General features: G+C 52.7%; 86 protein-coding genes, 14 tRNA genes, 3 rRNA genes and 5 pseudogenes (2 of these 108 running past the window's edge). 27 read left to right on the top strand and 81 right to left on the bottom strand.

Annotated elements, in window-relative coordinates; translation table 11 throughout:
* Nucleotides 1–786 carry the 5' portion of an acetyl-CoA C-acetyltransferase gene (locus tag JI735_RS13665; RefSeq protein ID WP_039834068.1) on the bottom strand. It extends 399 nt beyond the left edge of the window, so the window shows 786 of its 1,185 coding nt (coding positions 1–786); it begins with the start codon at nt 784–786; its stop codon lies off the left edge, out of view.
* Nucleotides 787–1,164: 378 nt separating this feature from the next.
* On the opposite strand from JI735_RS13665, the gene JI735_RS13660 reads away from it, so the two are divergent.
* The gene (locus tag JI735_RS13660; RefSeq protein WP_039834069.1) at nt 1,165–2,070 is read left to right on the top strand and encodes a LysR family transcriptional regulator; all 906 of its coding nucleotides are present in this window, start codon (nt 1,165–1,167) and stop codon (nt 2,068–2,070) included.
* A 54-nt stretch (nt 2,071–2,124) separates the two neighbouring features.
* On the opposite strand, the gene JI735_RS13655 is transcribed toward JI735_RS13660, so the two are convergent.
* From JI735_RS13655 to JI735_RS13620, 9 genes are all read right to left on the bottom strand, one after another.
* A complete protein-coding gene (locus tag JI735_RS13655; RefSeq protein ID WP_233476383.1) occupies nt 2,125–2,418 on the bottom strand; it encodes a hypothetical protein in 294 nt (97 codons plus the stop codon).
* A gap of 143 nt (nt 2,419–2,561) precedes the next feature.
* On the bottom strand, nt 2,562–3,488 hold the full coding sequence (locus tag JI735_RS13650) for an ADP-ribosylglycohydrolase family protein (RefSeq protein WP_039834070.1): 927 nt from the start codon (nt 3,486–3,488) through the stop codon (nt 2,562–2,564).
* A gap of 83 nt (nt 3,489–3,571) precedes the next feature.
* Nucleotides 3,572–4,570 carry a Gfo/Idh/MocA family protein gene (locus JI735_RS13645; RefSeq protein WP_039834071.1) on the bottom strand — a complete coding sequence of 333 codons (999 nt, stop codon included), beginning with the start codon at nt 4,568–4,570 and terminating at the stop codon, nt 3,572–3,574.
* Nucleotides 4,571–4,720: 150 nt separating this feature from the next.
* The gene (locus JI735_RS13640; protein WP_411830105.1) at nt 4,721–6,403 is read right to left on the bottom strand and encodes a fructose-specific PTS transporter subunit EIIC; all 1,683 of its coding nucleotides are present in this window, start codon (nt 6,401–6,403) and stop codon (nt 4,721–4,723) included.
* A gap of 8 nt (nt 6,404–6,411) precedes the next feature.
* Nucleotides 6,412–6,693 (bottom strand): PTS fructose transporter subunit IIB, encoded by a 282-nt coding sequence (locus JI735_RS37805; RefSeq protein ID WP_411830104.1) that lies wholly within the window; start codon nt 6,691–6,693, stop codon nt 6,412–6,414.
* A 231-nt stretch (nt 6,694–6,924) separates the two neighbouring features.
* Entirely contained in the window at nt 6,925–8,871 is a 1,947-nt protein-coding gene (locus tag JI735_RS13635) for a BglG family transcription antiterminator (protein WP_039834074.1), read from the bottom strand.
* A 119-nt stretch (nt 8,872–8,990) separates the two neighbouring features.
* Nucleotides 8,991–9,341, bottom strand: coding sequence for a DUF1648 domain-containing protein (locus JI735_RS13630; protein WP_039834075.1), 351 nt, complete (start codon nt 9,339–9,341; stop codon nt 8,991–8,993).
* Between the two features lie 148 nt (nt 9,342–9,489).
* Nucleotides 9,490–9,879 (bottom strand): (deoxy)nucleoside triphosphate pyrophosphohydrolase, encoded by a 390-nt coding sequence (locus tag JI735_RS13625; protein WP_039834076.1) that lies wholly within the window; start codon nt 9,877–9,879, stop codon nt 9,490–9,492.
* 146 nt (nt 9,880–10,025) lie between these two features.
* The gene (locus tag JI735_RS13620) at nt 10,026–10,742 is read right to left on the bottom strand and encodes a YceI family protein (RefSeq protein WP_202677469.1); all 717 of its coding nucleotides are present in this window, start codon (nt 10,740–10,742) and stop codon (nt 10,026–10,028) included.
* Between the two features lie 167 nt (nt 10,743–10,909).
* Between JI735_RS13620 and JI735_RS13615 the strand changes: the two genes are divergently transcribed.
* The 4 genes and pseudogenes from JI735_RS13615 (at nt 10,910) to JI735_RS13605 (ending at nt 13,583) form a co-directional block, all read left to right on the top strand.
* The gene (locus tag JI735_RS13615; RefSeq protein ID WP_039788156.1) at nt 10,910–11,590 is read left to right on the top strand and encodes a response regulator transcription factor; all 681 of its coding nucleotides are present in this window, start codon (nt 10,910–10,912) and stop codon (nt 11,588–11,590) included.
* Nucleotides 11,578–12,879, top strand: a pseudogene (locus JI735_RS13610) (HAMP domain-containing sensor histidine kinase); the annotation flags it as partial. The gene JI735_RS13615 and the pseudogene JI735_RS13610, both read left to right, overlap by 13 nt.
* A 38-nt stretch (nt 12,880–12,917) precedes the next feature.
* Nucleotides 12,918–12,995 (top strand): hypothetical protein, encoded by a 78-nt coding sequence (locus JI735_RS37800; RefSeq protein WP_411830121.1) that lies wholly within the window; start codon nt 12,918–12,920, stop codon nt 12,993–12,995.
* 93 nt (nt 12,996–13,088) lie between these two features.
* On the top strand, nt 13,089–13,583 hold the full coding sequence (locus JI735_RS13605) for a hypothetical protein (protein ID WP_039834084.1): 495 nt from the start codon (nt 13,089–13,091) through the stop codon (nt 13,581–13,583).
* A gap of 306 nt (nt 13,584–13,889) precedes the next feature.
* On the opposite strand, the gene JI735_RS13600 is transcribed toward JI735_RS13605, so the two are convergent.
* Nucleotides 13,890–14,819: a DUF6612 family protein gene (locus JI735_RS13600; RefSeq protein ID WP_051051624.1), complete on the bottom strand. Its 930-nt coding sequence runs from the start codon at nt 14,817–14,819 to the stop codon at nt 13,890–13,892.
* Between the two features lie 201 nt (nt 14,820–15,020).
* On the opposite strand from JI735_RS13600, the gene JI735_RS13595 reads away from it, so the two are divergent.
* On the top strand, nt 15,021–16,478 hold the full coding sequence (locus JI735_RS13595) for an amidase family protein (RefSeq protein WP_039834080.1): 1,458 nt from the start codon (nt 15,021–15,023) through the stop codon (nt 16,476–16,478).
* Between the two features lie 473 nt (nt 16,479–16,951).
* Here JI735_RS13595 and JI735_RS13590 read toward each other — a convergent pair whose 3' ends face one another.
* The 3 genes from JI735_RS13590 to JI735_RS13580 form a co-directional block, all read right to left on the bottom strand.
* Nucleotides 16,952–17,272: a YciI family protein gene (locus JI735_RS13590; RefSeq protein ID WP_051051625.1), complete on the bottom strand. Its 321-nt coding sequence runs from the start codon at nt 17,270–17,272 to the stop codon at nt 16,952–16,954.
* 12 nt (nt 17,273–17,284) lie between these two features.
* Nucleotides 17,285–17,842, bottom strand: coding sequence for an SLOG family protein (locus JI735_RS13585; protein ID WP_039834081.1), 558 nt, complete (start codon nt 17,840–17,842; stop codon nt 17,285–17,287).
* Nucleotides 17,843–18,653: 811 nt separating this feature from the next.
* The gene (locus JI735_RS13580; RefSeq protein WP_039834082.1) at nt 18,654–20,684 is read right to left on the bottom strand and encodes a beta-galactosidase; all 2,031 of its coding nucleotides are present in this window, start codon (nt 20,682–20,684) and stop codon (nt 18,654–18,656) included.
* Between the two features lie 124 nt (nt 20,685–20,808).
* Between JI735_RS13580 and JI735_RS13575 the strand changes: the two genes are divergently transcribed.
* Nucleotides 20,809–21,639 carry an AraC family transcriptional regulator gene (locus JI735_RS13575; protein ID WP_233476470.1) on the top strand — a complete coding sequence of 277 codons (831 nt, stop codon included), beginning with the start codon at nt 20,809–20,811 and terminating at the stop codon, nt 21,637–21,639.
* A gap of 331 nt (nt 21,640–21,970) precedes the next feature.
* On the opposite strand, the gene JI735_RS13570 is transcribed toward JI735_RS13575, so the two are convergent.
* The 7 genes from JI735_RS13570 to JI735_RS13545 form a co-directional block, all read right to left on the bottom strand.
* A complete protein-coding gene (locus JI735_RS13570) occupies nt 21,971–22,162 on the bottom strand; it encodes a hypothetical protein (RefSeq protein WP_039834083.1) in 192 nt (63 codons plus the stop codon).
* Nucleotides 22,163–22,263: 101 nt separating this feature from the next.
* Nucleotides 22,264–23,181, bottom strand: a complete 918-nt coding sequence (locus JI735_RS13565; protein ID WP_202677467.1) for a LysR family transcriptional regulator — start codon at nt 23,179–23,181, stop codon at nt 22,264–22,266.
* A 178-nt stretch (nt 23,182–23,359) separates the two neighbouring features.
* Nucleotides 23,360–23,746, bottom strand: coding sequence for a beta-galactosidase trimerization domain-containing protein (locus tag JI735_RS37795; protein WP_411830120.1), 387 nt, complete (start codon nt 23,744–23,746; stop codon nt 23,360–23,362).
* Nucleotides 23,695–23,853 carry a hypothetical protein gene (locus JI735_RS37790; RefSeq protein WP_411830153.1) on the bottom strand — a complete coding sequence of 53 codons (159 nt, stop codon included), beginning with the start codon at nt 23,851–23,853 and terminating at the stop codon, nt 23,695–23,697. The genes JI735_RS37795 and JI735_RS37790 overlap by 52 nt, the downstream gene beginning before the upstream one ends.
* A 143-nt stretch (nt 23,854–23,996) precedes the next feature.
* Nucleotides 23,997–25,304 carry an ABC transporter substrate-binding protein gene (locus JI735_RS13555; protein WP_083886529.1) on the bottom strand — a complete coding sequence of 436 codons (1,308 nt, stop codon included), beginning with the start codon at nt 25,302–25,304 and terminating at the stop codon, nt 23,997–23,999.
* 59 nt (nt 25,305–25,363) lie between these two features.
* Nucleotides 25,364–26,197, bottom strand: a complete 834-nt coding sequence (locus JI735_RS13550) for a carbohydrate ABC transporter permease (RefSeq protein ID WP_039834091.1) — start codon at nt 26,195–26,197, stop codon at nt 25,364–25,366.
* Nucleotides 26,197–27,078 (bottom strand): carbohydrate ABC transporter permease, encoded by an 882-nt coding sequence (locus tag JI735_RS13545; RefSeq protein ID WP_039834092.1) that lies wholly within the window; start codon nt 27,076–27,078, stop codon nt 26,197–26,199. Before JI735_RS13545 ends, JI735_RS13550 begins: the two co-directional genes overlap by 1 nt.
* A 133-nt stretch (nt 27,079–27,211) precedes the next feature.
* Between JI735_RS13545 and JI735_RS13540 the strand changes: the two genes are divergently transcribed.
* The 3 genes from JI735_RS13540 (at nt 27,212) to JI735_RS35665 (ending at nt 30,860) form a co-directional block, all read left to right on the top strand.
* The gene (locus JI735_RS13540; RefSeq protein WP_039834093.1) at nt 27,212–29,044 is read left to right on the top strand and encodes a cache domain-containing sensor histidine kinase; all 1,833 of its coding nucleotides are present in this window, start codon (nt 27,212–27,214) and stop codon (nt 29,042–29,044) included.
* Nucleotides 29,041–30,684, top strand: coding sequence for a helix-turn-helix domain-containing protein (locus JI735_RS13535; protein WP_202677466.1), 1,644 nt, complete (start codon nt 29,041–29,043; stop codon nt 30,682–30,684). Before JI735_RS13540 ends, JI735_RS13535 begins: the two co-directional genes overlap by 4 nt.
* A gap of 80 nt (nt 30,685–30,764) precedes the next feature.
* Entirely contained in the window at nt 30,765–30,860 is a 96-nt protein-coding gene (locus tag JI735_RS35665) for a hypothetical protein (RefSeq protein ID WP_020425876.1), read from the top strand.
* Between the two features lie 454 nt (nt 30,861–31,314).
* Here JI735_RS35665 and JI735_RS13530 read toward each other — a convergent pair whose 3' ends face one another.
* Nucleotides 31,315–32,496, bottom strand: a complete 1,182-nt coding sequence (locus tag JI735_RS13530; protein WP_202677465.1) for an SGNH/GDSL hydrolase family protein — start codon at nt 32,494–32,496, stop codon at nt 31,315–31,317.
* 266 nt (nt 32,497–32,762) lie between these two features.
* A complete protein-coding gene (gene yicI, locus JI735_RS13525; RefSeq protein ID WP_202677464.1) occupies nt 32,763–35,084 on the bottom strand; it encodes an alpha-xylosidase in 2,322 nt (773 codons plus the stop codon).
* 126 nt (nt 35,085–35,210) lie between these two features.
* On the opposite strand from yicI, the gene JI735_RS13520 reads away from it, so the two are divergent.
* Entirely contained in the window at nt 35,211–36,128 is a 918-nt protein-coding gene (locus JI735_RS13520) for an AraC family transcriptional regulator (RefSeq protein WP_039834102.1), read from the top strand.
* A gap of 613 nt (nt 36,129–36,741) precedes the next feature.
* Here JI735_RS13520 and JI735_RS13515 read toward each other — a convergent pair.
* The 7 genes and pseudogenes from JI735_RS13515 to JI735_RS13485 all read right to left on the bottom strand — a co-directional run bounded on the left by JI735_RS13515 (nt 36,742) and on the right by JI735_RS13485 (nt 45,550).
* Nucleotides 36,742–38,867 (bottom strand): annotated as a pseudogene (locus tag JI735_RS13515) (class I SAM-dependent methyltransferase).
* A 101-nt stretch (nt 38,868–38,968) separates the two neighbouring features.
* The gene (locus JI735_RS13510) at nt 38,969–39,769 is read right to left on the bottom strand and encodes a hypothetical protein (protein ID WP_051051628.1); all 801 of its coding nucleotides are present in this window, start codon (nt 39,767–39,769) and stop codon (nt 38,969–38,971) included.
* A gap of 114 nt (nt 39,770–39,883) precedes the next feature.
* Complete coding sequence (locus tag JI735_RS13505) at nt 39,884–40,759, bottom strand: radical SAM/SPASM domain-containing protein (protein WP_039834107.1); 876 nt, start codon at nt 40,757–40,759, stop codon at nt 39,884–39,886.
* Nucleotides 40,760–40,798: 39 nt separating this feature from the next.
* Nucleotides 40,799–41,785 carry a Gfo/Idh/MocA family protein gene (locus tag JI735_RS13500; protein WP_039834108.1) on the bottom strand — a complete coding sequence of 329 codons (987 nt, stop codon included), beginning with the start codon at nt 41,783–41,785 and terminating at the stop codon, nt 40,799–40,801.
* 166 nt (nt 41,786–41,951) lie between these two features.
* Nucleotides 41,952–42,725: an SDR family NAD(P)-dependent oxidoreductase gene (locus tag JI735_RS13495; RefSeq protein WP_039834109.1), complete on the bottom strand. Its 774-nt coding sequence runs from the start codon at nt 42,723–42,725 to the stop codon at nt 41,952–41,954.
* Between the two features lie 51 nt (nt 42,726–42,776).
* Nucleotides 42,777–43,586, bottom strand: a complete 810-nt coding sequence (locus JI735_RS13490) for an acetoacetate decarboxylase family protein (protein ID WP_051051629.1) — start codon at nt 43,584–43,586, stop codon at nt 42,777–42,779.
* Nucleotides 43,587–43,609: 23 nt separating this feature from the next.
* A complete protein-coding gene (locus JI735_RS13485) occupies nt 43,610–45,550 on the bottom strand; it encodes an NAD(P)/FAD-dependent oxidoreductase (RefSeq protein WP_039834110.1) in 1,941 nt (646 codons plus the stop codon).
* 132 nt (nt 45,551–45,682) lie between these two features.
* Here JI735_RS13485 and JI735_RS13480 point away from each other — a divergent pair, with 132 nt between their 5' ends.
* Nucleotides 45,683–46,966 (top strand): PucR family transcriptional regulator, encoded by a 1,284-nt coding sequence (locus JI735_RS13480; RefSeq protein WP_039834111.1) that lies wholly within the window; start codon nt 45,683–45,685, stop codon nt 46,964–46,966.
* Between the two features lie 97 nt (nt 46,967–47,063).
* Here the strand turns inward: JI735_RS13480 and thrC are convergent, their stop codons facing one another.
* The 13 genes from thrC to JI735_RS13415 form a co-directional block, all read right to left on the bottom strand.
* On the bottom strand, nt 47,064–48,452 hold the full coding sequence (gene thrC / locus JI735_RS13475; RefSeq protein ID WP_039834112.1) for a threonine synthase: 1,389 nt from the start codon (nt 48,450–48,452) through the stop codon (nt 47,064–47,066).
* Nucleotides 48,453–48,631: 179 nt separating this feature from the next.
* Nucleotides 48,632–49,126, bottom strand: coding sequence for a CYTH domain-containing protein (locus tag JI735_RS13470; RefSeq protein WP_039834113.1), 495 nt, complete (start codon nt 49,124–49,126; stop codon nt 48,632–48,634).
* Nucleotides 49,127–49,212: 86 nt separating this feature from the next.
* Nucleotides 49,213–49,740, bottom strand: coding sequence for a hypothetical protein (locus JI735_RS13465; protein WP_039834114.1), 528 nt, complete (start codon nt 49,738–49,740; stop codon nt 49,213–49,215).
* A 672-nt stretch (nt 49,741–50,412) separates the two neighbouring features.
* Nucleotides 50,413–52,134, bottom strand: a complete 1,722-nt coding sequence (locus JI735_RS13460; RefSeq protein ID WP_039834121.1) for an adenine deaminase — start codon at nt 52,132–52,134, stop codon at nt 50,413–50,415.
* 24 nt (nt 52,135–52,158) lie between these two features.
* On the bottom strand, nt 52,159–53,223 hold the full coding sequence (locus JI735_RS13455; RefSeq protein ID WP_039834115.1) for an ABC transporter ATP-binding protein: 1,065 nt from the start codon (nt 53,221–53,223) through the stop codon (nt 52,159–52,161).
* A 34-nt stretch (nt 53,224–53,257) separates the two neighbouring features.
* Nucleotides 53,258–54,046, bottom strand: coding sequence for an ABC transporter permease (locus JI735_RS13450; RefSeq protein WP_039834116.1), 789 nt, complete (start codon nt 54,044–54,046; stop codon nt 53,258–53,260).
* A 4-nt stretch (nt 54,047–54,050) separates the two neighbouring features.
* Nucleotides 54,051–54,869 (bottom strand): ABC transporter permease, encoded by an 819-nt coding sequence (locus tag JI735_RS13445; protein ID WP_039834117.1) that lies wholly within the window; start codon nt 54,867–54,869, stop codon nt 54,051–54,053.
* Nucleotide 54,870: 1 nt separating this feature from the next.
* Nucleotides 54,871–55,833, bottom strand: a complete 963-nt coding sequence (locus JI735_RS13440; RefSeq protein WP_202677463.1) for a nucleoside hydrolase — start codon at nt 55,831–55,833, stop codon at nt 54,871–54,873.
* A gap of 2 nt (nt 55,834–55,835) precedes the next feature.
* Nucleotides 55,836–56,921 carry an ABC transporter substrate-binding protein gene (locus JI735_RS13435; protein ID WP_039834123.1) on the bottom strand — a complete coding sequence of 362 codons (1,086 nt, stop codon included), beginning with the start codon at nt 56,919–56,921 and terminating at the stop codon, nt 55,836–55,838.
* A 301-nt stretch (nt 56,922–57,222) separates the two neighbouring features.
* Nucleotides 57,223–57,567 carry a hypothetical protein gene (locus JI735_RS13430; protein WP_039834124.1) on the bottom strand — a complete coding sequence of 115 codons (345 nt, stop codon included), beginning with the start codon at nt 57,565–57,567 and terminating at the stop codon, nt 57,223–57,225.
* A 235-nt stretch (nt 57,568–57,802) separates the two neighbouring features.
* Nucleotides 57,803–58,612, bottom strand: a complete 810-nt coding sequence (locus JI735_RS13425) for an ABC transporter ATP-binding protein (RefSeq protein ID WP_039834125.1) — start codon at nt 58,610–58,612, stop codon at nt 57,803–57,805.
* 34 nt (nt 58,613–58,646) lie between these two features.
* The gene (locus JI735_RS13420) at nt 58,647–59,693 is read right to left on the bottom strand and encodes a FecCD family ABC transporter permease (protein WP_039834126.1); all 1,047 of its coding nucleotides are present in this window, start codon (nt 59,691–59,693) and stop codon (nt 58,647–58,649) included.
* A gap of 1 nt (nt 59,694) precedes the next feature.
* The gene (locus tag JI735_RS13415) at nt 59,695–60,702 is read right to left on the bottom strand and encodes a FecCD family ABC transporter permease (protein ID WP_039834127.1); all 1,008 of its coding nucleotides are present in this window, start codon (nt 60,700–60,702) and stop codon (nt 59,695–59,697) included.
* 180 nt (nt 60,703–60,882) lie between these two features.
* Here JI735_RS13415 and JI735_RS13410 point away from each other — a divergent pair, with 180 nt between their 5' ends.
* Entirely contained in the window at nt 60,883–61,884 is a 1,002-nt protein-coding gene (locus tag JI735_RS13410; protein ID WP_039834128.1) for an ABC transporter substrate-binding protein, read from the top strand.
* 140 nt (nt 61,885–62,024) lie between these two features.
* Here JI735_RS13410 and JI735_RS13405 read toward each other — a convergent pair whose 3' ends face one another.
* The gene (locus JI735_RS13405; protein WP_202677462.1) at nt 62,025–64,568 is read right to left on the bottom strand and encodes a beta-mannosidase; all 2,544 of its coding nucleotides are present in this window, start codon (nt 64,566–64,568) and stop codon (nt 62,025–62,027) included.
* A gap of 244 nt (nt 64,569–64,812) precedes the next feature.
* Here JI735_RS13405 and JI735_RS13400 point away from each other — a divergent pair, with 244 nt between their 5' ends.
* From JI735_RS13400 to JI735_RS13365, 8 genes and pseudogenes are all read left to right on the top strand, one after another.
* Entirely contained in the window at nt 64,813–66,162 is a 1,350-nt protein-coding gene (locus tag JI735_RS13400) for an ABC transporter substrate-binding protein (protein ID WP_039834129.1), read from the top strand.
* 123 nt (nt 66,163–66,285) lie between these two features.
* Nucleotides 66,286–67,179 (top strand): carbohydrate ABC transporter permease, encoded by an 894-nt coding sequence (locus tag JI735_RS13395; RefSeq protein WP_039834130.1) that lies wholly within the window; start codon nt 66,286–66,288, stop codon nt 67,177–67,179.
* 2 nt (nt 67,180–67,181) lie between these two features.
* Nucleotides 67,182–68,015: a carbohydrate ABC transporter permease gene (locus JI735_RS13390; RefSeq protein WP_020426034.1), complete on the top strand. Its 834-nt coding sequence runs from the start codon at nt 67,182–67,184 to the stop codon at nt 68,013–68,015.
* A gap of 27 nt (nt 68,016–68,042) precedes the next feature.
* On the top strand, nt 68,043–69,857 hold the full coding sequence (locus tag JI735_RS13385; RefSeq protein ID WP_039834131.1) for a sensor histidine kinase: 1,815 nt from the start codon (nt 68,043–68,045) through the stop codon (nt 69,855–69,857).
* 29 nt (nt 69,858–69,886) lie between these two features.
* Nucleotides 69,887–71,383 carry a response regulator gene (locus tag JI735_RS13380; RefSeq protein WP_039834132.1) on the top strand — a complete coding sequence of 499 codons (1,497 nt, stop codon included), beginning with the start codon at nt 69,887–69,889 and terminating at the stop codon, nt 71,381–71,383.
* A 13-nt stretch (nt 71,384–71,396) separates the two neighbouring features.
* A pseudogene (locus JI735_RS13375) lies at nt 71,397–72,133 on the top strand (spermidine synthase).
* A 260-nt stretch (nt 72,134–72,393) separates the two neighbouring features.
* Complete coding sequence (locus JI735_RS13370; RefSeq protein ID WP_039834134.1) at nt 72,394–73,146, top strand: 3'-5' exonuclease; 753 nt, start codon at nt 72,394–72,396, stop codon at nt 73,144–73,146.
* 246 nt (nt 73,147–73,392) lie between these two features.
* Nucleotides 73,393–74,160, top strand: coding sequence for a MerR family transcriptional regulator (locus JI735_RS13365; RefSeq protein WP_039834135.1), 768 nt, complete (start codon nt 73,393–73,395; stop codon nt 74,158–74,160).
* A gap of 149 nt (nt 74,161–74,309) precedes the next feature.
* Here JI735_RS13365 and JI735_RS13360 read toward each other — a convergent pair whose 3' ends face one another.
* Nucleotides 74,310–74,699: a MerR family transcriptional regulator gene (locus JI735_RS13360; protein ID WP_039834136.1), complete on the bottom strand. Its 390-nt coding sequence runs from the start codon at nt 74,697–74,699 to the stop codon at nt 74,310–74,312.
* Between the two features lie 101 nt (nt 74,700–74,800).
* Here JI735_RS13360 and JI735_RS13355 point away from each other — a divergent pair, with 101 nt between their 5' ends.
* Nucleotides 74,801–75,211 (top strand): carboxymuconolactone decarboxylase family protein, encoded by a 411-nt coding sequence (locus JI735_RS13355; RefSeq protein ID WP_039834137.1) that lies wholly within the window; start codon nt 74,801–74,803, stop codon nt 75,209–75,211.
* A 119-nt stretch (nt 75,212–75,330) separates the two neighbouring features.
* Here JI735_RS13355 and JI735_RS13350 read toward each other — a convergent pair whose 3' ends face one another.
* From JI735_RS13350 to JI735_RS13320, 7 genes are all read right to left on the bottom strand, one after another.
* The gene (locus JI735_RS13350) at nt 75,331–75,885 is read right to left on the bottom strand and encodes a PepSY domain-containing protein (RefSeq protein WP_051051631.1); all 555 of its coding nucleotides are present in this window, start codon (nt 75,883–75,885) and stop codon (nt 75,331–75,333) included.
* A gap of 104 nt (nt 75,886–75,989) precedes the next feature.
* Nucleotides 75,990–76,589, bottom strand: coding sequence for a PepSY domain-containing protein (locus JI735_RS13345; protein WP_202677461.1), 600 nt, complete (start codon nt 76,587–76,589; stop codon nt 75,990–75,992).
* Nucleotides 76,586–77,950 (bottom strand): sensor histidine kinase, encoded by a 1,365-nt coding sequence (locus JI735_RS13340; protein ID WP_039834142.1) that lies wholly within the window; start codon nt 77,948–77,950, stop codon nt 76,586–76,588. The genes JI735_RS13345 and JI735_RS13340 overlap by 4 nt, the downstream gene beginning before the upstream one ends.
* The gene (locus tag JI735_RS13335; protein ID WP_039834143.1) at nt 77,947–78,636 is read right to left on the bottom strand and encodes a response regulator transcription factor; all 690 of its coding nucleotides are present in this window, start codon (nt 78,634–78,636) and stop codon (nt 77,947–77,949) included. Before JI735_RS13335 ends, JI735_RS13340 begins: the two co-directional genes overlap by 4 nt.
* 82 nt (nt 78,637–78,718) lie before the next feature.
* On the bottom strand, nt 78,719–79,483 hold the full coding sequence (gene aroD / locus JI735_RS13330; protein WP_039834144.1) for a type I 3-dehydroquinate dehydratase: 765 nt from the start codon (nt 79,481–79,483) through the stop codon (nt 78,719–78,721).
* 42 nt (nt 79,484–79,525) lie between these two features.
* Nucleotides 79,526–80,440 (bottom strand): ribokinase, encoded by a 915-nt coding sequence (gene rbsK, locus JI735_RS13325; RefSeq protein ID WP_233476469.1) that lies wholly within the window; start codon nt 80,438–80,440, stop codon nt 79,526–79,528.
* A 230-nt stretch (nt 80,441–80,670) separates the two neighbouring features.
* Nucleotides 80,671–81,600, bottom strand: a complete 930-nt coding sequence (locus tag JI735_RS13320) for a stalk domain-containing protein (protein ID WP_039834146.1) — start codon at nt 81,598–81,600, stop codon at nt 80,671–80,673.
* A 356-nt stretch (nt 81,601–81,956) separates the two neighbouring features.
* Between JI735_RS13320 and glgP (JI735_RS35660) the strand changes: the two genes are divergently transcribed.
* Together glgP (JI735_RS35660) and glgP (JI735_RS35655) are read left to right on the top strand one after the other, a co-directional pair.
* Entirely contained in the window at nt 81,957–82,643 is a 687-nt protein-coding gene (gene glgP / locus JI735_RS35660) for an alpha-glucan family phosphorylase (RefSeq protein WP_233476382.1), read from the top strand.
* Nucleotides 82,556–83,572, top strand: coding sequence for an alpha-glucan family phosphorylase (gene glgP / locus JI735_RS35655; RefSeq protein WP_233476381.1), 1,017 nt, complete (start codon nt 82,556–82,558; stop codon nt 83,570–83,572). Before glgP (JI735_RS35660) ends, glgP (JI735_RS35655) begins: the two co-directional genes overlap by 88 nt.
* Nucleotides 83,573–83,926: 354 nt before the next feature.
* Here the strand turns inward: glgP (JI735_RS35655) and JI735_RS36905 are convergent.
* Nucleotides 83,927–84,289: pseudogene (locus JI735_RS36905) on the bottom strand (GGDEF domain-containing protein); the annotation flags it as partial.
* A gap of 782 nt (nt 84,290–85,071) precedes the next feature.
* On the opposite strand from JI735_RS36905, the gene katA reads away from it, so the two are divergent.
* Nucleotides 85,072–86,532: a catalase KatA gene (gene katA, locus JI735_RS13305; protein WP_039834148.1), complete on the top strand. Its 1,461-nt coding sequence runs from the start codon at nt 85,072–85,074 to the stop codon at nt 86,530–86,532.
* 141 nt (nt 86,533–86,673) lie between these two features.
* Here the strand turns inward: katA and JI735_RS13300 are convergent, their stop codons facing one another.
* From JI735_RS13300 to JI735_RS13210, 18 genes are all read right to left on the bottom strand, one after another.
* Nucleotides 86,674–87,627: a helix-turn-helix transcriptional regulator gene (locus JI735_RS13300; RefSeq protein ID WP_039834149.1), complete on the bottom strand. Its 954-nt coding sequence runs from the start codon at nt 87,625–87,627 to the stop codon at nt 86,674–86,676.
* A gap of 543 nt (nt 87,628–88,170) precedes the next feature.
* Nucleotides 88,171–88,241, bottom strand: a tRNA-Gly gene (locus JI735_RS13290).
* A gap of 12 nt (nt 88,242–88,253) precedes the next feature.
* Nucleotides 88,254–88,326 (bottom strand) — tRNA-Pro (locus JI735_RS13285).
* A 5-nt stretch (nt 88,327–88,331) separates the two neighbouring features.
* Nucleotides 88,332–88,408 (bottom strand) — tRNA-Arg (locus JI735_RS13280).
* 10 nt (nt 88,409–88,418) lie between these two features.
* Nucleotides 88,419–88,493, bottom strand: a tRNA-Gly gene (locus JI735_RS13275).
* Between the two features lie 7 nt (nt 88,494–88,500).
* Nucleotides 88,501–88,584, bottom strand: a tRNA-Leu gene (locus tag JI735_RS13270).
* A 16-nt stretch (nt 88,585–88,600) separates the two neighbouring features.
* Nucleotides 88,601–88,676 (bottom strand) — tRNA-Lys (locus tag JI735_RS13265).
* Nucleotides 88,677–88,683: 7 nt separating this feature from the next.
* Nucleotides 88,684–88,758, bottom strand: a tRNA-Gln gene (locus JI735_RS13260).
* A 203-nt stretch (nt 88,759–88,961) separates the two neighbouring features.
* Nucleotides 88,962–89,039, bottom strand: a tRNA-Asp gene (locus JI735_RS13255).
* A 76-nt stretch (nt 89,040–89,115) separates the two neighbouring features.
* A tRNA-Met gene (locus tag JI735_RS13250) sits at nt 89,116–89,189 on the bottom strand.
* A gap of 35 nt (nt 89,190–89,224) precedes the next feature.
* Nucleotides 89,225–89,300 (bottom strand) — tRNA-Val (locus JI735_RS13245).
* A gap of 118 nt (nt 89,301–89,418) precedes the next feature.
* Nucleotides 89,419–89,493 (bottom strand) — tRNA-Glu (locus JI735_RS13240).
* A gap of 61 nt (nt 89,494–89,554) precedes the next feature.
* Nucleotides 89,555–89,644: transfer RNA gene (locus JI735_RS13235), tRNA-Ser, on the bottom strand.
* A gap of 3 nt (nt 89,645–89,647) precedes the next feature.
* Nucleotides 89,648–89,723, bottom strand: a tRNA-Asn gene (locus JI735_RS13230).
* A 3-nt stretch (nt 89,724–89,726) separates the two neighbouring features.
* Nucleotides 89,727–89,803: transfer RNA gene (locus JI735_RS13225), tRNA-Ile, on the bottom strand.
* A gap of 55 nt (nt 89,804–89,858) precedes the next feature.
* Nucleotides 89,859–89,975: ribosomal RNA gene (rrf, locus tag JI735_RS13220) — 5S ribosomal RNA — on the bottom strand.
* A 79-nt stretch (nt 89,976–90,054) separates the two neighbouring features.
* Nucleotides 90,055–92,982, bottom strand: a 23S ribosomal RNA gene (locus JI735_RS13215).
* Nucleotides 92,983–93,353: 371 nt separating this feature from the next.
* A 16S ribosomal RNA gene (locus JI735_RS13210) occupies nt 93,354–94,904 on the bottom strand.
* The 16S, 23S and 5S rRNA genes sit together here with 14 tRNA genes alongside, the layout of an rRNA operon.
* Nucleotides 94,905–95,474: 570 nt before the next feature.
* Here JI735_RS13210 and JI735_RS13205 point away from each other — a divergent pair.
* Nucleotides 95,475–95,753 carry a hypothetical protein gene (locus JI735_RS13205; protein WP_039838305.1) on the top strand — a complete coding sequence of 93 codons (279 nt, stop codon included), beginning with the start codon at nt 95,475–95,477 and terminating at the stop codon, nt 95,751–95,753.
* A gap of 119 nt (nt 95,754–95,872) precedes the next feature.
* Here the strand turns inward: JI735_RS13205 and JI735_RS13200 are convergent, their stop codons facing one another.
* From JI735_RS13200 to JI735_RS13190, 3 genes are read right to left on the bottom strand one after another with little or no spacing between them, the layout of a single operon-like run.
* Entirely contained in the window at nt 95,873–98,626 is a 2,754-nt protein-coding gene (locus tag JI735_RS13200; RefSeq protein WP_202677459.1) for an alpha-mannosidase, read from the bottom strand.
* A 28-nt stretch (nt 98,627–98,654) separates the two neighbouring features.
* Nucleotides 98,655–101,828, bottom strand: a complete 3,174-nt coding sequence (locus tag JI735_RS13195; protein WP_233476380.1) for an alpha-amylase family protein — start codon at nt 101,826–101,828, stop codon at nt 98,655–98,657.
* On the bottom strand, nt 101,825–103,144 hold the full coding sequence (locus JI735_RS13190; RefSeq protein WP_039838299.1) for a glycoside hydrolase family 125 protein: 1,320 nt from the start codon (nt 103,142–103,144) through the stop codon (nt 101,825–101,827). The genes JI735_RS13195 and JI735_RS13190 overlap by 4 nt, the downstream gene beginning before the upstream one ends.
* A 208-nt stretch (nt 103,145–103,352) precedes the next feature.
* Here JI735_RS13190 and JI735_RS13185 point away from each other — a divergent pair, with 208 nt between their 5' ends.
* Nucleotides 103,353–103,604 carry a hypothetical protein gene (locus tag JI735_RS13185; RefSeq protein WP_202677458.1) on the top strand — a complete coding sequence of 84 codons (252 nt, stop codon included), beginning with the start codon at nt 103,353–103,355 and terminating at the stop codon, nt 103,602–103,604.
* Between the two features lie 383 nt (nt 103,605–103,987).
* On the opposite strand, the gene JI735_RS13180 is transcribed toward JI735_RS13185, so the two are convergent.
* From JI735_RS13180 to JI735_RS13150, 7 genes and pseudogenes are all read right to left on the bottom strand, one after another.
* On the bottom strand, nt 103,988–107,206 hold the full coding sequence (locus tag JI735_RS13180) for an alpha-mannosidase (RefSeq protein ID WP_202677457.1): 3,219 nt from the start codon (nt 107,204–107,206) through the stop codon (nt 103,988–103,990).
* A complete protein-coding gene (locus JI735_RS13175) occupies nt 107,193–109,586 on the bottom strand; it encodes a glycoside hydrolase family 3 N-terminal domain-containing protein (RefSeq protein WP_202677456.1) in 2,394 nt (797 codons plus the stop codon). The genes JI735_RS13180 and JI735_RS13175 overlap by 14 nt, the downstream gene beginning before the upstream one ends.
* 31 nt (nt 109,587–109,617) lie before the next feature.
* Nucleotides 109,618–110,535 (bottom strand): carbohydrate ABC transporter permease, encoded by a 918-nt coding sequence (locus tag JI735_RS13170; RefSeq protein WP_039838289.1) that lies wholly within the window; start codon nt 110,533–110,535, stop codon nt 109,618–109,620.
* Nucleotides 110,536–110,558: 23 nt separating this feature from the next.
* Entirely contained in the window at nt 110,559–111,491 is a 933-nt protein-coding gene (locus JI735_RS13165; protein WP_039838294.1) for an ABC transporter permease, read from the bottom strand.
* An 85-nt stretch (nt 111,492–111,576) separates the two neighbouring features.
* Nucleotides 111,577–113,072: pseudogene (locus JI735_RS13160) on the bottom strand (ABC transporter substrate-binding protein).
* 178 nt (nt 113,073–113,250) lie between these two features.
* A complete protein-coding gene (locus JI735_RS13155) occupies nt 113,251–114,777 on the bottom strand; it encodes a response regulator transcription factor (RefSeq protein WP_039838287.1) in 1,527 nt (508 codons plus the stop codon).
* Nucleotides 114,770–115,343 carry the 3' portion of a sensor histidine kinase gene (locus JI735_RS13150; RefSeq protein WP_039838286.1) on the bottom strand. Its footprint extends 1,253 nt past the window's final position, so the window shows 574 of its 1,827 coding nt (coding positions 1,254–1,827); its start codon lies off the right edge, out of view — the gene reads right to left on this strand; the stop codon is at nt 114,770–114,772. The genes JI735_RS13155 and JI735_RS13150 overlap by 8 nt, the downstream gene beginning before the upstream one ends.

Genomic DNA, 115,343 nt, shown 5'->3' with positions numbered 1-115,343 from the left:
TTTGCTCATCACAATCAATATTGCCGCACCGTCATTCAGGCCTGAAGCATTGGCTGCTGTTACTGTGCCGTCCTTTTTAAAAGCCGGTTTTAATTCAGCCAGGCTTTCTGCGGTCACTCCCATACGAGGGTACTCATCGGTGTCCGCTACTACTGGCGCGCCTTTCCGCTGCGGAATCTCAACAGGAATAATCTCCCCTTTGAATTTTCCTTCTTTGATGGCTTTCTCCGCTTTATTTTGGCTTGCTGCCGCTAACTCATCTTGCATTTCTCTCGTAATATTGTATTTTTCAGCGATATTTTCAGCAGTAATTCCCATATGATATTGATTAAAAGCATCCGTTAACCCATCATGAACCATCGAATCTATAATGATTCCGTCACCCATTCTTTGTCCCCACCGGGTTGTCGGCAGCAGATAAGGCGCCTGGCTCATATTCTCTGCTCCACCTGCAACTACAACCTCTGCCTGGCCGGACAGGATTGTCTGAGCCGCAAGCTGAACGGACTTTAAGCCTGAACCGCAAACTTTATTGATGGTATATGACGGCACTTCCATTGGAATCCCGGCTTGTATAGATATCTGCCTTGCGACATTTTGCCCTAACCCGGCCTGTAAAACATTACCTAAAATAACTTCATCAACTTCTGCAGGGTCTAAATTAATTTTTGCCAATGCACCCTTTACAGCAACTGTTCCTAAGGTAATAGCCGATACATTTTTAAAAACTCCCCCAAAAGAGCCCACTGCGGTTCTCACCGCTGACACAATAACAACTTCCTTCATACTCTTCCCCGCTTTCTTTCCCAGGTTACTGGTGAACACACCGTGTAATAAGATTCACAATCATAACTGAACTGCTTACGCGAATAACAATAAACCGCTTTCAAAGTTCTGTCTAAAACCAAATTTTTATATAAGCTGTAAAATAAATTAATATCATGGGGAAATCCTTGCCAGGAAAGCTATTTCTAAAAAAATTCAGCTATAAAAAAAATAAAAACCAAAATCAGGATAAACCTCGTGGACAAACCAAGTGTAATTTGCTATTTTCAAGAAGAATACAGCCCAAGATCAGCCTTTTTCCCGGTAACCCGTGATAACTTGCACGACTATTCATATCACATGCTATAGATAAAATTTATAGAAGTGAGGAATCTAGTAGTGGATATAAAACATTTAGAGTACTTTATTGAAATTGTAAATTCCAGCTGTAATCTATCTGTTGCCGCCAAAAAATTATGTGTTACACAGCCGTCTCTTAGCTTATTAATTAAAAATTTTGAAGACGAAGAAAACGTCAATCTATTCGAACGCTACAAAGGAAGATTACAGAACTTAACGCCTGCCGGGGAAAGGTTTTTTGAAAACGCAAAAACTCTTGTGAAGAATTATCAAAACATGCTGGCCGAGCTGCGCGAGGACTCCTTTCAATTCAAAGGCAAAATAGTAATCGGCATCCCGCCGCTTATATTAGGAATTGTTTTCGCCGATATCCTATCCAGCATGCTGTCGACCAATCCTGATATTAAATTTGAAATCATCGAAGCCGGGGCATATGAATTGCGGAGAATGCTGACCTTAAAAGAGTTGGATTTTGCTATTTTACTGCAGCCCACAAATATCGATCCTACTACTATTAACGAATATCTGCTGCAAGAGGATGAATTAACCGCCTTTATGAGTTCAAGCAATCCTCTGGCAAACCATGAGAAAATCTATTGGGAGCAGCTCAATAACGAACCCTTAGCCATCTTTAATCATACTTTTATGATTCACCATAAACTGCTGGAGCAATTTAAAAAAGAGAATATTCAGCCGCAGATCTCTATTCTGTCAGCGTCTTGGGACTTCCTTTTACAAGTAACCAAACGCTCTAAATTTATAACAATTTTGCCTTCACCCGTTCATGATTTTTTCAATATTTCTGACATCATCGAAGTTCCCTTTCATCAACCGATCACTTGGAAGGTCATTCTTTGCCAGCCTGCAAAAGACCGGTACAGTCATGTAGAAAGACATGTAAAGAAAATTATCATTGATCATTTCGCTCAAAACAGCAGCTCTTGAATTCTGGACCGAATCGCTGCACAGCCATTGATTATGTCGCGTTAGGTTAATGCCTCAGGCTGTGAACCACGGTGTGTGGGCAACGGCATTTCTGCCGTTGTTTCGTCCCGTTCCCGCCGGCGGTGCTTCAACAACGGCATTTCTGCCGTTGTTTCGTCCCGTTCCCGCCTGCGGCGCTTCAACAACGGCATTTCTGCCGTTGTTTCGTCCCGTTCCCGCCTGCGGCGCTTCAACAACGGCATTTCTGCCGTTGTTTCGTCCCGTTCCCGCCTGCGGTGCTCCAACAACGGCATTTCTGCCGTTGTTTCTGAGCAAATCCGCCCCAGGCGGGTCAAAGTGAACCCGCAACTATCCTTCCTTATCCAAAACGGAAGAAAATCATAACTTCCCGAACATCAAAAAAGCTCCGCAGCCGCGGAGCTTCTTTGATGTTCTATTTATTTTGCTTCCTGCCGTCTTCTATCGCTTACCTTCCTACCGTCTCTATCCGCTTACCTTCCTGCCCGCTCGTTGTATAGCCGTCCGGCGTAATCGCTGATCAGACCACGCATGGCAAGTCTGCCCGACCACTGCGCGGGTATGCCGCCGAGGCCGTAATAGGCTCCGGCAATCTGGCCGTAGACCGCGCCGGTAGTATCGGCATCATCGCCCAGATTCACGGCCAGCAGCGCGCCTTCGGCGAAGCTGGACGATCCGTGGAATGCCCACAGCGCCGCTTCCAGCGATTGCACCACATAGCCGGAGCCCTTAATCTCCGGCGGAGCCTTGAGCTTGTAAGAACCCCGCTTAATGTCCAGGATGCTGCGGGACAGTGCCTCCTCCTCCAGCCAGCCGCCGAAGGCGTCCGGGGCCAGCAGCTCCTGCTTGCTCCAGCCGTGCAGTCCGGCGAGGATATAAGCTGCCATCAGGCGGCAGGCATCCACGCACTCTGCAGCGGCATGGGTGGTCCGCGAGCTTCGCGCAGCGTACTCTATGGCTGCCACCGGGTCCTCCGCATAGTACATCACCACCGGGGCCAGGCGCATAATCGGGCCGTTCCCGGCACTGCGCGGATCTTCCGAGCCGCTGTACGCTTCGCCGCCGGCCTCGAACTGCAGCAGCGCAGAGCGCGTAGCGTTCCCGATGTCGAAGCACTCCCCCGTGCTGCTGAGGTATCCTTCGCGGAACCACCGCACATACCGCCGCATCTGATCGGCAGGATCAAAGCCCGGCGCCGCCAGCAGACTGTCCGCCAGGCACAGCGCCATCGAGGTATCGTCGGTCCATTGCCCCGGCTGCAGCCCGAACACTCCGCCGCCGACGATGTCCTCCAGCGGCGCAAAAGTCCCCGGTGCCTTGAACTCGGCGGTAGTCCCCAGCGCATCACCTGCTGCCAGCCCTTGCAGGCAGCCTTGATACCGGTCGCTGTCCAGTGCCATTTTCGCACCTCCTGTAATTCATCTTCTGTCTATCGCCCGTCATTGAACCGGGCAATCATTGTGTCCATACGCCCATTCGCCGTTTATTCCCCGGGATACACAAGTCCCCACTCCGCACGCACCCGATCCAGCAGCTTCAGAATCGCTAACGATTCATCCAGCGTCAGCGTCGGGCTCTCCGTAAGTCCCGCCTGCAGACAGCGCCCCACTTCTTCCGCTTCAAAGGCATACCCGATAGAAGTCCGGTCGTCTTCAAAGGTCTCCACAAGCTCACCGCCGACATACAACTCAGCTGACTTTGGATTGACAAAAGAGCCCTTTACAACAATATGCCCTTCCGTCCCGAACACATAGGCCTCCTGCAGCATATTCAGGCGCACCCCGCCGTTGAGGGAAGCCGTTTTGCCGCCGCCATAGGACAGCAGCAGCGAGAAATGCTCATCTACCCCCGTTTCACCCATATGTACAGTGCTGGCTACACTCTCCGGGTGGGGTCCAAAGATCATGGAGGCAAAAGAAACCGGATAAATGCCGACGTCCAGCAGCGCACCGCCGCCCAGCGCCGGGTTCAGCAGACGGCTCTCTGGATTCCATTCTGCCCGGAAGCCGAGATCCGCCTTGACCAGCCGGACGTCTCCAATCCGCTGTGCGGCAACCCACTCTCTGACCTTGACGTTGGCCGGAATGTAGCGGCTCCACATCGCTTCCATCAGGAACAGCTTATGTTCACGGGCATACGCCACAATCTCCTCCAGCTCACCGCTGTTCACCGTAAACGGCTTCTCGCAGAGCACCGCCTTGCCTGCACGCAGCGCGAGCAGCGCATTGTCTTTGTGAAAAGGATGCGGGGTCCCGATATAAACGACGTCCACCTCCGGATCATGGACCAAATCCTCGTACGTGGCATGGGCTACCGGAATGCCGTGGTTTTTGGCAAACTCATCCGCGCTCTCCTGATTGCGCGAACCTACAGCATAGGCAACCCCGTTCGATGCATGGGCCAGATCGGTTGCGAACTGGTGCGCGATCCAGCCGGTGCTGAGAATTCCCCACTTTACCTTGTAAGCGTTATCGACTGTCATTGATGAATCCTCCTTATGATTGGCCTGAGGTACTTTTGATTCTATCAAACTATACCTTGCGAGTACAGGCTCGGCGAGAACAAGCACACAAACAGGCTGGCGGTCCCGGGGTTAGGGATCGTCAGCCTAATTTTACTCTTCTACCCTGAATTAGCGCACCTGTTCAAGCAGCAGATAGGCCTCCTCCTTCGTCGCAACCGCAAGAAGCGCTTCTCTGAAATCATCATCCATCAGCTTGCGGGACAACATTTGCAGCACCTTCAGATGTGTGTTTTCCCTGCTGTTGCGCGGTACGGCAATCATAAATATCAGCTTCGCGCGGCTGCCGTCTACACTTTTCCAATCCACTCCGTCCTGCTTGATGCCAAAAACCACACTCGGCTTCAGGACCGCGTCCGATTTACAATGAGGGATGGCAATATTCATGCCGATGCCTGTGGTGCTTTCGTCTTCACGCGCCAGTATCCCTTCTTTAAAGTCACGGGCAGAACTGATGGCCCCGATGTTCACCAGAACGGCAACCATTTCATCAATAACAGTGTCCTGTGTGGTTCCTGCTAAATTCAGCTTAATCAGATCGGGCGTTACAATATCGGTCAGTTTCTCAATACGTGCTGTGGGCGGCTCCACGCCAGCGGCTGTTGAAGTTTCAGCTGGCTTGGCCTGCTGGACATTTCCCATGCTTATCGGAGCATCAGCCGATACTTCAAGAGGGTGATCCTCAACTGCAACGTCCCGTTTCAGCAGACTCACCATGGCCACCGTTACGGCAGATCCGACGATAACCGCAATGAAAAACATAACAACATGATCAACTGCACCCAGTACAGCCACAACAGGCCCGCCATGAGCTACTCTGTCTCCCACATTGCCCAGCATCGCAATAACCGAACCAACCATTGAGCCGGCCATGATGCTCGGAATTACGCGCAGCGGGTCCTGGGCAGCAAAAGGAATCGCACCTTCAGTAATCCCAAACAGCCCCATGGTGAATGTCGCTTTGCCGGCCTCACGTTCAGCAGCTGCAAATTTACGTTTGCTGATCATTGCAGCCAGTCCCATCCCGATCGGCGGAATACATATGGCTACGGCGATAGGTCCCATAATTTCATAATTCCCTTCACCGATCATGGCCGATCCAAACAGGAAGGCGACCTTATTAACCGGACCGCCCATATCGAAGGAGATCATAGCGCCCAGAATCAAAGCCAGCAGAATCGAGCTTGTTCCCTGCATGCCGGCAAGCCAGCCGGTTAACGCTTCAAACAAGTGGGCAATAGGAGCTCCGATGAAAAAGATAAAGATCAAACCCACAATCAGTGAGGAGAGCACGGGAATAATGATAATGGGCATAATCGGCTGCAGCGCCCGGCCAACCTTAATTTTACGGATGCCGAGGGCTACATAACCCGCCAGAAAACCGGCGATAATCCCGCCAATAAACCCTGCACCTGCTTCACTGCCGTAAAAGCTACCGTTCGCGGCGATAAATCCGCCGACTATACCCGGAGCAAGTCCTGGCCGGTCTGCAATGCTCATTGCGATAAATCCTGCCAGAATGGGCACCATGAAAGTAAATGCAGCAGACCCGATATCCTGAATGTTCTTCCAGATGGAGCCTTCCGGTATCACTAGACCGCCCGGTGTTTTCACGCCGCCAATCGTCAGTGCAATTGCAATCAGCAGCCCTCCAATGACGATAAAGGGCACCATATAGGAGACTCCGTTCATCAAATGGCGGTAAACCGGATTTTGTTTCGGCACTTTATCACCCGGCCGGCTGTCGTTAGAACGTGACTGTGCCTGGTATACAGGCACTTCGCCTTTAATCACCCGCTGGATCAATTCTTCCGGATGGCGGATCCCTCTTGCACTCCGACAACCAGCAGCTTCTTTCCGACAAAACGGTCTTTCACTACGGTCTTGTCCGCTGCAATAATGATGCCGTCTGCTTCACGTATTTCGTCCTCCGTCAGCGCATTCTCCACGCCGATGGAGCCCTGTGTTTCCACCTTGATTTCAATGCCTAATTTCTTCCCCGCTTTCTGCAGATTCTCAGCTGCCATATAGGTATGTGCAATGCCGTTAGGACACGAGGTTATCGCTAATATTTTCATATTCATCGTCCCTTTCCACTATTATCAGCGCTTACATTTTAAATTATATCCACCTTATTCGCGGATATCGGATAAACTTTTTACCGGAACTTCCGGAAAAACGGATCAATACTAACAAAGCATCGCCATCCTCCATAAGTACCCAGGTCCATTCTGCCCCCCAAAAAAGGGGTATCCCAAGCAGCCGCTTCACGGCTATTTGAGACACCCCTCTCCAGCGCATATTCCATTTGCTATTTATCCGCCCAGCTTTCGGAGCAGGACCATCGCATCCGTTTCTTTGGCTAACGCGCTGACCAGTGCAGGCTGCTCGCTAATCCGGGACAATTCTCTGAACAGCCTCCGCATTTCTTCCCGTTCGTCATGTTTGACCGCGAGCAGGAACACCAACTGCACGGTTTCGTTCCCCCAGGGCAGCGGCTGCTTCAGCGCAGCAATAACAATAGAAGATTGTCTAATATACTCCGAATTCCCATGCGGGATAGCCACCCCTCCGCCAATGGTAGTATTGGATAGTTTCTCCCTCGCCAACACGCTTTCCGCGTAGCCCTGCTCCGCGTAGCCCTTCTGTTCAAGCATTCCTGCCAGCTTGGCAATTAACGGTTCGGGACGCTGCGCCTCCTGCCGGGGAAAGACCAGGAACGGGGTTGTATACTTTAGAAAAACGGATTCTTCCACCCTGCGGTCAGGCTCATCCAGCCGCCGGATGGCCTGTTCCAGCAAGCGCTCATCCCTGGGTTCCAGCAGCGGAGAGACGACGATATGCTGAACGTCCTCGGGAAGAGCCACGGTTGATATCACCAAATCCACGTCATGTGCGGCCAGATATCTCCTGACCTCAGCTTTGGATATCGTTGTTCCGACATGCACCGACGGGAATTTGCGTTCCACTTTTGTACGAAGCAATTGGGACATGCCAATTCCCATGTGACACACTATGACAGCCTTTTGCGGTTGCCGCTCGCTCTGCTGCAGCCGTTCAACGGAAGCTTGAAAATGCAGAGTGATATAGGCGGCCTCCTCTTCTGGAAACGTTTGCTGAACGGCTTGGCCCGCCGCTTCCAGAGCTTCAATAACACGGTCAAACATATAGGGATACATCTTTTTGATATCGGCCAGCATCGGATTGGATACCTTCAATCCATAACGGAGACGGTTTAGCGTGGTGTACAAATGAACCTTGAGTCCGTTCAGGAGCACCTGGTCGCTGGAGAACTCTATCATATTTAGTTCCGACATCCGCTGGACCAGCTGCCTGACCAGTTCCGGCAGAAGCGGGTGGCTGTCCGCCAACAGGGTCCGTCTCCCCTCTGTCTCCTCCTGCCCATATCTGAACTTTCCGCCAAGCAAATGCAAGGTCAGGTAGGCCGCTTCCTCACGTGAGAATGAGACTGAAAACAGCTTATGCAGTTGCTGCAAAAATGCTGCGGCCCAACTATACTCCTCTTTTTCCTGCAGGAAGGCAACATCCTGTTCCAAGAGTGAAACGGGCTGGTTCAGCTTGGTCCGTTTGACCATCAGCAGAATATGCAGCATCAGCCCTTCGAAGGTTTCATCCGTGAAAAAGAGCCTGTGCTGTTCCTGAAATATTTTCAATTCATGATTTACAGCTGCAATCTCATGCGGTTCAAACTGTTTGCGCATCAATTGTCCTGTGAGCTCAGGGCTGTCAATCAGCTGGTTCAGCCTGGCAAGGGCCAGACGTTTATTTTTTTCGGTGCCATTAATCATAAGGCCTATGCGGGGCCGGATAATTAACGCCAGATCAAGGTTATGCAGCCAGTGCTCAATCTTCTCCAGATCCCTGCGGATTAACATTTTGTTCACATAATACTGTTCAGCAAGCTCTTGCGTAGTCACCGGGCTGGCGTTCATCAGAAGCCGATAGGCGATATGCAGCACTCTTTCTTCATCTGATTCATGTTCTGCCACATGCTCCTCTGAATACAGCAGCTGAAGCAAGACTGACTGGTCTTCTTCACCCAGCTCCAGATAAATCCCAAGCCCCGGCTTTCTCACAAGTTGTGCTTTGGAATGCTTGTTAATATATTTTTGAATGACCTTCAGATCACTTCGAATGGTTTTGTCCGAGCAGTCGGTCTGATCCGCCAAATCCTGCACTAGCCATAAGCGGTCTGGTTCAGTTAACAAATTCCGCATAATCTCTGTTTGCCTCTTGTTCATTCTGCTCTCCCATATTCGATTTAGTTTAGCCGAAAGGGTTAAGAATAGGTTTCATTCTATATTCCTTATTATAGCTACAATATCGGATTGCTAACATAACTTGTGGAAAGAGCATCCCGCTACATCATAGCGAGCAGGGCACAGACGCTAATCGCGGCAAAGGCGGCCGTCACAAGCAAGGTTGCCGCATTCCAGATCCGGTGAATGGACGCCATATTGTGGATATAGCTGCTCAGGAATATTTTACGCAATAAGAATTGCAGCAGCCGCATAAAGCCGAAGCCCAACCAGCCGAGCAGGCAGAGCATGGCGACATCCACACTCCATTTATTTACAAACCGGTCAGCCGTGGTTCCGGTATAATGAACCGGCACGAAATCCGGCAGCCGCGAGTAGAGATAGAAATACAGCACGATAGGAACCATGGCCGCAGCACTGCTTAAGATCATCGTCAGTCTGCTTTTGAACATACATTGTCAACCTCCTGTTGCTACAAACATCGGGTGCGCAGCAGGCTGCCTTCGTCTGCCCGCAGCAAATACACCCGCTTTTTGAAATCCTCAGCTTAAGTATGTACTCTTCCTCTTCCATTATATTGTATATCGTCTGCTGGCCCGCTTACTTTAACGGCTCCAGCAGCCTGTTCACAAAAGGGATATCCGCCGGGGCAAAAGCAAACCCTTCCAGCTCCTTCACAGTCACCCAGCGGAAAGCGTCATGGTCGTTAAGCGTGATGCTGCCTTCCGCATATTCGGCCTCCCAGGCAATCAGCCTGATCGTGAAACCGTCATAGTCATGCTCATTCACTCCAAAAGCCGCGTAAGGGAGGATCGCGATGCCCATCTCCTCCATCAGCTCTCTGCGCAGGCAAGCCGGCGCGTCTTCGCCGTCCTCCAGCTTGCCGCCGGGAAATTCCCACAAGCCCGCCTGTGATTTGCCCTGCCGCCGCCGGGCGATCAGGATACGGCCTTCATCGTTATGTATAATCGCCGCTGCTACTTCAATCACAGAGCTTCCCCCTTCACACAGTATAAGTAAAAATATACCTCTCAGCAGGTTGGATATCCAGCGAAAATCAAAAAAACCCTTCCCGAAAGCTGCTAATAGGGTGCAGCCGGGAAGAGTTTTTTATTGATATCACTGAGCTAGTCCTGTTATTTCGACAGTACAAGCTCCAGGCGGACCTCCAGATTATTTTCGGTGTCCAGTACAATTGAGTGCGGGTTGGCCATGCCGAAATCCTCAAAGGTTACAGTGGTTGTACCTGACAGCATAAGCTGCCCGCCACTGTATACGGCCTGGGCATCAAAGGTGACCTCTTTTTCAATGCCTTTTACTGTCATCATGCCTTGCAGCTGAACCGGTACCGCTGTGCCTTCCGTCCATCCCGCCGGCAGCTCCGAGAAGGATTTGACGGTAAAGGTCGACTGCGGGAATTCTGTGACGGACAGGAAGTCCGCTCCTTTTACATGCTCGTCCCTTTGCGCGTTGCCGGAGTCCAGGGCGCTCATCTCTACCGTTCCTTCGCCGGTCATCGCGCTTGCGTCGTCCAGGTTCACATTCCAGGTTCCTGTAACTGCCGGGTCTACGAAATTGACGGTTTCCTTGGAGGTCGTTACCGACCAGTATACTTTTGAGGTGTCAGCGATGTTCCAGGCACCATTTAACTGCTCTGCTGTAACGGCGGCTCCTGCCGGTGCGGCGGCTGCATCCGCCGTGTTCGTGCCGTTCGAAGCTCCTGTCTCCTGTGTCGGAATAACGGACTCGATTTCAACATTATTGCCCAGGGTGTTATTGAGCAACGTAAATGCTGTAATAGCTCCTGCGATAACGACTCCGGCGGCAGTTATGGCGATTGTTTTTTTCTTCATCCTATTCCCTCCATCCAAATTTTTGCAAATGCCGTCTATGGCTTGGTTCCCATTCTAACAAAGCAATATGTCGGGAATAAGTCAAAGCAGCGTGAACGGCATTGTGGTAAAATTGTCGTAATTTTAACTAACCGTTGAATGCTGTTAAGGAGACTGGAGTATCTATGATGAAATCCATTCTGATTGTCGAAGATGAGGAAGCGATTGCCCGCGTGCTTGCGGCCTATCTCAAAAAGGCGGGCTTTCAGGTCACCCTCGCTGCAGACGGGCGCACCGCGCTGGAAGCCTTCGAGACTGCACCGCCTTCCCTGATTCTGCTCGATATTAATCTGCCGAATATGGACGGCTTCGAGCTGCTGGGCCTGATCCGTGAGAAAAGCAGTTGTCCCGTGATTATGCTGACGGCCAGAGACTCTATCGGCGACCGTCTGGCCGGACTGGACGGAGGGGCCGACGATTACATGTCCAAGCCCTTCATTCCCGAAGAGGTGGTGGCCCGCGTAAATGCGGTGCTGCGCCGCCCTTCACAGTGGTCCGACGGCAGCCGCAAGCGCCATTACGGCAGCCTGTTTATAGATTTTGGTGCCCGCAGTGTATTCCTGAACGGGGCCGAGGTTTCCTTAAGCCCCCGCGATCTGTCGGTGCTGCTCTTCCTCGCAGAGCGCCCGAATCAGATCTGCACCAGGGATCAGCTGCTGGAGCATGTATGGGAAATGGACTATGACGGAAGCGACCGGGCGGTGGATCTGTCGATCAAAAGGCTGCGCCAGGCCCTTTCGCACTGGCCTGCCGAAGAAGGCGAAATCCGCACGCTTAGAGGAACGGGGTATCAATTATGGACCACCTGAAGCGGAAGCAGCAGCGGAAAAAGCACACCTCCATCCTCTCCTACTGGACGGTCCGTTATCTGCTGATTATTGGCACCGGCCTCCTGCTCACCGCGCTTGTGACCTTTTGGTGGATTCAGCAGGAGGCGATGAGCAACCGGATGCAGACCACGGCCCTGCTCGCCCAGGAGATTGCCGACCGCAGCGTCAGTGCAGACGGCAGCCTGAATGTCACCCCGGCTCTGCATCAGCTGATTGAGGACCGCAAGCGGTTCTTCAAATTGACGCAGGAAATGTGCGTCATTATCACGGGTCCCCAGGGCGAGCTGCTGTTCTCACAGCCGGAGATGACCGAGAAGGAAATGCGCTACGAGCTTAATGACAGCCTGGACGCGGCGCGAAGCCCAGAGTTCAAGGCGGCTGGCGCCCGGATTCAGGGAAACGGCAAAACGCGGGGACAGGTGATGGTGCTGCAATCCAAACGCTCGCTCCGCTACATTCCCCGGGAAGAGATCACCTTCTTCTCTATTCTGATCGTCTTCCTGATTATCTTAAGCTGGCTGACCATCTATCTCTTGTCCATCAAGCTGGCGAAGCCGATTCAGCGTGTAGCCTCCGCGGCCTCACAGATCAGCGGAGGGAAATACAACATCATCCTGGAGACGGAGGCCAAGGAGCGCGAGATTCACGAGCTGCTGCTCTCCTTCCAGGAGATGGCGGGCAAGCTGCAGCAATTCGAGCAGTCCAGGGCGGTGATGCTGGCCGGGGTCTCTCATGAGCTGAAAACCCCGGTCACCTCCATCAAAGGACTGGTGCATGCGGTGCGTGAGGGCATTGTCGAAGGCGAGGAGGCCGGTGAATTCCTCGACATTGCTCTGCTGGAGGCTGGGCGGCTGCAGCGCATGGTCGCAGATCTGCTGGATTACAACGCCCTGGCCGCTGGCATTGTTGCCATCCGCCATGACAGGCTGGAGGCCGTTCCGCTGCTGGAGGAGATCGTCTATCAGTGGAAGCTGACCCAGGACGGGGAGGTCTGTACGCCGGAGCTTCAGCTGCCCGGGGAGCCCCTGTTCCTGCGGGGAGATCCGCTGCGCATTCAGCAGATTCTTGTCAATCTGCTCAACAACAGCGTTCAGGCCAAGCAGCCGGGACAGATGCTTCAGTTGGACCTCCGCCTGGAAGAGAACCCGCAGGGCTATGCAGTGATTACCGTTACGGATAATGGAACGGGCATCCCCGAGGAGAACCGCGGGCGGATCTTCGAGGCCTTCTTCCGCAGCAGCGGCAAGCAAAGCACGCTCCGGGGCTGGGGCTTGGCCTTACCTTCAGCCGTCTGCTTGCCGAAGCGATGGGCGGAAGCCTCCGGCTTGGCGACGGGCCGGAGCAAGGCTGCACGTTTGTAATAACCCTGCCGCTATGGCGGTAGGCCCGGCTGGTTGATGTCCGGTTCTGGTCCTTGAAGCGGGCGGCATGGTATAATCAGACGACTGTATTTGAAACCGTAAACCGGAGGCTGTATATGCTTACTTTTGAACAGAAACTGGCTATTCTTGATTCCTACCCCGAGCTAGAGCGGAGAAACGTATCGCTCGGCCGGGTGAATTATCACTTGGAGCAAAGCCGCCACGAGAAAAAAACCGTAGCCTTCCATCTCCATCCGAATGGCAACGGTTTTGTGTATGGGGGACTGCTGCGCGGTTATGAGACGGATGACAAGGGCATGGTAAATATCCGCGACTACGGAGAACCTGAACTGCGGAGCCTGCTGGAGGCATCTATTGCCTCCCTGTCCATGTTTATTCCAGAGGCGCCCGCACCCGGCAAAAGAAAGAAAAAACCCGCAGCCGCCGCCGGGTCGCTGTGGACCAATCATGAAGGGCACACGCTGAGCCTGAAGCCGGAGGATGACCTGTGGTATCTCTACGCCGGGCTTCAGCTGGAGATGGCCTTTGAGACACTTGAAGAAGCCGAGGAATATCTGGCGGAAGAAGGATTTGCCCGGACGCAGGGCTAGATTCGCTGCATTCTGATTCAAATTTGCTCATGCGGACTCAGGAGACGTTAGTTGAGCTCAAATGATACGTATGAAGGAGAATGGGCACAAATAACGTATTCTCAGTCCGCAAGAATGGCTGAACAGAAGAATTCTGCGAAATAAGAGCTCCTGTGTCCGGAACGATCAAGTGTGCTTCCCGGATTTAGAGACCGCCGATTCTCATCGGACAACAAAGGACAGTCCCGGCAGCCGTTTCGGCCCAGGAACTGTCCTTTGTTAAATACACAAAACTTCAAAGTTAATAGCAGTCTGCCGCTATCCGCATTATTTTGTTGCAGGCATCTCTACTTCCTTGGCACTTAGTGCTTCTTCCGGCACTGTAATCTTACTGATCTCATTATGCTGATTAATCGTTGTCTTCATCTTGGTGTCCATGCTGATGCTCTGGCCATCATTGGTCATATCCATCATGATTTCAACATCCGTACGGGTGGGCAGATAAGTCTTCTTGTCCACCGCATATACTAGCTTCATACTCTTGATGTCCATCTGCTCTACCAGCGCTGCCTGGCTCTTGTCACCGCCGTTCTGTTCAAGATAGCTTTTGGCCAGCTCTTTGACGCTATCCCCCGATACATCCGCCGTCAGCAGATAATTATTGCCGTCCTCGGTGACCTTCGTATCCTTGGCAATGGTTTTGAATTGCTCCAGTTGCGCCTCCGGATTGGCGGATTGCTCCAGCGAAGCTGTCATCTGTTTCGACATCTCTGCCGGGATTTTCAACCAGCGCCCGCCTGTCTGGGAGTAGATGCCGGAACCGGTGATATACTGCTCCACATTCTGTACACCTTGCCCGCTATCCACCTTGACAGCCTGATGCATTTGCAGCGGTTCCTTGATTAACTCAGATTTAGTAGTCATTTCTACTTTTTGCTGCTTGGCCGTTTCGCCCTTGATGGTCATATTCTGCGAAACCTGCGAATCCATCCCGAAGCTTTTGAGATCCTTGGCGGCTTCTGCCGACTTCCGGATAAGCTCATCTAACGCCGGAACCCCTTGCTCTGAGGCTTGCTCTACAGGTGCGGCCGACGCAGACGCCGATGGAGCCGTAGAGTCTGAAGGAGCCGCACTGCTTGCATTGTTAGGCGCAGTTGACGCCTCTGCAGAGTTCTCTGTGTTCTTGTCATTTCCGCAAGCGCTCAGGCTTAAGGCCAGCGCTGCCCCCATTACTACCGCAATCCATTTCTTCAACATGTCTTCCTCCTACGAAAAGTGTGCCGATGCCCCTTAGATTTTTAGATGGTAACATCTGCCATGGTGTGTATGTCAACTATTAACCAATCGGGCGGGATTTCTAACATCACTTTTTTTGGAAAGAATCCCCTATCAACATACGGCAGATTATGGTTAGATGAACAAGAAGGCCATAACCTACAGGAAAGAAGCGTGAACCGCATGAGTTTTGAAATCGTGGAGGCTACCATTCCGGAGATTCAGGCTGCGCTTGAAACCGGCCAAATGACGTCCAGACAATTAGTCCTCATGTATCTTGAGCGCATCGCCGAGCATGACAAAAGCGGGCTGACGGTGAACTCCGTCCTGGAGATTAATCCCGATGCCCTTTTCATCGCCGAAGCTCTGGATGTGGAACGCTCCCTGCAAGGACCGCGCGGGCCGCTGCACGGTATACCGGTCTTGCTCAAAGACAATATCAACACAGGCGACAAAATGCACACCAGCGCAGGCTCGCTGGCTTTGGCGGATTCTTTTGCCGGGAAAGATGCCTTTATTGTCACCAGGCTGCGAGAAGCCGGGGCGGTCATTATGGGCAAAGCCAACATGACGGAATTCGCCAATTTCATGACGAATGGCATGCCTTCCGGGTACAGCTCGCGCGGCGGACAGGTGCTTAATCCCTACAACATATCCACTCCGACGGGCGGCTCCAGCGCCGGTTCCGCAGTAGCTGTGGCCTGCAATTTCTGCACAGTGTCCGTAGGCACGGAAACCTCCGGGTCGATTCTTAATCCCGGGAATCTCGGCTCGGTCATCGGCATCAAGCCGACTGTAGGTATGCTGAGCCGTTCCGGCATACTGCCGCTCTCGAACACACAGGACACCGCCGGTCCCATGGCGCGCACAGTCCGCGATGCTGTTCTGCTGCTGAACGCGATGCTGGGCAAGGATGACAGCGACGCCGCCATGGGCACAGGCGTTGGCCGTCTGCATGAGGATTATACGGTTTTCCTCGACAAGAACGGACTGCAGGGCGCGCGGATCGGCATTCCGCGGGATTATTATTTTGAGGAGCTGACAGACGAGCAGCTGGCGCTGTTCAATGCCTCGATGGAGCGGATGCGCGGGCTTGGCGCCACCATCATTGATCCCGCAGACATCCGGACAGCGAGGGAGATCAAGTATTCTTCCGTTGTACTGAATGAATTCAAAACCTCACTGAATGCCTATCTGGCCCGTCTCGGCCCGGGAGCCCCGATGCGCACGCTGAAGGATATCATCGATTTCAATCATGCCCATCCTATAGAGACGCTGAGATATGGACAATTCACGCTGCTGGATGCCGAATATACCTCCACCGGAACGTTCACCGAGCCGCAGTATCTGCGCGACCGGGCAACGGATCTCCGGCTCTGCAAGGAGCTCGGAATCGATGCCGCCATGAAGGAGCATCAGCTTGACGCACTGCTGTTCCCGGCTGATTTCGGCGCGCGGATTACCTCAAGGGCAGGTTATCCGTCCATCGTCGTGCCTTCCGGCTACACCTCTGCCGGCGTTCCCTTTGGCGTGACCTTTTCTGCCCGGGCCTATCAGGAGCCGGTGCTGATCCGGCTGGCCTATGCCTACGAGCAGAACTGCAAGATCCGCAAAGCACCTTCGCTGCGAAGCTTTCTATAACAAAAACGGCTGTGCCATCCTCCACGGGACAGCGCAGCCGTCTTGGTTCTAGCGTTACCTGGAGAACGATTCCCCATGAATCCTACGGCAACTCTTTAAGTGGAAAAAGGGACACTAATTTGCCGGAGTACCCTATCCTCGGGTAGATGAGGTGGAAAAAGGGTCACTAATTCAGCTCATTTCGCCATTGGACAAGAAAAGTAGCCCAATTAAGTTTACTTTTTCCACTTAAATCTCTGGATTTCTTGATTTTCGAAAAAATAAGCTCCCTTTTTCCAACTAGCACCTGCGAAGAAACCGATAATTGCTAGTTGGAATTAGGATATTTAGACCAGCTCCCCCCTCAGAACTCGGCCTTCGCCGTGCCAGCAACGGCATTTCTGCCGTTGCTACAACTTTAAGCATAATTTTTATCCACATGTGGAAGTAATCATAGTTTCCTATACAATTAAATTAGGGAAAAGCTGCCTCTTCTATTCCTCTGCAATGCCCATGTGCCGATTACCTGCATGCGACAGTCCCCAGGTGCGCAGCTCATAGCTGCGGATTCCCGTAAGAATGTATGGATCACGCTGAGCGATCTGTTCAGCTTCTTCGCGGGATTCCGCACGGATAATAACCATGCCGCCCGGACTGTCGCTGAAGGGGCCGCACATGACCAGCTGTCCGCTGCGTTCAAGCTCCTGCAAATGTTTGACATGCGCCCGGATGATATCCATATCCCTCCGGTCCTGCGGGGTTGGACTTAACAAAATGACATAACAAATATCCTCTTCGCTATTCACAGCACTCATTTGTTGTCCTCCTTATTCATAGCCTTGCTGGCTCTCTTCATCGGCAATATTCTGAATCTCCTCGGCATGCATCAGATAGAGGCCATAGTCTCCTTCTTCATTCAGCTTCAAAGCACGCTCCTTGAAAAATTTCGGACTCCCCTCGGCGGCATCTTCGTCATAGAACAGCAGAATGGCATCGCTTTTGCGGAACAACAGGTCATCTCTGGCCCGGAACTGCCAGCTGCCGTCATACGGAGCATTGCTGACCGCCCCATAGTAATCGGCCCCGGCCACAATCCGCCGGTATTCATTCTGCTTCTCTTCCTTCCACCTTTCCTCCGGTGCGGCATGTGCTGTAATAATGCCCAGCTTCAGCCCGGGATACTGCCGCTTCAGCTCAAGCACCACCTCGCAGGCCCACAGATCCACACCGTATTGGCCGGGTGTAATGATCCAGTCTACCCCTTCCTCGACGAGCGGGATCAATCTGTTCATCAGCGCTTTTTTGATATAAGGAATCCCCTGATGTTTGCTGTCAAAAATCCCGAGCTCATGCGCACGGTAGCCTGTTACCAGTAATGTTGTCATGTGCTGCCTCTCTCCTGAACCGTTACTCTTCGCCAACTAATTAACGAAGTTCGCAAAAGCAAAGATCGAACATTCTTTGTCTTTCAAACAATTTTCTTGTTCTGGGGTTGAATGAATAGTAGTGTGAGCGGATGGGCCATGCTATCATTTGCTCCATGGACTTTTAATGTGGTGGATGTTTCGGACCACGGCGCAGCTTACCGAAAGGGGGAGGCGCCGATGGTCAACCTTGTGTCGTGCTGCGATGTACTGCGCTGGATCGTTTCGTTACTGAGCCTTGTGTTCAGTGTACGGAAGCTCTATCGTATACTGCGTCGGAAACTTCGGAACAAGCGAAAACCCACCGCGAAATAGGTTGGCACCCTAACGGTGGGTTTCGCCTGAACTAGCATTTTTGTTCGTGCGCGCCGTGGTGATCCACAGCCTTACTGGTCCTAAGGAGACTTTGCCGTTGGCGCGGCGGGGTCTCCTTTTTTAGTATACGGAACCGTTGATCTTCTTTATACCCACTATTTTAGCACGCATAATATATACGTGTCCATTGGGTAACCAACGTCAAGAATAGAATTAGGCGATTGAAACACTCCAGTTGTACCGGATAGTCTCACCCGCCATCTGTTGCACTTTGTACAGCTGATGACCCATAAATCGGCCGAAAAACTCAATCTAATGTACTTTGTACATTTGAATCTGCTGGAAAAGCTGTTTTTGACTCCAAATCCGCAAATCTGTTGCACAAAATACAGCAGAAAGTGCACTCATGTAAAAGATTCGCCGCAATAGTTATCCTAAAAGAGGACTACGGCGATTCCTAGCCCTTGTCTGACAAAATCAGAACGCCCCGCCCCGGAACCACGGCCGTGCCGCTGAAGGTTTTACCCGTCAGCAGATCGGTGCGCTGCACGGAACCGATGTCAGCGCTAAGCTCGCCTTCCTTATGGTTCAGCAGGAACAGATAGGATACACCGTCTTTGACGCGCTGTACGGATTCGATGCCATCCGGCGCGCTGACCAGCGGCTGAATCTCTTTTTCTGCACACAGGTTTGACAGGAACCCTTGCAGGAACGCCGCATCCGGACTGGTTGCCACGTAGTAAGCCTTGCCTTCGCCAAAGCGGTTCACGGTTAGAGCCGGCATACCTTTGTAAAAATCAGCGCCATATTCAGCCAGCACTTCAGCGCCTTCCGCGTGAATCAGATCGCACAGCAGATCGCACGGATAAGTGCGGTTCAGTGCGCCCCATTCTTTGCTCATCACGATTTCATTGCTCATTCCCGGCAGCAGGGCGTCGATTTCCTCAGCCCAAATGCCGAGCACCTTGCGCAGCTCGCCCGGGTAGCCCCCGACGGTAACCAGATCATTTTCGTTCACGATGCCGCTGAAATAAGTCGTAACGAAGGTGCCGCCCGCCTTCACGAAGGCTTCAACCTTTTCGGCAAATCCCGGCTTGATCATATACAGCACCGGAGCGATAACAATCTTATACTTGGAGAGGTCTTCTTCGACACCGATCATATCGGCTTCGATATTCTGCTGATACAGCGCATCGTAATATTTATGCACTTCGTTCACATAATCCAGCGCTACAGAAGGTCCGCTTGACAGGTCAAGCGCCCAGCGGTTTTCCCAGTCGTAGATAATGCCGATCTGCGCTGCACTGCGGGCATCCAGCAGCTGGTCGCCCAGCAGCCCCAGCTCTCTGCCAAGCTCGGCACATTCACGGAAGACCCGGGTATGCTCATGTCCTACATGCTCAATGACAGCGCCATGATACTTCTCGCAGGCGCCGATGGAACGGCGGAGCTGGAAAAACAGCACCGTGTCCGCACCCCGCGCTACCGCCTGATAGCTCCACAGGCGCATTACACCTGGACGCTTCAGCGAGTTGTACGGCTGCCAGTTCTGCTGGCTCGGCGTCTGCTCCATCAGCATAAACGGCTGGCCGTTCTTCAGACCGCGCATCAGGTCATGCGTCATGGCCGTATGGCTGACCGGCGTATCCAGCGACGGGTAGTTATCCCAGGAGACAACATCCATATGCTTAGCCCACTCGAAATAATCCAGCTCCGGGTAGAAGCCCATCAGGTTGGTGGTCACCGGAACGTTCGTGCTGTGCTGCTTGATGGCATCATATTCCAGCTTGTAGCATTCCAGCAGACTATGCGACATAAATCTGCGGTAATCAAGGGAAATTCCCTGGAAGTTGGTCCGGTTGCCGTTCCATTCCTCACTCAATTCGCTTGGTACAACAATTTCTTCCCAATCATAGAAGGTGTGCCCCCAAAAGCGGGTGTTCCAGGCTTTATTGAGCGCATCCAGCGAGCCGTAACGGTTCTTCAGCCAGACCCGGAAAGCTGCTTCAGACTGCTCGGAATAATCGTAGCCGCCATATTCATTGGAGATATGCCAGGCCACCAGCCCCGGATGGCCCTTGTAGCGCTCAGCCAGCTTGCCCGCCAGCTTGGCAGCGAATTTACGGTAGACCGGACTGTTCGGGTTGGAATTGTGGCGTCCGCCGAATTTACGCTTTCTGCCCTGCACATCGACCCGGGTCACTTCAGGATAGCGGTGGGCCATCCAGGCCGGATGGGCTCCTGTGCTTGTAGCCAGGCAGACATAGGTTCCATTGTTATATAAACGGTCCATCAATTCATCCAGGCCGGAGAAATCATAGGTATCCTCCGAAGGCTGAATCAGCGCCCATGAAAATACATTAATCGTAGCAACATCAATACCCGCCAGCTTGAACATCCGTTCATCCTCTGCCCATACCGGGGCGTCCCACTGCTCGGGATTGTAATCTCCGCCGTACCAAATCTTTGGCAATTTATCGTTGATCACGTATCGCACATCCTTTATAGTATAAGTATATTCTTATTGTAAACGCTCTACGATTCCCTTTAAATATAAAATTACCACCAAGACATATAATAATATGGAACAAAAGGAGAGGATACATTTGCCCGTGACAGCCCCCCGCAGAATTGTGTTCGGCCAAGAAGGCGGATACCACCTGCCGATTACACTCGACAGCATGGGCTACAACCCCGATCAGGAGAAAGTATCCCGCCCTGAAGGCTACCACGCCTATCATTGGCTCCAGACCTCGCAGGGTGAGGGAATCATCCATTTCGAGAATAAAAAGCTTACGCTCGCCGAAGGCAGCGGCGTACTTCTGCTCCCGGGGATCTCCCACAGGTACGAAGCGCTGTCCGCTGAACCGTGGTGCACCTATTATCTGACCTTTGGGGGAAGCTCTGCCCGGCAGATTCTGGATTCACTCGGCATGAACGCCAACTCCTTTTACCGCTGGGAGAGCGAGGCGCCGTTGCCCCTGATGCTGAAGGAAATGCTCGACCGGCACGATGCCGCTGAGGATATGTTCAGCCTTGGTGCTTCTACCGATGCCTACCGGTTCCTCCTGACGCTCAGCAAATATGGGCACCTGCACAACAATACCTCCATCTCCCGCAATGTGGACAAGGTGCAGCCACTGCTGAAATGGATGGACAGCCATTATGGCGATCCCGATATCGGCCTGCATGACCTGGCTCTGCAGCTTAATGTGTCGGGCCGCTACCTTAACAGCCTGTTTCTGCAGACCTTCGGGCTTTCGCCATATGCCTATTTCGTCCGCCTGCGTATCCGCAAGAGCAAGGAGCTGCTGGTCAGCCAGCCCGATCTAACCGTAAAAGCCATTTCGCAGCAGGTCGGCTTCCGCGATGTCAGCCACTTCGTGGCCACCTTCCGCAAGCAGTCTGGAACCACGCCGGATCAATTCCGGCGGCTGCATTGATTTTCTATAGGAAGTGGAGAACTGGAAAGCTTGGGGAACGCAAGGAGGTTCATAAGGAACTGAAGCTAAGTGGAAAAAGTAAAACTAATTCGCTGAAATCCGGGCTACAGAAGGTTTTAGTGGGATTTTGTACACCTAATTCATGCATATTCATGATGACTATTTAAGATGAACTTTAGTTTTACATTATGGGGTAGGGTCGTAACTCCGGGGAATGTTTGGACTTCCGGCCTCAGAACAGAAGCAGCGGCACCTGGGGCTGAATCAGCCGGGGTGCCGCTGCTTGTGTACATTCGGACAAATTCTGCATAAGACCATGTGGGTAAATTCGTTAAAAGAGCCAGATACACAGGCCCGCGATAACCGCGAGCACAGCCACCGCTATCACCAGATCGGTAACCTGCCTCCAGAAGCCTGTTATGCCTTTGTGATGATAATTACGCGCGATGGCATCATGCTTGGCTTTGTGGGCGTAGGGGTCCGGCCTGGGTACAGTAGGACCCGGATTAAAAAAGTCAGACATGGAAATCATCTCCTTTTATCCATTATACCCGTTAGTTTCCGAGAATAATACCCCGGCTGATGCGTTCCGGCTCCATGGACCAAGTACCGGATCGCTCCCTGTTACTTTACGGCTCCGCCGGGTTCTGCCGCAGGGATATCCGCTCCGCACACAGCCTCCGGCAGGCGCATCTTCAGCTCTTCTATGAATTCCCGGAAGGCGCTGGTCATATACAGGTCGCGCCGCCGGATAAACACTGTCGGAACCTCCGCATACCTCTCCGGAAAAGGATAGCAGCGGATTCCCTCTGTCACATTCATCCGGTTAAAATAAGATACGGGCAGAACCGCATACCCAATCCCGGCTTTTACGCATCCCAGCAATCCTTCCATGGTCCCGAATTCCATTACCTTCCCGAGCCGGCAGCCCTCGTCTCCGAGCCACTCTTCCAGCCTGGTGCGGTAAATGCAGTTCGCATTCAGAATCAGCAGCGTCTTGTCATGGACCGACTGAAGGCCCTGATAGTCTATCGCATCAGGAACGATAAGTCCAAGCTTCTCATTGATGACCAGCTCCTGAATAATTTCCGGATGCTCGACCGGTCCGTCCACGAAAGCTCCGTTCACGGTATATTGCAGGACGGCGTCGATGAGATCATTGTTTCGTCCGATCTGCAGATGAACCTCGACGTCAGGGTAACACCCGCGATAGGCAGACAGGATGGCAGGCAGCCGCACGGCAGCCGTCGTATCCGAGCCGACCGTGATCGAGCCCTTCGGAACCGGCGAATCCAGAACCGCCTGTGCCGCTTCCTCCAGAAGATTAAATATTTTGAGTGTGTATTCCATGAGCGTCTGTCCGGCTGAAGTCAACGTGATGCCCCGGCTGTGCCGGTAAAAGAGCGGAGTTTTCAGCTCCTGTTCAAGCTGCTGAATTCTTGCTGTCACATTGGACTGCACATAGTTCAAGCGTTGGGCCGCTTTGGAAATGCTCCCTTCTTCAGCCGCTGCCTGAAACACCTTAAGAAGACCAATATCCATAATCCGCCTCTCTCCCCCGGATCAGCCATCAGCCGCAGTGATGTCGTCCATCATTTCTCTTCATTATACATGATCCGCTTCACGGATTATGATGAAAACAGAGACAGAATGAACTTAAGTATACGCATCCGAAGTTCGTTTGCGAAGTGGATTCAAGTTAGAAGAGGTTATCAAAACTTCATAAGGAGTGGGAGTAATGGAAAACAGAAATTGGTGTTTCAAGGTGCCCGGGGACCCGGACGGCAGGGAAACAGTTATCAATACCAGCGAAGTCAAAAGCGTATATGATCTGCTGGATCTGCTTCACCGTGATGAGCTTCAAGGCCCCCAGAAGAAGCAGGCTGCAGGGTTGAAGGATAATCCGCAAGCCGTGCTGCTCCCCTTTGTCTCCCGGATGTTGAAAAAGAGACGCCATCCTTCCGCCTGAGCCAGGATGCCTGTGTACCTGGATGCCTGTGTACCCTTCACCGGCATGTGTCCCGATGTAATACAGTTTGCCCGCTCCAAAGCGGTTTACAGTAACCGCAGGAGCTCCGGCGAAGAAATCGTCTTCATACCAGGCAATCGGCTCGGCTCCCTCCAGCCGCAGAATGCCGCACCAATGCTGCATTCATACAGAACCTCCTCGGGGTCGCGGAGTAAATGGACTTCGCTTCCTCGCCATTCCTCCACTCCTTTTCCTGATATTCATATCCTGCCAAAAAGAACGCCCTGCCTCATCAAAGATGAGAAGACAGGACGTCCTTTGGTAAATCGACTTTTTCAAATCAAGTATGGTCCTATTGGACTCTATAACATAGTGTACACCACCATGGTTATTTCTTCAGCTTATCCCAAGCGGCCTGCATGCTTTTTTCCCAGCCGGCTTCGTCTGTTTTACCAGCGATCAGCTCTTGAATGACGCTGGCAAATTCTTGAGTCACACCATCAGGGAATTTGGAGGATTGCAGACCATACACCTTGCCGTCCTGCACATATTTCCATACATCGGAACCAAGTGCCCCGATATCCTCCGGAGTAGCTTCAATGGTTTTTAACGCAGGGATGAACTTCCATTTTTTAGTGATATATTCTTTACCCATATCGGAAGTTACGAGCCAGTTCAAGAATGTTTTGGCTTCTTCTTTGGAAGCGGAATCCTTGTTCACAACCAGGTTGGCAGGAATCCCTACAGTCAGCTTATCATTTTTCTCTGCATTATCATTGATTGGCATAGGGAACATGCCGATGTTCATGTTAGGCGTAATGTTGTCCACAAGCGTCTGGGCCCAGTTGCCTTCCTGCATCATAGCCGTCTCGCCCTTGGCGAACATCGCCAGGTGAGTGTTGGCATCGGTGGTCAGAGGATTTTTCTGGCCGTATTTCACGGTCAAATTAAGCAGGTTGCTCCAGTCCTTGAATACCGGGTTGCCAACGATACTTGCAGTGCCCGCATTGAGGCTTTTGATGAACTCATCTACATTATCCTGCTGTGCAAAGGCTACGCTGATGCCCTGGTTGCCCAGCAGCCACCATTCCTGATACGCATTGCCGAAAGGTGTGACATTGATAGCCTGCAGCTTTTTAGCGGCTGCTTCTAGCTCGGTGATGGTTTTTGGCGTTTCGGTGATGCCGGCTTTGGCAAACAGATCCTTATTGTACACATAGCCGATACCTTCAAGGTTCATTGGCATACCGAAGGTTTTGCCGTCTTTGGTCATTGGCTCTGCCGCCATAGGGATCAGATCCTTCACCCAAGGCTGGTCGGACAAGTCTTCCAGCTTGTCTGCCCACAGGTCCATTTCGGCATATCCGCCGTTGGAGAAAATGTCAGGCGCATCCCCGGAAGCAAACTTGGTCTTCAGGGCTGCTGCATAGTCCGCGCCGCCGCCGACCGTTTGAATATCCAGCTTGATGTTAGGGTGTTCTTTTTCGAATTCCACCTTCAGCTCATTCAGGCCTTCAACGATTTCGGTTTTGAACTGAAAGATTTTAACCGTTTTCACTGCGCCGGACGTATTGCCAGCGCTTCCATTTGATGCATTATTAGATGCGGTATTATTGGAATTTCCGCCACAGGCCGCAAGCACAACTGACATTAGCATTACAGATGACAGCATCACTGCAGAACGTTTCTTCATCATTTCTAATTTCCCCCTTGAATAAATTAACTGCTGGTATATTTGGAACGGGGGCCGGGGAATTAACCCTTCACCGAGCCTGCCGCTATTCCCTCAACAATGTAACGCTGCATGAACAGATAGAAAATGACGATTGGAGCAACCCCAAGGGTCAGTGCCGGAAGCGCCATATCCCATTGCTTCGTATATTGCCCGAAGAACGAGAAGGTAGCCAGCGGAATGGTGCGCAGTCCGGGCGCCTGAAGAATCAGCGACGGGAGCAGATAATCGTTCCAGATGCCAAGCGCATTTAAAACGATGATCGTCATCAGCATCGGCTTCAATAAAGGAAGCACGATCCGGAAGAATGCCGAGATCGGATTACAGCCGTCGACGGTTGCCGCCTCTTCAATCTCAAGCGGCACCGATTTGATGAAGCCGTGGAACAGGAAGATCGCCATCGGAATACTTAACCCCAGATTGGAGATAATCAGACCGGCAAAGGAGTTATTGACCCCAAGGATATTAACGACTTTCAGGATCGGAATCATAATGGTCTGAAACGGAACCACCATCGCCGCTACGAACAGCAGCAGCAGAATTTGATTGAACCGTGTGTTGGCGCGGACCATCCGGTAAGCAGCCATTGCGCTGAACAGCGAGATCAGAACCACAGAGATGATAGTTACAATCAGCGAATTGCGGAACGCTTCGGAGAAGCGGGCTAACTTCCAGGCATTTGTGTAGTTGGACCACATGAATTCCTGCGGCCAGCTTGCCGCATTGCTTAGAATCTCACCGAAGGACTTCACCGAGTTCGCCAGCAGGAAATAGAAAGGGGAAAGAAACAGCAAGGCCAGCAGGATCATAAGCACTTCAATTCCGATGTTCCATCTGCCTTTAGACTTTGCTTTCATTAAGCTTCTACCTCCTTGCTCTTCGTCACACGGACCTGAATGACGGTGATGATCGCTACAATCAGGAAGAAGAGCAGCGCTTTGGCCGTACCCAGACCATAACGGTTGTTCAGGAAGGCTTCATTGTAAATATTCATGGCCACAGATTCCGTGGATTTGAACGGTCCGCCTTTCGTCAGGGACAGGTTCAGGTCGAACATTTTGAAGGACCAGGAAATGGCCAGGAACAGGCCAATCGTTACCGCAGGCATAATCAAAGGAACAATAATGCTGCGGAGCACCTGCATGCGGGAAGCCCCGTCAATCTCAGCCGCCTCCAGCACCTCTTTGGATACATTGCTGAGTGAAGCGATGTAGATCACCATCAGATAACCCGAGGACTGCCAGACAAAAACCATGACAATCGCCCAGAAGCCGGTAGTTGCATCCCCGAGCCAGGGAAGATTAAAGAAGGACCAGCCGGTGATATCGCCCATCGTGGCAAAACCCTTGATAAAAATGAACTGCCATATAAACCCAAGCAGCAATCCCCCGATCACATTCGGCATGAAAAAAATGGTACGGAGCATATTGCGTGTTTTTAATGGTTTTGTCAGAAAATAGGCCAGAAAAAAACCTACTATATTGGTCAAAACTACTCCCAGCACAGTAAATCTCACGGTGAACCAGAAGGATGACCAGAAATCCGGATCGTTTGTAAAAATCGCTGTAAAGTTATCAGCGCCAACCCAGCTCACATTCCCCGATACTCCATTCCAGTCCGTGAAGGAATAGTACATCCCCATCAGAAATGGAATAATCGTAATCAGGGTGAAAAACAATAATGCCGGACCGACAAAAAAAGTCTGTTGACCAAATTGGGACAACTTTGAACCGCGCATTCACCCGTCCCCCTTTCTTTTACTCACTTACTTGTTTATGATCTAAACATATTATCTGTTTTTTGAAGGGTCTCTTACACCTACTCAGGTGATCTTTCAGGTGTAAAATATTGATCGGATGTGACAAGAATCGATGAAATGGAACAGTATCCGCACGAAACTGATTGTTTTTTTACTCCTTCCAACTCTGGTTTGTATTCTGGCTACGATGTTTATCAGCTACTCCTACACGACGAAGTCTCTGCGGACCCGGGCGGTGGATGAGAATACGAATCTTCTATACCAAGGCTCCAAAAATATCAGCAGCTTCATTCAGGACGTAAACCGGCTGTCCCTTACGATCTACTCGGATTCGGACTTTTACCGGCAGCTTGAAGCGGGCTACGACGATATGTCGGCCAACATCCGTATTTATTCTTCGCTGAATTATATCCTGACCTCCATGCCTGACATCTTTCAGGTCTATCTATACCGCGTCAAGGACAGCAAAGCGACGCTCTTATCCCATAACGCCACGCCAAAGCGCTGGCAGGGAATCCCTCCCTACAGTGACTCCAGGATCACGGATGCCTATCCCTTATCCATCCAGAGCACCCATATCAGCAACACCTACGGGCTGAATTCTCCGCTCCCGCAGCTGACGGCCGAGCCGGTATTCACCCTGCACAGAAGGATTGAGCGGATTCCTTCCACCGAGGCGCTGGGCTACCTTTCCATTGATGTGAAGCTGACTGCTTTTACGGATATCATGAATCAGCTGTACGAGCAGGATAAGGAAAACATCTATCTGGTGGATGACAGCGGCACTCTCGTCTACAGCCATGATGAAGCCGCTCTCGGCAAGCCGCTGAATGCCTCCTGGTATGACAAGCCAATCGCGGGAAACGGCCTGTCCCAGGGATATTTTGAAAAAGACGGCGCCGTGTTTATCTATCAGAAGATTGAAAGCCCGGGCCTGAACTGGACGCTGGTGAAGCAGATTCCGGTCTCCTACCTGTTCCGTGAAGCCAAGGAAGCGGCAAGAATCAATATTCTGCTGCTGGTGCTGCTGATGATTATGATCATTGCACTGACAATTCTGATCTCCTTCCGGATTACGGCCCCCATTAAGCAGCTGACCCGGTACATGAATCAGGTGCAGACCGGCAATCTTGAGATTGATATCCGGCCAGCCGGCAAGGATGAAATCGGCCTCGTTACCGAGCGCTTCCGCAGCATGATGGATACGATCAACAACCTGATTCTGCGGGAGTACCGGCTGGAGCTGTCGAATAAAACCAATGAGCTGAGGGCGCTGCAATCGCAGATTAATCCTCATTTCCTGAACAATACGCTGCAGATTATCGGTACCCTTGCTCTGGAGCTTAAGGTGCCGCAGATTTATGCCCTGCTCTCCGCGCTGGCCAAGATGATGCGCTACAGCATGTACAATGATGAAAAGATTGTTACGGTACAAGATGAGCTGGACCATGTAAAAGCCTATGTCGAGCTGCAAAAGGAACGTTTTGAAAATAAATTTACTTTCCGCTACGATATGGAAGAATCGCTGCTGAAGGCGCTGATGCCCAAAATGATCCTCCAGCCCATCGTGGAGAATTACTTCAAGCATGGCTTCAATCTCGCCCGCACCGACGGCCTGATTGAAATTAAGGCGGCCCGGCTCGCCTCCGGGCGGATGGAGATTACCGTCCGGAACAACGGCAGCTCCATTCCCGCAGCGAAGCTGGAAGCCCTCCGGGAGGAGCTTCAGCATCCCGGCAGGCTGGATATAGACATGCTGAAAGAGACTGACAGCAACGACAGCAAGCGGGATGCCCCGGGGGCCCGGATCGGCCTGCCCAACGTGCTGGCCCGGCTGCGGCTGGTCTGCGGGGACAGCGCTCTGCTGATTGTGGACAATGATAAGGCCGGCGGAGTCATCGTCCGATTGGAAATTGATATTGTAGTGGAGAGTGAAACCATATGAAGGCGCTGATTGTAGACGACGAAGCCAGAGTCCGGAAGGCGGTCAGACTTCTGGTCGACTGGGATGCCCATCAGATCGCGGAAATTCTGGAGGCCGGCAACGGCAATGAAGCCATCGGGCTGATCCGCAAGGAGAAGCCTGCCCTGGTCATCATGGATATGATGATGGAATCGGGCAACGGGATCGAGCTGATGTCCTGGGTCAATGAATTCGCCGGCAACACCAAATTTATTGTAGTCAGCGGCCATAATGATTTTGATTTTGTCCGCCAGACGGTCCGCCATGGCGGGATTGACTATATTCTGAAGCCCATCGAGCCGGAAATGATCAATAACGCAGTAGCCAAGGCGGTTGCCGCCTGGCGGTCCGAGGAAGAAGAACGCAGCCACCGGCAGAGGCAGAGCATCCGCCTGAATGAAATCAGACCCATTTACGGGGAAAAGCTGCTGTCGGCGCTGATCGATGATCCGATCAATGCGGAATCCTCACTGCGCAGGCTGTGGGACGACGGGGTAATCCCGCATACCGCCACAGTCTCACGGCTGATTCTGGTGCAGACCGATCCCGGCAACAACCCGCTGATCAAACGCTTTGGGGGAGACAGCGAACTGCTGTATTACGCCATCGTCAACATCTGCAACGAATTCCTGCACCTGCAGAGCAAGGGAATTGCCTTCCGGTATTGGGGAGGCCCGCCGGAAATCGCTATGATCCTGTGGGATGTCCGGGAGCCTGTTGCCGAGCTGATCAACCGGATCAACGAGGGCATTTACATGACGCTGCAGTTCCGGATGCATTTTGGCATCAGCTCCGTGGGAGCCCTGCCGGGGGGACTGCCGGCTGAACGCACAGAAGCCGCCGAAGCCTTGCTCCGGCGGAATCTGTTAAGACATGAGGATTACTGCCACTACTCCTCCTCTGAACCTGCAGATACCGGAAGTGAACCTCCGGTTATCTTTGCCGACGTGCAGGAGGAATGGAGAATGGCGGTCATCAGCGGCAACCCGGAGGTGCTGTCAGCCGCAGCCCGGCATTGGACTCAGGAGCTGAGCCGCCGGGGTGTCGTTACCCCGGAGATGCTGAATTCCTGGAAGGCTGATGCCCTGCTGTTCCGTTCCCGGCTGGTACGGGAAGCCCTCGGCGGACAAGCAGACAGCGCTCTGGCAGAGCTTGAGCGTGCGGATGCATTGAACCCGGCTCCCCTGCCAAGCGGCTATTCCTTCTCTTTGTTCGCCTGGCGCGACTGGTCCTTTGCTGTGCTGCAGCGCCTCTCGCAGGAGCTTACGGCCAGAGCAGTGAAGGAGCGCAACCCGATGACGGAAATTGTGAAATACATCGAACAGAACTATCCGTCCGACCTGTCGCTGCAAGAAGTGGCCGGCAAATTCTACGTCAGCCGTGAATACATCTCCCGCAAATTCAAGCAGGAATACGGCATTAATTTCTCCGATTATATCGGCAGTGTCAGAATCGAAAAGGCCAAACTGCTGCTGCAGAATCCCAACCTGAAGCTGTCGCAGATTTCGGAGATGGTCGGCTTTCACGATGTCAAATATTTCAGCAAGGTATTCAAAAAACAGGTTGGCCTCTCGCCCAAGGACTACCGGGCCCAGATCACCCCTGATTATTCATTTTTTTAATCGGGTCATTCGTCCATACAGGGATTGAGGAAGGTGCATATCTTGGGTCTGTAAGATAATAACGCGAAGGAGGTAGTGCAATGAGCGGTTGCGGAAATATTGGAGGACTTGTTACTTCCACTACTACAATCTTGGTGCTGTATATTCTGTTGGTGATTATCCTCAAAACATTCTAATCAGACTTATGCCAAAAAAAATGAGAGCCTACATTCGTGTAGGTTCTCATCCGATTATTAAGTGTACAATAAGGTGATAACAAGCAGTTCATAAAGCACAAGGGTTAATATCGCCTCATCGCTGCTGCTTCCAAAAAAAGCCCGTTGTCCTCCGTAATTTTTTACTCCCAAATAAAATAACCCCCGGTCGCATCCCAAAATTCTTCCAAAAATTACTTGACCGTCTAATGTCTGTACGCGAACAAACTGATTGGCATGTTGTCTGCATATACTGTGTAAGTGATGTCTAACGGATTTCAGGTTCTGGACATAATTATTGTCAGCTTGGTACAGCACTTTTTGCTGTGACGCCATTTGGATACCCATGGTAAGCACTACCTTCCTGTTATAATTACTACATAGTATGCCTAGAGTGCTTTGGGTGTTCATGAGATAACCGGCTGTCCAGCCTTACTTAACCGATCGTTTCCCCGTACCATTTCAGAAAAGCGTCCGCCACCGCCTTACCGGCAATGCCGTTCGGATGCGGGTCGTCCGTATTGCTCATATACTCCGCCCGGACTCTATGATCCAATGGAGCCGGCATGGACAGTACGGCTGCGATATCAAATACGCGGTTAACCCCCGCCGGCGGAGCCGAAAGAATCTGCGCGTTCACGCACCTCCAGGCCTCCTCCCGCTCGCCTTCAAAGTTAAACGGCGGCACGGTGCCCAGGATGATCTCCACGTCCGGGTTAGCCTCTCTGATCAGAGAGACGATATGCGCGAGGTCTGCAAGAAGCTCTGCTGCCGAGCGCTTGCCGATACCCAGATCGTTCACACCCAGCACGATCAGCACCTCATCCCCCTGCTTCGCCTTGTTCAGCCAAGCGCCGTCAGTAGCCGCATCATAGGCTCTCCCCCACCCTGATCCGAGGTTCCACAGCCCATACCCGGTTCCAAGCCCTTCGGCAATCCGCGCCACCCAGTAGGAATATTCATCCTTTGCTGTCCGCACCCCTTGCGTAATGGAATCTCCCAGGAATACGAGCTTTTTATCCACTTTTTTCTTATACCCGATATAACTTGGCAGCACCAGGAGCTTGTCCGATACGCTGAAGGAAGCGTCCGATTCCTGCCCGGCGTAATTTCCGGGGGTATCGTAGGCGGAGACGAGCATCCCCTCCACATTGTACGGGAAGGTTTTGCCGGGAGCAGCCGTTCTAATCGTCCAGGTAAAAGCCAGATAGTGGCCCTCCGGCAGCACAAGCGCCGCTTCGTCACTCCAAAAGACCTCCCCTGGTGCCACCTGCTTTGCTGTTTCTCCCAAGAAAGTTACAGGCACCTGCGAGCCCGGCATGACCGTACCATCCGGCTCCAGCCCTCCGTCGGCAATATACGCCGCCTCGATGCTCCATTTCCCTCCCGGCTCGCTCCCTCTTGCTTCAACGCCAATATCCCAGGTGGAATCCACCGCATTGCAGTGCCAGAATTTCAGGGTCACGCTCCCATTCTCGCGCAGACGGATGTATGTCCGGTAGGTGTGGGTGAATGGTTCCGCCCAGTTCATGATATAATTGGCGGCTGTGGACAGCGCCATAGCCGAGGTGTAATCAGACTGGCTGAACACACCGGTTTGTTCCTCTTGACTGTGCATCGTGAAGTAGCTCCTTCTTTCATACGGTTCTGTAAACAATCACAGTATACGGACATAATAGCCATTAAACTAATACGATTCAGCCGATATATAATACTATTTTGATCTTGAACGGGTGGATTGTCCCTTTCCAGACTGCTTCAGCCCGCAGCGGACAAGTTCCCCCACAGCAAAAAAACCTCTCAGGGCGGCAGGGACGCCTTCGCAGGCGGCCGCCGGACAGAGAGGTTTTTGTTCGTTTCAGGAATTCCGCAGAATGCTTATTCTTAGTTCAGTGTAATGGTGAATGCTACGGACTTCGCCCCTGCTTTTACACTCACTGTAGATGCATCTGCCAGGTCTGCTCCATCCACGGAGGCAATCGTGCCCAGGTCCTTCACAGCCAGAGTGAAGGCCTTGCCGCTGCCTTCGGCGGTAACGGAGATGGTGCTGCCTTTACGCCCAGCCTTAACGGTCAGCTCAGGCGCGCCATTAATGTCACGGACCGTTGCAGTAGTTGAAGCACCGTCTTCCAGCGAGTACAGGCCGAATTTCACGCCATCGGCAAAATCATAATCCGGACGGGTGTCCACACTGCCGGTAGCCAGCAGTGAGTTCTGGCGGACGAAGAGCGGAAGGCTGAAGAAATCATATGTTTCCTTGCGCCATGATCCGCCTTGTACGGTTTCACCGCTAAGCAGGTGGGTCCAGCGGCCAGCCGGCAGATAATATTTCACTTCGCCGTTCTCCTGGAAGATCGGAGCAACCAGCAGGGAATCTCCCAGCATGTATTGACGGTCCAGAATTTCGCAAGTCGGATCTTCCGGGAACTCCATAACCATTGCGCGCATCGAGGCCCAGCCCTGTTCATGCGCCTGTCCGGCCACATCATACAGGTAAGGCATCAGGCTGCATTTGAGCTTGGTGAAGAAGCGGGTTACATCCACGGCTTCGTCATCGTATGCCCAAGGCACGCGGTACGAAGTGCTGCCGTGCAGGCGGCTGTGGCTGGAGAGCAGGCCGAACGCCAGCCAGCGTTTGAATACATGCGCCGGAGCCGTATTCTCGAAGCCGCCGATATCATGGCTCCAGAAGCCGAAGCCGGACAGGCCGAGCGACAAGCCGCCGCGGAGGCTTTCTGCCATCGACTCGTAGTCCGCGTAACAGTCGCCGCCCCAGTGAACCGGGAACTGCTGCCCGCCGGCCGTTGCCGAGCGCGCGAATACGGCGGCTTCATTTTTGCCCAGCTTCTCTTCCAATACTTCAAAGACCACCTTGTTATACAGCTGTGTGTAATAGTTGTGCATTTTCTGCGGATCGGAGCCGTCGAAATACACCACATCAGTTGGAATCCGTTCGCCGAAGTCCGTCTTGAAGCTGTCTACGCCCATATCCACCAGATCACGCAGGTAGCCGGCATACCACTCACAGGCCGCAGGGTTCGTGAAATCCACGAGTCCCATCCCCGCCTGCCACAGATCGGTCTGGTACACGTCGCCGTTTGCTTTTTTGATCAGATAGCCGTTTTTCTTGCCTTCTTCAAACAGCGGTGAGCGCTGTCCGATATAAGAGTTGATCCACACGCAGATTTTCAGGCCTTTTTCCTTCAGGCGTTTCAGCATGCCGACCGGGTCCGGGAATACGCGCGGGTCCCATTGGAAATCGGTCCATTGGTATTCACGCATCCAGAAGCAGTCGAAGTGGAAAACATGCAGCGGCAGATCCCGTTCGGCCATGCCTTCTACGAAGGAATTGACAGTCGCTTCATCGTAGTCGGTAGTGAACGAAGTCGTCAGCCACAGGCCGAAAGTCCATGCCGGAGGCAGCGCAGGCTTGCCGGTAAGGGAGGTATATTTAGTAATAACCTCCTTAATGGAAGGTCCCTCGATGACAAAGTACTCCAGGCTTTGGCCTGCTACGCTGAATTGGGCTTTTTTCACTTTTTCCGAAGCGATTTCATACGAAACCAGCTCCGGGTGGTTAACAAATACGCCGTAGCCCTTGCTTGTTACGTAGAACGGAATGTTCTTGTAGGCCTGCTCGGAGCTGGTGCCGCCATCCTTATTCCAGATGTCTACCACCTGTCCGTTTTTGACAAAAGCGGTAAAGCGCTCGCCCAGACCGTAGACGAATTCGCCTACGCCGAGATCCAGCTCTTCACGCATGAACGTGTTGCCGTCCTGGTCTGTAATGTAGGCCATCGATTTGAAACCGCTGCCGGTAATGCGCTCGTCGCCCCGGTAGAAGTCCACGGACCAGTGAGTGCCTTTGTTGATCACCACACGAAGCCCGCCGCTGATCAGCACGGTCTGTGCTTCGGTTTCTTCGATTTGGACATGATCGCCGGTACCCTTGGTCAATTCAAAAGCCGGACCGTGGTCCACCACGCCATCATTATGAATGATTTTAACGCCTACCACGCCCGGAAGCGGGGAATGGAATTTCACAGTCAGGAGCGTAGAGTTCAGTGTTGCCGCGCGTCCTGTAATTGGAGTTGTCTGCGTAACAGCGGTCAAACCTTCGGCAGTTTTTTCTACCACATAGTTCTGAACCGCACCGTTGATGTTGATTCCGTCGCGAACCAGCCAGAGGCCGTCTGTAAATTTCATGTATGACTTGCCACCCTTCAATTTGGTGTTTATAGTTGCATTATAACGATAATAATTAGACAAAACTAATATATTATAGCTCATTTATAACACTATTCTGATGTCCCATCAAAAAGGAGGCTTATCATGGACCGTACCTCGCAGCGTCTGCTGAAAGAAGACCGTGTACATGGCGATGTGATGTTTCCGCTCGCCGCTTACTGGATTGAGCTTCCGGCCGGAACCCCTGTCCTGGATACCCATTGGCATGAAGAAGCCGAATTCTTCCTGCTGCTGGAAGGCGAGATTATGTTTCAGGTGGATACCGATTACTTCCCGCTCCGTCCGGGTGAAGCGGTGTTCATCGAATCCGGTGACATCCATGCCGCGTATGCGCTCCAGGACAGCCCCTGCCGGTTCTGCGCACTGGTCTTCCATCCTGATCTTCTGGCCAGCGCTCAATATGACACCATTCAGCAGACGGTGATTCTGCCGCTTCTGGAGAAGCGCCAAAGCTTCCCGCGGCATATTTCCCCCGGCATCCCATGGCAGCTTGAGCTGCTGCGCCATCTGGAGCGCATGATGGAGGCATATGATAATAAATTGCCCGGATTCGAGGCCTTTATGAAAGGAACTTTGCTCATCATGCTCTCCCAGATCGCCATCGAGGGCCGTTCCGTAAACCGCAGCCAGTCGGAGAGCGCCGATACAACCAAGATCAACCGGCTCAAAAAGGTTATTCTCTATATTCAGGACAACTACCAGGAACCGATCCGCACCCGCGATCTCTCCGAGCTGATTCCGATGAGTGAAGGGCAATTCTGCCGCTTCTTCAAAGCCATGACCCGCAAAACGCCAGTCGACTATATCAACTCTTACCGTATCCGCCAGGCGGCAGATCTTCTGCAGCAGACGGAACGCAAAATCTCCGACATCGCCCTTGAGGTCGGCTTCGACAACGTCAGCTATTTCATTAAGGTGTTCCGCAAGGCAATGAAATGCTCGCCTTCAGAGTTCCGCAAAGGACAGGGGCAGGTCTCTGCACAGGGGCAGCTGTATCCATAAGACCGGGCCGATTGTCCAGCCGCGGCGCAAACATTACGTTCAAGGGCATTCAAATACCCGGCACTGTTTGACCACAGCCAACTATATAGAGTGAACTTGAAAAACTAACAAAAGGGAAAAGGGATGGAGGGGAAGTTTGGAACTGGAGGAGCGAATGCGTCCGCCTTTGTCTGCGGATTTCCACCGCGAACAGCGGTACAAATCAAGAAATCTGCAGACAACAGCGGCCGGAAGTCCAAACATTCTCCGTAGTCCCGACGAAGTCCCTAATGTAAATATCTTAAGTTCACTCTATATAGCCATTCGCTGCACCGCTAATGCCCCCGGCCAAATTAAGTGGAAAAAGGATCACTAATTCCGCTATATTTACGTTGTTATCAGAAATAAGTGGAAAAACTCCACTTAATTCAGCCTTTACCTCTGTTTTAGGCCGAAATCAGCTAAATTAAGTGGAGAAATTCCAACTACTGCTTTCCGCAGCTCAACTAGGGCACCATGAAGTGGAGAAATTCCAACTAATCGGTGCCCAACCTGCTGCCATTCACCTAGTGAAGGGTTGAGCTGAACCTGCATAACGCGGCTACCAACTATACAATGGGAAGCTGTGCTAAATCTACCCTTTCTTCCGTATCACAATAAAGCATGTGCTGTCCGGCAGCGGCACCTCTCGCCCGCTCTCATCCATAACCATTACCCGGCCCCGCAGCGCGTCCGTATAGCCTTCCTGCAAATAGTGGCGGAAGACTTCAAGCTCCGCCCTTTCGCCCAGGGTCTGCTGAATGAAGGCCTTAAACTGGGACGGAGTGAAATAGCCGAACTGCTCCTGGACCTCATGGACATAGGCCTCTTCCCCCAGGTGTAGGTGTACAGAAACTCCATGGCATCGTTGACCGGCATCAGCACCTCTTGTTCATCAATCCGCTCATATTGAATGACCCGTCCGGCAAAATCCTTGGCATAGCGCTCCAGCGCCGCCATTCCGCCCTCCTCCAGCAAACGGACCCGCCGCCGCTGATCCAGCGGCTCGGTCATAATGCCGTCGCGGATAATGATCGCCCCGCCGTCGGCCAGCACCTCAAAGCTGCTCACCAGTGCCGCTGCTACGGTCGCATGATTGAACTTTGTGCCGTTCAGCGGCACATAGGAATACAGCTCATGCAGAATTGAGGAGAAAATCACAGTATCCACTGTGCCCGGCTCTACGAAGTCCTTCAGGTTCAGCGCATCGCCCTGCAGCACTTCCCAGAGGCGCCCCTCCCGCTGCTTCCTCTGGCGCAGCGCCTCCACCACATTGCTGGAAATGTCGATGCCGACCGGGATAACTCCCGGCAATCGCTCCTCGATCAGATCCAGCAGCACACCGCCGCCGGGGCCGATGTCCAGCACCTTCCGGCCGGTGACATACTCCAGAATGACCGCTTTATAGTCTGCCGTCTCATTCATTTGGCTCAAATACGTATCCTCATTATGGAACCGGTCAAAGGCATCGCGACGCAGCTCGAACAAATCGAACAGCATCAGCACAGCCCGTTCGTAGAGTGCCGACTTTTCGGCCTCCATGCAGAACTCGATCAGCTTCTCAGCCGCCGGAGAGAATTCGAAATTGAAAAAGAGGGTGTCCGGCAAATGCTCCTCCCGCCGCAGCCGGTGAACCAGATGCGGATTACCCGGCGGGGTGGCTCCATTCAGAATATCCTCCCAGGCCAGACCGGACAAATACTTTTCGATAATCCGTTTCTTATAGACATTAATCTTCTTGACGCCTTTGTAGTCATAATAAATGCTGTTCATGACTGCCTCGAAGCTGATATGGTTCAGGCCGGACAGCTTGCTGCCGCATGCGGTAAGTGCCATTACCTTAAGGAATTGCTCCAGCGAAAAGGTCTGCAGCGCCGATTCCACATACCAGAAAGTGATAGGCTGCATAGGTTCCAGGACACCGGGATTGAATCCCTCCTCCAGCAGGCTGCTCCACTCCTCATCATAATCCTCACCCCCGGCAATCGCCCCGGCGCGCATTCTGCGCAGACGCTCCTTCATCGGCACCCCGCCATGTAAATCCCCGGAAGAGATTACTGCAATCAGCCCCATCACTTCAGTGCGCACCGCCTGCCACAGCTCAGGGGACACGGCGGAAATAATGCAGTGATTCAGCGCGAACAGCAGCCGCTCCAGCTCATCGGCGGTCAGCAGCCCTTCCTCCACCAACGCCGCCAGCGGACGGTTCACGGAAGGCGGCACTTCACCGCGGATCTGCTGCCCGATCAGTCCATGGGTCCCGATCAGCCGGTGCACGATCTCTTGCTTGGCTGCCTCGGTGCCGCCCGGCTCCAGCGCCGGAACCGCCTGCCCGCCGTACGCCTCCACCCCGGTTCTACCTGTATGTCTCAGGTATAACTCGGCCGAACCGATATTATGTACAAAAATATTAATGCCCTCTGCCTGCCATAGACGGCGCTGGCGCAGAGTTCCGCCTTTAGCCGTTTCTGCCCAGACCAGCGTTTCTTCCGCCAGCTCCTTAATCCAGTAGGACAGAGGCAGACTATCGAGCAGGCGAAGGCTCCGCTCCACATATTCCAGCACCGGGTTGATGTATTCCAGCTCTTGCAGTGAGTCAACCCGTTCCAGATTGACTATCGTTTCTTCCGCTTGAACAATATAGTCCAGCCAGGGATAACTCCCGCCGGACAGCTTGCCGTCCTCACGGTACGCTTCAATGGCTTGCAGGGATTTCAGCATGCGGATCGCCTCCTGATTCTGTTGTATAGGCCGTAACCTCAAACAGCAGGCCCCCGGATGGAAGCTTGCTGTTTGATGCATAATGCGGTTCTGGACAAGTACTAGACTACTTTATCAACCTGGCTGCCCGGGGGAACCGTTGTCTTATTGGCTTCTGCATAGACCTCTAATTCCGGCCTGGAAGGACTGCCTTCGTTGTCAGTGGTGGCCGGGTCCTCCTGATCCTGCACGTCCGCAGAAGATTCGTCCCGGATAACCGGCGAAGGTGCCGATTGTACATTTTCTTTCAGTTGTTCCTGAACGTCCATAGCAATGCTCATTAGCTTCTGGTCCAGGCTGGTTACTTTTTGAAGGAGACCTGCCGACTTCCCAGAGATGCTGTTTTCCCAGGATTTCGCTTCAGTCCGCAAGGTGGTTTGGGCTATTCGCACAGCACTGCTTTGCTTCAAATCATTGCCCGCAGATATAACGCCGTTCATGTTGTATGTAGTATAGGCAAGCTGCTGCTCTTCAGGCGTTTGTTTGTCCGGACTCCACGATTCTTGAAGAGCCTCATCCTTCTTTTTGGGGTTGTCTTCCTCCAGACCTTTTGTCTTGTTCTGATTGTCGATAGCCTGCTTTTGAATTTGCTGCTCCAGCTGCTGAATTTGCTCATCCATTGAGGCAAGCTCGGCCTGGATAGCTTCTTGGCTCTCCCCTCTTTTTAGGGCGTTGCCCAGATACTCGGAACGCCTGTCCATCAGGGACTGCTTCTGCTTGTTCAAATGGTCAAGCAGCTTTGATTCCGGTCTACCCGGAATCCTCATGTTTGAACCGGGGTTCTGTTCCGTTCCCCTTCGCTGCTGCCGGTCATGATCGGCTACCGGAAATAGCGGGCGCTGAATAGAACGCGATACATTCATAGGTTACCTCCTAAATTGTATATGCATATACTAAAAAAAGTATATTCAATATCAATATCGGCCGTATCCGTAATTCTTATAAATGTTCGTGTACTTCTATTTCATAGAACAGCTCTACGTCCCGAACCGCTGCCGGTACCCGCATTTGCGGCACAGCTCCTCTACCGCTTCCCGGCGGGAGAAGCCATAGAACAGATTGTTCGCGCGTTCGCCCTCGATAATCTCGGAGAACGGCTTCTCATGGAGATTGCCGAGGTTGATTACGCCCTCGCCATCCAGACAGCACGGGACCACCGTGCCGTCGACCAGCACCGCCGCCTGGCTGCGCAGCGCGTGGCAGAAGCCTTTGCCGTCATCCTCCGGCTCGCTTAAGGCAGGCCATCTGAACTCGTGGTCCTGGTTCAGATAGACGCGCGGGGCAATCTTCACCCCGCTGCCGGGCACCACCTTTTCTTCAATGTTGAAATCCAGATTGAAGGCTTCCTCCAGCAGCGCCAGCGTCTCGCGGTTGCGCTGCTTCTCCAGATTCGTCCGGTTGTCCTCGGTCAGATTCCACAGCCGGAAGGAGACAATAACGCCCTGGGCCGTGACCTCACGCACAAAAGAAATAATCTCCGACACATATCCCTCCCGGTTCTCCGAGCCCGCATGGCCGTCGAAGCTGTGCAGCGAGAAATTCATCTGCCGCAGCGCCGGCTTGCCGAGCAGCTTCGGTCCAGCCTTATGAATCAGTGTCCCGTTGGTCGTGATGTTGACCCTGAACCCTTTGGCGTGGGCGGCATCCAGCAGCTCGCCAAGCTTCGGATGCAGCAGCGGCTCGCCTTTGACATGCAGATAGATATGATTGCTGTGGGGTTTGATCTCATCGAGAATGGTATTAAAGGTATCCAGCTTCATGAAGTTTTTCTGCCGCTCCGTGGGCGGGCAGAAGCTGCAAGCCAGGTTGCAGACACTTGTAATCTCGATGTAGACTTTTTTAAAAGTTTTCAAGTTCCGCTCCCCATTTCAAAATTCGTTCAAAGGCTTCAGCTACAGGTCCGAGGCATAGCGGAGGCCGATCTGTGCTCTGGCTTCCTCCATGACCTCAGCGACTGCAAGCGAATTGGCATGGCTGTTCACACTGCTCTCGCGCTGCCCGCTCCGGATCAGGCGGATAAATTCCTCCACCTCATAATACATCGGCTCGAATACCTGCGGCAGGGTAAGTTCCTCCACCGTACCGTCGCGGTAGTGGATTTTGACCTGGTAAGGCTGGTTGATCTTGTCGATCACCATCGTGCCATTCTCCCCCTGGATTTCGGCAGGCAGATAAGAGTCGGCAATCTTGGAATGCATGACTACAGCATCCATATCCGGATAACGCATCACAATGCTGCCCTCGCCGTCTACGCCGGAAGCCAGCATCAGGCCTACCGCCCGCACCGACTCCGGTTTGCCGAACAGCGCCACCATCGGATACAGGCAATAGATGCCCAGATCCATCAGGGAACCGTTGGAGAAGGCCGGATTGAAAGCGTTCAGCACGGTCCCCTGGCGGTAAGCATCATATCTCGATGAATATTGACAATAACCCGCAAAATAACGGCGCACCTGTCCCAGCTTGTACAGGTTGTCCTGGATCACCCCGAAGTTCGGCATAAAGGTGGATTTCATCGCTTCCATAAACAGCACATCGTTGTCCCGCGCCGCTTCGATCATCGACCGCAGCTCCGCGCTGTTGGAGGCCGCAGGCTTTTCACAGATCACATGCTTCCCGTGGTTCATACAGACAAGCGCATGTTCAGCATGCATCGAATTGGGGCTGGCAATATATACCGCATCCACTTCCCCGCTGGCCACCATTTTCTCCAGATTCGTATATATGGAAGCGCCAGCATATTTTGCCGCAAAATCGCGCCCCTTCTCCTCTGTACGGGAGTATACAGCAGTAAGGATAAATTCCTCATTCTCAAGACCCGCTTGAATGAAACGGTCTGTAATCCAGTTGGTTCCAATAACCCCGAATCGAATTGTCATGAAGTGATCCCGTCCTTTTTAGTTCGTACTGACTCTACATGCTATTTTCTCACTCCAGGGTAGTGATGTCCACTTTTCCGGACAATTTTCCGACAAATTCTGCTGTTTGAGAATGTGAAAAAAAGCACCTGCATCCCTGCAGGCGCTCCTTACTCCTTCCTATAAATTATATGATCGTCCATCCACCGTCTACGAACAGGGTCTGGCCGGTAGTATAGCTGGAAGCATCCGAGGCAAAATAGAGCACCGCGCCGTTCAGCTCACCCGGGTTTCCGGGGCGGCCCATCGGGCAAACGGCATTATACATTTTCAGCGCTTGTTCCGTGAACAGTGTATTCTCCGTCATTTCACTGCGGAATAAGCTTGGGCCGATCGCATTGACGGTAATTCCGTATTTGGCATACGTAGCCGCCACTCCCCGGGTCAGGTGGATCACTCCCCCTTTGGCTGCATTGTAGGAATGCGTAGGGACCGAAGCGGAGGCGGTAAGCCCCAGCATTGAGGCGGTATTGATAATTTTGCCGTATTTCCGCTCCTTCATATGCCGGATGACATGTTTGGACATGAGGAAGACTCCCTTCAAATCCGTATCCAGCACCCGGTCCCAGGCCTCCTCCTCCAGCGCTTCAATCGGCACGGCGTCCACGACACCGGCGTTATTCAGCAGAATATCAATTTGGCCAAAAGCATCCATAACCTTCCGGACAGCTTCTATAATCTGGTCCTCTTTTCGCACATCGCACTGGATGGGGATTATTCTGCGTTCCGGGTATTTGGCTCCGATCTCCTCCGCCACCGCGGCAAGCTTGTCATATCTTCTCGCCAAAATCGCGACATCCGCCCCTTGTCCGGCCAGCATCTCGGCGAATTGTACCCCGATTCCGCTGGACGCCCCTGCAATGACAGCTTTCTTCCCGGTTAAATCAAAAAGATGGGTCATCGTTTAACCTCCTATAAATGTTGTAAGCTTCGCCTTCATGGGATTTCCCGTTCACAACGCCCCGGACTGCAGCTTATTCTCCCACCAGTCCCAGCGGAGATAGCAGTAAGGCAGGAACTCCATGGGATGCAGCGGTTCTAACACCCGGCCTTTTTCGAGCACATTTGTACTTACGGTATAGACGGCCCCCAGCATATGGACGACTTCAAGCTCGCTCCAAGGATCATGCGGGGAATCCCGGAAGGTTATCGCAGCCTCAGCCGCCTTATAGACCTTGACGTCGCTGACCAGGCGTTGTGTAACCAGCACCGGCATCAGATCAAAGCCGCTTCCGTCAATGGCGTTGGCATATTTGATGTTGTACAGCGGAATGTCCTTGCCATAATATTCGTTCAGGATTTCCCCGGCTGCACTGTCATTGAACCTGTCCCCTATCCGCGCCTCCATGCTGACAAAATCAATGCCGTGCCGGCTGATCGTCCCGCCCATGAAGCCTTCTGCGTGGTTCAGGGAGATACCGGCCATTTTTTTGGGCAGGCCGCAGACTTCCCGGCCCATTGCCATGCCGATATCACTCGTAATCGGCATCGACAGGCAATAGTTGCCTAACTGGCCGTTATAGTCCGCCAGCACGAACAATCCGGCTTCGCGGTAAGGCGGACAGAAGTTCGTCGCCGGATAATTGGCTACAAAAGCGTTAACCAGCGGCCTGCTGGCAGGCTTCAGCGGCTTCGGAAGCAGACGCGCGATGATTTCAGGCTTCGTTTCCCAATACACCGTCAGCATCTCCGCATCATAAAAAGTGGTCGGTTTGCCTCCATACTTCTGGATATCCGTGATACTTTTTACAAAACTCCCCATGACTGTACCTCCTATAATTGGTATCAATGCAGCATATAAGCCGTTTCGAAGCCGCTCTGAATCGCCTGCCCGATTCTGCCGGGCCGGCCGGCATCGCCGATCACCTTCACATTCGGTAAAGCCTGCTTAAGCTCTTCCGTGAAGGAAGACTCCGGCGCAACTCCAATGGACAAAACCACGGCATCGGCTTCTCTTTCCGTGACTTCGCCCGTGGAGGTGTTCTCAAGCACGATAGACCCGTCCTTCACCTCTACCAGCTTCGTTGAAGCAAGCAGCTCGACGCCGGACTTTTTCAGCCGGGTAACGATGTCGATCAGATTCGGGAGATAGGCATCCGGACCGATCCGCGGCTGCATCTCCACTACCGTGACCCGGTTCCCTCTGTCCACAAGGTATTCGGCGGTTTCCAGGCCGGTCATGCCGGAGCCGATCACAACGGCCCGCTGGTTGCTGATCACAGCCTTGCCGCCGAGGACATCAACAACCGTACAGACCGCCGCCTTATCCACTCCCGGAATAGCCGGTATAACCGGCTGCGCCCCGGTAGCCACCAATACCGCATACGGCTCAAGCTCCTTCAATTGCTTCAGCGTAGGTTTCGTAGAGAGACGGACATCAACTTCCAGCTGCTCCAGCTGATGCTGCATATTGCCGATGAACCAGTTCAGCTTCTCCTTCAGCGGCGGCCGGCTCCCCAGCTCTACACTGCCTCCGAGCACATCCCTGGCTTCGAACAACACCGGCTTGAACTCCCGCTGCGCCAGAATCCGCGCAGCCTCCATGCCCGCTGGTCCGCCGCCGATTACCGCCACCGCTCTGCTTTTGCCGTCCTTCGCCGGTCCGGCAAATTCAAGCTCCCGGCCGGCTCTGGCATTGACGGCACACTTGATGACCTTGCACTCCATCACTTCCTGGATGCAGTACAGGCAGGAAATGCAGGTTCTGATCCCCGCTTCCTTTCCCGCTGCCGCTTTGTTGCCCCATTCCGGATCGGCCAGCTGGGCTCTGCCGACCGCCACAAAATCCGTGTTCCCTTCCTGGAGCAGACTCTCCGCGAATTCAGGCTTGCGGATGACATCGCAAGCGATCACCGGAATTTGAACCGCCTGCTTCATGGCTGCGGCGAGGTGTTTTTTCCACCCCTGCGGATAGGAAATCGGCTCAATTATCGTATTCGACGATTCATAAGTACCGCTGCTTACATTGATGCAATCCACACCGAGGCTCTCCAGATGCTTCGCGGTATCAAGCGCCTCATCCAGGGTAATGCCTCCCGGAACAAATTCATCGCCGTCAATGCGGACGGAGACCGGGAACCCTGCCCCGCAGGCCTGCTTAATGCCGCGCACAATCTCCGTCAGGAACAACATTCTGCCCTCAAGCGGACCTCCGTATTTGTCAGTTCTCAAATTCGTAAGCGGACTTAGGAACTGTCCAACCAGATACCCGTGGGCGCCGTGGATTTCGACTCCATCTATCCCCGCAGTTTGGGCGATGCAGGCTGCAAAAACAAATTTCCGCACCAGTTCTTCTACCTCTTGGGTCGACAGTTCCCGGGGCATTTCTCCGATGGCTGAAGACATCACCGCACTTGGGGCAACGATCTGCCTGCCGCCGATCAGCCGCCCGTGGTTTTGCCGGCCCGGATGCTGGAGCTGGAGAAATATTTTGCTGTCATGACGATGTACCGCCCTGGCCAGCTTCTCCAACCGGGGAACAAACAGCAGATCGCTTGCGTTCAATTGGTTAGGCGTGCCCACCCCTGTCTCATTGTCCACCCGGGTAATTTCAGTAATGATCAGGCCGCAGCCTCCTGCTGCACGCTCCTCATAGAAAGCGATCATTTCATCCGAAGCTTCTCCGCTGGCCGCAGCCAGCGATGTGCCCATGGCCGGCATGACAATCCTGTTCTTCAGCTTAAGGCGGCCAATATTCCCTGCGGCCCACAGTTTCTCGTATTTCATCTGCTTAGCACCTCCACCATCAGTGTAAGTCCCCCCCAAACTTTGTGAATATATGAACAAGAACCAAAAATCACTTCTTTCTAGTGCATTGTGCACTATGATAAAAAAAACTCCTCAAAAAGGGTGATCCCCATGGATGTTTCTCTAGATGAACTGCGGCTGGACCAGATTGAAAGGGAGCATTATACCGCCTCCTTATTCACGGCTTACATTTCAGGCGCAGGCCTGCCCGCCATCGTACAGACCGCTGCAGCGCTCCTGCGCAATCCCGTCATTGTATTTGATTCCAGCTTCAAAATCGTGGCCCACTCTGACCCGGATGAGATTGCCGATTACTTATGGAGCGAGAACATCCGCAAGGGTTACTGCTCTTACGACTTTATTGCGGCTGTGAACAAGCTGGACAGTGTCCGGCGGGGAAAGCAGGCCGACGAGTCATATGAAGTCACTTGCGAGGAAACCGCAAACACCAAGCTGATCTCCAAGATCAAAATAGGCAGCAAACCGGTCGGGAACGTGCTGCTTCTTGGCTGCAAGCAACCTCTCCGTCCCCAAGACAAGGAACTGCTGGCCATTGCCGCCACCATCCTGGGGGAAGAGATGGGCAAGAGCAGCTACTACCGCAACACGAGGAATATGAAGGTGGAGGATTTCATCTGCGGACTGCTGGATCAGCAGTTTCAGGACAGCCATGTCATTAGAGACAGATTGAAAAGCGCAGGCTTGAGGTTCGGCCAGCAGCTGCTTGTGCTGTTGTTCGACCTTTCCCGCTATGAACGTTCAGGACATTATGACGGCTTTTTAAGAGAGCGTTTACAACAACTGTTTCCCGGCAGCCCTTTCACCTATTATGAAGGACATATTGTGATGATTCATGACGGGGAGCTGTCCAAAGAGCTCATCTCTACCCATCTGCGGGAATTTTTGGCCCAGTCCGGAATCATCCTTGGGGTCAGCAGCAGCTTCTCCAATCTTTCCCAGTGCAGGACGCATTATCTCCAGTCCCTAAACGCGATCCGGATCGGCGGCATTCTCTGCCCCGGGCAGCAGCTGACCTTCTACTCCGATATTCATCTCTACGAGCTGCTATCTGCCGATGCCCTGTCCATGGAGGAACCCGGCTACCGCGATCCCGAGCTGCTGAAGCTGCAGGAATATGATGCTGCTCATCAATCCAACCTGTACCATACCTTCTTCGTCTATCTCAAAAATAACCGCAACATGCAGCTCACTGCCGAAGAACTGTATATTCACCGGAATACCCTCAGATATAAGCTGGATCATATCAGCAGGCTGCTTGATACCAGCTTCTCTGACTCCGAAAAAATGCTGGCCTATTATATTTCTTATAAAATCGCCGACTATTGCCAAAAATCCCGGAAACGGCAGAATTCCTCCTCTTTGCCGCTGCGGTGAAGATGCCTTTTCTACGCCAAACGGCCCCCGTTCTTATCCCAAGAACGGGGGCCGTTACAGTAATATGGAGCTTGCAGAAGACAGCCGGGAGACTGCTCTATTCGTAAAAAGCCTGCAGCTCGCGTACGATTACATCTTTATCATGCTTTACTACCTTCTGGTGCTGAGGCAGCGAGAACAAGGCTGCGATCTGCTCCGGGAACTCCTGCTTGATGTCAACCAGGGCGATAGCCTCGTCAAATTTGGCCGGATGGGCTGTCGCAAAAGTAATGGCCGTTTCCCCTGTGCCGTTAAACTTCTCGTATGCTGCAATGCCGCAGGCCGTATGCGGGTCGAGCAGATAATCATACTCTTTATTGTACTTCCCGATCGTATCCAGGCACTGCTGGTTCTTCACACCCAGCGCGGCAAAATCAGCCTGCACCTGCTGCAGTGCTTCGCCCGCGATCGTAATCTTCCCTTCGGTCTGCAGCTTGGACATATGGGCAGAGAGCTTCTCCGCATTCTCGCCCACCAGGTAATAGAGGTACCGTTCAAAGTTGCTGGCTACCTGAATATCCATCGAAGGGCTGTAGGTGCTCGTGAAGCTTCCCGGCTTATATTCACCGGTGTTCACGAACCGTTCCAGGATATTGTTTTCATTCGTGGCGATAATCAGCTTGTGAATGGGCAATCCCATCTTCTTCGCCAAATAACCGGAGAAAATATTGCCGAAATTGCCGGATGGCACACTGATGTTGATCTTCTTCTTATCGCTGCCCTCAATTTGCAGATAGACATAGAAATAATAGACCGTCTGCGCCAGAATACGCACGAAGTTGATCGAGTTGATCGCCCGCAGGTGATATTTGCCCTTAAAATCCAGATCGGCGAACAGTTCCTTAATCACCTTCTGGCAGTCGTCAAAATTGCCTTCAACAGACAGATTCAGCACATTGCTGTCGTCCACTGTCGTCATTTGCAGCTCCTGCACCTTGCTGACCTTGCCGTGCGGATGCAGAATGCAGATCTTGATGCCTTCCTTGCCGCGGACCCCCTGGATGGCAGCCGCCCCCGTATCCCCCGAGGTAGCGCCAAGGATATGAATAACCTCGCCGCGCTTGCGGGAAATGTAGGAATACAGCTCGCCCATGAACTGCAGCGCCACATCCTTGAAAGCAAAAGTAGGCCCATGGAACAGCTCCAGCACATACAAGGAATCATTCACTTGATGCAGCGGCGTTACTTCCGGCGCGCGGAAATTGCCATAGCTGGTGTAGACCATTTCTTTTAGATCTTCGTAGGGAATTTCATCATTGGTATAATACGAGAAAATTTCAAGGAACAGCTCCTGGAAGCTCAGGCTCCGCCATTCCGCCAGCTTCTCAGGGAAAATTACCGGGATCTGAAAAGGCACCATGAGCCCGCCGTCATCCGCCAGCCCCATCAGAACCGTATCAATAAAGCCCTTAGCTTCTACATTGCCTCTTGTGCTTATATACTCCATACCTCTCTCATCCTCCTGAACCCCTCTGTAGTTAACCCTTGTATAGGCTGATGTGCAGAAAATGTACCTGTGCTGCCCGGTGCCTAAGCTCATTCTATATTAACACGTTTAAGCGTTAAAGTCCGTTACTTCTGTGTTAACTTTTGCGTAACCATGGGATGCCGCAGGGCAGCTTCACGTTATTTGTTCTGCAGCTCTTTCCAGACGGTTTTGTTGCTGTATTTCTTGTCCACGCTGACATCCTTGCCGAACCATCCGGGGGCCACGAAGCTCTCCGCCGCCTCCAGCGAATCGAATTCAACCTCCAGCACGGTCAGTTCCAGTTGGGTATAGAGGTCAATCTCTACGGTCGTGCCGTTCCAAATGCCGGTAATGCGTGTCTTCACCAACGGTACAGCCTTCACGGCTTGAATCATCTGGTTATATAATCCCTCAGAGATGGAGTATTCGATCTCCTTGCGGCTGATGCCTTTGCCGTCCTTGAAGGTATGGGTATACGTAATCTCGCCCGAATCCAGGTCCGTGATCTTGCGTACTCTCAGCTCCTGCCCGTCCTCAATCGCCAGATAAGTCTGGTCAATGCTCTGCCGCGTAAGCACCTGCACCTGGCCTTCCTGAATCAGCCGCTCCGGGTACTCCGGCAGCAGGAACTTGCGTTCAATCTCCATAGCCATGCTGTCTCTCTCCTCTGTGCGTTTCATAATTATATTATTAATCATCATAGGCGCGGGGCATCTGCAAGTCAATGGAATCCGCCAACTCAGTCGAAGAGGCTGTCAATAGAGCGCATGTCATAATGATTGATGATTTTAAAAGACCCGCTGCTGTATTTGTCATTTCTGGACGTATCATTAATGGAGATATACTTTTGGTCATCCAGTCTAATGCCGAATCTGAAGTATTTGTCTACAATGATACTGATCCAGTAACTTCTGTTGAAATCGTGGGAAATGCTGGAGCTCATCAATTTGACACCGGCAAAAGCATTCATGATGTCCGCTATTTTTGCAGGGTCGGTCACAGTGACCTTCACTTCGTCAGTTGTCGAGGGCAACGAGCGGATGATTTCAATAGAAGTAATATCCTGCAGATGGATGCGGTCCGATACCCGTTCCTCAAATGAACTGAACATCTGGATGACCGTACCTACGAGGAATACAGCAATCCCGAGCAGGAACACAACCAGGCAGATTTGCATCAGGGTTGGCTTTTTCCGCTTCCCGGAATTTTCCCACTGCCCCGGCTGGTCCGCGTGATCTGCACCTTGCATCCGATCCATCTCTGCCATTACAACCGCCTCCTCCGGAATCAAGCAATACTTCCATTATATACAATATGGCTTGCACAAAAAACTCTTTGCCGACACTGCTTTTCTGCTTCAGGGTTACGTTGAGGGCTGATACAGATTAGTGGTTATGGCTATGGTTAGTAGTTACGGTGGCTGTTACGCTTATTGGTTAAAGTTTGCAGACTACAAGGTTACATGTACTGACTACTGACTACTGACTACTGACTACTGACTACTTGCCATTAAAAATCTGTTAACCCTCCGTGTTCATCTCGCAACTGTATTCTGTACAATTAAAAGTGACGATATCGGTGTTAAAACGAAATTAGCGGCACTTCGTACAACAAGTGGAAACGGCTACGCCGTCCTTTTAAAGGACGGGGTGTTTCAGCGAGAAATAGAAAGATAATTTATAGCGGGAAACATATAAATTCTTATATTTTTAAAAAAGCTGCATTTCAGCAAATATGCGCCAACTGCCATTTTTAAGTGTACAAAATGCAATTACAGCTAAAACAGGGGGGTTACACAGCCTTTTAACTGCATCAAATACAATTGCAAGGCTAATGGCGTGAGAAATTAGCCTCATTAAATTTAGCAAAAAGGGCACCCCATTCCGGGATACCCCTCTCTTTGCACACTCTAATTGGACAACCTCGACGCGAAGGCCAGCTACTCTCCCCCAAGCGGGAACAGCAGCGGCACTACACGGCCTGTGCCTACATCGATCAGGCCATGGTCTGTGATTTTGAGCGCCGGGCTGACCGGAAGGGAATGCGTGCTGATGGACATAATCGGATTGTAATGGTTGTAGCCCAACGATTCCATGGCTGTCCGCAATCCGAGCACCCGCTCAGCCGTTTCCTCAAGCGGCGCTTCAGTCAGAATGCCGCCGACCGGCAGCGCCAGTGAAGCAATCACTTTGCCGTCTAAGACGACACAGAAGCCGCCTTGCCCCGCAATCACTGCATTGGCGGCCACAGCCATGTCCACAGGATCATGCCCCACAACCAGCAGGTTATGATTGTCATGTGAATAGGTGGTAGCAATGGCGCCGCGCTTAATCGTATCTCCGCCGATTAGGCCGTAGGCGCGGTTACCGTTTTTGCCATACCGCTCAAAAGTGGCAATCAGGCCATACCCGCTCTCCTGCCACTGCAGCAGACCGTTCTTAACCCCGGCCTCCGCGTGCTTCTCCTCAGTAAATGTGGAGATGCTGTTGACCATCATCACCCGGGAGCTGTAACGCCCGTCCGGCAGCCCGGTCCGCACCGTGAAATCGTCAGCGGTCAAGGAAGACAGCTTCACGCTGCGGTAGAAATGCTCAGGGAACCGCGGCACCGTCTCCGGCTGCGGAAGCGGCAGCTTGCGGTCATAGACCTGAGCCCCCCGCTTGTAGACCGCTTCGATGGTGAAGCTGTCCAGATCCGAGAGCAGCAGATAGTCGGCGGTTTTGTTCGGCGCGATCACGCCGCGGTCATTCATCTTCATCCGCCGGGCCGGGGTGAACGTGGCGGCATACACGGCGTCCTCCGGTGCCATGCCCATAGCGATGGCTTTGCGCACGAGATGGTCAAGATGCCCCGTCTTCACCATCGAGTCGGTCATCACATCATCGGTCACGAAGCAGAAATGCTCGCTGACCGGATGGCGGACCAGATAGTCCACCACATCCGGGGTCATCGATTTTTCCTGAATCTCGATGAACATTCCCGCCGCAATCCGCGCCTTGAGGCCTTCAATGCTCTGATGGGTGTGGTCCGAATCGATCCCGGCATAGATCAGCCGGTGGAGATCAAGGTCAAGCAGCTTCGGCGTATGCCCCTCGATCACAAGACCGGGATAGCGGCTGCGGACATGCTGCAGGATACGGTTACTTTTCCCGTCGGGGTCACGGATGACATCAACATAATTCATCACTTCGCCCAGGCAGATCATCCGCTCTGTTTCCATCAGATCGTCGATATCCTCAATTTCAATCGAACCGCCGGTGGTTTCAAGCGGAGTTGCCGGCACCGAACTCGGTATGGCGTAGAACATGTCCACCTGGCAGTCCCGGCTGGCACGGATCATCTCATGCACGCCCTCCACCCCGAATACATTGGCCATTTCATGCGGCTCAGGGACAATGGTGGTTACCCCGTGCCGCAGAATGCCATACGAAAACGTCTCCGGGGTAATCATCGTGCTCTCGATATGCAGATGGATATCAATCAGGCCAGGCACCATATATTGCCCTTCCGCCTGAATGGTATCCTTGGCGGTGAACGTCTCTGCTCCGAGCGGCCCGATATAGAGGAACCGCCCGTCCTTCACAGCGACATTCGCCGGCTCGAACCGTTTATAGTAACTGTTGTACACCTTAGCGTTCAGTATAAGTTGATCTGTAATCATCATGTATGCTCCTCTTATGAAGCGCTACTGCACCAGCACCAGCTTCTCTTTTGGAAAATAAACTGTGACCTGCTCCCCTTGTCCGAAGGGATGCTCCAGCTCCTGATTGACGGTAAATACGCCCAGCTCCGTCTCCACCTGGTATTGATAGCTGCGGCCGAGATACGTGCTGACCTGCACCGTGCCCGGCAGCGTATTTCCAGTGGCGCCCGACTCCGGCGGACTGCTCAGCAGCTGCAGATCATCAGGGCGGATCGCTCCTAAGAGTCCGGTGTTGCCTTCACCATTCGGGCGCTTCACCGCCAGAAACTTCAGCGTTCCCCGGCTCAGCTCAATATCCGTGCCTTCGTCATTCCTGCCGTCAAAAGAGATAAAGTTCCCAAACCCGATGAACCGGGCCACAAATTCGCTGGCCGGATACTTGAAGATTGCCTGTGGCTGATCGAGCTGCTCGATCTTGCCATTATTCATAACCGCCACCTGATCGGAGATGGAGAAGCATTCCTCCTGGTCATGGGAGACGTATACAGTTGTAATGCCCAGCTCCTGCTGGATGCGGCGGATTTCCACACGCATATTCACCCGCAGGTTCGCATCGAGATTGCTGAGCGGCTCATCGAACAAGAGCAAAGCCGGCTCGATGACCAGTGCCCGGGCAATCGCCACCCGCTGGCGTTGTCCGCCGGACAATGCAGCCGGAAGTCTTTTCTCAAAGCCGCCAAGACTGACAATTTCCAGCATCCGCGTTACCCGCTTCTGGATCTCCGCCTCCTTCAGCTTCCGCAGCCGGAGGCCGAACGCCACGTTGTCGTACACCGACAGATGCGGGAACAGCGCATAGTTCTGAAAGACAAAGCCGAAATTCCGCTTTTCTACCGGTACCTTGGTGTAGTCCTTCCCGGAGAACATGAAGTTGCCCGCTTCCGCGCTTAGGAATCCGGCGATCAGCCGCAGCGTGGTTGTTTTGCCGCACCCGCTCGGTCCGAGCAGGGAAAGCAGCTGTCCTTGGGCCAGCGACAGATTGAAATCTTCCAGGATCAGACGGTTGTCATAAGCAACCGATACATGTTCCAGACTTAAGAGCGCCATTTGCTTATGCCTCCGTATCATTTGGTAAAGTAAGCTATCGTTTGGTAAAGTAGGCGAAGCCCATCAGCCGTTCGATGATAAACATCAGTGCCGCCGTCAGCACCATCAGGATGACCGAAATCGCGGCAATCGTAGGATCGAAGTAATTCTGCACATAGGTCAGCATCTGGATCGGCAGCGTGCTGATCCCCGGACCGGTCATAAACACGGAAATATCCACATTATTGAAGGATTCCAGAAAAGCGATCAGCACCGCCGCCAGAATACCGGAGCGGATATTGGGCAAAACCACTTTGAAGAAGGTGAACAGTCGTGTGGCCCCCAGGCTCTGCGCCGCCTCTTCCACGGCAAAATCGAAATTCTCCAGACTCGAAGCAATCACCCGGATAATAAAAGGCAGCATGATGACGGTATGTCCAATCAAGAGGCCCGCCACAATCGGCAGGTTGTACACCACGATCAGATAACGCAGCAGCGTGAAGCCCAGCACAATACCGGGAATCAGCACCGGCGACAGGAAAACCGCATTCAGCATGTCCCGCCCGCGGAACCGGTAACGGCTCAGGGCGTAGGCAGCAGGAACTCCCAGCAGCAGAGCCAGCAGATTGCCGAGCAGCGAGATTACAATCGAGGTTCTGAAGGTCTCCATGAACGCGCTGACCTCAAAGATGTTCTTGTACCACCGTAATGAAAAGCCCTCAGGGGGGAATTTCAGGACCGTGCCCGGCTCAAAGGAAGTAATGGAAATAATGACAAGCGGGCCCAGCAAAAAAATAAAGACCAGCAGCGTGTACAAGGACAATGCGCGGTTTCCTTCCTTCATCTTCTCACCCCTTCGGATTCAAGCGGTTGGCCCAGGCATTCATCAGCCCTACAACCACGAATGTAATGACGATCATAATCACGGCGATGACAGAGGCCGCCTGCCAATCGTTCAGCGTCATGGCGTTCTGATACAAAAAGGTGGAGACGACCCGTTCCTTGCCGCCGAGCAGCGCAGGCGTGGTATACGCCGTCAGACTGCCGACGAAGACCAGGATGCCGCCAATAATCAGTCCCGGCACAGTCAGCGGGAAAGTGATTTTGCGGAACGCTGTGAAGGGAGAGGCTCCCAGACTGCGCGCCGCCCGGACCAGCTCATGGTCCAGATTCTCCATCACCCCGAGCAGTGTGATGATGATCAGCGGCAGGAACAGATGCACCAGGCCAATCATCATGGCCGTGGGCGTATAGAGAATATCCAGCGGTTTGTCAATGATCCCTGTATTGACCAGCAAGGAGTTGACCAGCCCTTTTTTGCCGAGGATAATCATCCAGCTGAAAGAGCGGACAACAGGACTGGTCAGCAAAGGAAAAATCGACAGCGCCAGCAGAACGCTCTTCTTGCGCACGCTGGTCCGCGAGATATAATAAGCCGCCGGATACCCAAGCACCATGCAGACCAGCGTCGTCACAGCACTTACCCGGAGCGTAGTCAGCAGGATGCGGTTAAAGTACCCGTCGCGGAAAAAATGCAAATATCCTTCCAGCGTCAGCTTCCCGTCCTGCACAAAAGTAGAGGCAATAGTCAGCGTTATTGGTATCAGCATGAAGGCTGCCAGGAACAGCAGTCCCGGCAGCAGGAGAACCATCGCTTTTTTATTCATTCTAACGACTCCCGTCCTTCTTCGGCTCTTGATTCAAGCTGTTAATGAAGCATTCCAGAAAAGCGGGCGCGTCAACCTCCAGGCAGACAGTGACATTCGGCGGCCGGTTGAGCCGGTTCTGGAAATCGCAGACCGTCTGCCCGTCGCACAGCTCACTGCGGGTTTCCACATCTACGTAGTAATCGCGGGTGGTGACCAGCCCGCAGTTCAGCGCGACTCCCACCGCCAGCGGATCATGCAGGGCGCAGGCCTGAACGCCGTTGCGCTCATAATAGCGTGCCCGGTAGCCGGCGGTACTTGTCTCCACATATTCGCGGATGACCGGGTTATGCAGCTTCTGGATATCCTCCGCACCAAGCAGCGCCCGGCGGGTAACATCCAGCCCCACCAGCGTCAGCCGGGGGAACCCTGCCGCCAGCACCTGCTTCGCGGCTTCGGGATCGACGTACATGTTGTACTCTGCCGTCGGCGTGATATTGCCATAACCCTGCACCACACCGCCCATTACAATGACCTCGGCGGCATGTGCAACAAGCTCCGGACATTTCTGCAGCGCGGCCGCCAGGTTCGTCAGCGGTGCGGTCATAATCAGCGTGACCTCGCCGGGCCGGGCCAGCAGCTCGCGGATGATGAAATCCGCTGCCGCTCCGGCTTCCGGCTGCTTCGTGACCGCCATGTCGCCCAGCGCGCCGCCGATGCCGTCCGATCCATGCACCCGGTGCTCGAACACCGCTTCACGGACCAGCGGCTTATCCGCTCCACGATACACTGGAATCTGCCCGGACACTCCAAGCAGTTCCAGAATCTTGCAGGTATTCAGCGTCGCCTGATCCAGCGATACGTTGCCGCTGACCGTCGTAATGCCAAGAATATCGAACTTCCCGCTTGTCACCGCCAGCATGATCGCCAGGGCGTCATCCACACCTGTATCTACGTCCAGAATGACTTTTTTACGACCGGTCATCCTTACCCGCCAATCTCACGGTTGAAGCGGTCCGTCCACTCCGTGATGTGCTGGTTCACAAAGGACATGTCCAGCTTGCGCAGCTTGCTGATGACATCCGCGCCGTAAGTTACGCCTACAGCCTCTTCATCCGTCAGCACCACTTCGGTATTCACCGGAGAGTCGACTTTCGCCTTGGCCGATTTCTCCTGCACTTCCTTGCTCAGCTGCCAGTTGATGAACGCTTCGGCAAGCTCCTTGTTGTCGTTGCCCTTAACCACATTGACCGTATTCATAACGGCATACGCACCTTCGGAAGGTGCAACGAACTTGGCATCCGGCACAGCAGCCTGGAGGTCTTTGAAGTACATCTCCATAATTGGACCGCCCGCGATTTCCTCCTGGCCGAACATATTCACATACTCCGAAGTCTGTCCGTAGTATTTAACTACATTACTGTCCAGCTCCTTCAGCTTCGCGAAGGCCTGATCCTCGTTGAACTCCGAACCACCTGCCACTACGGAGGCTGCATCTACAATCATAGGACCGGCCGTTGCAGTAATGGCTGGAAGCGTAAGATTCTTGTCAAACTGCGTCCACATGTCACTCCAGGATTTCACTTCCCCCTTCACCAGCGCCGGGTTGTAGGCAATACCGAGACGGCCCACAGTATAGGCAGGGCCATATTCTTTGCCCAGTGGCGCTTTGGCAATGTCATAAATTTTTTCGATGTTCGGAATTTTGCTGCGGTCAATGGTCTCGAACAGTCCTTCATTGATCGCCTGCTGCGCATAATAGTCCGACAGATACACTACATCCACATCGGAGCTGCCCTGGCGGATTTTGTTCAGACGTTCGGCATTGTTGCCGATTTCGACGACGATTTTCACATTATGCTCTTTCTCAAACGGTGCATACACCGACTCTTTAAAGAAGTCCTCCGAGAAACCCCAAGTGGAAATCACCAGCTCAGTGGGAGCCCCTGCTTGCGTCGCTTCCGGCGCAGCCGCATTGTTGGTGGCAGCATTGTTCGTTGCAGCGTTATTGCCGCAAGCAGCCAGCACCGCAGTCAGTGTGAGGGCAAAGCCCGCATTCATTATTTTTTTCATTAGTAAATAACCTCCCAAATGTAATATGCGGTACAATTCCAGCAGTTATCCTCTGGTTCCAGGAATGCATGGTCAGTCTCTCTTTAATTGGCATGCAATAGAGTCAGGGTCCGTAGCACCTCCTATTGGTAATAAAATCTAGATTCCCCTTATTTTTTTCATAAAAAAAGAAAAGCATTCTTGTAGGAACAAGAACACTTTTCTTTGTGTAAACAAAGCAAAAGAGCTACCCGTTATAGAAGGACGGTCTTCGCTTAAGATAGATCAAAAACGAAAATCCGCGATAATCCTTATAAATCTGTCATTCTCCAGCCAAGATCATGTTCGTAAAAGCCCATCCAGTCGGCGCGTCGTAATCCCTAAGCAGAACCTCAATCGTCAGACCCATTTCTGCTTCAAGTCTTTCCTTGAATCTCTTCTTGAACAGCAGCGACATCCGGAAATCCACTTCCTGCTTAAGTTCGGGCGCTTCACCCTCCAGTGCGGAAGAACGCGGAGACCTGCGGTGCTTGGCGTGAAAGGTAATGACCCTTGAATCGACAGTGACGCGGAGCAGGGTCGTACCGAAACCAAACAATTCCTTGGAGATCTCGTTGTAGATCTGGCACATCTTCTTCTTCTGCTCGCTGTTTTCCAGTTCTGCCATGAAACCACCTTCAAAAACAGAATATCGTACAATCACATCGATAGCAATTGCTATTATACATAATTATTGCATTTCAGGCAAGAAAAAAGCCAAATCTCACATGAAAGTAACGCCAAACACGAACAATGACTATTTCATATCCGAAAAATCAATCAAAAAAAACGAGACAGTCGCCTCAATTGCTGAGGAACCAGCCCGTTTTAGTTTTAGAGATTTTTTCAGTAGCCCCGGGATTTTAAACATTGATTTTCCGTTTAACTTTACGTCCTTTGCCAAAGGGAACACACACAGGAGTGCCGAAGATCGGATCCGGAGTAACCTGGCATTCCATCCGGAAAACATCCCGGATCAGTTGTTCATTTACGATATCCTCGGGTGCACCGTAGGCATATATTCCGCCTTCCTTGACGGCGATAATGTGATGCGCGTAGCGACACGCCAGATTAATATCATGCAGAACCATTACAATGGTGCGCTTCTCCATTTCATTTAACTCGAAGAGCAGATCAAGGATTTCGACTTGGTGAGTCATGTCCAGATAGGTGGTTGGTTCATCCAGCAATAGGAAAGGCGTATCTTGCGCGAGTGTCATGGCGATCCATGCCCGCTGGCGTTGGCCACCGGATAAGGAGTCGACGGATCGGTGTGAAAATTCACTCATGCGTGTAGCCTCAAGTGCTTTGTTGACCATCCGCTCGTCCTCTTTGGTCCATTGCTGAAGCCAGCTTTGATAGGGATAACGCCCCTGTTTTACAAGTTGATGAACGGTTAGCCCTTCAGGAGCAATCGGCCCCTGTGGCAGAATAGCCAGCCTTTTGGCGAGTTCCTTGGTCTTAAGTTTGAAGATCTCTTCACCATCCAGTAGGATCGAACCTTGCTCAGGCCTCAGAAGACGGGCAAGGGAACGAAGCAGCGTTGATTTGCCGCAGCCGTTGCTTCCTATCAATACGGTGATCTGACCGGATGGAACCGTTAAATCCAGATTGGAGAAAATCTGCTTCTGTCCATAGGCTAGTCCCAGTCCTTTTACCTCAATGGTAGACACACGACCCACTTCCTTTGCAAAATAATCATGGTTGTTAAGCCGTTTTACGGCTTTGATAGAGCAAATAGATGAAGAACGGAGCACCGATTGCTGCTGTGAATACGCCGGCCGGTATATCCAGTGGGAGGAAGGCTGTTCTGGCTACAAGATCGGAGAGCAGCAGAATGAGGGACCCGATGAGTGCGGACACGGGGATGACTCCTCCGAAAGCCGGGCCCACCAGCTTTCGGGCAATGTGAGGCGCCATGAGTCCGATAAAATTAATGGCCCCGCCAATAGATACGGCTGCGCCTGCCAGTGCGACACTAACTATCAGCAAGAAAGTTCGCTTGCGCATGACGGAGCTGCCTACACTCTCGGCAATATCATCACCCAGCTCTTGTACGTTCAAGTGTCTGGCATAGAATAGAGCCACAGGAAGCAGGACAAGAATCCATGGCAGTAATGTAAGTACATCCCGTTCCCACGACACTCCGTAGATACTTCCAGTCATAAAGGTAAATGCTTTAACGGCCACAGCCGTTGGTGTAAATGAAGCGGTGAGAATCAACATATAAGTCACTGCTGTTAGAGCGGTAGCCATGCCTATGCCGACCAGAACGAGTCTGAGTGGCGACACGCCGCGTCGGTAAGCCAGGAGATAGATTAATAGCGCAGCACCGAATGCCCCTGCAATAGAACTAAGCGGCATAAAGCGGACGCTGACCCCAGAGAAAAAGATGATAAACATAACAGTTCCGAGTGAAGCGCCTCCCGTTATTCCGATCATGTCAGGAGAGGTCAGCGGGTTGCGCACAATGCCCTGAAGAATAGCGCCAGACACAGCGAGAGCTGCCCCTACAAGAATAGCAATCAGGATACGCGGCATGCGCAGCGAGAAAATGATCATGGAATGAACAGGATCTCCGAACCCAAATATGGCACGGATGACGTTATCAGGACGGATAAATTGGCTTCCTAATCCAACACATAAGATGGCGACAATAACATTGACCACGGTCAATAGAGAGATAACAAGTAAAGTTCTTCGGCTGATTTGAAACGAGTGGTTACGGCTCCTAAACGTATACCAACGGTTCATACTAGTTTCGGCCTCCTTTTCTGGCAATATAAACAAAGAAGGGAACGCCCAAGATGGCGGTCATGATGCCGACGGGTACCTCTTTGGGGAACGCAATGTATCTCGATCCAATATCAGCTGCAAGCAGTAGGTCAGCACCTAAGATAGCACAATAGGGAATAACCCAGCGATAGTCTGTTCCTACCAGATAACGTGATACATGAGGAATGATGATGCCGACGAAGGCGATAGGTCCTGCCATAGAGACAGATCCTCCTGCCAGCAAGATGATGACCAGGCCTGCGGTTAGTTTGATATAAATCGTTTTTTGTCCCAGGCCGGCAGCGATGTCTTCACCCAAAACGAGCACATTCATATGTTTTCCCAGCACCATGGCTCCCAATAGGGCAAGTGCCATATAGGGAAAGGCAGCATTGAAGATGCTAATATCTCTTCCCGACACCGAACCAACAAACCAGTACAGCACTTGGTCAAAGGTTTGCCCTCCGGTCAGAAGAATGCCTAGAGAAAGCGATGAGAAGAAGGAAGTCATGGCAGCGCCAGCTAAAGTAATTTTAAGGGGAGTAAGACCGTCTGTACCAATTGAACCTAATATATATACTAAAATTGCTGTGAAGGCTGCACCAAGGAACGCTAAGCCTGCAAACGTCGATAGACCAGCTGCGCCAAAGAAGGCGGATCCCATAACAATAAAAAACGATGCACCCGAATTAATACCTAGAATACTAGGCGAAGACAAGGGGTTGCGGGTGATGCCCTGCATAAGGGCCCCTGCTACCGCAAGGCTTGCTCCTGCAATAGCGGCAATCAAGGCGCGCGGAATCCGAGCCGTCTTGATAATAAGCTGTTCCTGGCTCCCGTCAAAATGGATCAAAGTGTTCACAATCGTCTGCCAGCTGATGTTTTTCACCCCGAATCCAACGCTGCAGACAATGCCTGCTCCAAGGAGCAGAATAGCTATCAAAAGGAAATATATTTTTTGCTTTCGTGTAGATAATAGGATATCCATAAATTCCTTTCCTTCTAAGTAATCATGGTATTTAGCACTAAATTAATATTATATGGAGCCGAAATATAACTGTCAATGAATATGATAATCATTTTCAATTGTCTTGACAGTACAAAACTCAATTTGATATAGTTTCGCTTGAACATAGACGATAATGATTTTCATTATTAGGGGAGAACAATGGCAACATTATTTAAGCGTAAAATGATAGGAACCACCACAACCTTGCTGCTAGCCTTAGCAATACTTATAACGGGTTGCGGACAAACGGGAAATTCTACAGGCAAAGATAGCTCCAGCTCAGAAGGAACCGGGAAGTCCCAGCCTCAGGAAGATGTGCGCACAGTCAAGCATGTTATGGGGGATGCTAAGATTTCAGGTACCCCGAAGCGTGTTGTTGTTTTAACAAATGAAGGCACAGAGGCTCTTCTGGCATTGGGAATCAAACCGGTGGGTGCTGTGAAATCCTGGACAGGAGATCCGTGGTACCCTCATATCAAAGATCAAATGGAAGGGGTTACTGTTGTAGGGGATGAAAGTCAGCCGAATATTGAACTGATCGCAAGCCTCAAACCAGACCTCATTATCGGGAATAAGCTGCGTCAGGAGAAAGTTTATGATCAGCTGAATGCCATTGCTACAACTGTATTTTCCGAAACTCTGCGCGGGGAGTGGCAGTCTAACTTTAAGCTTTACGCCGAAGCAGTTGGTAAGACAAAGGAAGGCGATACAACTATCGCAGATTACGATGCACGCGCTGCAGACTTTAAATCCAAGGCCGGAGATAAGCTACAACAAAAAGTCTCGGTTGTTCGTTTTATGAGTGGAAAGACACGTATTTATCTGGAGGATACCTTTACGGGCATAGCCTTCTCCAAATTGGGCATTACTCGTCCGGACAATCAGAAGTATGCCGACACATTTGTTGAGGAAATCACCAAAGAGCGTCTGCCTGAGGTAGATGCTGACATGCTGTTCTACTTTACCTACGATACCGGGGACGGTAAGGGCAATGAAATGGAAAAGGAAATGCTGAATGATCCGCTATGGAAAAGCTTGAATGTGGTCAAGAATAACAAAGCGATTCGTGTGGATGATGCTATTTGGAACACGGCAGGCGGAGTCATTGCGGCAAATCTGATGTTGGATGAGTTGTTCAAAATTTACGAAATACAGGAATAATTGCTGGTCATGATATATTTTTGAATTAAGGGGAGTTATGAAAAAGACGGCGTTCTCTTCGGTTGTAACTGAAGAGAACGCCGTCTTTTGATTCTCACTTCTTCATATTTCATAATTTCCTACAGCAGTCGCCTTTCGATTTACAGCAGGCCCTCATCCACATAATCCGCCATTGTGTAAATCTCAAGGCCCTTCGGGACAGCCGGAGTGAAATCCTGGTCCCCGCTGCCGCTCAGGAAGAATTCCACGGTCTTCGATTCGCCCGGCAGCAGGTCGAAGAAATTGTCCGAGAAGATTCCTTCCTCATCCGCTGTCAGATACACTCCTCTGGCAAGCACATCAGTGCTGACCGTAAACGCTGCGCTGCCCTGCACCTCTTCCACCTTAACCGCAGGCCGGGCCAGCGGAATTTCTTTGGCCGAAACGAAGTAATGATGCTTGTAGTCAAGCTGCTGTCCGTCCGCCAGCAACGCGGCAGTCAGCAGCACACGGCGGGGTTCGCGGCCCTCCAGCAATCCGGCAATATTAGCCGCAAACACAATACTTGCCGAGTCAGCCGCAAGGGTGACCGGCTGCAGCCATTCCTGCAGCACAGCTCCGCTGAAGTCCTGCAGTCGGACCCGCAGTTCGCCTTCCAGCCCCTCCTGCCGGTCGGATACAGCGTGGATCTGGAGATTCTCCCCGTCCGAACCGTCGATGGAGAGAAGCAGCTCCTGGTAGCTTTTGCGTACCGTGTATTGCAGTGCCTTCCAGCGGCCGTAATAATCCATGCCCGCCCAGGAAGCAACCGGCCAGCAGTCATTCATCTGCCAGTACAGCGTGCCCATGCAGTAGGGCTTGTTTCTCCGGTGGCTTTCAATGGCGATCCGCATGGCCTCCGCTTGAAGAATCTGGCTCATATACAGGAAGCTCTTGAAATCCTTTGGCCGGGGCAGATAGATATCCATGTATTCCTTAATCAGCAGATTGCCGCGTCCGTTCTTCTGATGAGCCAGCATCACTTCGGATTCCAGCTCCATATCGTTTTCTTCAGCATAGCTGAGTACCGATTTCAGCTCAGGGAAGGACTGGAAGCCGTATTCGCTCATGAAGCGGCCAACCTTGACATTGTAGTTCTCAAAAGGCTCGCTCCCATGCCATACGCCCCAATAGTGCACATCCCCTTCACCGGCCATCCGCGTAGCATGCTGGTTCATGTCATGAGTCAGAGCCCGCATCGGAGAAGATGCCCAGTAATCCACATCCGGGTGGCAGGAGGCCACGGCTTCAGGCAGGATACGGTGGAAAACGGCCTCATAATCCCACCACAGCTTATCACGGATCTCCCGGCTGAACTTTTCCTTCCAGCCCCAGCCCTTGTTATCCTCATAATGCGACCAGGCCGAATCCATCTCATTATTACCGCACCACAAAGCGATGCACGGATGGTTGCGCAATCTCCGGATGTTATAGACAGCCTCCTCACGCACATTCTCCAGGAACGGCTCATCTCCCGGGTACATGCTGCAGGCGAACATGAAATCCTGCCAGACCAGCAGACCATACTCATCGCACAGCCGGTAAAAAGTCTCCTCTTCATAGATCCCGCCGCCCCACACCCGCAGCATATTCATATTGGAAGCGACAGCCGAAGCGATCTCATGGCGGTAACGCTCCTCCGTAACCTCCGTAGCAAAACTGTCGTTGGGAATGTGATTGGAGCCCTTGGCGAATACACGCACACCATTCAGCTCAAAATAAAAGGAAGCTCCCCGATCATCCGGCTCCCGGACCAGCTTGATCTCCCGCAGCCCGGTGGTAACTTCAGCTTGCGCTGCGGCCTCCCCTGCCTTCAGCAGTTCTGCCCGAAAAGCAGTCAGCTCAGGTTTACCGAGGCCGTTGCACCACCAGAGACGGGGCTGATCCAGAACGATTTCCAGTTCCAGCCTCTGCTTGCCCTGTTGGAGCAAAACGGATTGGGTCCATTCCCTGCAGCCGCAGCTTACCCGCAGCTGACCGTTCCATGCCGATGGAGCATCCGCTTCCACGAGCACAGTGAGCCGGGCTTCTTCCGGGCTCACCGCATTCTGGCGGATATACAAATCAGTGATAGCAACCTGATCCCTGCCTTCCAGCACAGCTTCACGCCAGATGCCGCTGGTCAGGAATCTCGGGCCCCAGTCCCAGCCGTAATGATAAGGCGCTTTGCGGGCGAATACGCTGATCTGCTGTTCCCCGAGTCCGCCCAGTTCGGATTGGTCATTGGGCGCCGGGAGCGCATAGCCAAGCTGTTCCAGCTTCGGCAGATCCTCATGTACTGCGGAACGGAACCGCACGCGGATCTCATTCTCCCCGGCCCGCAGCAGCTCCTTGACATTTACGGTCCAGGCCCGGAACATATTGTCCGCCGAGAGTGCGTGCACATCATTCACATATACATCCGCATAGGTGTCCAGCCCTTTGAAAACCAGTTCAGCAACAGCACGCTGCTGCCACTCCCCGCCGAGGTGCAGAACCGTCCGGTATTCCCAGTCTTTCTTATCGATCCATTGCAGTTCATGCTCGTTCTTTCCATAAAAAGGGGGAGGGATCAGTTCATTGCGGAGCAGATCGGTATGCACCGTTCCCGGCACAGCTGCCGGAAGCCACTGTTCATCCCCGCAGGCTCTAAATTGCCAGTTGTCCAATTTCAGTTGTAGTTTCATGGAACCTCCTATTAAGTGGTGTGGGCAGAAGCATCCATCTAAGTCTAAGTGAGCATACGCTTACATGAATCGCTTTCATACCTATTGTATTTTGTTATCCTATTGTTATCAACACGCTAATTATATTCTTTTAAAAAGAACAAATAAAGACAATAAATAATAATTCAAACCATTTATCGGTCAGCGATTTACCGCTATAATTACTGATGTAAACGCTAACAATAAACGAAAAGGGGAAAGCGCAATGAAGAAAAAGTTATTTCCGTTAGGTTTTGTTATTGTTACAGCCCTATCTCTATCCCTGACCGGCTGTGGCTCCGGCAACAACAATAATAATGCCTCCACAGCCACTAACGAGCCTGCAGCATCTGCTAAGCCAGATAACAGCGGCGGAAATGCGGCAGCAACCACTGAACCGGCAGCGGCAGGCGGAGCAGACATCAGCGGCAAAATCACCTTCCTCACCAACAGAACCGACATGATCGGCAAAGAGTATGACGAATATGTAAAGCGTTTTAATGAGAAGTATCCGAACATCAAGGTGGAATTCGAAGCTTCCCAAACCGACTATAACCAGCAAGCCAAAGTCAGAATGGCCAGCGGAGAGCTGCCTGACATCATGTTTATCCCGACAGTGCCTAACTCCGACTTGCCGAAATATTTCGCTCCTCTGGACGATCTCGGCTTGAACGATCAAATTACATTCAAAGATTTCAAATCAAATGACGGCAAGCTTTACGGTATTACAACGGGGAACTCCACCTCAGGTATCGTATACAACAAAAAAGCATTTGCCGATGCCGGTATTACCGAAGTGCCCAAGACCTGGGACGAATTCCTCGCAGCCTGTGAAAAGCTGAAAGCCAAGGGCATCATCCCGCTTGCTTCCAACTTCAAAGACAAATGGCCGCTGAACAACTGGGTTTACGACATGCCCCGGGTCATTGAAGGCAAAGCCGACTTCCCTAACGAAAAGCTGAATCAGGAAGCTCCGTTCACAATGGATAACGGATACGGCAAAGCATTCAGTTTGCTGAGAGAGCTTAATGAAAAGGGTTACCTGGAAAAAGACATCAACTCCACCAACTGGGAACAGTCCAAGAAAGATATCGCTGCCGGCAAATTCGGCATGTACTTCCTGGGCAACTGGGTTATCAATCAAGTGATTAATGCAGGCACCACTTCCGATAATGTAGGCTTCTTCCCGCTTCCTTATGACAACTCAGGCAAAACAACCGCTGCCCTCAGCCCTGACTTCTTCTATGCCGTTTCCAAGGACAGCAAAAATGTAGACGCTGCCAAAGCTTTCGTGAAATGGATGATCGAAGAATCCGGATATGAAGATTTCGCCGGCTTCCTCTCACCGCTGAAGGGCAAGGAGTCTAAACTGCCTCAGATCCAGGAATTCCAGGCTACCGGTGTACAGCTTCAGGAAGCCACTCCGGATGAGGCCAAAGTCACCGAAATCGGCAACAAGGCACAGGTTGATCTGCCGGCCATGCTTCAGGAATTTGTACTTGCCAAAGATCCGCAAAGCGTCCTGGAGAAATGGAACAAAGCCTGGGCTAAATCTAAAAAAGACCTTGGCTATTAATCTAAGGATAGAAGCTGCAACGCCAGTAATTCCATAAACATGGCGCAAAATGGATTATCGCCTTTACGGATAATCCATTTTGCCGTCAATAACAGAGCGCTATAAAGGAAAGAAGGTAAAGCGATGTTCGGAACGTTATCCTATAACAAACAGAAGACTATTATTATAGTGTCCTTCCTGCTTATTCCGTTGGTACTGCTGGTTACATTCACATACTACCCGGCTATTAAGCTGATCTATTACAGCTTCACCGACTGGGACGGCTACAGCCCGGAGAAGCCTTGGGTGGGGCTGGCCAATTACCGCGAGGTGTTCAGCAACCCCGATATCTTCAAGGTGTTTACCCATAACTTTGCCTATTTTGTAATGGGGCTTGTCCAGAATATCGTAGCTATCTACTTCGCTGTGGTGCTGAACAGCAAGCTGCGCGGCCGCAACGGGTTCCGGATCATGCTTTTCCTGCCCTACATTATGAACGGTGTAGCGGTTGCATTTATGTTCGGTTATGTGTTTGATACCACCAACGGTTCCCTGAATCTCTTCCTCAACAATATTGGGCTTTCGTCTCTGGCCCAGACCAGCTGGCTTGGAACCGAAGGCCTCGTCAACTATTCTCTGGCCTCCACCGGCTTCTGGCGTTTCATGGGCTATAATATGGTCATCTACATCGCCTCCCTGCAGGCTATTCCGCGTGATATTTATGAAGCGGCCAAGATCGACGGTGCCGGCTCTTTCCAGACCCTGTGGAGAGTTACGCTGCCGAATATGAAGGCCGTTATTCAATTGAATCTCTTCCTCACCGTTACCGGTGCGCTGGAAGTCTTCGATTTGCCGTTCGTGCTCACCAAAGGCGGACCTGCGGGCGCGAGCCAGACCTATGTACAGCGCGTAGTCGATACGGCATTCGCTTTTAACAATTACGGGCTGGCTTCGGCAATGAGCATCATTCTGCTGTTCTTTGTCGTTATTGTACTGCTGGTGCAGCAGTTAGTTCTTAGCCGGGGAGGAGACAAGTAAATATGACACACACCAAATTCCGTTTTGTTGATTTCATCAAATACTTTTCACTCCTGATCGGAGTCTTTGTCGTCCTCTTTCCGCCATATGTGGTTGTGGTCAATGCCTTCAAATCTACGGATGAGTTCAACTCCAGCAGCTCGATGGCACTGCCCAAAAGCTTCCTGAACTTCGACAACTTTGTCGCCGTCTTCCAGCGCGGGGGGCTCCTCAGCGGATTCGGCAATGTCCTCGTCATCATAATAATTACATTGACCCTGAACATTCTGTTTGGGACAATGGTTGCATATGTGCTTGGCCGCTTCTCTTTTAAAATGAAGCCTGTGGTATTCGGTGCTTATCTGGTCGCCACCATTATTCCCAGCATCACTACTCAAGTTGCCACCTTTGGGATTATTAAAAATATGGGCCTCTACAACACGCTTGGTGCCCCTATCGTACTCTACATCGGTGCAGACGTGATTCAGATTATTCTTTATCTGCAGTTTATCCGCAACATTCCTGTAGATCTAGATGAGAGTGCCATGGTTGAGGGCGCTTCCCTGTTCAAAATCTACCGTTCGATCATCTTCCCGCTCCTGACCCCGGCGACAGCTACGCTGGTCATTCTGAAGACGATCAGCATTTACAATGACATGTACATCCCTTATCTGTATATGCCCAAACAGAGCCTTGGCGTGGTCACCACCGTCCTGATGCGCTTTCAGGGGGTCAACTCGGGCGAATGGAACCTCATCTGCGCTGCGATCCTGCTGATTCTGCTGCCGACAGTGGTTCTGTACTTTTTCCTGCAGCGTTATATCTTTGAAGGTGTAACCAGCGGGGCGGTCAAATAAAGGGGATGTGCGGAGAGGAATAACAACGTGGTGTCAACGATCCTGAGGACTTTTCGCAAAATGTGGTTGTTCCTGGCTAACCTGCCAATGGAGCGGAAGCTGATTGTTGTGTTTGTATTTTTGATTTCTATGCCCATCACTTATGTCAGCTATCTGTCCTCCCGCTCCATGTTCAACTCCGTTCTGGTAAATGCCACCGAGCGGGCGGGTCAAATGACCTCCAACGCTTCGGATACCATTGACCGTTATGTGGCCGATCTGAAACGGTATACTTCCCTGCCGCTGTATAATACCGATGTGCAGCTCTATCTGACGCAGAAGAACACCGATTGGGAAAAAAATACCGGGATGTCGATGTTCCTCAGCTATCTGAAGCACATGAAAAGCGAAATACTGGCCGTCTATATGGCAGACCAGTATGATTCTGTTTTTTACGATACGGCTGTGGGCATTAATGAGATTTTTCCGGCAGAACGGCTGTCCACATGGAAAAGCCTCAGCGAAGCCGGAGGAACCGCCCCTGTTATTCAGGGCAGACACAGCATCCGGGTAAATTCATCCGCACAGCGGGAAGTATTCAGCGTTCTGCGCACCATTAGTTCTGTAAGCACTTTGAAAAAAATCGGCATTCTTGTCTTCGATGTCGACATCAGCCTGTTCAAGGGGATTCTGGATCCGGTAAATGCCGTGACCCAAGGCAATACACTGGTGGTGGACGATCAGGGGAATCTCATGTACGCCGGTGAGGGTAAAGCGGGGGAGACCCCGGAGGAACAGGCGCTCACCAGACAGCTGCTGGATAAAGTGAAGCTGGATCAGGGGCATTTTCAGATCAGGCTGGACGGGGTATCCTATCTGGCAGTATACACTGTATCGAAGCAGACCGGCTGGACAACCCTGGTCACGATTCCGCTCTCCAGCATCCTCTCGCCGGTGGAAAAAAACCGCAACACCCTGATTCTGACGACGCTCGTGATTATTGCGTTTGCCCTGTTCGTCGCCACCATTATCTCTCATGCGCTGACCAAGCCCCTGAAATCAATGGTCCGGCTGATGAAGCAGGTTCAGCACGGCAATCTGGACGTCTGGCTGCACCCCAAATACAACGATGAAATCGGCATGCTTGGCAGCCACTTCAACCGGATGATCATCCGGGTCAAGGATTTGCTGCAGGAGGTCTCCCTTACGGAGAAAAGAAAACAGAAAGCCGACATGCGGGCACTGCAAAATCAGATTAACCCGCATTTCATTTATAACACACTGGAATCCATCCGCATGCTGGCAGAGAGCAGCGAGGACCCCCGTGTAGCCAAGCTGACCTATCTTCTGGGATTACAGATGCGCTACGGCATTGTCCGCAGTGAAGAGATGGTCACGATCCGCCATGAGCTGGACCATGTGCGGAATTATCTGCATCTGCTCCAGATCCGCTTCCCGGACAAATTCATACTGAATATTGCCGTGCCGGAGGCTTTTCTCCCGCTTCCCGTCATTAAGCTGGTTCTTCAGCCGATTGTCGAGAACGCGGTCTTCCACGGTCTGGAACCCAAGGAAGGGCCCGGCACACTGAGCATAAGCGGCTGGGAAGAAGACGGCAAAGCGGTATTTTGTATAGAAGATGACGGTGTGGGAATGGATGGGAACACCCTGCGTGCCTTGAACGGCAGCCTGAGGAGCGGAGCAGACGGCGAGATGTTCGGCATCGGGCTGCGGAATGTGAACGAACGGATCCGCCTGCATTACGGGCCTACGTTTGGACTTAGCGTGAGCAGCGAGATTGGAAAGGGCACCCGTGTCACCTTGAGGATTGAAGACCTCTCCGGCCATCTCCGGGAGGAATAAAATTTAGTTGTCTAAGGAGGATATCCGGATTGCTGCGTATAGTGATTGTAGATGATGAGATTCTGATTCGCGAAGGCCTGGCCCGGATGATCAGCAAGGAGAGCCGGAGCTTTCTTGTCACCGGAACGTATGCCGACGGCAAGCAGCTGCTGGACGCCCTGCCCTCCCTTCAGATTGACGTGGTCATTACAGACATCCGGATGCCGCAGGTCGACGGCCTGGAGCTGATTAAGCAGCTCAAAGCCGGACATCCCCATATCAGCACCCTGCTGATGAGCGGTTTCGTAGAATTTAATTATGCCAGGGAAGCGATCCGCAGCTCCGCAGTGGACTATTTATTGAAGCCTATCAACAAGGAGCAGCTCTTTGAGGTGCTCTACCGTCTGGACGAAGAACGGAAGAAGCTGCGGGAAAAGGAAGAACGCCATCGCTCCGGACTGCTTCTCTCGCTGCTGCATGTCGAGCAGCCGTCTGCCGTCCTGCTAAGCAGCCTTATTTTGCCCCAGCCTTACTTCTCCGTGTTTGTGCTTAAGGGAAGCTCCCGGGATACCGTCTGCGCCTGCTCAGACAGTCTGCGGCAAGAGAAGGAGTTATTGATGGACTCTCTGGAAATACGCAAGGGGCTGTACGTATGGATTTGGTATTCTGCTGAGCCTTTAACCGCTGAAGAATTGAATAGTATCGGCGGGCATATCCGCGCGGCAAGCGGCGGACAGCGGCTCCATGCCGGGGTCAGCAGCTCCTGCAGCGATCCTTCCAGGCTTAGAGCGTCTTACCTGGAAGCTAAGCGGGCCTGTGATGCGGGGATTTACAATCCGCAGCGGGTGCATTATATTACTGCTCAAGAGCTTGCGGCTGGGGAACTGTGCCTGAGCGATCCTTTCCCGGCACTGCGCGAGCCGCTGATCCATGATCTGCAGATTCTGAATGTGCCGGGGGTGCTGGAACGCATCCATTCCCTGCTCTCCGTGCTGGAATCGCAGCGCGCTTGTCCCGAACACATTCTGCGGGCTTGCCGCGAGGTTGAGGACACGGCCCGTAAGGAGCTTCAGGAATTCGAAGCGGTGTACCGCGTGAACGGGGAGCCTCCGCTGGAGGAAGAGATCGGGTCCAGCATGAGCTTCAGAGAGATCGAGCAGGCCTTCATCTCCACCTTCTCAGCCGCGCTGGGCGGCATCCGCGCCCACCGTCTGGAGCTGTCCGGAACCGCCGTCGAAACCGTGAAGCGCTGGGTATCGGCCAACTACAACCAGCATGCCGATCTGAACATGCTGGCAGGCATGGTGTTTTTGACGCCAAGCTACCTGAGCAAGCTGTTCAAGCAGGAGACCGGGCTGACCCTGACCGATTATGTGATTGAAATCCGCATCCGGAAGGCCAAGCAACTGCTGAAAAATGCTCCGGATCTGAAAATCCACGAGGTCGGGGCCGAAGTCGGCTACCCTGATCCCGCCTATTTCAACAAGCTGTTCAAAAAAATCGTCGGCGTCACGCCGAACGAATATAAACGCATCTCACTTGTTTAAGGAGATTGATCTCTTGAAACCATGGTTACACCTATCGGATGAGCAGCACGGAATCCAGGTTTACGATACGACAGAATTATATGGCGAGACAGGCAGATTCCGTGTGCTGCAGTTTTCCGGGGACGCCATTCAGGGCGCCCTTGATCTGGACCACCCCGGCGGGTGGTCTTTGAATACCCGCGGGCGATGATCCATTTAATGGAGGCGGGCGAGCCCTTTTTCGAGGATGTCTTTGTGATTGGACACGGAATTGGGACCATTGCCGGTTACTTCGCGGAGAAGCGGTTTAAGATTGCCGAGGTGAGTTCGGAGGTTGTGGAGCTGAGCAGGCAGCAGTTTGGCTACAGCCAGGATAATGTCATCGTCGGGGACGGGCGCTCCATTCTTGAAGGTGAGCCGGAACACTGCTATGACTACATCCTGCTGGATGCCTTCACCGCTGACGGCACACCCCGGCATCTGATCTCCAGCGGCTTCTTCGCCCTGGCCCGTTCCAGGCTGAACAGCCGCGGCTCCATCATCATGAACCTGATGGGCCGCAGCGAAAAGGACCGGCTGATGGGTGCCATCCACACGACCCTTAGCGAAGCATTCCCCTACATCAAAGCTTTTGCCCTCCCTTCGGAAGGCACAGCCGATATCCGCAACATCATCATCATGGGCAGCGGCCGGCCGATCCGCTACCAAGCCCGGCAGATGGCCGGATTTGTTGAAATCACGCTGGGACAAGGCCATGTGATCCGGGACTAAGGCATCATTACATGATTACCAGTGCAACGGGAATACTGGCCTTACGGTTCAAGCCACCTCTCTTCAGCCCCCCGCCTCCAGATACCTCAACGTCTGCACTCCGCCTTATCTGACTATTCGACATCTCAGTCCCTTTTCCCCTGCGGACCACCGCCGGTTTCTCCCGAATCCCCCATTCATCCGTTTTTTTTGCTAAAATAGAATAGTCGGCGCATTTTAAGGGAATCCTAGCGCCAGTCACTGAAACGGAGGCATTACCTGTGGATTATATTATTCTGGACATCGAATTCAACGGCCGCAAATTTGCCAGTGAACATCCTATGGAGGTCATTGAGATTGGAGCCGTCCGGTTAGATGCTTCACTGCAATATAAGGATGAATTCTCGGCTTTGATCAGACCCATATACTTCTCCACCCTCAATTCATTTATTAAGAAAAAAACCGGCATCCCCCAAGAGGATATCGACGTTGCCGACCGGTTCCCCAAGGTGATTACCGCCTTCCGGGCCTGGCTGGATCAGAGCGTGGACGGCGTGCTGCTCCTGACTTGGGGCGGCGAGGATATGAAACGGATCATTCAGGATGTGCGCATGCATAAAATGGATGATGCCTACTGGCTGGCCGCCACCTATTTCGATCTGCTCAAAGGCGTGCTGCGCGCCCGCGGCCTCACTAACGATATCAGCGTCGAAGGAGCGATGGCCCTGCTTGGACTGGAGCCTTCCGGCTCCGCGCACCGCGCGCTGGACGATGCCAAGATGACTGCGGATATTTTCCGCGCCGTCTTCCCCGATCTCGACTTCGGGCGTTCCCAGCACTATGTGGACACCTTCTCCAATGCCAGAGAACGCAAAACCGTCAAGATCGCAATCAAAGCCATGAAGGCGCAAAAGATCATTCCCACCTGGGAACTGGTGGCCGAGCACTATTTTCCGGGAGAAGACGCTTTGGCCGATCCCCGGAAGCTGGCGGAACTCCAAGCCTATTTTGCGGCACAGCTCGGTAAGAAATAACACAACGCCATACCCGTAACTGGACAGCGGCAGTTTCCTTAGTGGACATACTAGGGAGAGTGCCGCTGTCTGCTTCAAATATAAGGATTTGTATGCCCACACCATTTCTATTTGCCGAAAATTAATGTTTGACATTGCCGTTACGTAAAGGTGTACAGTGATTTTGTAAGCAGCTGCTTGCAACAACGTTGATGAGAAGCTATCCATGAACACACGCTGAAGAAAGAGACGGAGGCTGACAAGACAATGGAATATACCGTGCAGAAGCTGGGGGCACTTGCGGGAGTCAGCACACGAACCCTGCGGTATTACGATGAGATTGGCATTCTGAGGCCGGCCAGAATCAACTCCTCGGGATACCGTATCTATGGGCAGGCCGAGGTGGACCGGCTGCAGCAGATTCTCTTTTACCGGGAGCTGGGCTTAAGCCTGGAAGGGATCAAGGAGCTTGTCACCGCACCGTCCTTTGACGGAGCCCGGGCCTTGCGCGAACACCATGAGAAGCTGCTTCAGCGGAAACAACAATTGGAGATGCTGATCTTGAACGTCGAAAAAACACTGGCCCAGGCCGAAGGGAGAATAACCATGAGCAATGAAGAAAAATTCGCAGGCTTTAAGCAAAAGCTGATTGACGATAACGAGCAGAAGTATGGACAGGAAATCCGCGAGAAATATGGCGATGAGGCCGTGGAGAAATCCAACCGCAAGCTGAAAAATATGACGGAAGAGCAGCATGCCGCCATTCAGCAGGTTGAGGCAGAGATGTTCAGTGTGCTGGAGCAGGCGATGGAGGATGGCGATCCGGCAAGTGTGCTGGCCCAAAAAGCCGCCGACCTGCACCGTCAGTGGCTGACCTTCCACTGGGATACCTACTCCAAGGAAGCGCATGCCGGAGTGGCGCAAATGTATGTCGACGACGAGCGGTTCACCGCCTACTACGACAAAACCCGCCCGGGCACAGCTAAGTTTCTGAGAGACGCCGTGCATGTGTACGCCGGAACACAGCAGGAATAAGCTTATTCCTGGGCTGGTCTAAACATAGGGCTGGACCTATAAGTGGATGATTCTGCGAAGCAGCGGTTCTCTGTCATTGGAGAATCGCTGCTTTGCGCTTGTGCTCAACCGCTGCTAGTGTGGACTACAAATCATTATATTACACAGTGTTACGAATTTGTTTTTATAACCAATTCTTCCTCCATTTCTTTGTAATACTTAATCTTCCCGGCAATCTTCTCCAGATTCCCGCTAAGCTTCCGCATCTGTGCCTCCACCCTGCTCCGGTGGGCTTCCAGCATCAACCGCCGCTCATGGACGGTAGATGACCCCTGGCTGCGCAGATCGGAGTAACGTTTCATTTCCCGGATCGGGATGTCCAGTTCCCGCAGAACGACCAGGAATTGTACCCAAGCCACATCCGCCTCCGAATAAGCACGGTAACCCTGCTCATTCCGCGCCACGCCCTCCAGCATGCCTACCTTCTCATAATACCGCAGCGTATGTGCAGACAATCCCGTCAGACGGGACATTTCTTGAATTGACAGTAAGTTATCCATGCTGAAATCATATCACACCCAATCATTGCTTGCATTAGAGCGCGCTCTAAGCTGTAATCTGGTCATAGGGTACGAAATTCATATTCAATGGAGGTTTTCTTATGACTACAGAACGTTATGAACGCGGTTGGGAAAAGTTGATGGAGGTGGATGGCGCCGGCGGGGCAAAGGTGATTGAATCGCTGCGGGACATCTCTCCCGATTTGGGCCAATTTGTAATTGAATTTGCTTTTGGCGACATTTATTCCCGCGAAGGGCTGGACTTGAAGCAGCGCCAGCTCATCACCATTTCCGCGCTTACCGCACTTGGCGGCTGCGAACCTCAACTCACCGTGCACATCAATGCTGCGCTTAACGTGGGGCTTTCACCCAAAGAGATTGTCGAAGCGCTCCTGCACTGCACGCCTTACGCCGGTTTTCCGCGGGTGCTCAACGCCACCTTTGCAGCCAAGGAGGTTTTTAAAGAACGGGGGCTGGCGATACACCCCAACATTGATCCTCAGGAGGCATAGCCGGGAAGCTGGTGCCTGCTGCATGTATCTTCCCCTGAAAAAGGAGCTGCCTAGGTCAAGGCAGCTCCTTTCTTATATGCTGGGATTAATTGAATAGTTTTATTGCGCACTGGTCGTGACTACTCCCAATCCTCATCCGTATACAGCACTTTGGCCGTGTAGGCATCGACCCCTACTTCTGTCGTAACCTTGCCGTTTCTGACTTCTACTTCATACACCAGGCTTCCTTTATTCTGGTCCAGGTCGATCTCCACAACCTTTCCCTTCGCTGCTGCAGATGCAGCCTCTGCCGCCTGGGCTGCACTGATCACCGCTTTGCTCTCCGCTGCGTCTGCCGGCTGAATATCACCATCGTCATCATCGTCCGCTTCCTCGCGCACGCTTATAATACTGCCTGTATACGCATCGACCCGGACATCAATCTCCTTATTCTGCTGCTGGATATCAACCTCATAATAAGCACCGCTGGGCTTTTTCTCCAGATCAATGCTCTCCACCCGGCCAGGTGCTGCCTTCAGCGCAGCCTGTTCTGCCTTGCTGATACCGATCAGTGTCTTGCTTGTGCCCGCCGAAGCGGAATTCCCGGCAGAAGCAGCCTGGACCTCACTGATACTGTATGCTCCTCCGAGTAGAATAGCCGCTGCTGCTATACTGCTCCATAACTTCTTTTTCATGATTGTCGCCTCCTGATTCTCATTCTGACCTGCTCATGTCTTTACTATAATGAGCTTGTATGAGAAGAAGGGGACAGGAAGATTAGAATTTGATGAGAAATGGCTTAAGAGTTATCCTCGTCCTGATTTTCCCAGGTGACAGACATAATGCTTCCCGAAATGGCGTCTACCTGGACAACGGCCTCGCGCTTGTCAGAGGTATTGATCTCCACCAGATAAAAAGCACCCGATTCATTGATTCCGGTATCTACGTCATCCAGTTCTCCCGGCACCTCCCGCAGAGCCAGTTCGACCGCCTCTTTCTCCGACACCACCCGCTGCGGGGCCGCCGAAGGCGGTTCCGATTCTGCAGCAGCTGTCGGCGGCACCGAAGATGGCTGCGGCGTGGGCGGGACAGGCGGAGTAGCCGCTGCCTCCAGCTGTACGATAGAGGTAACCTCCCCTGTGGCCCCATCCAGCTTCAGCTCGTATCTGCCTTGAGCCGTTTCCAGTTCCGCTACATATTTCCCGGAATGCAGGCTGAGGCTCACTATGTTGCCTGCATATTCGTCCAGCACATGCTGCTTCGCCTCTTCTGATGTGAGCAGTTGTGGTGATTCCGGTGCAAAGATCCTAAATCCAAAAGACAACATAAGCACAACCGCAGCAATCCCCCACAAGACTCTGGGCAACAGCTTGGGGTTCACCGGCTGCTTATTCCTCATGATTGTTCCCCCTTCATCGCCGCAACCCGGATCACAACCGAAGTGCCGACGCCTTGGGTACTCTCCATAGACAGCTTGGCCCCGATGGCTCCGGCAATTTCTGCAGCGAGCGACAATCCCAGACCCGCCCCACCGTCCTGGCGGCTCCTGGCTTCATCCACTCTATAGAAACGATCGAATATTCTGGGAAGCTCCGCCTCAGGAATACCAATCCCCCGGTCCGTAATCCGAATAATAGACTCCGGCCCAGAGGATTCTAGGGCAATATTGATTTCTTGATCACTATACTTGCGGGCATTATCCAAAAAAATGAACAAGAGCTGTCTCAGCTTGGCGTCATCGCTGTATCCGTGAACCCGGCCTTTCACCGTCACAGCCACTTCCCTGCCGTAGGCATTCTTGAAGGCCTTGGCTGAAGACAGGGCCAGCTGCTCCAGATCAACCATGCCCATGGATAAGTTCCACTCTTCGTGATGTTTCGCCAGGAGCAGCAGCTGTTCGGTCAGTTCCTTCATCCGAATGGCTTCCGAATGAATCGCTTCTACCGATTCATTGAACAATTCGGGATGATCCAATCCCCGCCGCTTAAGCAGGCTGGCATAGCTTTCGATCACCGTCAGGGGTGTGCGCAGCTCATGGGAAGCGTCCGATACGAATTTTTCCTGCTTAACAGCATTGCTCTCCAGCAAAGCGATCATTTCGTTGAACGTATGCCCCATTTCGACCAGCTCATCCTTCGATGTGTCATCCAGCTTCAGCCTGTTGAATTTGCCGCTGTGTTTGATTTCCCGCATAGTGGCAGTCATTTGGACAATGGGACGCATAATCAGTCCGGACAGCACTCTGCTGGAGAGCAGGAGCGGCAGCATGGCAAAGATGGTTACGCCCGCTAACACTAGCCTCAGAACCTGAAGCGTACTCATCGTGCTCTCCAGACTTTTGAACATTTGGACATTCATTACGCTCCCGTCGATCCAGATGACCGGAACGGTCACAAAAGCATAGGAACGCTCCCCTGCCTTAATAACTCCACTATGTTTGTCCTTATAATACTCCGGTTTGAGCCGGCTGATATCCCCTTCAGCCGCTGAAGTCACCGGAGCAGGCCCGCTTCCGTCCGGTCCCAGCAGCCGGAGCATCCCCTCTATCGGGACATAAGCGCGGAGCAGCTCCGGTGCAGAAATCGCGCTGCCTGCCCTCCGCAGATCGGCGGCAGTCTTCACTGTCTCCGCATCAGCCTGATCCAGCTGGTTATCTATCGACATCCGGCTGAACATAAAGTAGATGACCAGGTTCATGATTACCAGAAGTACGGCAAACAGCACGCTGGAATAGAGATAAATTTTGCTGCGCAGCTTCATGGGGATTCCTTCAGCACATAACCGATGCCACGGACTGTATGAATCAGCTCACTGCTGTTGTCCTGGGCGATTTTTTTGCGGACATAGCGGATGTAGACATCGACAACATTTGTATCTCCATAATAATCGTACCCCCAGACTGCTGTCATGATCTGTTCCCTGTTCAGCACCTGGCGTTTATTTTTCAGCAAAAACACCAGCAGATCAAACTCTCTCGGGGTAAGTTCAATTCTCCTGCCCGCCCGCATGACCTCACGCGTGGTTTCGTTCAGCTCAAGGTCATCCGCCTTGAGGCTTTCGCTCCCCCCGGTTTTCCGGTTGGCCGCCAGCCTCAGCGCAGCACGTACCCGCGCCAGCAGCTCTTCTATCTGAAAAGGTTTGGTGATATAGTCGTTTGCACCAAGATCCAGCCCCGATACCTTGTCTTCCACAGAGCTTTTGGCGGTCAGCAAAAGAACAGGAGTCTCGGCATCATTATTCCGGATACGCCGCAACAGCTCTATTCCGCTGAAGCCGGGAAGCATCACATCAAGCAGCAGAAGATCGGGCTGGTTCGTCTGATACAATTCAAGCGCCTGATGGCCGTTCCCGGCAATCGACACCAGATAACCTTCGCACTCCAGCTCAATTTGCAGCAACCGGGCGATTTTCTCTTCATCCTCTACAACCAGAATCATTTCCGGCATATGTGATCCCTCCCTTCAATCCTATTCCCAGTTTAGCTGATTCGTCTGCAGCGTATCCGTCAAGCCCGAACCCCCTCCACTGCTATAGACTGCGGTGCAGCAGCTCCAGCACCCTCCGCAGCTCGGCTACAGCGACCTGGCCCGGGGCCGAAGGCTTGTGTGCCGCGCCAAACGTCAGCGCCGAGCCGAAGATTTCTCCGGCCAGACGGCTGATTACACCTTCCCCTGCCATGGACATCGTAATGATCGGACGGTCCGCATAGTGCTCCCGCATCGTATTTGTCGCAGCCAGCAGGGTCAGCACATCGCCCGCCTGCTGCGGCATCACAGCAATCTTCGGCAGATCCCCGCCAAGGGCCTGCGCCTGGCGCAGCCGGGAGACAATCTCCTCCTGGGACGGCGTTCCGTGGAAATCGTGATTCGAGACGATCACGAATACCCCGCAGGCATGGGCAGCGGCAATCAGCTCGCGGATCACGTTCTCCTCATTGAACAGCTCTACATCGATAATATCCACATAGCCGCTTTCTGCGGCCGCCTGGTTCAGCCGGATATAATATTCCGTAGTGATCTCCCGCTCGCCGCCTTCCCTGGCGCTGCGGAACGTGAAGATCAGCGGAGTGTCCGGCAGGACGGAGGAAATCTCAGCCAGCGTTTTCCGGACTGCCGCAAGATCCTCCACCCCGGCAAAAAAGTCGCTCCGCCATTCCACCAGATCCGGTGCCAGCTCCTTCAGCGCTTGAGCCTCTGCCACCAGCTCTGGCATCGCAGCACTGATCAGCGAAACGCAGATTTTGGGAATCCCCTCCCCGAGGGTTACATTTCTAACGGTTATTGCGCCGCTCATTTCCTTCAGCTCCTTATGTATCAGCATATAGCCAAGTTCATTTTACCGTCCAGCAGCGTCCTGCAGAAACTGCTCAACCTCCGGCAGATACGGCAGCGAAGGAATCGCCCCCTGCTTGCCTACCGCCAGCGCACCAACCGCATTAGCAAATCTGGCTGCTTCGGCCAGTGTTTTGCCTTGGGTAAGCTGCCAGGCCAGCGCTCCGTTAAAAGAATCTCCGGCAGCTACCGTATCCACGGCTTGCACCGGAAACCCGGGAATATGCAGGGTGCCTTCCTTATTCACAATCAGCGCCCCTTTGGAGCCGAGGGTCACGATGACGTTCTGCACCCCTTTTTGCAATAACATATGCGCTGCCTGCTCTGCCTCAGCAACGCTGTTCACGACTATTCCCGCCAGGATACCCGCCTCCGTCTCATTGGGAGTCAGATAGGTTACATGCTGCAGAAATTCATCGTCAAGCTCCCTGGCCGGGGCCGGGTTCAGGATCACAGGAATTCCATGTCTATGTGCGGCAGCAGCAGCATGTGCACACATCGTGAGATCCGTCTCCAGCTGCATAACCACAATTTCCGCCTGGCTGATGACCGGCTCCAGTGCTGCGATATCCGCTGGTCCCATCTCGATATTCGCACCAGGCACAACGATAATCCGGTTCTCCCCTTCTCCGTCCACCACAATAGAGGCGACCCCTGTAGTCTGCGTTTCACTTTGCCCTATATACTCGGTATTGATTTGCTCCTTGCGCATCACTTCCAGCAGTTCGCTGCCGAAGGTATCCCTGCCCACTCTGCCGATCATCTGCACATCTGCGCCGAGACGGGCTGCGGCTGCCGCCTGATTTGCGCCTTTTCCGCCCGGAGACAGAGCGAAGCCCTGTCCGAACAATGTCTCACCGGCATTCGGAGCCCGGCTTGTGCGCACCACCATATCCATATTTAGACTTCCGATTATCACTATGCTCAATCTTTTCACCACCCTGACTTGTTACTCTCTATCTTACTCGGGATTACTAAGGTTTATCAAACCCCATTCCGCTTGAGCGGCAGAAATGCCTGCTGTCCTTATGGACCAGTGCAACCCCACATACTTAAAAGACACGGCAATAAATGCCGTGTCTTCTTTTGAACGTATTGCTGTTCAGCGCCTGCAAAAGAATTACTGCATTACCGGAGGCTGCGCAAGGCCTACTCTTCGTAGATGACTACGGATTGGGATTCCGGCTCCCATTTTACAGTAGCTTTTAAGGCTTCACTGACAAAACGGGCCGGTACTACCGTATTGCCTTTTACGATTGCCGGCGCCACCTGAAGACTAACCGCTTGTCCATTGACATAGGCAGTCTTTTTATCAATAAACAGCTTCACTTCAGTCCCTTCCCGAGTCATGGTAACAGAGCGCTCCTGCGGGTTCCAGACCACCTCGGCCTTCAAGGACTCAGCGATGGCTTTGAACGGTACTAATGTACTTCCCCCGTTCTGAACGGGAGCAACGCCAGAGGTGGACTCTTCACCGTTAACGTAGAGCTTAATCCCTTTTTTACCGGTTTGCGCATACAGCTTGCCCAGCTTTTTATAAGAATTCAGATTCTTCACATTAGCCAAAATGGCTTCTTTCTGTACGTACACCGCATCGGTTACGCTTCCCTTTTGATTCAGCATCTCCGCAAGCGCCGTCAACGCAGCATCCTTATCTTTAATCGCTTCCAGCTCAGTCTTCATTTCTGGTGTCAGTTCAGTGTTGTACCGGGTTAACAAAAGCTCGGCGATAACTGCCCCTGCCGGCTTATCCTTCACATTTTCGATCGCATGCAGAAGTCCCTTGTATCCATTGTGACCCTTGTCTCCATATGTAGCATAAGTAGCCGTAGTTACGCTTTCTTTATTCACTTCTTTGCTTTGCTCTTTGTCCTTGTCCTTGTCTTTCTCCTTGTCCTTGTCTGCTGCCGTTGATCCATTAGCCGGCACTCCAGCTGCAGCTTCAGTTGCAGCTTCTGCTTTGCCTTTGCCATTGCTGTTGCCTTTTCCGTTACTGTTTTCGGATTTTGCCAGTGCCGCTCCCGACATTACGCTAATGGCCAGGAAACAGCTTGCAAGGATACTAAGGATTTTTTTCATCTGTTCGGTTCCCCCTGTGTTGTAGTGTATTTCATCATTTATTTCGGCTGCCAGCTCCAACTTTATGAGGGAAAAAGGACTTTTGGTAAAATCAGCTCGGGCCGGAAATTGCAACGCTACTCTAGCACTAGCCAAGGGGAACTATTTCACAAAGCCCCCATGCCTTATGAATTACTTTTCATTAGCAGATTATCCGGTTTACAAAGTTCGATATGCATTTTTCTGGAAATGTGCTAAAATAGGTGTGCAATCGATTCCACAAAGTTTTTTGGTTATTTGAGCAAACGTTTGCACCTTAGATCAAGCCTGCAGTTATGCCAGATTTTATTCTAATTATTATTTAGGAGGCTTATCAAGTGAACGAAAAGCAATTACCGTCAGTAGCTTATTTCAGCATGGAGTACGGACTGAGCTCCGACTTCAAAATGTACGCCGGTGGCCTGGGCATCCTGGCCGGAGACTATATCAAGGGAGCTAGGGATATACAGGCTCCGATCATCCCCATCGGCCTCAAATGGAAGCAGGGTTATACGGATCAGAAGATCGATGCGGCCGGCAATCCTTACGACTCCTATCACAATCATGTCTATGATTTCCTTGAGGACACTGGAGTGAAGGTTACCGTGAAGGTCCGCAAGATTGATGTGGTCTGCAAAGTATGGAAAACCGACCGTTTCGGCAACAACCCCCTGTATCTGCTCGATACGGATATTCCCGAGAATGGCGATGCCTGGATTACAGGCCAGCTGTACGGCTGGTTTGGGGAAGAGCGGATTGCGCAGGAGATTGTACTTGGGATTGGCGGGGTCAAAGCCATGCGTGCGCTGCAGATTCCGATCGACGTCTACCACTTCAACGAAGGGCATGCGGCACTGGCAGCCATTGAGCTGATCCGTGAGAAATGTCCGGCGGCAGCTCCTTTGAAGAAGCCTGGAAAGCTACCCGGGAAGAGGTTGTGTTCACTACACATACACCGATCAAGGAAGGCAATGAGACGCACCCGCTGGACCGTTTGGAGTATATGGGCGCTTTTAACGGCTTGACCCGTGCCCAAATGGAGCGGATCGGCGGCGATCCGTTCAATATGACAGTGGCCGGTCTGCGCCTGTCGCGTATTTCCAATGCTGTGGCCCAGCTCCATGCCGATACTGCAAATAAGATGTGGAAGGAAGTCGCCGGCAGATCGGAGATCATCGGCATCACCAATGCCATTCATACCCCAACCTGGGTGGATAAACGGATGACCCGCGCTTTTGAGGAAGGCGGCGACCTGTGGGCCACTCACAAGGAAATCAAAGGCGAGCTGATCAGCTTCATTGAAGAACGCTCCGGCATCTCGCTGAATGCGGACAATCTGCTCATCGGCTTCTCCCGGCGGGCTGCACCTTACAAACGCAGCGATCTGATTTTCTCCCAGCCGGAGATTATCGAGCCTTATCTGGAGAGCGGACGCATTCAAATCGTCTTCTCCGGCAAAGCCCATCCGCTGGATGACACCGGTAAAAAAATCGTCAGCAACCTCGTGGCGATGATGAAAAAATATCCGAAGAGCGTTGTCTTCCTTGAGAATTACGATATGACGATTGGTGCCATGCTGACACGCGGCTCTGATATCTGGCTCAACAATCCGCGCCGTCCGCTGGAAGCCAGCGGAACCTCCGGCATGAAGGCTGCCATGAATGGCGTGTTGAACTGCTCCATCCTCGACGGCTGGTGGCCGGAAGCCTGCATCGACGGTGAGAATGGCTGGCAGATCGGTGACGGTTTCGAAACTACAGACTTTGCGGTCCTGGATAAGCACGACAGCGATGCCTTATACGACACCCTTCTGAACCGCGTACTCCCAACCTTCTACGAGAATAAGAATAAATGGGTACAAATGATGCACAAAAGCATTGAAACCACCCGTACCGAGTTCGCGAGCAAACGTATGCTGGAAGAATATTACAACCGGATGTACATCAAGGGTTAACCTGTTAGCCGAAGTCCCGCCTGCAGCTTCTATGGCTGTGGGCGGGGCTTCTTTATTATGTGCTGCTGGCGCCGGATACTCTGTTGCGTCCGCCGGTTTTGGCCAAATACAACCCCTTATCGGCGTGTTCCATAAGCTGCGCAATCTCCTCCGGATTCGCAGCTTCGCCTGCGGCTGCGCCAATGCTGACCGTAAGGTAGGCACTGACCTCGGAATACTCATGGGGAACCGCCAACTGCTGAACGCGAGCACGGATTCTTTCACTAAGCTCCATCGCCCCATCCACCCCGGTATCAAACGCTGCTGCCACAAACTCCTCGCCCCCCAGCCGGGCGGCAAACTGTCGCCCCCCTCCATTTCCGCATGAATCGCCTGTGCCACTTCTTTGAGGATCCGGTCCCCTTCTGCATGTCCATAGTTGTCGTTGAACGGCTTGAAATAATCGATATCTATCATGAGAATGGCAACCAGACTGCAAGGTTCTTCATTTTGGGTTAACAGCCGCTGCATTTGTTGATCAAAGGCCCGGCGGTTTGGAATTTCCGTCAGCGCGTCAATAAGCGATAACCTCTGCAGTTCCCCGTTTGCCCGGGCCAGCTCCAGATGTACTTTTTCATTACGGATAATTTGCTCCTCCAGCTTCCGGTGGCTCGCTCCCAGCAGAAGCCGGTTGTAATAATTGCTGCAGAAGTTCACATACAAAATTCTTGATGCCATCCAGGTAAAAAAAAGGAACACCGTCAGATTGATATAGTGGCCAACCAGCACATCCGAAGACGACTGAAAAAAAGGAAGCCCGATATATAACAGCCCTCCTGAGACTGCATACAGCCGCAGCACCATCTTGTTATTGAAATAAAAAATGACCGAAATCCCCACCAGGTTAATAACAAAGGCCATAACAGCCCCGTAAAGCCGCTGATCCGACAATGTGACGGCAGTACCCCAGACCACAAATGTATACGCATATACGGTGAACAGCTTCTCATACAACCGGTAGCTGCCCTCCATCAGCTTGGCATCTCTTTCATAGGCTGTAGCTGCAAGCAAAAAAGCCACATTCAGCCAAATCATCAAAACATACATCATAAAGTAAAAGCTGAAGTGAAAGCTGTCATGAAGCTTGGCAATGGATGCTGCCAGATCAATTACTGCCAAAGCCGATTCAATGCCTATGATGATTCTGGCAAACAGCTTGCCCCTGGAAATATTTTCGCTTAACGTAAGCATGCGCAATTCTCTGCGTTCCTCCTCTGTCAGCGTGAACGGCAGTCTGATCAGTCGGTCCAGCATGTTGTCTCCTCCTCGCCGCATGGGCTCCACGAAACTCCAACAGAATTATTATCGTTCATCCTTAAGCCTGAGCACAACAGAAAAATCAAGCTATTGCAGACTTATTTAAAATAATTCTAAATAAGTATTGATATTTTAAATTTTTTTGATAATATAATATTTATACTTATTCTAAAATCAAATCCTAATACGAGGTGGAATTATTCATGAGCGAGAGCCCTAACAAACTTACAACAAGCTGGGGAGCCCCTGTAGGTGACAACCAGAACTCAATGACTGCCGGTTCCCGTGGACCAACACTGCTGCAGGATGTTCATTTGCTGGAAAAGCTGGCACATTTCAACCGGGAGCGTGTTCCGGAGCGTGTAGTTCATGCCAAAGGCGCCGGAGCTCATGGTTATTTTGAAGTCACTCAGGATTTGTCCAAATATACCAAAGCAGCCTTCTTGTCGGAGGTGGGCAAACGCACGCCGATGTTCATTCGCTTCTCTACAGTAGCCGGAGAGCTGGGGTCTGCCGATACTGTACGCGATCCACGCGGCTTTGCCGTGAAATTTTATACCGAAGAAGGCAATTATGATCTGGTCGGCAATAATACGCCTGTCTTTTTCATCCGCGATGCGATTAAATTTCCGGACTTTATTCACACCCAGAAACGCCACCCGCAGACCCATCTCAAAAACCCCAATGCCGTCTGGGATTTCTGGTCCCTTTCGCCGGAGTCGCTGCATCAAGTGACGATTCTGATGTCGGACCGCGGCATACCGGCCACTCTCCGCCATATGCACGGCTTTGGGAGCCACACCTTCAAATGGGTGAATGCCGACGGTGCGGCAGTGTGGGTCAAATATCATTTTAAAACAGAGCAGGGTGTTAAAAATCTCGACGTGAAGCTTGCCGCTCAAATTGCCGGGGAGAATCCAGATTATCACACCGAGGATTTGTTCAATGCGATCGATCAAGGAGATTTCCCTGCCTGGAAACTGTACGTGCAGATTATGCCTGTAGAAGATGCCGATACGTACCGTTTCGATCCCTTCGATGTAACCAAAGTATGGTCGCAGAAGGATTATCCGCTCATTGAAGTAGGCCGCATGGTACTGGACCGCAACCCGGAGAATTACTTCGCGGAGGTGGAGCAGGCAACATTTTCTCCTGGCTCCTTCGTACCGGGAATAGAAGCTTCACCCGACAAAATGCTGCAGGGCCGCCTCTTCGCCTATGGTGACGCCCACCGCTACCGCGTAGGCGCCAACCACAACCAGCTGCCTATTAACCGGCCGGTTGCTGAGGTTAACAATAACCAGCGCGATGGCGCGATGATTCACGGGAACAACGGCGGCGGTTCCGTCTACTACGAGCCGAACAGCTTCGGCGGAGCGGCAGAGTCCCCGGCGCACAAGCCGGCAGCTTTTGACGTCTCGGGGAAAGCCGACAGCGTCCCTTATGATCATGACGATCACTACACCCAGCCCGGCGATCTCTACCGGCTGCTGAGTGAAGAAGAACGGGCACGCCTTGTCCGCAATATCGTTGGTGCCATGACACCTGTTGAGAAGGATGAGATCAAGCTCCGGCAGATCGGCCATTTCTACAAAGCAGATCCTGAATTCGGCCAGCGTGTAGCCGCCGGTCTGGGACTGACAGTACCACATCAGGGCGAGTAACTCTTTTTGACCTGTTCACGAATCCCCCGGCCTGATGACCGGGGGTATTTATGTATGAAATACAGACTCTACGCCAGTAATTAGCTTTCCAGCAAGTTCGTATCTAAGATGCATATTGTCTAAGATGCGAATCGGAGCTGCTCACTTTTGATAAAGCCCCATCCACTGCTCCAACTGCACCTTCAGTCCTTCTCTGGCCGAGGCCGGTTCGAGAATTTCCGCGTTCGGCCCATATTGCAGAATCCACTTGGTGAATTCCTTTTCATTATTGACAGTCACTTCAAACAGCAGGCTGCCATCATTCTCATCGCTCATCCAGGGATGAACGAACAGCTCCTCTTCTTTAATGTAACGGGCGATTTCGGGATGAAACCGCACCCTGAATTTGATATTTTTGTTGCCGCGGTCGATGGACCAGGTGTTTTTCAGATATTTTTTTATATTAAAATTCCCTTTATCAAAGCTCCGGTCAGTCACCTCCACCTCCTGAAAACGGCTGATGCGAAAAGTGCGGATCGCCTGCTTCAGATGACAGTACCCTATCAGATAAAAACGCTGGTCCCGCGGAATCAGGTAATACGGATCAATCTCACGCTGTGTGAGCGCATTGCGGGATTGGGAATGATAGATGGCCCGAATACTCCGCTGCTCCAGAATGGCACCAATAATCGGCTGCAGGAAATTCCGGCTTTTTTTGCGGTATGCAGGTTTGCCCATTTGGATAATATCAGCAATATTTTCAAGTATTCCGTTCTGTTTGGATTTTTCCTTCAGATGGGTGCCCATGACCTTGTCATACGCAGTATGGAATCCTGGGGGGATTTTGTCCTGATTCAGAAATGAGGGTAAAAGAGAGAAGGCCAATGCTTCCTGTTCGGAGAAATCCAGCGGATAGAGAAAAAACTTTCCCAAAAACTTATAGCCTGTCCCCCTGCCCTCGTTCGTTACAGGTGCAAAATGGCTAATGATCTCCAAATCCCTGTAGACCGTCCTAATGTTCACATCACATCTGATGGCCAGAGCCGAGGCGGTAATTCCGGGATTGGACTGGATGGCATTGATAATCTTGAAGATTCGAATTACTTTGTCAGTCATTACTGTAAGCTCCTTAATTTCCTGTTATTCATGGTCGTTGTACTCGCCACCATAATAATATCAGTTCCCCCGCTCCCTGACCGCCAGCAAAAATACAATACAGTGAAAACCATCAATAAAATGAAAAGAAAAAGGTATGCACAGACATCTATAGCAAAAACCAGCTATGGCTTTTCAACAAGGCAACTCAAAAACTCAAGTGGAAAAAGTAAACTTAGTTCCTACCAATACGGCTTCACAGCCAGTGCTACCTTTTCCCACTATTCCATATTCAAGGAAGCTTTTTAAGCTATTTAAGTGGACTAATTCCACCTCGCTTGCCTGCGGTCCCGCAAGATAATACTCTTCCGTTTGCTTACTTCCATCCTTCCCGGCTCTTCCTGCAAAACTCCTGCCAAGAAGAATTCACAGTTCAGTACGATTCATCCTCATATTACTTATCCCCAACCTTATGCACATCTTATCCACAGAAAGGAAACTTTAGTTACTACACAACAAAAAAAGAACCCCTGCTCACTGCAAGGATTCTTTTATTAAGATTTAAGCGGGTGATGGGAATCGAACCCACGCTATCAGCTTGGAAGGCTGAAGTTCTACCATTGAACTACACCCGCATAGGTGTAAAATCGGGATGACACGATTTGAACATGCGACCCCTGGTCCCAAACCAGGTGCTCTACCAAGCTGAGCTACATCCCGTAATATGGCGCGCCCTGAGAGATTCGAACTCCCGACCTTTTGATTCGTAGTCAAACGCTCTATCCAGCTGAGCTAAGGGCGCAAAATCTATATGGAGCGGACGACGGGAATCGAACCCGCGACCCTCGCCTTGGCAAGGCGATGCTCTACCGCTGAGCCACGTCCGCAAAAACATGGTGCGCGTGAAGGGACTTGAACCCCCACGTCGTGAAACGCCAGATCCTAAGTCTGGTGCGTCTGCCATTCCGCCACACGCGCACACTTTAGAAGAAAATGGTGAGCCATGAAGGACTCGAACCTTCGACACCCTGATTAAAAGTCAGGTGCTCTACCAACTGAGCTAATGGCTCTCATATATGGCTGGGGATATAGGAATCGAACCTATGAATGACGGAGTCAAAGTCCGTTGCCTTACCGCTTGGCTAATCCCCAATATGAATAATTAGCAAAACTACCGAAAAGTCCATGCTTCAACGAACCCTATGATGGATTCTCATCCCTGAAGCAAAGTAAATTTTGATGGCGGAACCGACGGGATACTCTTCACTTCGTTACGAGATTGCGATGTAATCCTTACGAAGCTGATGCTCCAACGAACCCCTATAATGGATTCTCATCCCTGAAGAAAACTTTGATGGCGGAACCGACGGGATTCGAACCCGCGATCTCCTGCGTGACAGGCAGGCATGTTAGGCCAACTACACCACGGTTCCAAATTAAGCACTACTGGGGTCCCCGGAAAGTAATCGGAATATACTACAAAGCATATCTTCACTTTTTGGGGTTAAGTTGCGGGGGCAGGATTTGAACCTGCGGCCTTCGGGTTATGAGCCCGACGAGCTACCGGGCTGCTCCACCCCGCGTCAGTATAAAGCGTATTCTTTTGAAAAGGATACTATGGTGGAGGCTGAGGGGTTCGAACCCCCGACCCTCTGCTTGTAAGGCAGATGCTCTCCCAGCTGAGCTAAGCCTCCATAATATGACCCGTATTTGGTTACTTTCCACTCCGCTACAAGATTGCAAAGTATTCCCTACGAAGCCTGAGCTTCAACGAACCCTAAGGTTTCTCATCCCAGAATTCGAAGATGTAATTGGTGACCCGTATGGGATTCGAACCCATGTTACCTCCGTGAAAGGGAGGTGTCTTAACCCCTTGACCAACGGGCCATATCTTCATGTTTCAACGAACCATTGAGGGTTCTCATCCCTTTTCAGGGAAGTATTGCTACGGAGAGAGAGGGATTCGAACCCTCGAGACGCTTGTGGCGCCTACACGATTTCCAATCGTGCTCCTTCGGCCAAACTCGGACACCTCTCCATATGGCTCCCCGAACAGGACTCGAACCTGTGACAACTCGATTAACAGTCGAGTGCTCTACCAACTGAGCTATCAGGGAAAATGGTGGGCCTTAGTGGACTCGAACCACCGACCTCACCCTTATCAGGGGTGCGCTCTAACCAGCTGAGCTAAAGGCCCTCCTACCTTGTATAGATATTATGGGCAAAAAAAATACCACAGAGTGTGGTTGTCCGCTTGGCGGCGTCCTACTCTCCCAGGACCCTTCGGTCCAAGTACCATCGGCGCTGGAGGGCTTAACGGTCGTGTTCGGGATGGGTACGCGTGGAACCCCTCCGCTATCGCCACCAAACGGGCACTTGCGGTGCAAATGCTTCAGGAATTTGATTCCTGAAAACTGAATCCGAAACGAAAACTGCATTTTAGTTTTTTTGGATAAGCCCTCGACCGATTAGTATTGGTCAGCTCCACACGTTGCCGTGCTTCCACCTCCAACCTATCTACCTCGTCGTCTTCAAGGGGTCTTACATACTGGGAAATCTCATCTTGAGGGGGGCTTCACGCTTAGATGCTTTCAGCGCTTATCCCGTCCGTACGTAGCTACCCAGCCATGCTCCTGGCGGAACAACTGGTGCACCAGCGGTACGTCCATCCCGGTCCTCTCGTACTAAGGACAGCTCCTCTCAAATTTCCTACGCCCACGACAGATAGGGACCGAACTGTCTCACGACGTTCTGAACCCAGCTCGCGTACCGCTTTAATGGGCGAACAGCCCAACCCTTGGGACCTACTTCAGCCCCAGGATGCGATGAGCCGACATCGAGGTGCCAAACCTCCCCGTCGATGTGGACTCTTGGGGGAGATAAGCCTGTTATCCCCAGGGTAGCTTTTATCCGTTGAGCGATGGCCCTTCCATGCGGTACCACCGGATCACTAAGTCCGACTTTCGTCCCTGCTCGACTTGTAGGTCTCGCAGTCAAGCTCCCTTCTGCCTTTGCACTCTTCGAATGATTTCCAACCATTCTGAGGGAACCTTTGAACGCCTCCGTTACTCTTTAGGAGGCGACCGCCCCAGTCAAACTGCCCGCCTGACACGGTCCCCGTACCCGCTCAGGGTACCAGGTTAGAACCTAGATACGATCAGGGTGGTATCCCAACGGCGCCTCCACCGAAGCTTGCGCTCCGGCTTCTACGGCTCCCACCTATCCTGTACAGATCGTACCCAAATTCAATATCAAGCTGCAGTAAAGCTCCATGGGGTCTTTCCGTCTTGTCGCGGGTAACCTGCATCTTCACAGGTATTAAAATTTCACCGGATCTCTCGTTGAGACAGCGCCCAAGTCGTTACGCCATTCGTGCGGGTCAGAATTTACCTGACAAGGAATTTCGCTACCTTAGGACCGTTATAGTTACGGCCGCCGTTTACTGGGGCTTCGGTTCACAGCTTCGGAGTTGCCTCCTAACCGCTCCCCTTAACCTTCCAGCACCGGGCAGGCGTCAGCCCGTATACTTCGCCTTGCGGCTTCGCACAGACCTGTGTTTTTGCTAAACAGTCGCTTGGGCCTTTTCACTGCGGCCCCCTCGGGCTATTCACCCTACCGAGGCACCCCTTCTCCCGAAGTTACGGGGTCATTTTGCCGAGTTCCTTAACGAGAGTTCTTCCGCGCGCCTTAGAATTCTCTTCTCGCCTACCTGTGTCGGTTTGCGGTACGGGCACCTTCTCCTGGCTAGAGGCTTTTCTTGGCAGTGTGAGATCATGACCTTCGCTACTGTAATTTTCGCTCCCCATCACAGCCCAGCCTTATGGTGTGCGGATTTGCCTACACACCAGCCTCACTGCTTGGACGGACATCCATCAGTCCGCGTCACTACCCTCCTGCGTCACCCCATCGCTCATAGCGGATTACGGTGGTACAGTAATTTCAAACTGTTGTCCTTCGACTACGCCTGTCGGCCTCGCCTTAGGTCCCGACTTACCCTGAGCGGACGAGCCTTCCTCAGGAAACCTTGGGCTTTCGGCGGATCAGATTCTCACTGATCTTTTCGTTACTCATACCGGCATTCTCACTTGTATGCAGTCCAGCGCTCCTTCCGGTACACCTTCAATCCACATACAACGCTCCCCTACCCCTGATGCAAAGCATCAAGCCATAGCTTCGGTGGTGTGTTTAGCCCCGTTACATTTTCGGCGCAGAGTCACTCGACCAGTGAGCTATTACGCACTCTTTCAATGGTGGCTGCTTCTAAGCCAACATCCTGGTTGTCTGTGCAACTCCACATCCTTTCCCACTTAACACACACTTGGGGACCTTAGCTGATGGTCTGGGCTGTTTCCCTTTTGACAATGGATCTTAGCACTCACTGTCTGACTCCCGGCAAGAAGTCCATGGCATTCGGAGTTTGACTGAGCTTGGTAACCCTTGCGGGCCCCGCACCCAATCAGTGCTCTACCTCCACGACTCCATTCACCGAGGCTAGCCCTAAAGCTATTTCGGGGAGAACCAGCTATCTCCGAGTTCGATTGGAATTTCTCCGCTACCCCCACCTCATCCCCGCACTTTTCAACGTACGTGGGTTCGGGCCTCCAGTGCGTGTTACCGCACCTTCACCCTGGACAGGGGTAGATCACACGGTTTCGGGTCTACGTCCACATACTTAATCGCCCTATTCAGACTCGCTTTCGCTGCGGCTCCGGCTTCTCACCTTAACCTTGCATGTTAAACGTAACTCGCCGGTTCATTCTACAAAAGGCACGCCATCATCCATATAGAGGACTCTGACTTTTTGTAAGCACACGGTTTCAGGTTCTATTTCACTCCCCTTCCGGGGTGCTTTTCACCTTTCCCTCACGGTACTGTTTCACTATCGGTCGCCAGGTAGTATTTAGCCTTAGCAGATGGTCCTGCCGGATTCATACGGGGTTTCACGTGCCCCGCACTACTCGGGATCCGTCTCGGAGGGAACAGGGTTTAGGGTACAGGGCTTTTACCTCTATCGCGGGCCTTTCCAGACCTCTTCGCCTACCCGGTTCCTTTGTAACTCCATGTGAGACGTCCCACAACCCCAAGGAGCAAGCTCCTTGGTTTAGGCTGTTCCGCGTTCGCTCGCCGCTACTGACGGAATCACTATTGTTTTCTCTTCCTCAGGGTACTTAGATGTTTCAGTTCCCCTGGTCTGCCTCTTCACACCCTATGTATTCAGATGTGAGTGACTGCGAATTACCACAGCCGGGTTTCCCCATTCGGACACCCCCGGATCAAAGCTTGCTTACAGCTCCCCGAGGCAGTTTCGTTGTTCGCCACGTCCTTCGTCGGCTCCTGGCGCCTAGGCATCCTCCGTGTGCTCTTATTAGCTTAACCACGATTTTCTCCGTAGGAGAAATATCGAACATTGAATGAATTCAAAGCTCTTTACTTCCGTCAGGAAAATATCGGTCACTAATAACTATTTCAACTTGTTCACACAAGTTTCAGCTAAAAGATGTTCTAAAACGCATTTTCGTTTCGGTATCCAGTTTTCAAGGATCAAGTGATTCCGGATTGAACTCCGGAAGAAGATCATATCATGTTTCCGAGCGGCTTGGCTACAAGCAAGTTCTGGAAACCAATATGCCCTTTGAGAGCTTAAACTCTCAAAACTGAGCAACGAGTGAGCAACAGGCCTAAACCTGAGTTTTGGAAGCAAAGCTTCCGATTTGAATGTTCTCATTGCAGAGAACGATTCTCCATAGAAAGGAGGTGATCCAGCCGCACCTTCCGATACGGCTACCTTGTTACGACTTCACCCCAATCATCTACCCCACCTTCGGCGGCTGGCCCCCTTGCGGGTTACCCCACCGACTTCGGGTGTTGTAAACTCTCGTGGTGTGACGGGCGGTGTGTACAAGACCCGGGAACGTATTCACCGCGGCATGCTGATCCGCGATTACTAGCAATTCCGACTTCATGCAGGCGAGTTGCAGCCTGCAATCCGAACTGAGACCGGCTTTGCTGGGATTGGCTCCACCTCGCGGCTTCGCTTCCCGTTGTACCGGCCATTGTAGTACGTGTGTAGCCCAGGTCATAAGGGGCATGATGATTTGACGTCATCCCCACCTTCCTCCGGTTTGTCACCGGCAGTCACTCTAGAGTGCCCAGCCTTACCTGCTGGCAACTAAAGTCAAGGGTTGCGCTCGTTGCGGGACTTAACCCAACATCTCACGACACGAGCTGACGACAACCATGCACCACCTGTCTCAACTTTCCCCGAAGGGCACCTGATGCATCTCTGCTTCGTTAGTTGGATGTCAAGACCTGGTAAGGTTCTTCGCGTTGCTTCGAATTAAACCACATACTCCACTGCTTGTGCGGGTCCCCGTCAATTCCTTTGAGTTTCAGTCTTGCGACCGTACTCCCCAGGCGGAGTGCTTACTGTGTTAACTTCGGCACCAAGGGTATCGAAACCCCTAACACCTAGCACTCATCGTTTACGGCGTGGACTACCAGGGTATCTAATCCTGTTTGCTCCCCACGCTTTCGCGCCTCAGCGTCAGTTACAGCCCAGAAAGTCGCCTTCGCCACTGGTGTTCCTCCACATCTCTACGCATTTCACCGCTACACGTGGAATTCCACTTTCCTCTTCTGTACTCAAGCTGCCCAGTTTCCAGTGCGACCCCAGGTTGAGCCCAAGGTTTAAACACCAGACTTAAGCAGCCGCCTGCGCGCGCTTTACGCCCAATAATTCCGGACAACGCTTGCCCCCTACGTATTACCGCGGCTGCTGGCACGTAGTTAGCCGGGGCTTTCTTCTCAGGTACCGTCACTCCGGCAGCAGTTACTCTACCGGACGTTCTTCCCTGGCAACAGAGCTTTACGATCCGAAAACCTTCATCACTCACGCGGCGTTGCTCCGTCAGGCTTTCGCCCATTGCGGAAGATTCCCTACTGCTGCCTCCCGTAGGAGTCTGGGCCGTGTCTCAGTCCCAGTGTGGCCGTTCACCCTCTCAGGTCGGCTACGCATCGTCGCCTTGGTGGGCCGTTACCCCACCAACTAGCTAATGCGCCGCAGGCCCATCCTCTAGCAGCAGATTGCTCCGCCTTTCATCCCAAACCCAGGAGGGTCAAGGAATTATCCGGTATTAGCTACCGTTTCCGGTAGTTATCCCAGTCTAGAGGGTAGGTTGCCTACGTGTTACTCACCCGTCCGCCGCTAAGTTTACCCCGAAGGATAAACTCCGCTCGACTTGCATGTATTAGGCACGCCGCCAGCGTTCGTCCTGAGCCAGGATCAAACTCTCCAATAAGGTTTTTTCGAGCGGCTACTTCCCTGAATTGCTTCAAGAAAATAACCATCCGAAATGTTATTAAAAGAGCGATAGCTCATTTTGAAACATCTGACGAGAATTTGCATTCTCTCGATGAAATTTCTAAAGCGTGAAACACGCTGTGAAACTCATCTGTTTTGGATCTCACTTGTGTGAAATCCCACTCACTCGTTGTTCAGTTTTCAAAGATCAAACTCGTTGTCGGTGATGATTATCTCGTCACCAGCAACTCTTATAATATATCACGTTCGGCCGATTAATGCAAGCTCTTTTTTTAATTTCTTTTCGAGCTCGGCATTTAACTTTCATGGCCGGAATAAGAATATACCATGTACAGAGATTCATTGCAAGCATTATTTTTCAATTCACTCTATTCCCCGGCAGGTTCGCTATTTTTGTTCTGCTATAAAACTTATCCTAATCACCAGCGTCTAGACTGTAGGATGTCCAAGCTCCGATTATTTATGTCTGCTTCCGAAAGAGGTGCCCGCTTATGAAGACCCTTCACGACCTCTAGCTTCCCTTCTTAATAAGGAGGTTAGAGTCACAATGAGCCGAAGTGTAAAGAAACATCCGGTATGGAATGATCAATGCTCCCCCGGTTCGGTCTGGGCTAAAAGACAGGCGAGCAAAGCAGTCCGCCGCTACACATGCGAAACCTCTAATGGCAAATGGTACAGAAAAGTCTACTGCCCTTGGAATATCCGCGATTACAGTTTCTACAAAACGAAGCAGCAGGCGATTCGCGATTGGGAAACGTCTGACTGGGATCGACATAGAAATCCCACGCTCACTAAGGCTGTTATGGACTGGTATAAAATGTACTAAAGAAAGTAGTAGTGGGGATTCAATTCACCGGTTTGCGGGAGAATCCGAAGTAGATGAGTAGAATGGTTACTAAAGATCCCCCGGCAGGGAAGCGCCGGGGGATCTTTTGACATATAAGGTTAAGCTCCTAAATGAATCCCGAACGTGGCAATCTCGCAAGGTCCAAGCTCCAGCAGATGCCGGGCATCACCGGAATCCGGCAATGGAGCCGTACTTTCTTCCAGAATGCCTGTGCGGTACAGATGTTCATGAGGCAGCCCCAGTTGTACATCCAGCTGTGCCTGTGAGCCGCTCATGTTATACCAGCGCAGCAGGAGGTCTCCGGTGGTCGCATTCATTTTCATAGAAGAAAATGCGGCTTCTGCGCCTTTCCAGCTCAGTGGTGAATAACCCGAAGCAATGGTGCCGGAGTGGATATCCGTCTGGAAAATAGTCCACGGAGCCTGAAACTGGTACGCCTGAGCATATGCACCTGAAGCAATACCGTCTCCAGTATGCGGAATCAGCATTAGCTGTACGGTATGCTCACCGAGGCATTGTGCCTCCGGTGTCGGGAACCAGCCCCAGTCGCCCAGTTCGCCTACGCTGCGAAGCAGGGTAACGGCAATTGTATTACGTCCGTCACGCAGCACTTCATATTCGTTCAGGCCGAGATTGGCTACAGTCATGCCAGCCTCAGCAGTGCTCACATCCACAAAAGACTGCTGATGCTGGGTATTGCTCGGATTCTGCCATTCTGCCGCTGGCTCGTTGTCCCGTGTGGCAATTTCGAACATGGAGTCGGCGTGATGCACCGCAGTCTGCAAATCCGTAGGGAACAGCATACGCACACGGTGATCCTTCGCGGTATTGTTGATGGTGGATTCAATATGCAGCCCTTTGCCTTCACGTTCCAGCGAAATCACCGTACGAAGCTGCAAAATCACCGTCCCGGTGCTGCGCTGTGCCTTGCGCTCCGGATAATAGACCAGCGCCCGCTGTTCTTCGTTCAATCCGGCGTCTGCTGAAGCGGGAATCTCCCAGGCATGTGTAATCTCAATAGCCGCACGAAAAGGGGTATCTTCCAGAACAGCAACCGCTGCATCCAGGCCTTTGGTTGTCAAAGGAAGCTCGCCATCCGGCTGTCTATACATATATTCGTTGCCGATGTCTCCGGTATTCTCATAGATGCCAAGATCACGGTATACCGCTCCGCTTTGCTTGTGATGCAGGCTGAAGGAGCCGTCTGCGGCGACTTCAACACGGACTGCTGCATTTTCCAGCACATGCCCGCCGCTCAAAAGCGAAGGCTCAGCCGGAGCTGCTGCCGCTTGCTGTGTGGTCCAGGCATAGGCGCGAAGTCCAAGCGCCGGAACTTCAGCCGCCTCAAAGGTAAGCTTGACTCTGCGGCACATGAAAGGCTGGCGGAACTTGTCGTCCGGCAGATCATAGCCGAATTCAAGACCCAGATCCTCCACGGTGCAGGCCAATGCCTTACCGCTGTCATCCAGCAATACCCGGCCGGAGAGATCGAATTCCTGCATTCTGCGGGAGGTCTCTTCCAGGCCGTAGCCTTCACGCAGGTACAAGCGGGCGGCATCGAGTTCAATGCTGACAGTGCCCGTGCGGCTCCAGCCTGTAGTGTTCATCACCACAAAAGGAACAGCTTCCGCAGCGCCCGCAAAAACAGAGGTATCTACAGCCCCGGCGATAAATCTGGCGCTGTCTTCAATGATGCTTTCTGCTACGTGGCGGCTTTTATCAAAACGGGTCACCATCTCGCGGTGCACCTCGTCCACACTGCAGCCGCAGATGCTGTCATGCGGATGGTTCTGCATCAGCGTCTTCCAGGCGTAGGTAAACAGATGATGCGGGTATTCTTTGCCGGCAAGCCCCGCGATGGACGCCAGCGGCTCGGCTACTTTTTCAAGCAGGGCCTGGCCCTTCTGGTTCATCTGTTTCAAATACACACGGGCCGAAGCCGTATTGACAAGCGTCCCCCAGCCGTCGGTCCGCTGGCTCCGCAGCTCGCCTGTAACGGAGGACAGCTCCAGTGTGCCGGATTCCCCTCCCTTTTCCAGTTCAGCATTCAGCGCGTCCAGGTAATCCGGGAAGTTCGAATGAACGAACTCCACTCCCGGATAGAGCGCCTGTGCGGTGGCAATCGCCTCCGGCAAATCGAGCTGAAGCGGCTGATGGTCACAGCCATTCATGAACAGCAGCTCGCCTGTGGAAGCATATTTCTCGGCATCTGCCAGCTTCCGGTCCCAAAACTCCCGCGCAGCAGCTTCGTCCACCGGTACTTCATTGCCGTTGGAATACCAGTTGGCGAAGAGGATACCAAGAATACGGGAGCCGTCCGGCCCTTCCCAGATCAGCTCGGAGAACGAAGACTCGTAGCCGCCGTCCGATACGGTATTATTAAAGCCGGTAGGCTTCACGCCTCTGCCGAAGAAGGCATTGCGGATGCCGGATTGGAGCATGAGCTGCGGCGTCTGGCCGACGAGGCCGAAGGTATCGGGGAAGTAGCCGATTTTGGACGGCTCGCCGTATTTCAGAGCATCCTGATGGCCGATCTGCATATTGCGCACATTAGCCTCACCGCTCGTAAGAAAAGCATCCTGCAGAATGTACCAAGGGCCAATCAGAATCCGTCCGGCCCGGATGTGCTGCTCCAGACGTTCTTTGTTCTCGGGGCGGACCTGGAGGTAATCCTCCAGAATAATCGTCTGGCCATCCAGATAAAAGCTGCGGAAGGCTGTACTGCTGTCTAATTTATCGAGTAACGCATCCACCAGCTGGACCAGACGGACATGATGCTTCTCGTAAGGCAGATACCATTCCCGGTCCCAGTGGGTGTGGGAAACGATATGTGCGGTTTTTTTCTTCGTCATGAGTCCCATCTCTCCCCTTAAATCTTGCTCAATATGTTGTAACCGCAGTTTCTTCCGCCCTGTACACAGAAGTCAGCTGCCCTTGCTTATCTGCCGCAAACAGTACGGAACGTTCTTTCTCAAGCCGGAAGCTGTAGCTTACCCCAGTCTGTCGGTCTTTGACTTCAATGTCCGCGTCCCAAGCGTATTCCGATACAAAAATGTAAAGCGCTCCTCCGGCAAAATCCAGCTTGCGCCCGTAGACGCCCGGCAAATCGCCCCCGCTGATCCATTCCAGTCCGGCAGAAACGGCTGAGCGTTCCGCCGCATAGCGGTAAAGCTCGGCGATGGGTTCGTTGCGTTCATTCAGTTCCAGCGGAAGCGGGCACCAGATAAGGCGTCCCTTCCCCAGAGGGAGGTCCATTACGGTGTCTCCGGGCTCTGCCGGATGGGCGGCGGCGGTATCCCGCACTTGTACTTCTTTTACCAGCTCAGCAATCCGGCGCTGCCCGTAGGAAACGGCAAAGGTTCTGCCGCCAAGCTTCATACGTTCCTCGCGCCGCACATTGCTCAGTTCACGCGCGCCAAGAAGCTCCACAAGACGTTCGGACGGCTGCCAGTAAGCGTCGAGGCCCAGCGTCCCCGTCACCAAAAGCACTGCACCAGTGCGTTCCACAAATGCAATCAGTTTGTCCATCGCGCCGTCATCCAGATTATGTGCACTCGGCAGCAAAATCAGCTTGGGCGGCTGGGCTTCCAGCGCTTCCAGGCCATATTCCGAAACTCCACGGAACGGCAGGCGCAGCTGGTAGGACAGAATGCGTGTCAGCCGGGTGGTGGCGTCATAGGCGAGCTTACGGTTGGAGAAATCGTTGGAATACGGGAAAATAACGGCGATATCCTCAAGCTTCCGCCCCGCAAACAAATCCCCGGCTTCCGCTATGAAACGTCCGAAATCATACGAGACATCCGCCTCCGGCTTCTCGGTGCCATCCGCGCGCAGTGCGCCAATCTGCGATTCATTGGCATTATCCATATAAAAGTTGGTGTTCCAGATCCACTGAACCGCTCCCGCTCCACCTGCAGCAAAGGCATAGGCATATTTGCGTTCCAGGATGGAGCGCAGCTCTTCCTCGGTTCTTTTGGCGCGTCCGTCGGGGGTTTCGACATACATAATTCCGGTTTCCTGCACCAGGTTCGGTTTGTTCTCTGTTTTGGCAAAGATTCCGCTCCACAGCAGATTGTCGTTCAGCCACCAGCTATGGACAGTTGTGTAATCTACGGCCTCTTCGTAAAAGAACGGCGATGGTCTTTGCGCGCCCAGCGCTTCGTCCTGGCCTACGGTCACCAGCTGCGCGGGGTTGAGCTCTTTGATTGCTCCATATAACTCCTTGGCCCAAACGTTATGCATGTCCATGGAAAACAGGCAGTAATCGAGCCAGCGGGTTCCGCGTTTGCCGGAATGAATATCCTGGATGCTGAAGTTGATTTCTGCTTGTTCCGGGGGGCGTGCCGATGCAAAATCGGGCAGCTCCAGCGGTGTCATGTTCCAGCGCTCCTGAAGAACGGCGATGCTGCCATGACGCTGCTCCAGCCAGGCGGAAAAGGCCTGCTGTTCATAGCTGTCACCCGCAGTGCTCGGTCCGTCCGAGAAGATGCGCGGCGGATCGAACATGGACGGCTCATTAATTAGGTCCCAATCCACATGGGTAGTGTGAACATGCCGGGCAACAATGGAGCGGATAAACCGTTTTTGGGCCTCTACACTGCGCGGGTCAAGATAAGGATTGCGCCCCTCCCAGGTTTCCGGTGTGAAGGAGAAGAAGGTAAAGGTCACCTGGAGGCCGTGTTTTTTGGCTGTCTGCAGAAAAGCATCAATGGCCCGCATCACCTCTTCGGAGGCATGGCCGTCAACCTGCATGATATTGCGGTAAGCGGTCCAGATGCCGGTGCGGATCCAGTTGATCCCGGCCTTCTTCATCTGGGCCATATCGCGGTTCCATACGGCTGCGTTCGGCAGGAAAAGAAACTTCCGGGCCACATCCGAAGTCATATAAGTCATGCCTACGACTGGCAGCGGACGCCCATTTTTCTGGAAGTAGTCCCTCCCGGCTGTGATAGGCTCGCCTTGCGCAAGCAGTGCGGCATCATAACCCCAGAAGCCCTGGCGCAGCACGCGCTGCTCGCCGTCCTCCGCCTCGGCATGGCAGACCAGATCATACAGGCCCGGTTCAAGCTCTACGGGGATTGGCAGACGGAAAAAGTTCATTTCCGTGCCGGCCATGATCGCGCAGCTGTGCCGGAAGCAAGGGGACGCCGCTCCGTCCTTCTGCAAGGTAAACTGAAGCTGCCAGCTTTCCTGTCCCGCACCGGTGCGGCTCAACTGCTGGCTTTGCAGGGTGACAATTGGCCGCTCGCCCTGCTCATAGGAGGCGTAGTTGGGCTTCAGCCACAGCTCGGTGACGCCTTTGGCGGCAAAGGCCGCGCAGGCCGCGAGCAGCTTCAGGCCTTCGTCCCCGCAGTGTTCAGCCGTAAGCTTCTGGCCGATGAAGATCCAGCGCGCTCCGGCGAAGGGGCCGCCGACATGCTCCCACAGCACAGCGGGAGCAGATACCTCACGGCCATCCGCCGAGATGCCCTTCAGCAGCGGATAGATCCGGGTATCCATGGGGCCGCTTGCGCCCATTTGCTCCGGCAGATCGCTGCTCTTGGTCACGTGCGGCACCAGATTCCAGGTGTCCGCGGGTGCGAGCAGCCCCTCGCGGCCTGCGAACAGAGGAATGTCCGCAAGGGCGGCGTGAGACTGGACACGCCCGCCGTCCACCCGCAGCGCTTCATGAATATGAAGCTGCCGGTGGTAGGCGGTCTGCTCGGCTTCCGCCTGCCAGACGCCATTACGCAGACGCACCGGAACCTTGAACGGTGCGCCGCCGATGCTCAGCAGCCCGCCGCCGCGCTGAAGGTAGGCCAGGATGGAGCTCCAGGCCTCCTTCGGGAAATAGGGAGCGTGCAGGTTGATGAAACATGCGCCAGGCCCGGCGGCATCCAATGCCGCTGCCAGCTGCTCCGCATCGGCAATACGCACAGAACGGGCACCTGGGGCGTTGACGGCGGCATGCTGTAATCCGCCAAGGCGCTGAGCCTGTTCCTGAATCTGTCCGGCTGCTGCACAATAGCCGGGGAACAACCGGTCGCTGAACAGAATCACATTGCCCGCACTCACAGCTGGCCATCCTTCATCATCCGGTACACCAGCTGGGAGAACAGGCTGTTTGACCAGGCGAACCAGCTGCGGGTGAACACGGACGGGTCATCGGCATGGAAGCCTTCGTGCATGAAGCCGGTATCCGCGTCTGTGTTTTCCAGCAGGGCGACCAGCTCCAGCTTTTCCTCTACAGATTGCGCGGTAATTCCCTGCATGGACAGGGCCATATGCCAGATATAATCCTTCGGTGTATGCGGGCTGCCAATGCCTTTGGCTGCTGTTCCTTCATAATAGAAAGGATTTTCTTTACTGAGCGCAAACCGTCTGGTGTTCTGATAAATCGGATCATCGGCCGTGGTATAGCCCAGATACGGAATGGAGATCAGCCCGGGGGTTCCGGCATCATCCATCAGGCAGTAGTTGCCGAAGCCGTCTGTCTCATAGGCATAAATCGGCCCAAACTCAGGGTGGCGGTAAATTCCGTACAGCTTGATCCCGTAGTCGACCTCGAATTCCAGCTCTTTCAGTTCCGCCAGCAGATCCATGTCCCGGAACACCCACTCGGCGAACTCCTGCATCTGGCGCAGGGCTACAACAGCAAACATATTGCCGGGGATGTTGTAGTGGAAATCGCAGGCATCATCGCTGGAGCGGAAGCCGGACCAGATCATTCCTGTATAGTTCACCGGCATGCCGAGTCCGCTATTGCGCAGCGAGTCTTCAGGAATGCCGTTGTTGCGGGTAAAGCGGTAAGGCGACTGCTCGAAGTGGCGCTGCTCTCTGCGGAACAAATCAATAATCGTACGCAGAGCAGACTTGAACTCCGCATTGAAGAAATCGGTAACACCGGTTTCCTTCCAGTAGGTATAGGCCAGCCGCACTACGAAGCAAAGCGAGTCAATTTCGAATTTCCGCTCCCAGACCCACGGGGACATCTCCGTGACATCGGTGGTGTTCCAGTGCCAGTCATTGGCCGACTCATTAAAAGCATTGGCGTAAGGGTCAATGTGGATGTACTGGATATGACGTTTGATCAGACCGCCGATGATGCGCTGGAGGTCCGGGTCATTTTTGGCCAAGGGAACATAATGAATGACCTGCTCCACAGAGTCGCGCAGCCAGGAAGCCGGGATATCTCCGGTAATGATAAAGGTCGTACCGTCATCAAGCAGCTTGGTGGTCGTCTCCAGAGTATTGGGAAAACAGTTTTTGAACAGCTGCAGCAGCTTCGGACGGTGGGCCAGCTTCTCTTCAGCTTCAGCCAGCACCTCCTGTACGGCTTGCGGCAGCGTAAGCTCCGGCATTGGGATTTTCGGTAGTCTGAATTGTTCCAAGGAAGGTACACTCCTTATGTTCATGTAGGTAGAATAGTCATGTGTAAACTTTACAAACCGGGGAGCCAAGACAGATCAACTGACACGTTCTATGGACCCCGGCTTAAAGTTTGTTTGCAGGTGCAGGTGCAGCTGGAGTTACAGTTACAGTTGCGGTGGCAGCTACGTTTCAGGTGCAGGTACAGCTGGAGTTACAGTTACAGTTGCGGTGGCAGCTACAAATGCGGTTGCGGTTCAGCTACCGTTACGGCTGCGGTGGCAGCTACAATGCGGTTGCGGTTCAGCTACGGTTACGGTTGCGGTGGCAGCTACGAATGCGTTGTGGTTCAGCTACGGTTACGGTTGCGGTGGCAGCTACGAATGCGGTTGCGGTTCAGCTACCCGTACGGCTGCGGCTGCGGCTACAGCTACGGTTGCGGTTGCGGTTGTGACTGCGACTGTCGTTAATCCGCTATGCTAAGTGGAAAAACTCCCACTATTTATTACCATTGGCCCCCCTATAAATGAATAGTGGGAAAAGTAAACTTAATCCGCCCTCCCAGGCTAATTAACAATCAATTTCACCGAATTAGGTGGAGTAATTCCCACTAATTGCTAGTGGGCAGCGGTTTTCGGGCAAAATAGATGGAGAAATTCCACTTAGCTACTTACGGGCACACTTGTAGGCACACTTGAGCACCTTATGGGCACACCTATAGGCACACTTAGCCACACTTAGGCACTCTTAGCCACTTATGGGCACACTTGGGCACCTTATGGGCACACTTGGGCACCTTATGGGCACACTTATAGCCACACTTATAGCCACACTTGGGCACCTTATGGGCAAGGCAATGTATGAGTTTACCGAATGTAAATAGTCTTGATCTCAAAAGGAGCGAAGTGAAGCGCAAACTCCCCTTCGTGGTGCAATACAGGCTCCAGTTCCGCTTCCAGAGCATTCGATATATAAATTTCGCTAAAAGGCTGATTCCAGGCCAGCTTCACGGTTTCGCGCCCGCCGGAGGATTCATAGAGCCGCAGAACAGTGCCGCGGCCATCCTCAGAAGGCTTCACTGTATCCAGCACAACATGCTGCCCGCCAAAGCCGATAAAAGCTCCCGTGGACGGCAGCTGTCCAGTCGTCTTCCCATCAGCGGCAATGGCCGGAACCTCATGATTCAGCTCTGCGGCCTTGCGCAGCGTATGCGCACTGCGCCAATCCCCGGTGTGAGGATAGAGTGCATACGTGAAGTCATGGGTACCCTGGTCCGCAACCTTATCCGGCCATTTCGGCGCACGCAGCAGAGACAGGCGGATGGTGCTGCCTTGAATATCGTAGCCGTATTTGCAGTCATTCAGCAGGCTGACGCCGTAGCCATGTTCGGATACATCGGCAAAACGGTGCCCGCAGACCTCATATTGCGCCTGCTCCCAGCTGGTATTGCGGTGCGTCGGACGCTCCAGCGCCCCAAAAGGAATCTCGTAGGTCGCTTTGTCTGCAACCACATCGACCGGAAATCCGACCTTCAGCAGCTTGTGGGCTTCGTTCCAGTCCACATGTGTTTTAAAATCGATCCGCCGGTCATGGGCATACAGGATCAAATCCTGTGTGATTTCAGATTGGCCCAGCTTCCAGCGGAATCTCAGCACATCCCGGACTTTGCCGGAGTGAAGCACGTATTTCTCCACCAGTTCTGCCTCACCGGCGGGCTGGGCTTCATAACGGCTGTCAATGTCCCAGGCATCCCAGAGCGTCGGACGGTCATGGAAGAAGTGGAACCGGTTGGCGCGACCGCCCGGCTGCACGAATTCACGGCCTGCCGATTTGTCGAACAGGCTGGTAATTTCGCCCCGTTCATTGAAGGCAAGACGGTAGTGCGGCGTTTCCCAGCTGTCGTTCAGCTTCATTCTTTCCGGCATGCTGCCCGTCACAGCCACATCGACTTGTCTAAGCCATACCGTCTTATAACCAAAACCCGGAATGGACGGGACATGAATGTAAGCAGTGATTTGGCCTGTAGCTCGTTCTGTGGCTTGTTCTGCACCTTGTTCTGTAGCTCGTTCTGTAGATTGTTCTATAAATTGTTCTGTTGCTTGTTCTTCACCTTGCTCTGCCGCTTCATCCGCAGCGGACAGACCGGCAGCAAGATCCAGATGCAGCGGGCTCCCAGCCTCGTCATAAGCCGCCCAAGTCCGGCCTCCCGGCAAGTGAATCGGGACTACGGCATCCCGTTCCCAGCTAAGGCTGTTGAACAGCACGTAAGGTATACCTTCGCCTGCTGCTGCCACTTGGGCTGCCAAGGCTTCCAGCCCCGGCTGGAGCGACGATTCCCCAAGGGCGAAGACCTCGCGGTATTCCTTCTCTGAGGTTTCATAGGCTTCGGTGATGGCCGAGCCGGGAATAATGTCGTGGAACTGGTTGAGCAGCACCAGCTTCCAGCCCTTATGCAGCTGTCCGGCAATGCTGCGCTGCAGCTCCGGCGCCATGGACGAAGCTGCCAGCGTCTGCCACAGCTCCGCCTCACGGTACAGAATCTCCGCCTTGCGGTTATTCCGTTTGTTGCGCCCGTGTGTGGTATAGGTGCCCCGGTGCAGCTCCAGGTACAAATCACCGCGCCATTCCGGCAGCTGCGGCTGCCGCTCCCCGATGCCGGAGAAGAACCCGGCAGCATTGCTGAACGTACTGGCGGGCTGGCCGACCATCAGCTCCGCACGGCGGATGTATTCCAGCATCTCGCGGGTCACCCCTCCGCCGCCGTCGCCATGGCCGTAGAGCAGCATCTGCTCGTTGTGGATATTCTTTTCACGGAAGGATTGCCAATGATCGTGGACATCCTTCGGCAGGGTATTCTCGTTCACCCCATGGTTGAGATAGGACAGCATCGAGGTACCGTCAATGCCGACCCAATGGAACAGATCGTAAGGGAACACATTGGTGTCGTTCCAGCCGAGCTTCGTGGTCATGAAATACCGCACGCCGCCATGCCGCAAGATCTGCGGAAGCGATGCGCAGTAGCCGAAGGTATCCGGCAGCCATTCAATGTCTGAGGTTTTGCCGAATTCCTCCAGGTAGAAACGCTGGCCGTAGAGCATCTGGCGCATCAGCGACTCACCGCTCGGAATGTTCAGATCCGGCTCCACCCACATGCCGCCGACCAGCTCCCAGCGGCCTTCGCGGATTCTCTCTTTGACCTTGGCGTACAGAACCGGATCGTTGTCCTTGAGATATTGGAACAGCTGCGGCTGGCTCTGGGCAAATTGATATTCCGGGTATTCCTCCATTAGGGCGTTCACGGTTGAGAAGGTGCGGCTGGTCTTCCGCACAGTCTCCCGTGCAGGCCACAGCCAGGCAATGTCGATATGCGACTGGCCGACCATATGAATGGTGCCTTCCGCGTTTCCGCCAATGCCTGCAATGTCTGTGCGCAGCTTCTTTTCAAGGGCGGTGACGGCACTCCCTTCACGGACGGCAGTCTCATCCACATTCAAAAATCCATCGATTACACGGTACAAGGCTTCAAGCATCCGGGTCCGGCGCATATCCGCTTCCGGCAGCAGAACGGCCGCATCGCGGACGATTACAGCGCTGTACATCAAGCTCTGTACCGCTTCATTCACCAGTACAAGCATTGTACGGATCGCCCGGACCGGCGGCTGGATCACCGCCTGCTGGTTCAGCGGATCCACCGGCTCCGGGATCGGATCGAACAATTCGATCTCCAGCTCCAGCGGTCTTCCGTCCGGGGATGGTTCAAGGGTCGCAAAGGTGTGGTTCCGGTCCAGTCCCTGGCGTGACTCTCCGTTCACCCGCAGCAGCCCCTCGCCTCCCGACTCAAAAATCAGGCCCGCCCGCTGACCGGCCCATTCCGCAGGTACCGCAAGTGTACGCCGAAAAAAATAAGTGGTTCCTTGAACGCTTGGAAACAGGGTGAAATCCCCGCCCTCGGTATACGGCCGCATTCCGTCATATTGCCCCGGCACGGTATACACCCCAGCCTGAATATCCCAACCCTCAAGCGTATGCTGTTCCAGCCATTGCCGCTCGGACAGCTCACGGATAAATCTTCTAATCCGTTCCATGTGTACCCTCCATGACATTCAAGTCTTGTTCCAGCACATCGTTAACATGGCTGCCCACCAGTATCTTAAAGGCTCCCGGTTCTACAACAGGCTGATAGTCCGGGCCGATATACTGCAGCTGCTCCGCGCCGATTTCGAATTCCACAATTTGCGCTTCGCCCGGAGACAGCGTGATTTTGCGGAAGCCCTTCAATTCCTTGGCGGGCCTTGTAACCTTGCTGGCAACATCTGAGATATACAGCTGAACTACTTCAGCTCCGGTAAGTTCACCTGTATTCTTCACCCGCACGGTTACCGTTGCGGTTTCATCCGCAGTGATTGCCTGCGGCTCTACCTTGAGATCAGAGTAGCTGAAGCTTGTATAGCTCAGTCCGAACCCGAACGGGTAACGCGGCTGCGAATCCGCTTCAAGATATCTTTTGCCGCGCGAACGCTTGCCGTTGTAGTACACCGGAAGCTGGCCTGCATCCTTTGGCCAGGAAACCGTCAGCCGGCCGGAAGGATTCACGTCCCCGAACAGAATATCCGCCACCGCATGGCCGCCCTCCTGACCAGGGTACCAGGCTTCCAGAATCGCGTGGGCATGTTCTTCAATCCATGGCTCGCTGACGGGACGGCCGTTGATATAGACCACGATCACCGGCTTGCCCAGCTTATGAATTTCCTGCGCCAGCTCCAGCTGCACCCCTGAAAGAGCCAGCGAGATCCGGTCAATGCCTTCCCCGCAGTCCATATCGCTCCAGGAATGCTCCGTCACCTTCGAGGCGCCGGTCTTCAGATCAATCGTGCCTTCGCCGAAATCCCGGGCGCTTGATCCGCCAAGCACCATCACCACGGTATCGGCCTGCTCTGCACAGGCGAGTGCTGCTTCGAAGCCTTCTCTGGAGTCGCCTTTGATCCGGCAGCCCGGGGCGTACAGCACCCGCTCCGCCCCCAGCTTGCTGCGCACACCGTCCAGCACGGTTACGATGCTGGAGCGCTGCTGCGGCGAGGTATAGTCGCCCAGCTGATTATAAGGCGAATCGGCGTTCGGCCCGATCACGGCAACCTTGCCGGAGCCGCCGATCCCGCTGTTACCTATGCCTCCTGCGCTGTCTGTGCCGCTGGAGCTGCTGGCGCTGTCGCCATTGCCGTTGCCGCCAGAGCCGCCGGATAGCGGCAGCGTGCCGCCCTCATTCTTCAGCAGAATGATGCTCTCAGCAGCCAGCCTGCGGGCAAGCTCCCGGTGCTTTACGCTGCCGATGAACTTCTCGGCCGCATCCGGATCGGCGTACGGCTGCTCGAACAGGCCAAGCTTGAACTTCAGCTCCAGCACCCGCTGCACGGCGCGGTCCAATATCCCCTCCGCGAGCTTGCCGGTGCGGACGGCATTCACCAGATGCTTGCCGAACATCGCGCCGGACATCTCCATATCAATGCCTGAAGAAATGGCCTGCACCGACGCATCCAGTCCATCCTCGGCTACATCATGGCCTGCGGCCAACATCTCAATCGCGCCGCAGTCGGTAATCACCAGGCCATTGAAGCCCCAGGCTCCACGGAGAATATCTTCCATGAGTGCAGTATTCGTCGTGCAGGGCACGCCGTCGATTTCATTGTAGGCCGGCATAATGGAAACTGCGCCCGCTTCAACCGCCTTCTTGAACGGCAGCAGATCGACTTCAAGCAGCTCACGCCAGCCCATATGCACCGGCCCGGCATTGCGGCCGCCCTCGGAGCTGCCGTAGCCGACGAAATGCTTCAGTGTTGCGCCTACACTCTCCTGACTGCTCAGTGATTCACCCTGCAGCCCCTCGACGGAGGCGACAGCCAGCTCGCTGATCAGATAGGCATCCTCGCCAAAGCACTCCTCCGTGCGGCCCCAACGGGGATCGCGCACGACATCAAGCACAGGCGAATAGGTCACTGTCCCGCCCTGGCTCCGCGTCTCCAGGGCCACCGCCCGGCACATTTCCCGGTACAGGTCCACATTCCATGCGCTTCCGAGCGACAGCGGAACCGGGAACACGGTAGCTCCAATCGCCATATGGCCGTGCGAGCATTCTTCTCCGATCAGGATCGGAATCCCCAGCCGGGAATTCTCGATGGCATAACGCTGAAGGGCGTTCACTGCCTCCGCCCCCTGGCGCGGGGACAACCCGCTGGCCAGCGTCACTCCGGTCCACGGATCGGCGCGAAGCATGCCATATAGCGAGCCGATGCCCGTCTCCGCCACCTGGCGTTTGAAATCTTCCGTCAGTGTAATTTCTCCATCTGTATGTTCATAGGCCTGCCAGCCGAAAGGCTGAACCAGCTGTGCGGCCTTTTCTTCCAAGGTCATCAGTCCCAGCAGATGCTCTGCCCGTTCTGCGGACGGTCTGCTTGGATCTTTATAGGTCATTCTCTGCACTCCCTCTCTCTCTGCTAACGTATTATTCCTTCACGGCTCCTACCGTAAGACCCTGGATGAAATAACGCTGGAAGAATGGATAGGCAAAAATAATCGGTCCGGTCGCCAGCACCACCATCGCCATCCGCGAGGTATCCTGCGGCATGGAGCGGAGCGCTTCCAGGCTGAGTGAGCTGTTGGTGGAGTTCTGCATAATAAACTGCATGCTGGTCTCAATCCGCATCAGCATGGACTGCAGCGGCACCAGATTCGGATCATCGATGTAGAGCAGCGCGTTGAACCAGTCATTCCAGTAGCCCAGCGTACTGAACAGGGCAATCGTGGCGAGACCCGGCAAGGAGAGCGGCAGCACCAGTGTCAGGAAAATGCGGAATTCACCCGCGCCGTCGATTTTACCGGATTCAATAAGGGCATCCGGAACGCTGGTGCTGTAGAAGGTCCGCAGGATCATAATGTAAAATGCGTTGACCGCCAGCGGCATCACGAGCGCCCAGATCGTATCCTTCAGGCCTAGAAACTGGGTGACAATGATATAGGTCGGAACGAGCCCGCCATTGAACAGCATGGTGAAAAAAGCAAAAAACGCAAAAAAATTGCGGTATCTGAAGCTTTTACGCGAAATGGCATAGGCATAAAAAGAAATAAACAGCAGGCTGATCAAGGTGCCGAGCAAGGTCACAAGGATGGTCACCCCGTAGGAACGCAGCAGCATATCCCCGGACTCGAATACATACCGGTACGCTGCCAGACTCCATTTGGCCGGAAACAGACTGTACCCGTCTCTCGCCAGCACCCCTTCATCCGTGAAGGAAATGATCACGACAAAGATAAAAGGAAATACGCACAGGAAAGCAAAAATACCGGCAAACAGATTAAACAGCACGTTCCAGGTTTTGGAGAGCTTATGGAAATCGCGTTCTTTTTTGACTAATATGGACATCTGGTTCACTCCTTTCGCCCCGACTAGAATAAGGCGCTGTCCTTATTGAATTTGCGCACGATATAGTTCGAGGTAATGACAAGCACGAAGCCGACCACGGATTGATACAGGCCCGCCGCAGTACTCATGCCAATCTCGCCTGTAGATTTGAGGCCTTGGTAGACATAGGTATCGATAACGTTCGTAACACTGTAGAGCGTCCCGGAGTTGCGGGGCACCTGATAGAACAAGCCGAAGTCGGCATAAAAGATTTTCCCGATAGCCAGCAGGGTCATAATCGTAATAATCGGGCTGAGCAGCGGCAGCGTGATATTCTTGATCTGCTGGAATTTGCCTGCACCGTCAATCATCGCCGCTTCATACAGCGATTTATCGATCCCCATAATAGCCGCCAGATAAACCACGCTGTTATAGCCCAGCGCCTTCCACAGATATACCAGGACGAGGATCACCGGCCAGTATTTTTTCTCGGAGTACCAATTAATCGGCTCTGCCCCAAAATAGCTCAGGATCTGGTTCAGCACACCGCTCTCGGAGCTGAGAAAGCTGAAGGCAAAGTAGCCGACCACAACCCAGGACAGAAAATACGGCAGGAACATGCCGGTCTGATAGACCTTCGCCAGCTTCTTGTTGGCAATCTCTGCGAGCACAATCGCCATCGCCACCGACAAAACCAACCCTAACAATATAAAGACTGCATTGTATAAAAGCGTGTTGCGGGTGATGACATACGCGTCATTCGTGGTGAACAGGAACTTGAAGTTGTCCCAGCCTACCCACTTGCTGTTGATAATACTGGCCCAGAAGCCGTCCCGGCTGTAGCGGTATTCTTTAAAAGCGATAACCGTCCCCACCATCGGCAGATAGGAAAAAAAGAGGAACCACAGCGCGCCCGGCAGAACCATGAGCAGCATAACTTTGTTATTGATGATATTTCGGATAAATCCGCCAATCATTTTCACGGGTGAGCCCTCCTAAACTGTAAAAGAAAAGACCGGGCAGAGGGCTTGGCACCCGCCCGATCTTCCTTAAAGGAATGAATTATTTGTTGTTTGCAGCTTTCCAGGCATCGATTTGAGTTTGTGCTTCTGCGATGATTTTATCGAGTCCGGCAGCTTTGAATTTCTCAATCGCTTTTGGCAGGTATTCGTTAGGATCTACGGTTCCCGTCATAAGCGGTGCCCAGAATTCTTCCTTCACGTTCTGCACAGCGGCAATTTCACTCGTTACCTTGGAGGTATCAAAGTTGAAGCCGAGCAGCGGAGCATTGATGCCCGCTTCGTTGAATTTCTTGAACTGCTCCCATTTGTCCGCAGGGTCGCCTTCGTTTAAGTAAGTGATCATGACATTGCCCAGGGAGAAGGTCGGCATGTCATAATTTTTGGCTTCCGGCAGGAACTTCACGGTGTTGTCGTTGACTTTTTCATAGTGCACACCTTCAATACCGGAATCGACCATGTTGCGCAGGACCGGATCAGTGTTCAGCAGGTTCAGGAATTCCATGGCTTTCTCCGGATGCTCGGAGTTGGCGGAAATGGCCTGCATCGATCCCATAACGGACCAGTTGTAAATATAGGATTTGCCTGCCGGCGAGGAGACTACAGGGTAGCCGTAGCTGGCTGACCAGAGATTGTCAGCCATTGGCTGTGTAGAGGCACGGTCCATGAACCATTTGCCCGATTTGTAAAGGTCATCCACGGAGGTAGTCGTCGCTACTTCTGATGACAGGTAACCTGCCTTGTAATATTTGTGTACGGTTTCAAGATTCGCTTTCAGCTCTGGAGTTTCCAGAATATTGACGATTTTATAGTCCTTGGTGTCCAGATAGACGGCCATCGGCATTTTTTCAATAATATAGTCAAACGGCATCACCGGCATAAAATCCTTCACCATCGCATATGGCGTGATGCCCGGTTCGTTTTCCTTGATGGTTTTGAGCATAGGCTCAATGCTTTCCATTGTGGTTGCGCTGCTGATGTCAAGCTTGTACTTGTCCACAAGCTCTTTGTTGAAGCGCCATACTTCCTGTGCCGGAAGCTCTTTGTTGGCAGGGATGGCGTAATTGTGGCCGTCTACCTTGGAGCCTTCCAGGAAGGCAGGGTCGATGGCATCCTTGATGCCTTTACCGTACTGGTCGATCAGGCTGTCAATTTCCAGAAAGGCGCCTTTGCGGGCATTTTGCACATAATCCAGGGCCCAGGAGCTTGTAAACATAATATCCATAGGCTCGCCGGAGGCTACCTTGACCTGCATTTTTTGCGAGTAATCGCCGAAGTCGATCATGTTGATTTTCAGGGTTGCATTGATTTTCTCTTTGGTATATTTGTTGATTTCGGCCACGACCGTATCCAGGTCCTTCTGCGGCGCACCGATGGTGTACCAAATCAGCTCTACCGGTTTCTCCGATTTCTCCCCGAGCCCGAAGCAGATTCATTGGTCCCGGCATTGTTGTTCGAGCCGCCGCATGCACTGAGCAGCACCGAGAATGCCATCATGGATGTTACTAACAGAGACAACCGTTTGCTTTTCTTGCTCATTCTTTATAACCTCCCCTTTTGTTCACCTCGAAACTGCAGGAATCTCCGAAGCCCTTGCCGGCCTCTGTCCTTTCAAGGATTATCTTAACTTTAGTTGATGTAAGCATTTTCAGACAGAAGCTAAACTAAATAAAATCATGTAGAAAATAAAGAAAAGAACTTGCCCGGCAGACAGCCGCTATACAAGTCCTTTGTATTCAGTGGGGGAAATTCCTACATATTTCTTGAACTGCTTATAGAAGTATCCCGTCTCCCAGTAACCCACATTTCTGGCGATTTCGTGGACCTTCGAGGAGGTTCCCCGCAGCTGTTCCTTGGCTTTCTCAATCCGGTAGCGGTTGATGTATTCCGTGAAGGTATCGCCCACCTCTTTGCTGAACAGCTGCCCCAGGTATACCGGGTGAATGTTGAATTGTGCTCCGAGCGTCTTCAGCGAAATATCCTCGGCGTAGGATTCATGGATGAAATTCAGCACCTGCTGCACGACCGGACTTTTCACATCGCGGATCAGCAGATCAATCGTAAGCGCAGCGGCTTCCTTCAGAATATGAATCCATTCATGAATCGAGGTCGTCTCACGGAGTCTGCGGAAGCCCTCCTGGTACAGCTCCGGCTCTTCACAGTGCCTGATTTCCTTCAATTGCATCTTGAAGCGGATCAACCATTCCATGGAGAAATCCTGCAGGATCTCCGGGGTGACACCTTCCATATGCCGGAGCTGCTCGAACCGCTCGTCAATCCGCTGCAGCAGCCCTTCCTTATCCTTGGCCAGAATCAGCTTCTGCACCTGCTCCCAGTTATGCGTAACCTCCCGCCCGGCAGCTTCACTGCGGCTCTCAATCTCCTCATAGCGGATCACGGTCCGCTCCGGAAAAAGCATGAAATATTCCTGGGCTTTCTTCGCCTGGACATAACTCTGTGCCGCTCCCCCTTCTGTCTCCACAACAGAACCCAGCGAGAAGCACAGCGGCTGAAAGGAAGACAACTGCTTCGCCAGCCGCCCATGGCAGCGGTCAACCTCCTCCTTGCCGCGCTGGTATTCACTTAAGCCATGCAGCAGCACCGTATTTCCTTCCATATCCTGAAAAAGAATGGTGGAGCTGCTGTCCACAAGCGCTTCCGAAACCGCCTTCAAAAACTCCCCGCCGGCAGCCCCCTTCCCCGGCCGCAGCAGTGCAACCAGCAGCAGCGGCTTGTCCAGCTGTATGCCAAGCAGCTCTGAGCGCTCCCGGAATTCATTCGCCCCAATCTGTTCCCGGAGCCAGCGGTGCATAATGTTGTCTCTTAATATAGAAATACTCTGCGCATTCAGCTCATCTTCCACTCTGCTCATATGAAGCTTCTCCACGGTATTGCTCAGTGTAGCCTTGAACTCCTCCAGATTGATCGGCTTGAGCAGATAATTTTCGATGCCGAGCGTCATTCCTTCCTTGAGATAGCCAAATTCATCATACCCGCTGAGGATAATCACCTTCATCCCCGGCTGCAGCTTGCGGACAGCACGGATCAGATCCAGCCCGTTCATCAGCGGCATGGAGATGTCGGTGATCAGAATATCCGCGCGGAGCGAGGTCAGAGCTTCCAGCGCTTCCTGCCCATTCTCCGCCCTGCCCACAATCTCCATGCCCATTCCGGCCCAATCGACAATATCATACAGACCCTCAATGATAAAGGGCTCATCATCTACTATGAATACCTTATACATAGGTTGGCTCCTCCTCACCCAGATCCGGGAAACATACAGTCACAGTCGTTCCCTTGCCTTCTTCACTATCAACCGCTAACCCGTGCGGTTCCCCATACAGCAGCTTCATCCTCTCATTAATGCTCCGCAGGCCAAAGGACTCTGAAGAGCTGTCCTTATCCACCAGATCGTGCTGAATCTGCTCCAGCCGCTCCTGCTTGATGCCACGGCCGTTATCAGTAACCACGGCGCGCAGAATCACACCTTCCTTCGCCAGATGAACCGAGATATGGTTGTCACTGCGGTCTGTCCGCATACCGTGAAGGATATAATTCTCAACAATAGGCTGGAGCGACATTTTTAGTACAACCCGTCCTTCCAGTTCCTTGGGGCAGTGCAGCTCATAAGAAAATTTGTCCTTATACCGGATGCGGAACAGCTCCAGATACAGCCGGCAGGCCTCCAGCTCGTCTTTCATAGTATGCTTCGCCTTTGGATGAACATAGCTTTTGAATAAAACGGATAAGCTGTAGATCATCTCTCCGACATCCGCCGCCCCCTGTGAAATAGCGCGCATACGGATAACT

Origin of the sequence: Paenibacillus sonchi (assembly GCF_016772475.1) — a bacterium.
Taxonomy (GTDB): domain Bacteria; phylum Bacillota; class Bacilli; order Paenibacillales; family Paenibacillaceae; genus Paenibacillus_AQ; species Paenibacillus_AQ sonchi.
The sequence above is the reverse complement of the archived record's forward strand: the minus strand, read 5'-3'. Positions and strand labels throughout refer to the sequence as shown.

Excerpts from the sequence above, each read along its gene's own strand:
- JI735_RS13300 (WP_039834149.1), bottom strand. The coding sequence starts at position 87,627 with ATGACTGACAAAGTAATTCGAATCTTCAAGATTATCAATGCCATCCAG.
- JI735_RS13170 (WP_039838289.1), bottom strand. The coding sequence starts at position 110,535 with ATGTCCATATTAGTCAAAAAAGAACGCGATTTCCATAAGCTCTCCAAA.
- JI735_RS13470 (WP_039834113.1), bottom strand. The coding sequence starts at position 49,126 with ATGGCTATGGAGATTGAACGCAAGTTCCTGCTGCCGGAGTACCCGGAG.
- JI735_RS13445 (WP_039834117.1), bottom strand. The coding sequence starts at position 54,869 with ATGAATAAAAAAGCGATGGTTCTCCTGCTGCCGGGACTGCTGTTCCTG.
- JI735_RS37805 (WP_411830104.1), bottom strand. The coding sequence starts at position 6,693 with ATGAATATGAAAATATTAGCGATAACCTCGTGTCCTAACGGCATTGCA.
- JI735_RS13510 (WP_051051628.1), bottom strand. The coding sequence starts at position 39,769 with ATGAATGTATCGCGTTCTATTCAGCGCCCGCTATTTCCGGTAGCCGAT.
- JI735_RS13180 (WP_202677457.1), bottom strand. The coding sequence starts at position 107,206 with ATGGAACGGATTAGAAGATTTATCCGTGAGCTGTCCGAGCGGCAATGG.
- JI735_RS13175 (WP_202677456.1), bottom strand. The coding sequence starts at position 109,586 with ATGACCTATAAAGATCCAAGCAGACCGTCCGCAGAACGGGCAGAGCAT.
- JI735_RS13430 (WP_039834124.1), bottom strand. The coding sequence starts at position 57,567 with ATGGCAGAACTGGAAAACAGCGAGCAGAAGAAGAAGATGTGCCAGATC.
- JI735_RS13500 (WP_039834108.1), bottom strand. The coding sequence starts at position 41,785 with ATGACAATTCGATTCGGGGTTATTGGAACCAACTGGATTACAGACCGT.
- JI735_RS13600 (WP_051051624.1), bottom strand. The coding sequence starts at position 14,819 with ATGTTGAAGAAATGGATTGCGGTAGTAATGGGGGCAGCGCTGGCCTTA.
- JI735_RS13570 (WP_039834083.1), bottom strand. The coding sequence starts at position 22,162 with ATGTCTGACTTTTTTAATCCGGGTCCTACTGTACCCAGGCCGGACCCC.
- JI735_RS13435 (WP_039834123.1), bottom strand. The coding sequence starts at position 56,921 with ATGAAAAAAATAATGAATGCGGGCTTTGCCCTCACACTGACTGCGGTG.
- JI735_RS13165 (WP_039838294.1), bottom strand. The coding sequence starts at position 111,491 with ATGATTGGCGGATTTATCCGAAATATCATCAATAACAAAGTTATGCTG.
- JI735_RS13595 (WP_039834080.1), top strand. The coding sequence starts at position 15,021 with ATGAGTTTTGAAATCGTGGAGGCTACCATTCCGGAGATTCAGGCTGCG.
- JI735_RS13590 (WP_051051625.1), bottom strand. The coding sequence starts at position 17,272 with ATGAGTGCTGTGAATAGCGAAGAGGATATTTGTTATGTCATTTTGTTA.
- yicI (WP_202677464.1), bottom strand. The coding sequence starts at position 35,084 with ATGAAATTTACAGACGGCCTCTGGCTGGTTCGCGACGGAATCAACATC.
- JI735_RS13465 (WP_039834114.1), bottom strand. The coding sequence starts at position 49,740 with ATGGCAGAGATGGATCGGATGCAAGGTGCAGATCACGCGGACCAGCCG.
- katA (WP_039834148.1), top strand. The coding sequence starts at position 85,072 with ATGAGCGAGAGCCCTAACAAACTTACAACAAGCTGGGGAGCCCCTGTA.
- JI735_RS35665 (WP_020425876.1), top strand. The coding sequence starts at position 30,765 with ATGAGCGGTTGCGGAAATATTGGAGGACTTGTTACTTCCACTACTACA.
- JI735_RS13535 (WP_202677466.1), top strand. The coding sequence starts at position 29,041 with ATGAAGGCGCTGATTGTAGACGACGAAGCCAGAGTCCGGAAGGCGGTC.
- JI735_RS13395 (WP_039834130.1), top strand. The coding sequence starts at position 66,286 with ATGTTCGGAACGTTATCCTATAACAAACAGAAGACTATTATTATAGTG.
- JI735_RS13480 (WP_039834111.1), top strand. The coding sequence starts at position 45,683 with ATGGATGTTTCTCTAGATGAACTGCGGCTGGACCAGATTGAAAGGGAG.
- JI735_RS13460 (WP_039834121.1), bottom strand. The coding sequence starts at position 52,134 with ATGATTACAGATCAACTTATACTGAACGCTAAGGTGTACAACAGTTAC.
- JI735_RS13390 (WP_020426034.1), top strand. The coding sequence starts at position 67,182 with ATGACACACACCAAATTCCGTTTTGTTGATTTCATCAAATACTTTTCA.
- JI735_RS13365 (WP_039834135.1), top strand. The coding sequence starts at position 73,393 with ATGGAATATACCGTGCAGAAGCTGGGGGCACTTGCGGGAGTCAGCACA.
- JI735_RS13485 (WP_039834110.1), bottom strand. The coding sequence starts at position 45,550 with ATGAAATACGAGAAACTGTGGGCCGCAGGGAATATTGGCCGCCTTAAG.
- JI735_RS13420 (WP_039834126.1), bottom strand. The coding sequence starts at position 59,693 with ATGAACCGTTGGTATACGTTTAGGAGCCGTAACCACTCGTTTCAAATC.
- JI735_RS13410 (WP_039834128.1), top strand. The coding sequence starts at position 60,883 with ATGGCAACATTATTTAAGCGTAAAATGATAGGAACCACCACAACCTTG.
- JI735_RS13335 (WP_039834143.1), bottom strand. The coding sequence starts at position 78,636 with ATGCCGGAAATGATTCTGGTTGTAGAGGATGAAGAGAAAATCGCCCGG.
- JI735_RS13620 (WP_202677469.1), bottom strand. The coding sequence starts at position 10,742 with ATGAAGAAAAAAACAATCGCCATAACTGCCGCCGGAGTCGTTATCGCA.
- JI735_RS13340 (WP_039834142.1), bottom strand. The coding sequence starts at position 77,950 with ATGAAGCTGCGCAGCAAAATTTATCTCTATTCCAGCGTGCTGTTTGCC.
- JI735_RS13540 (WP_039834093.1), top strand. The coding sequence starts at position 27,212 with ATGAAATGGAACAGTATCCGCACGAAACTGATTGTTTTTTTACTCCTT.
- JI735_RS13545 (WP_039834092.1), bottom strand. The coding sequence starts at position 27,078 with ATGCGCGGTTCAAAGTTGTCCCAATTTGGTCAACAGACTTTTTTTGTC.
- JI735_RS13200 (WP_202677459.1), bottom strand. The coding sequence starts at position 98,626 with ATGACGAAGAAAAAAACCGCACATATCGTTTCCCACACCCACTGGGAC.
- JI735_RS13520 (WP_039834102.1), top strand. The coding sequence starts at position 35,211 with ATGGACCGTACCTCGCAGCGTCTGCTGAAAGAAGACCGTGTACATGGC.
- JI735_RS13350 (WP_051051631.1), bottom strand. The coding sequence starts at position 75,885 with ATGAAAAAGAAGTTATGGAGCAGTATAGCAGCAGCGGCTATTCTACTC.
- JI735_RS13585 (WP_039834081.1), bottom strand. The coding sequence starts at position 17,842 with ATGACAACATTACTGGTAACAGGCTACCGTGCGCATGAGCTCGGGATT.
- JI735_RS13565 (WP_202677467.1), bottom strand. The coding sequence starts at position 23,181 with ATGGATATTGGTCTTCTTAAGGTGTTTCAGGCAGCGGCTGAAGAAGGG.
- JI735_RS13355 (WP_039834137.1), top strand. The coding sequence starts at position 74,801 with ATGACTACAGAACGTTATGAACGCGGTTGGGAAAAGTTGATGGAGGTG.
- JI735_RS13635 (WP_039834074.1), bottom strand. The coding sequence starts at position 8,871 with ATGAACAAGAGGCAAACAGAGATTATGCGGAATTTGTTAACTGAACCA.
- JI735_RS13400 (WP_039834129.1), top strand. The coding sequence starts at position 64,813 with ATGAAGAAAAAGTTATTTCCGTTAGGTTTTGTTATTGTTACAGCCCTA.
- JI735_RS13490 (WP_051051629.1), bottom strand. The coding sequence starts at position 43,586 with ATGGGGAGTTTTGTAAAAAGTATCACGGATATCCAGAAGTATGGAGGC.
- JI735_RS13550 (WP_039834091.1), bottom strand. The coding sequence starts at position 26,197 with ATGAAAGCAAAGTCTAAAGGCAGATGGAACATCGGAATTGAAGTGCTT.
- JI735_RS37800 (WP_411830121.1), top strand. The coding sequence starts at position 12,918 with ATGGGCGGAAGCCTCCGGCTTGGCGACGGGCCGGAGCAAGGCTGCACG.
- JI735_RS13155 (WP_039838287.1), bottom strand. The coding sequence starts at position 114,777 with ATGTATAAGGTATTCATAGTAGATGATGAGCCCTTTATCATTGAGGGT.
- JI735_RS13615 (WP_039788156.1), top strand. The coding sequence starts at position 10,910 with ATGAAATCCATTCTGATTGTCGAAGATGAGGAAGCGATTGCCCGCGTG.
- JI735_RS13450 (WP_039834116.1), bottom strand. The coding sequence starts at position 54,046 with ATGAAGGAAGGAAACCGCGCATTGTCCTTGTACACGCTGCTGGTCTTT.
- JI735_RS13645 (WP_039834071.1), bottom strand. The coding sequence starts at position 4,570 with ATGACAGTCGATAACGCTTACAAGGTAAAGTGGGGAATTCTCAGCACC.
- JI735_RS13205 (WP_039838305.1), top strand. The coding sequence starts at position 95,475 with ATGAGCCGAAGTGTAAAGAAACATCCGGTATGGAATGATCAATGCTCC.
- JI735_RS13345 (WP_202677461.1), bottom strand. The coding sequence starts at position 76,589 with ATGAGGAATAAGCAGCCGGTGAACCCCAAGCTGTTGCCCAGAGTCTTG.
- JI735_RS13320 (WP_039834146.1), bottom strand. The coding sequence starts at position 81,600 with ATGAAAAAAATCCTTAGTATCCTTGCAAGCTGTTTCCTGGCCATTAGC.
- JI735_RS13455 (WP_039834115.1), bottom strand. The coding sequence starts at position 53,223 with ATGGCGCTCTTAAGTCTGGAACATGTATCGGTTGCTTATGACAACCGT.
- JI735_RS13630 (WP_039834075.1), bottom strand. The coding sequence starts at position 9,341 with ATGTTCAAAAGCAGACTGACGATGATCTTAAGCAGTGCTGCGGCCATG.
- JI735_RS13555 (WP_083886529.1), bottom strand. The coding sequence starts at position 25,304 with ATGATGAAGAAACGTTCTGCAGTGATGCTGTCATCTGTAATGCTAATG.
- JI735_RS13405 (WP_202677462.1), bottom strand. The coding sequence starts at position 64,568 with ATGAAACTACAACTGAAATTGGACAACTGGCAATTTAGAGCCTGCGGG.
- thrC (WP_039834112.1), bottom strand. The coding sequence starts at position 48,452 with ATGGAGTATATAAGCACAAGAGGCAATGTAGAAGCTAAGGGCTTTATT.
- JI735_RS13415 (WP_039834127.1), bottom strand. The coding sequence starts at position 60,702 with ATGGATATCCTATTATCTACACGAAAGCAAAAAATATATTTCCTTTTG.
- JI735_RS13650 (WP_039834070.1), bottom strand. The coding sequence starts at position 3,488 with ATGGCACTGGACAGCGACCGGTATCAAGGCTGCCTGCAAGGGCTGGCA.
- JI735_RS13530 (WP_202677465.1), bottom strand. The coding sequence starts at position 32,496 with ATGCACAGTCAAGAGGAACAAACCGGTGTGTTCAGCCAGTCTGATTAC.
- JI735_RS13495 (WP_039834109.1), bottom strand. The coding sequence starts at position 42,725 with ATGACCCATCTTTTTGATTTAACCGGGAAGAAAGCTGTCATTGCAGGG.
- JI735_RS13360 (WP_039834136.1), bottom strand. The coding sequence starts at position 74,699 with ATGGATAACTTACTGTCAATTCAAGAAATGTCCCGTCTGACGGGATTG.
- JI735_RS13440 (WP_202677463.1), bottom strand. The coding sequence starts at position 55,833 with ATGACCGGTCGTAAAAAAGTCATTCTGGACGTAGATACAGGTGTGGAT.
- aroD (WP_039834144.1), bottom strand. The coding sequence starts at position 79,483 with ATGAGCGGCGCAATAACCGTTAGAAATGTAACCCTCGGGGAGGGGATT.
- JI735_RS13605 (WP_039834084.1), top strand. The coding sequence starts at position 13,089 with ATGCTTACTTTTGAACAGAAACTGGCTATTCTTGATTCCTACCCCGAG.